Origin of the sequence: Caballeronia sp. LZ034LL (assembly GCF_031451215.1) — a bacterium.
Lineage (GTDB): Bacteria > Pseudomonadota > Gammaproteobacteria > Burkholderiales > Burkholderiaceae > Caballeronia.
On the sequence record NZ_JARUXR010000002.1, the window covers coordinates 1316816 to 1432158 of the forward strand.

The 115343-nt window shown below is 60.9% G+C and carries 100 protein-coding genes (2 of these 100 running past the window's edge); 40 read left to right on the forward strand and 60 right to left on the reverse strand.

Annotated elements, in window-relative coordinates:
- Together QCE83_RS20530 and QCE83_RS20535 are read right to left on the reverse strand one after the other, a co-directional pair.
- Nucleotides 1–45: the 5' end (the start) of an RNA polymerase sigma factor gene (locus QCE83_RS20530; protein ID WP_309815041.1), read on the reverse strand. Its footprint begins 528 nt before the window's first position; 45 of the gene's 573 nt are visible here — the first part of the coding sequence; the start codon lies at nucleotides 43–45; its stop codon lies beyond the left edge, outside the window.
- A gap of 88 nt (nucleotides 46–133) precedes the next feature.
- Nucleotides 134–973, reverse strand: coding sequence for an oxidoreductase (locus tag QCE83_RS20535; RefSeq protein ID WP_309815043.1), 840 nt, complete (start codon nucleotides 971–973; stop codon nucleotides 134–136).
- Between the two features lie 96 nt (nucleotides 974–1069).
- On the opposite strand from QCE83_RS20535, the gene QCE83_RS20540 reads away from it, so the two are divergent.
- The gene (locus tag QCE83_RS20540; protein ID WP_309815045.1) at nucleotides 1070–2014 is read left to right on the forward strand and encodes an AraC family transcriptional regulator; all 945 of its coding nucleotides are present in this window, start codon (nucleotides 1070–1072) and stop codon (nucleotides 2012–2014) included.
- A 6-nt stretch (nucleotides 2015–2020) separates the two neighbouring features.
- On the opposite strand, the gene QCE83_RS20545 is transcribed toward QCE83_RS20540, so the two are convergent.
- From QCE83_RS20545 to QCE83_RS20565, 5 genes are all read right to left on the reverse strand, one after another.
- Nucleotides 2021–3118, reverse strand: coding sequence for a hypothetical protein (locus QCE83_RS20545; protein ID WP_309815047.1), 1098 nt, complete (start codon nucleotides 3116–3118; stop codon nucleotides 2021–2023).
- The gene (locus QCE83_RS20550) at nucleotides 3115–4305 is read right to left on the reverse strand and encodes an ATP-grasp domain-containing protein (protein ID WP_309815519.1); all 1191 of its coding nucleotides are present in this window, start codon (nucleotides 4303–4305) and stop codon (nucleotides 3115–3117) included. Before QCE83_RS20550 ends, QCE83_RS20545 begins: the two co-directional genes overlap by 4 nt.
- Before the next feature lie 116 nt (nucleotides 4306–4421).
- The gene (locus QCE83_RS20555; RefSeq protein ID WP_309815050.1) at nucleotides 4422–5144 is read right to left on the reverse strand and encodes a class I SAM-dependent methyltransferase; all 723 of its coding nucleotides are present in this window, start codon (nucleotides 5142–5144) and stop codon (nucleotides 4422–4424) included.
- A complete protein-coding gene (locus QCE83_RS20560) occupies nucleotides 5137–6129 on the reverse strand; it encodes an aKG-HExxH-type peptide beta-hydroxylase (protein ID WP_309815052.1) in 993 nt (330 codons plus the stop codon). Before QCE83_RS20560 ends, QCE83_RS20555 begins: the two co-directional genes overlap by 8 nt.
- 202 nt (nucleotides 6130–6331) lie before the next feature.
- Complete coding sequence (locus QCE83_RS20565; RefSeq protein WP_309815055.1) at nucleotides 6332–6469, reverse strand: hypothetical protein; 138 nt, start codon at nucleotides 6467–6469, stop codon at nucleotides 6332–6334.
- 494 nt (nucleotides 6470–6963) lie between these two features.
- Here QCE83_RS20565 and QCE83_RS20570 point away from each other — a divergent pair, with 494 nt between their 5' ends.
- Together QCE83_RS20570 and QCE83_RS20575 are read left to right on the forward strand one after the other, a co-directional pair.
- On the forward strand, nucleotides 6964–7767 hold the full coding sequence (locus QCE83_RS20570) for a helix-turn-helix transcriptional regulator (protein ID WP_309815058.1): 804 nt from the start codon (nucleotides 6964–6966) through the stop codon (nucleotides 7765–7767).
- Nucleotides 7768–7982: 215 nt separating this feature from the next.
- Nucleotides 7983–8672: a response regulator transcription factor gene (locus tag QCE83_RS20575; RefSeq protein ID WP_309815061.1), complete on the forward strand. Its 690-nt coding sequence runs from the start codon at nucleotides 7983–7985 to the stop codon at nucleotides 8670–8672.
- Between the two features lie 14 nt (nucleotides 8673–8686).
- Here QCE83_RS20575 and QCE83_RS20580 read toward each other — a convergent pair whose 3' ends face one another.
- Complete coding sequence (locus tag QCE83_RS20580; RefSeq protein ID WP_309815064.1) at nucleotides 8687–9643, reverse strand: GlxA family transcriptional regulator; 957 nt, start codon at nucleotides 9641–9643, stop codon at nucleotides 8687–8689.
- Nucleotides 9644–9780: 137 nt separating this feature from the next.
- Between QCE83_RS20580 and QCE83_RS20585 the strand changes: the two genes are divergently transcribed.
- The 7 genes from QCE83_RS20585 (at nucleotide 9781) to QCE83_RS20615 (ending at nucleotide 20841) form a co-directional block, all read left to right on the forward strand.
- Complete coding sequence (locus QCE83_RS20585; protein WP_309815066.1) at nucleotides 9781–10752, forward strand: nitrilase-related carbon-nitrogen hydrolase; 972 nt, start codon at nucleotides 9781–9783, stop codon at nucleotides 10750–10752.
- 38 nt (nucleotides 10753–10790) lie between these two features.
- On the forward strand, nucleotides 10791–11333 hold the full coding sequence (locus QCE83_RS20590) for a carbonic anhydrase (protein ID WP_309815070.1): 543 nt from the start codon (nucleotides 10791–10793) through the stop codon (nucleotides 11331–11333).
- A gap of 616 nt (nucleotides 11334–11949) precedes the next feature.
- Entirely contained in the window at nucleotides 11950–12588 is a 639-nt protein-coding gene (locus QCE83_RS20595; RefSeq protein WP_309815073.1) for a BRCT domain-containing protein, read from the forward strand.
- A 476-nt stretch (nucleotides 12589–13064) separates the two neighbouring features.
- Nucleotides 13065–13595 carry a hypothetical protein gene (locus QCE83_RS20600; RefSeq protein ID WP_309815076.1) on the forward strand — a complete coding sequence of 177 codons (531 nt, stop codon included), beginning with the start codon at nucleotides 13065–13067 and terminating at the stop codon, nucleotides 13593–13595.
- Nucleotides 13596–14097: 502 nt separating this feature from the next.
- Nucleotides 14098–14847 carry a hypothetical protein gene (locus QCE83_RS20605; protein WP_309815079.1) on the forward strand — a complete coding sequence of 250 codons (750 nt, stop codon included), beginning with the start codon at nucleotides 14098–14100 and terminating at the stop codon, nucleotides 14845–14847.
- Between the two features lie 494 nt (nucleotides 14848–15341).
- Nucleotides 15342–19031 carry an SIR2 family protein gene (locus QCE83_RS20610; protein ID WP_309815084.1) on the forward strand — a complete coding sequence of 1230 codons (3690 nt, stop codon included), beginning with the start codon at nucleotides 15342–15344 and terminating at the stop codon, nucleotides 19029–19031.
- Nucleotides 19032–20175: 1144 nt separating this feature from the next.
- Nucleotides 20176–20841, forward strand: a complete 666-nt coding sequence (locus QCE83_RS20615; RefSeq protein WP_309815087.1) for a hypothetical protein — start codon at nucleotides 20176–20178, stop codon at nucleotides 20839–20841.
- 152 nt (nucleotides 20842–20993) lie between these two features.
- On the opposite strand, the gene QCE83_RS20620 is transcribed toward QCE83_RS20615, so the two are convergent.
- The 19 genes from QCE83_RS20620 to QCE83_RS20710 all read right to left on the reverse strand — a co-directional run bounded on the left by QCE83_RS20620 (nucleotide 20994) and on the right by QCE83_RS20710 (nucleotide 41034).
- On the reverse strand, nucleotides 20994–21755 hold the full coding sequence (locus QCE83_RS20620) for a hypothetical protein (protein WP_309815089.1): 762 nt from the start codon (nucleotides 21753–21755) through the stop codon (nucleotides 20994–20996).
- Nucleotides 21756–22559: 804 nt separating this feature from the next.
- Complete coding sequence (locus tag QCE83_RS20625) at nucleotides 22560–23573, reverse strand: GntR family transcriptional regulator (protein WP_309815092.1); 1014 nt, start codon at nucleotides 23571–23573, stop codon at nucleotides 22560–22562.
- Nucleotides 23574–23657: 84 nt separating this feature from the next.
- Nucleotides 23658–24845 carry an extracellular solute-binding protein gene (locus tag QCE83_RS20630; protein WP_309815095.1) on the reverse strand — a complete coding sequence of 396 codons (1188 nt, stop codon included), beginning with the start codon at nucleotides 24843–24845 and terminating at the stop codon, nucleotides 23658–23660.
- Nucleotides 24846–24877: 32 nt separating this feature from the next.
- Entirely contained in the window at nucleotides 24878–25924 is a 1047-nt protein-coding gene (locus tag QCE83_RS20635; protein WP_309815098.1) for a GTP-binding protein, read from the reverse strand.
- A complete protein-coding gene (locus QCE83_RS20640) occupies nucleotides 25921–26229 on the reverse strand; it encodes a hypothetical protein (protein WP_309815101.1) in 309 nt (102 codons plus the stop codon). Before QCE83_RS20640 ends, QCE83_RS20635 begins: the two co-directional genes overlap by 4 nt.
- 12 nt (nucleotides 26230–26241) lie before the next feature.
- Complete coding sequence (locus QCE83_RS20645; protein WP_309815533.1) at nucleotides 26242–27000, reverse strand: SDR family NAD(P)-dependent oxidoreductase; 759 nt, start codon at nucleotides 26998–27000, stop codon at nucleotides 26242–26244.
- Between the two features lie 24 nt (nucleotides 27001–27024).
- Complete coding sequence (locus QCE83_RS20650; RefSeq protein ID WP_309815104.1) at nucleotides 27025–27780, reverse strand: SDR family NAD(P)-dependent oxidoreductase; 756 nt, start codon at nucleotides 27778–27780, stop codon at nucleotides 27025–27027.
- Nucleotides 27781–27793: 13 nt separating this feature from the next.
- Complete coding sequence (locus QCE83_RS20655; protein WP_309815107.1) at nucleotides 27794–29167, reverse strand: MFS transporter; 1374 nt, start codon at nucleotides 29165–29167, stop codon at nucleotides 27794–27796.
- A 26-nt stretch (nucleotides 29168–29193) separates the two neighbouring features.
- The gene (locus QCE83_RS20660) at nucleotides 29194–30075 is read right to left on the reverse strand and encodes a polysaccharide deacetylase (protein WP_309815111.1); all 882 of its coding nucleotides are present in this window, start codon (nucleotides 30073–30075) and stop codon (nucleotides 29194–29196) included.
- A gap of 19 nt (nucleotides 30076–30094) precedes the next feature.
- Nucleotides 30095–31456 carry an amidase gene (locus QCE83_RS20665; RefSeq protein ID WP_309815112.1) on the reverse strand — a complete coding sequence of 454 codons (1362 nt, stop codon included), beginning with the start codon at nucleotides 31454–31456 and terminating at the stop codon, nucleotides 30095–30097.
- Between the two features lie 139 nt (nucleotides 31457–31595).
- Nucleotides 31596–32480 carry an alpha/beta hydrolase gene (locus QCE83_RS20670; protein ID WP_309815115.1) on the reverse strand — a complete coding sequence of 295 codons (885 nt, stop codon included), beginning with the start codon at nucleotides 32478–32480 and terminating at the stop codon, nucleotides 31596–31598.
- A 196-nt stretch (nucleotides 32481–32676) separates the two neighbouring features.
- Nucleotides 32677–33534 carry a LysR family transcriptional regulator gene (locus tag QCE83_RS20675; RefSeq protein WP_309815118.1) on the reverse strand — a complete coding sequence of 286 codons (858 nt, stop codon included), beginning with the start codon at nucleotides 33532–33534 and terminating at the stop codon, nucleotides 32677–32679.
- An 84-nt stretch (nucleotides 33535–33618) separates the two neighbouring features.
- Nucleotides 33619–33984: a response regulator gene (locus QCE83_RS20680; protein ID WP_309815121.1), complete on the reverse strand. Its 366-nt coding sequence runs from the start codon at nucleotides 33982–33984 to the stop codon at nucleotides 33619–33621.
- A 58-nt stretch (nucleotides 33985–34042) separates the two neighbouring features.
- Complete coding sequence (locus tag QCE83_RS20685; protein WP_309815124.1) at nucleotides 34043–34579, reverse strand: hypothetical protein; 537 nt, start codon at nucleotides 34577–34579, stop codon at nucleotides 34043–34045.
- Nucleotides 34576–35304: a methyl-accepting chemotaxis protein gene (locus QCE83_RS20690; RefSeq protein ID WP_309815127.1), complete on the reverse strand. Its 729-nt coding sequence runs from the start codon at nucleotides 35302–35304 to the stop codon at nucleotides 34576–34578. The genes QCE83_RS20685 and QCE83_RS20690 overlap by 4 nt, the downstream gene beginning before the upstream one ends.
- A 15-nt stretch (nucleotides 35305–35319) precedes the next feature.
- A complete protein-coding gene (locus QCE83_RS20695) occupies nucleotides 35320–37653 on the reverse strand; it encodes an ATP-binding protein (RefSeq protein WP_309815130.1) in 2334 nt (777 codons plus the stop codon).
- 194 nt (nucleotides 37654–37847) lie between these two features.
- Nucleotides 37848–39179, reverse strand: a complete 1332-nt coding sequence (gene argG, locus QCE83_RS20700; RefSeq protein ID WP_309815133.1) for an argininosuccinate synthase — start codon at nucleotides 39177–39179, stop codon at nucleotides 37848–37850.
- Nucleotides 39180–39326: 147 nt separating this feature from the next.
- Nucleotides 39327–39989, reverse strand: coding sequence for a GntR family transcriptional regulator (locus QCE83_RS20705; RefSeq protein WP_309815137.1), 663 nt, complete (start codon nucleotides 39987–39989; stop codon nucleotides 39327–39329).
- Nucleotides 39952–41034, reverse strand: coding sequence for a LysR substrate-binding domain-containing protein (locus QCE83_RS20710; protein WP_309815138.1), 1083 nt, complete (start codon nucleotides 41032–41034; stop codon nucleotides 39952–39954). The genes QCE83_RS20705 and QCE83_RS20710 overlap by 38 nt, the downstream gene beginning before the upstream one ends.
- 165 nt (nucleotides 41035–41199) lie before the next feature.
- On the opposite strand from QCE83_RS20710, the gene QCE83_RS20715 reads away from it, so the two are divergent.
- Genes QCE83_RS20715 through QCE83_RS20735 form a run of 5 tightly spaced genes read left to right on the forward strand, consistent with a single transcriptional unit; the run spans nucleotide 41200 to nucleotide 46383 of the window.
- On the forward strand, nucleotides 41200–41865 hold the full coding sequence (locus QCE83_RS20715) for an aspartate/glutamate racemase family protein (protein ID WP_309815141.1): 666 nt from the start codon (nucleotides 41200–41202) through the stop codon (nucleotides 41863–41865).
- Nucleotides 41862–42602, forward strand: a complete 741-nt coding sequence (locus QCE83_RS20720) for an amino acid racemase (protein WP_309815144.1) — start codon at nucleotides 41862–41864, stop codon at nucleotides 42600–42602. Before QCE83_RS20715 ends, QCE83_RS20720 begins: the two co-directional genes overlap by 4 nt.
- A 22-nt stretch (nucleotides 42603–42624) precedes the next feature.
- The gene (gene hydA / locus QCE83_RS20725) at nucleotides 42625–44124 is read left to right on the forward strand and encodes a dihydropyrimidinase (protein ID WP_309815148.1); all 1500 of its coding nucleotides are present in this window, start codon (nucleotides 42625–42627) and stop codon (nucleotides 44122–44124) included.
- A gap of 29 nt (nucleotides 44125–44153) precedes the next feature.
- On the forward strand, nucleotides 44154–45110 hold the full coding sequence (locus QCE83_RS20730; RefSeq protein WP_309815151.1) for an N-carbamoyl-D-amino-acid hydrolase: 957 nt from the start codon (nucleotides 44154–44156) through the stop codon (nucleotides 45108–45110).
- A 22-nt stretch (nucleotides 45111–45132) separates the two neighbouring features.
- Nucleotides 45133–46383 carry an MFS transporter gene (locus QCE83_RS20735; protein WP_309815154.1) on the forward strand — a complete coding sequence of 417 codons (1251 nt, stop codon included), beginning with the start codon at nucleotides 45133–45135 and terminating at the stop codon, nucleotides 46381–46383.
- Between the two features lie 34 nt (nucleotides 46384–46417).
- On the opposite strand, the gene QCE83_RS20740 is transcribed toward QCE83_RS20735, so the two are convergent.
- Entirely contained in the window at nucleotides 46418–47380 is a 963-nt protein-coding gene (locus QCE83_RS20740; protein ID WP_309815157.1) for a helix-turn-helix domain-containing protein, read from the reverse strand.
- 105 nt (nucleotides 47381–47485) lie between these two features.
- Between QCE83_RS20740 and QCE83_RS20745 the strand changes: the two genes are divergently transcribed.
- Entirely contained in the window at nucleotides 47486–48433 is a 948-nt protein-coding gene (locus QCE83_RS20745) for a cysteine synthase family protein (protein ID WP_309815161.1), read from the forward strand.
- On the opposite strand, the gene QCE83_RS20750 is transcribed toward QCE83_RS20745, so the two are convergent.
- A complete protein-coding gene (locus QCE83_RS20750) occupies nucleotides 48434–49174 on the reverse strand; it encodes a DUF2278 family protein (protein ID WP_309815164.1) in 741 nt (246 codons plus the stop codon).
- A gap of 161 nt (nucleotides 49175–49335) precedes the next feature.
- Between QCE83_RS20750 and QCE83_RS20755 the strand changes: the two genes are divergently transcribed.
- Nucleotides 49336–51006: a metallophosphoesterase family protein gene (locus QCE83_RS20755; protein ID WP_309815166.1), complete on the forward strand. Its 1671-nt coding sequence runs from the start codon at nucleotides 49336–49338 to the stop codon at nucleotides 51004–51006.
- A complete protein-coding gene (locus QCE83_RS20760) occupies nucleotides 50888–51880 on the forward strand; it encodes a CHAD domain-containing protein (protein WP_309815169.1) in 993 nt (330 codons plus the stop codon). The genes QCE83_RS20755 and QCE83_RS20760 overlap by 119 nt, the downstream gene beginning before the upstream one ends.
- A 3-nt stretch (nucleotides 51881–51883) precedes the next feature.
- Here the strand turns inward: QCE83_RS20760 and QCE83_RS20765 are convergent, their stop codons facing one another.
- Nucleotides 51884–52366: an SLATT domain-containing protein gene (locus QCE83_RS20765; protein ID WP_309815172.1), complete on the reverse strand. Its 483-nt coding sequence runs from the start codon at nucleotides 52364–52366 to the stop codon at nucleotides 51884–51886.
- Between the two features lie 636 nt (nucleotides 52367–53002).
- On the opposite strand from QCE83_RS20765, the gene QCE83_RS20770 reads away from it, so the two are divergent.
- Nucleotides 53003–53383: an NUDIX domain-containing protein gene (locus tag QCE83_RS20770; protein ID WP_309815175.1), complete on the forward strand. Its 381-nt coding sequence runs from the start codon at nucleotides 53003–53005 to the stop codon at nucleotides 53381–53383.
- 73 nt (nucleotides 53384–53456) lie between these two features.
- On the forward strand, nucleotides 53457–53993 hold the full coding sequence (locus QCE83_RS20775; protein ID WP_309815180.1) for a YbaK/EbsC family protein: 537 nt from the start codon (nucleotides 53457–53459) through the stop codon (nucleotides 53991–53993).
- 23 nt (nucleotides 53994–54016) lie between these two features.
- Here QCE83_RS20775 and QCE83_RS20780 read toward each other — a convergent pair whose 3' ends face one another.
- The 5 genes from QCE83_RS20780 to QCE83_RS20800 all read right to left on the reverse strand — a co-directional run bounded on the left by QCE83_RS20780 (nucleotide 54017) and on the right by QCE83_RS20800 (nucleotide 57303).
- A complete protein-coding gene (locus tag QCE83_RS20780; protein WP_309815183.1) occupies nucleotides 54017–55036 on the reverse strand; it encodes an alcohol dehydrogenase in 1020 nt (339 codons plus the stop codon).
- Between the two features lie 74 nt (nucleotides 55037–55110).
- Nucleotides 55111–55608, reverse strand: coding sequence for an Lrp/AsnC family transcriptional regulator (locus QCE83_RS20785; RefSeq protein WP_309815186.1), 498 nt, complete (start codon nucleotides 55606–55608; stop codon nucleotides 55111–55113).
- A gap of 34 nt (nucleotides 55609–55642) precedes the next feature.
- Nucleotides 55643–56368 (reverse strand): haloacid dehalogenase type II, encoded by a 726-nt coding sequence (locus QCE83_RS20790; RefSeq protein WP_309815188.1) that lies wholly within the window; start codon nucleotides 56366–56368, stop codon nucleotides 55643–55645.
- A gap of 10 nt (nucleotides 56369–56378) precedes the next feature.
- Nucleotides 56379–57104, reverse strand: coding sequence for a haloacid dehalogenase type II (locus QCE83_RS20795; RefSeq protein WP_309815191.1), 726 nt, complete (start codon nucleotides 57102–57104; stop codon nucleotides 56379–56381).
- Between the two features lie 34 nt (nucleotides 57105–57138).
- Entirely contained in the window at nucleotides 57139–57303 is a 165-nt protein-coding gene (locus QCE83_RS20800; RefSeq protein ID WP_309815193.1) for a hypothetical protein, read from the reverse strand.
- A 50-nt stretch (nucleotides 57304–57353) separates the two neighbouring features.
- Between QCE83_RS20800 and QCE83_RS20805 the strand changes: the two genes are divergently transcribed.
- Both QCE83_RS20805 and lhpH read left to right on the forward strand, forming a co-directional pair.
- Nucleotides 57354–58475: a branched-chain amino acid ABC transporter substrate-binding protein gene (locus tag QCE83_RS20805; RefSeq protein ID WP_309815197.1), complete on the forward strand. Its 1122-nt coding sequence runs from the start codon at nucleotides 57354–57356 to the stop codon at nucleotides 58473–58475.
- A gap of 18 nt (nucleotides 58476–58493) precedes the next feature.
- Entirely contained in the window at nucleotides 58494–59501 is a 1008-nt protein-coding gene (gene lhpH, locus QCE83_RS20810) for a trans-3-hydroxy-L-proline dehydratase (RefSeq protein WP_309815199.1), read from the forward strand.
- A 71-nt stretch (nucleotides 59502–59572) separates the two neighbouring features.
- Here lhpH and QCE83_RS20815 read toward each other — a convergent pair whose 3' ends face one another.
- From QCE83_RS20815 to gcvA, 6 genes are all read right to left on the reverse strand, one after another.
- Nucleotides 59573–59749: a rubredoxin gene (locus QCE83_RS20815; RefSeq protein WP_309815203.1), complete on the reverse strand. Its 177-nt coding sequence runs from the start codon at nucleotides 59747–59749 to the stop codon at nucleotides 59573–59575.
- A complete protein-coding gene (locus QCE83_RS20820) occupies nucleotides 59746–60924 on the reverse strand; it encodes a LeuA family protein (protein WP_309815205.1) in 1179 nt (392 codons plus the stop codon). Before QCE83_RS20820 ends, QCE83_RS20815 begins: the two co-directional genes overlap by 4 nt.
- Nucleotides 60921–61259, reverse strand: coding sequence for an AzlD domain-containing protein (locus tag QCE83_RS20825; RefSeq protein WP_309815208.1), 339 nt, complete (start codon nucleotides 61257–61259; stop codon nucleotides 60921–60923). Before QCE83_RS20825 ends, QCE83_RS20820 begins: the two co-directional genes overlap by 4 nt.
- Nucleotides 61252–61953: an AzlC family ABC transporter permease gene (locus tag QCE83_RS20830; RefSeq protein WP_309815211.1), complete on the reverse strand. Its 702-nt coding sequence runs from the start codon at nucleotides 61951–61953 to the stop codon at nucleotides 61252–61254. Before QCE83_RS20830 ends, QCE83_RS20825 begins: the two co-directional genes overlap by 8 nt.
- A 49-nt stretch (nucleotides 61954–62002) precedes the next feature.
- Nucleotides 62003–62842: a sugar phosphate isomerase/epimerase family protein gene (locus QCE83_RS20835; RefSeq protein ID WP_309815212.1), complete on the reverse strand. Its 840-nt coding sequence runs from the start codon at nucleotides 62840–62842 to the stop codon at nucleotides 62003–62005.
- Between the two features lie 548 nt (nucleotides 62843–63390).
- Nucleotides 63391–64305 carry a transcriptional regulator GcvA gene (gcvA, locus tag QCE83_RS20840; RefSeq protein WP_309815215.1) on the reverse strand — a complete coding sequence of 305 codons (915 nt, stop codon included), beginning with the start codon at nucleotides 64303–64305 and terminating at the stop codon, nucleotides 63391–63393.
- Between the two features lie 107 nt (nucleotides 64306–64412).
- Between gcvA and QCE83_RS20845 the strand changes: the two genes are divergently transcribed.
- Nucleotides 64413–65255, forward strand: a complete 843-nt coding sequence (locus tag QCE83_RS20845) for an EamA family transporter (protein ID WP_309815217.1) — start codon at nucleotides 64413–64415, stop codon at nucleotides 65253–65255.
- Nucleotides 65256–65277: 22 nt separating this feature from the next.
- Here QCE83_RS20845 and QCE83_RS20850 read toward each other — a convergent pair whose 3' ends face one another.
- Nucleotides 65278–66312, reverse strand: coding sequence for an alpha/beta hydrolase (locus QCE83_RS20850; protein WP_309815220.1), 1035 nt, complete (start codon nucleotides 66310–66312; stop codon nucleotides 65278–65280).
- Between the two features lie 290 nt (nucleotides 66313–66602).
- Between QCE83_RS20850 and QCE83_RS20855 the strand changes: the two genes are divergently transcribed.
- Together QCE83_RS20855 and QCE83_RS20860 are read left to right on the forward strand one after the other, a co-directional pair.
- Nucleotides 66603–68030: an MFS transporter gene (locus QCE83_RS20855; protein WP_309815223.1), complete on the forward strand. Its 1428-nt coding sequence runs from the start codon at nucleotides 66603–66605 to the stop codon at nucleotides 68028–68030.
- 273 nt (nucleotides 68031–68303) lie between these two features.
- The gene (locus QCE83_RS20860; protein WP_309815227.1) at nucleotides 68304–69497 is read left to right on the forward strand and encodes a GNAT family N-acetyltransferase; all 1194 of its coding nucleotides are present in this window, start codon (nucleotides 68304–68306) and stop codon (nucleotides 69495–69497) included.
- A 123-nt stretch (nucleotides 69498–69620) separates the two neighbouring features.
- Here QCE83_RS20860 and QCE83_RS20865 read toward each other — a convergent pair whose 3' ends face one another.
- Entirely contained in the window at nucleotides 69621–70352 is a 732-nt protein-coding gene (locus QCE83_RS20865) for a Crp/Fnr family transcriptional regulator (protein WP_309815229.1), read from the reverse strand.
- Between the two features lie 1010 nt (nucleotides 70353–71362).
- On the opposite strand from QCE83_RS20865, the gene QCE83_RS20870 reads away from it, so the two are divergent.
- The 5 genes from QCE83_RS20870 (at nucleotide 71363) to QCE83_RS20890 (ending at nucleotide 78043) form a co-directional block, all read left to right on the forward strand.
- A complete protein-coding gene (locus QCE83_RS20870) occupies nucleotides 71363–73033 on the forward strand; it encodes a GNAT family N-acetyltransferase (RefSeq protein ID WP_309815232.1) in 1671 nt (556 codons plus the stop codon).
- 534 nt (nucleotides 73034–73567) lie between these two features.
- Entirely contained in the window at nucleotides 73568–74932 is a 1365-nt protein-coding gene (gene murJ, locus QCE83_RS20875) for a lipid II flippase MurJ (protein ID WP_309815235.1), read from the forward strand.
- A gap of 79 nt (nucleotides 74933–75011) precedes the next feature.
- Nucleotides 75012–76205: a glycosyltransferase family 4 protein gene (locus QCE83_RS20880; RefSeq protein WP_309815237.1), complete on the forward strand. Its 1194-nt coding sequence runs from the start codon at nucleotides 75012–75014 to the stop codon at nucleotides 76203–76205.
- Nucleotides 76206–76257: 52 nt separating this feature from the next.
- Nucleotides 76258–76995: a DUF2334 domain-containing protein gene (locus QCE83_RS20885; protein ID WP_309815240.1), complete on the forward strand. Its 738-nt coding sequence runs from the start codon at nucleotides 76258–76260 to the stop codon at nucleotides 76993–76995.
- A gap of 16 nt (nucleotides 76996–77011) precedes the next feature.
- Nucleotides 77012–78043, forward strand: a complete 1032-nt coding sequence (locus QCE83_RS20890) for a right-handed parallel beta-helix repeat-containing protein (protein ID WP_309815243.1) — start codon at nucleotides 77012–77014, stop codon at nucleotides 78041–78043.
- 699 nt (nucleotides 78044–78742) lie between these two features.
- On the opposite strand, the gene QCE83_RS20895 is transcribed toward QCE83_RS20890, so the two are convergent.
- Both QCE83_RS20895 and QCE83_RS20900 read right to left on the reverse strand, forming a co-directional pair.
- Nucleotides 78743–80344 (reverse strand): hypothetical protein, encoded by a 1602-nt coding sequence (locus tag QCE83_RS20895; protein WP_309815246.1) that lies wholly within the window; start codon nucleotides 80342–80344, stop codon nucleotides 78743–78745.
- Between the two features lie 567 nt (nucleotides 80345–80911).
- Nucleotides 80912–82087 carry a hypothetical protein gene (locus tag QCE83_RS20900; RefSeq protein WP_309815249.1) on the reverse strand — a complete coding sequence of 392 codons (1176 nt, stop codon included), beginning with the start codon at nucleotides 82085–82087 and terminating at the stop codon, nucleotides 80912–80914.
- Between the two features lie 889 nt (nucleotides 82088–82976).
- Here QCE83_RS20900 and QCE83_RS20905 point away from each other — a divergent pair.
- Nucleotides 82977–84722, forward strand: coding sequence for a hypothetical protein (locus QCE83_RS20905; RefSeq protein ID WP_309815252.1), 1746 nt, complete (start codon nucleotides 82977–82979; stop codon nucleotides 84720–84722).
- Nucleotides 84723–84751: 29 nt separating this feature from the next.
- Here the strand turns inward: QCE83_RS20905 and QCE83_RS20910 are convergent, their stop codons facing one another.
- From QCE83_RS20910 to QCE83_RS20945, 8 genes are all read right to left on the reverse strand, one after another.
- Nucleotides 84752–85897, reverse strand: coding sequence for a glycosyltransferase (locus QCE83_RS20910; RefSeq protein ID WP_309815536.1), 1146 nt, complete (start codon nucleotides 85895–85897; stop codon nucleotides 84752–84754).
- 465 nt (nucleotides 85898–86362) lie between these two features.
- Nucleotides 86363–87478: a glycosyltransferase family 4 protein gene (locus QCE83_RS20915; protein WP_309815255.1), complete on the reverse strand. Its 1116-nt coding sequence runs from the start codon at nucleotides 87476–87478 to the stop codon at nucleotides 86363–86365.
- Nucleotides 87475–88731: a hypothetical protein gene (locus tag QCE83_RS20920; RefSeq protein WP_309815258.1), complete on the reverse strand. Its 1257-nt coding sequence runs from the start codon at nucleotides 88729–88731 to the stop codon at nucleotides 87475–87477. Before QCE83_RS20920 ends, QCE83_RS20915 begins: the two co-directional genes overlap by 4 nt.
- Nucleotides 88728–89882 (reverse strand): glycosyltransferase family 4 protein, encoded by a 1155-nt coding sequence (locus QCE83_RS20925; protein ID WP_309815261.1) that lies wholly within the window; start codon nucleotides 89880–89882, stop codon nucleotides 88728–88730. The genes QCE83_RS20920 and QCE83_RS20925 overlap by 4 nt, the downstream gene beginning before the upstream one ends.
- 107 nt (nucleotides 89883–89989) lie before the next feature.
- Nucleotides 89990–91027, reverse strand: a complete 1038-nt coding sequence (locus tag QCE83_RS20930) for an NAD-dependent epimerase/dehydratase family protein (RefSeq protein WP_309815540.1) — start codon at nucleotides 91025–91027, stop codon at nucleotides 89990–89992.
- A gap of 79 nt (nucleotides 91028–91106) precedes the next feature.
- Nucleotides 91107–93353 carry a polysaccharide biosynthesis tyrosine autokinase gene (locus QCE83_RS20935; RefSeq protein ID WP_309815264.1) on the reverse strand — a complete coding sequence of 749 codons (2247 nt, stop codon included), beginning with the start codon at nucleotides 93351–93353 and terminating at the stop codon, nucleotides 91107–91109.
- 174 nt (nucleotides 93354–93527) lie between these two features.
- Nucleotides 93528–94805: a Vi polysaccharide biosynthesis UDP-N-acetylglucosamine C-6 dehydrogenase TviB gene (gene tviB / locus QCE83_RS20940; protein ID WP_309815543.1), complete on the reverse strand. Its 1278-nt coding sequence runs from the start codon at nucleotides 94803–94805 to the stop codon at nucleotides 93528–93530.
- A 267-nt stretch (nucleotides 94806–95072) separates the two neighbouring features.
- Nucleotides 95073–96125 (reverse strand): glycosyltransferase, encoded by a 1053-nt coding sequence (locus tag QCE83_RS20945; protein WP_309815266.1) that lies wholly within the window; start codon nucleotides 96123–96125, stop codon nucleotides 95073–95075.
- Nucleotides 96126–96723: 598 nt separating this feature from the next.
- On the opposite strand from QCE83_RS20945, the gene QCE83_RS20950 reads away from it, so the two are divergent.
- From QCE83_RS20950 to QCE83_RS20960, 3 genes are all read left to right on the forward strand, one after another.
- Nucleotides 96724–97044: a pyrimidine/purine nucleoside phosphorylase gene (locus QCE83_RS20950; RefSeq protein WP_309815546.1), complete on the forward strand. Its 321-nt coding sequence runs from the start codon at nucleotides 96724–96726 to the stop codon at nucleotides 97042–97044.
- A 110-nt stretch (nucleotides 97045–97154) separates the two neighbouring features.
- Nucleotides 97155–98171, forward strand: a complete 1017-nt coding sequence (locus QCE83_RS20955) for a type IV toxin-antitoxin system AbiEi family antitoxin (RefSeq protein WP_309815270.1) — start codon at nucleotides 97155–97157, stop codon at nucleotides 98169–98171.
- Nucleotides 98149–99030, forward strand: a complete 882-nt coding sequence (locus tag QCE83_RS20960) for a nucleotidyl transferase AbiEii/AbiGii toxin family protein (RefSeq protein WP_309815273.1) — start codon at nucleotides 98149–98151, stop codon at nucleotides 99028–99030. The genes QCE83_RS20955 and QCE83_RS20960 overlap by 23 nt, the downstream gene beginning before the upstream one ends.
- Before the next feature lie 3 nt (nucleotides 99031–99033).
- On the opposite strand, the gene QCE83_RS20965 is transcribed toward QCE83_RS20960, so the two are convergent.
- Entirely contained in the window at nucleotides 99034–100050 is a 1017-nt protein-coding gene (locus QCE83_RS20965; protein ID WP_309815276.1) for a 1-aminocyclopropane-1-carboxylate deaminase, read from the reverse strand.
- A gap of 176 nt (nucleotides 100051–100226) precedes the next feature.
- Between QCE83_RS20965 and QCE83_RS20970 the strand changes: the two genes are divergently transcribed.
- Complete coding sequence (locus QCE83_RS20970) at nucleotides 100227–100754, forward strand: Lrp/AsnC family transcriptional regulator (protein ID WP_309815279.1); 528 nt, start codon at nucleotides 100227–100229, stop codon at nucleotides 100752–100754.
- Between the two features lie 83 nt (nucleotides 100755–100837).
- Complete coding sequence (locus QCE83_RS20975) at nucleotides 100838–103204, forward strand: transglycosylase domain-containing protein (protein ID WP_309815282.1); 2367 nt, start codon at nucleotides 100838–100840, stop codon at nucleotides 103202–103204.
- 14 nt (nucleotides 103205–103218) lie between these two features.
- On the opposite strand, the gene QCE83_RS20980 is transcribed toward QCE83_RS20975, so the two are convergent.
- The 3 genes from QCE83_RS20980 to QCE83_RS20990 form a co-directional block, all read right to left on the reverse strand.
- Nucleotides 103219–103653 carry an NUDIX domain-containing protein gene (locus tag QCE83_RS20980; protein WP_309815285.1) on the reverse strand — a complete coding sequence of 145 codons (435 nt, stop codon included), beginning with the start codon at nucleotides 103651–103653 and terminating at the stop codon, nucleotides 103219–103221.
- 349 nt (nucleotides 103654–104002) lie between these two features.
- On the reverse strand, nucleotides 104003–106114 hold the full coding sequence (locus tag QCE83_RS20985) for a phosphocholine-specific phospholipase C (protein ID WP_309815288.1): 2112 nt from the start codon (nucleotides 106112–106114) through the stop codon (nucleotides 104003–104005).
- Nucleotides 106115–106142: 28 nt separating this feature from the next.
- Nucleotides 106143–106478 carry a hypothetical protein gene (locus QCE83_RS20990; protein WP_309815291.1) on the reverse strand — a complete coding sequence of 112 codons (336 nt, stop codon included), beginning with the start codon at nucleotides 106476–106478 and terminating at the stop codon, nucleotides 106143–106145.
- Nucleotides 106479–106612: 134 nt separating this feature from the next.
- Between QCE83_RS20990 and QCE83_RS20995 the strand changes: the two genes are divergently transcribed.
- Nucleotides 106613–107791, forward strand: coding sequence for a YbfB/YjiJ family MFS transporter (locus QCE83_RS20995; protein WP_309815548.1), 1179 nt, complete (start codon nucleotides 106613–106615; stop codon nucleotides 107789–107791).
- A 31-nt stretch (nucleotides 107792–107822) separates the two neighbouring features.
- On the opposite strand, the gene QCE83_RS21000 is transcribed toward QCE83_RS20995, so the two are convergent.
- Nucleotides 107823–109223, reverse strand: coding sequence for a replication initiation protein (locus tag QCE83_RS21000; RefSeq protein ID WP_309815294.1), 1401 nt, complete (start codon nucleotides 109221–109223; stop codon nucleotides 107823–107825).
- Nucleotides 109224–109881: 658 nt separating this feature from the next.
- Between QCE83_RS21000 and QCE83_RS21005 the strand changes: the two genes are divergently transcribed.
- Both QCE83_RS21005 and QCE83_RS21010 read left to right on the forward strand, forming a co-directional pair.
- Nucleotides 109882–111093, forward strand: a complete 1212-nt coding sequence (locus QCE83_RS21005) for an AAA family ATPase (protein WP_309815296.1) — start codon at nucleotides 109882–109884, stop codon at nucleotides 111091–111093.
- Nucleotides 111090–112067 (forward strand): ParB/RepB/Spo0J family partition protein, encoded by a 978-nt coding sequence (locus QCE83_RS21010; RefSeq protein ID WP_309815300.1) that lies wholly within the window; start codon nucleotides 111090–111092, stop codon nucleotides 112065–112067. The genes QCE83_RS21005 and QCE83_RS21010 overlap by 4 nt, the downstream gene beginning before the upstream one ends.
- 1794 nt (nucleotides 112068–113861) lie before the next feature.
- Here the strand turns inward: QCE83_RS21010 and QCE83_RS21015 are convergent.
- Together QCE83_RS21015 and QCE83_RS21020 are read right to left on the reverse strand one after the other, a co-directional pair.
- Nucleotides 113862–114344, reverse strand: a complete 483-nt coding sequence (locus QCE83_RS21015) for a hypothetical protein (RefSeq protein ID WP_309815304.1) — start codon at nucleotides 114342–114344, stop codon at nucleotides 113862–113864.
- A gap of 29 nt (nucleotides 114345–114373) precedes the next feature.
- Nucleotides 114374–114841, reverse strand: coding sequence for a zinc-finger-containing protein (locus QCE83_RS21020; RefSeq protein ID WP_309815307.1), 468 nt, complete (start codon nucleotides 114839–114841; stop codon nucleotides 114374–114376).
- Nucleotides 114842–115179: 338 nt separating this feature from the next.
- Here QCE83_RS21020 and QCE83_RS21025 point away from each other — a divergent pair, with 338 nt between their 5' ends.
- Nucleotides 115180–115343, forward strand: partial view of a hypothetical protein gene (locus tag QCE83_RS21025; RefSeq protein WP_309815312.1) — the 5' portion only. 100 nt of this gene lie beyond the right edge of the window; 164 of the gene's 264 nt are visible here — the first part of the coding sequence; its start codon is at nucleotides 115180–115182; the stop codon falls past the right edge of the window.

Genomic DNA, 115343 nt, shown 5'->3' on the forward strand with positions numbered 1-115343 from the left:
ACGATCCTGTTCCGGCAGTGGGCTCGGGGTGTGCGGCGTTTCCATACCCGTGATGACGTTTCGGGGACGGAGATATTGTGGCGTGCCCGGAATATTTTTTATTTCTTTGACCGGGCAGGCAGAGACGCTTGCTTCAGCCGTCTGTCGAGACCGTCACGGTTTCCCACTCGCTCAATTCGCTCTCCATGGCGGACAGCTTGCCTCTCACCAGCCCGAGCGCATCGCTGCCGAGCAGGAGATGCGCAGGCGGACGGTCGGACGCGATGGCGGTGAGCATCGCCTGGGCCGCCTTGCGCGGATCGCCCAGTTGCTTGCCGCTCTTCTCCTCGCGCGCCTGGCGGATCGGATCGAAGACCGCGTCGTAATCCGCAATGGAACGCGGCGTGCGACGCATCGAGCGGCCCGCCCAGTCCGTACGGAAGGAGCCGGGCGCAACGGCGGTCACGGCGATGCCGAACGACGCCACTTCCTTGCCGAGCGCTTCGGAGATGCCTTCCAGCGCGAACTTGCTGCCGCAGTAATAGGTGATGCCGGGCATGGTGATGAAGCCGCCCATCGACGTGATGTTCAGGATGTGGCCTCGCCGACGTTCGCGCATGAAGGGCAGGACGGCCTTCATCATCGCGACCGCGCCGAACACGTTCACGTCGAACTGCTTGCGCATCTCGGACAGCGGCGATTCCTCCATGACGCCTTCGTGACCATAGCCGGCGTTGTTCACGAGCACGTCGACGGGACCGATGGCGCGCTCGATCTCCGCGACAGCAGGCTCGATGGCGTCGAAGTCGGTCACGTCCAGCACGCGTGCGAAGGCGCTCTGGTTCGAGGACGAAGCCTCGAATTCACGCTTCGCTTCTTCACTTCTCACGGTACCGACGACCTTGTGTCCCGCCGCCAGCGCCTCCAGTGCGAGCGCCCGGCCGAAGCCGCTGCTGACGCCCGTGATGAGCAGGGTTTTCTGGGTGGATGCCATGGATTATTTTCTCCGTGATGTGTTTCGGAGTAGGCAGAATAGTATGCTTTCGCGAGACGGATCAGCCACAAATCGCTATTTATGTTGCCTAAAACTATGAGCACTCAATCCTCATCCGGCCGCAAACGCACGATTGCGCTGCTGCGCTCGCTCGCGCCCGACGAAGGCTATAACCTCACTGCATTGCCCAGCGTGCGCATCCTGCGCTCGGACCGGCCGCTGGCGCGCACGCCGGTCCTGTATGACCCGGGGATCGTGATCGTGTGTCAGGGGCGCAAGCGCGGCTATTTCGGCGAACGTCTGTATTTGTACGACGAGGATCATTATCTGGCGGTGTCCGTGCCCGTTCCGTTCAGCATGGAAACCGATGCAAGTGCCGAGCGTCCCTTGCTTGCACTCTATCTCCATCTCGACTTCACGCTGGCGGCGGAACTTGCGGTGGAGATCGATCGCACGGGCGTCGCGGCGCCCGTGCAGGCGCCTCAGAGCATGATGTCCACGCCCATGGACGATGCGATGCAGGGCTCCGTCCTGCGCTTCCTCGAAGCGCTCCACAGGCCATTGGACGCCGCCGTGCTGGGTCCGGGCCTGCTGCGCGAGTTGTACTTCAGGGTGCTCACCGGCGCGCAAGGCAGCGCGATGCGCGAGGCGCTGGCCATGCGCGGACAGTTCGGGCGGATCGGCAAGTCATTGCGGATGATCCATGCCGGATATGCGCAGGCGCTCGACGTCACGCAACTCGCCGAGGAAGCCGGAATGAGCGTGCCGAGCTTCCATAGCCACTTCAAGACCATCACTCAAGTCTCGCCGATGCAGTACGTCAAGTCGACGCGTCTGCATCAGGCACGCTTGCTGATGGTGCGCGAGGAACTGACTGCGGAGGCCGCGTGCATGGCCGTAGGCTATGCCAGCGCCTCGCAGTTCAATCGCGAATTCAAGCGCCTGTTCGGGCTGACGCCGGCGGCGGAAACGCGGCGCATGCGCGAGAGCTTCGCCCTGCCGGCAGCGTTCGACGGTGCGGAGTATGTGTCGTCGCATTGAAACGCATCACGCAGCGGTCGATGCAGTGCGTCTCGCATCGATGCGGGCGGCGTGGAATGCCTTGGTCACGCGCTGAAAAGGCGAAGCGTCGTGCACGTCTCTTGCAAGCATGAAATAGCAAAGATAAGGAAAGATCTGCTCGCTCAGCATCTGACTGCATTCCACCGGCAGCATCGCGGTAATGTTATCGATGGCCATGATCTCGATGCCCGACTTCGTGCGGCAGACCGGCTCGGCAAAACTCGTCGGGGCCGAATACAGCGGAATGGGATTGCGCGGATGCGTCGCTTCGCAACTCACGTCGCCGATCAACCTGATCTTCGTATGCGGGCCGATCATTGCATCGTTCAGGAACAGCGGTGTATCGGCGGCCAGCTTGATGCAATTGAAGACGAGCTCGTAGTCGTGAAGCCGCTCACGAAGTTCGGGATGATCCGGCGTGATCTTCGGTGAGCGATCGTACGCGAGTCCGAGTTCGTCGAGCAGCCACGTCACGCCGTTGCCGGATTTACCTCGATGTCCGATCACCAGCGTGCGCGGCGCGCGGAAATCATTGCGCACGACGGCTCGCGCATAACGCACGAGTTCATTCACGCTCGTGAATTGCTCCGGCACATGGTAGCGCGCGGCGCGAACGCCTTGCTTTTGCTTCCAGATGTCGAGGCATGCCGTTGCCGCGGCCATGCCGGCGAGATAACCCGCGCCGCCCGTGACCAGTTGTGCGCTGAAGTTGTCCTTGATCTGTTCGAGGTCGTACAGGAAGCCACCGCCGCGTTCGAAGCGTGCGAGCAGACTGGCCGCTCCCTGCTGCCGTTCATAGGCATGCGCAAAGTACATATGCCGATGCCGCAGCGGGAACGTTGCCTCAGGTAATTCCTTGAGGCCGAGAACCAGCGTGTCACGATGGGAGAAACGCCAGCTGCCGCTTTCGACGAGCGTGCATCCCACATCCGAATAAGCGGAGTCGGGATAGATGCGTTTCTCCGATGATTCGACGCAGACCCTGAAACCGTTCTTGACGAGAATGCCTGCATGAACGGGAATCAGCGGGGTCCGACGTTCCCTTGATCGGTATTCGGCGCGTAGCCACAGGGTGTGGTTCATGCTGCGTGCTCCCATTCAGAGTCTGCACCGGCGTTCGTGGCTTCGCAAAAGAAGCTTGTTTCGATCGCGCGGAAGTGTGCGTAGTCGCGGGCCAGTTCTTGCGGGCTATCCGCGACGAGCATCGCGTAGCCGGGATGTCCGAACGTCTGCCCGGTTTGTTCGAGCCTTGCGCCCTTCGCGAATGTCAGCTTGATGCTCATGAGGCACGGCACGGACAGGAAGCACGCGAGATCGGGCTGTTCGGCCACCGTACCGGCGAACTGCGAATTCATGTAGATGAAGCGGGCATGACGCACGGGCGCCGTCACGCACGCCGCCTGTCTCGCTTCGAAGAGATGAGGCGCGACCACACTGTCTGCAAGTACTGAGACCTGGCTATAGCCATTGCATTCCTCGACCACCGAATAGTCGATGCCACCCGCCAGCCTCGCACCCGTTTCGATCAGCCGAGGGCCGTCTGCCGTCAGCATGACTTCAGTGTGAGCCGCGCCGTTGTGGATCTGCAAGGCATCGAGAACGTCGTGCACATAGGCCGACAGAACGGGAAACTCGGGGGCGTCGCGGCGCACCGAGTCCGCATATTCGTCGATGATCTGCGTGCCCCGGTGATGATTCACTTCATGCCAGATATCCGTCACGAAGTGCCGCCCTGCTACCGACACGGTATTCACGACAAAGTGCCGGCCCTCGAGATATTCCTGGATGACATATTCATCCTTGGTCTCGCCCACCACATTCAGGCGGCCGATATTGCGCTCGAAGATCGCGGCAATCTCGGCCTTGCTTTCGCAGATGCCGACGCCATCGGAGTACGCGCCGAGCGCTGGCTTCATGACCACGCGCCTGAAGCCGGACGTTTCATACCATGCCAGGATGGCGTCGAGATCATGCGAATGAAATTGCGCCGCGCACGGTACGCCATTGAGGCGCAGCGCCTCGACCATGTGGTACTTGTGACGATGCAGGCGAGCACTTCCGGCGGGATTGCATGGAACGTCGAAGAACTGCGCCAGCTTGTTCGCGGGAATCACACCGCTATCCCCTGCCACGACGATAGCCTTGACCTGATAGGACTTCAGCTCGGAGACGAGTTCGAGGATCGCCGCGTCATCGTGCGACGTCAGCTGGAGTTCGCGGATGCACCAGTCGGGGCACGCCGAAGCGGCGTCTGCTGCCATCGGACCCATCCTCACATGCACGCATTGATAACCACGCCCATGCAACGTCGGCCCGATATAGAAACCCTTGCGGTCCGCGCCGACGATAACAATGACCTGCCTTTGAAGTTTCACGGAAAGTCCCTCTACGAAGATAAGGAATCTGCGCGCACTGGCGCCTTCCTGATGACGACGATCGTCTGGCCGGCTTCGGTCGCCGCGCTCACAGGCAAGGTCTTGAGCAATTGATTGAGCCGCCAGCGCAGGTAGTGATCGTGGGACAGCTTGTCGATCCAGGGCTTGAGATTCGCCAGCCATTGCTGCACGTTCCAGCGTGCAATGAACAATTCCTGATGCACTTCGGCGGACGCTGCGGCGAAATCGATCGATTCCAGAATCTCGCCGGCGGACAGACCGGCGCGATGAAAGAAGCCGAAGCTTTGCAGGAGTGAATTCGACCACTCGCATAGGGTGTAAGTCGTGCGCTGCGAGGCGATCGTCTGGTCGAGCCATGGCTCGCAAATGACGAGGCCATGGCGGGCCACGCGCGCGCCTTCCCGGGTGGCGTCCCTCGGATTGGCGATGTGATGCAGCGAGTTGGCGATCAGCACCCAGTCGAAGGTGTTGTCTTCGAATGGAAGGCTGCGCATGTCGCACGCTCTTGCATCGATGCCGGCATGCTTCAGGGCAGACAGTGAAGGCTCGTGAACGTCGACGCCACTGACGTGCATGTTGTGCCCGTGCTTCAGGGCAAGCAGCGTACGGCCTTCGCCGCATCCCATCTCCAGCAGCGCGTCGGGATACGGCTTCAACTGGCTCAGGCGTTCGACGAGACGTTGCTCGAGCACGCGCAAAGGGGAATCACACATGACACAGGGTCTCCGTCATTGCATCGAAAAAGCGCTGGCCGCAGGGCGTGAATGCCGCCGATGAGCGGAGGATCGAGTCTCCCTGAATGAACTTGTCGAGATAGACCGCCTCTCGCGCAGCGAAGGACAGCGGCAGCGCGGACAGGCTCATGCGATCCATCTCGGCACGCGACGGACAGGGCGCCTCGGTGTTGCGGATAGCATCCGGCGCGTGCCGATACGCATGCAGCAGACGGAAGAACACGAAATGCGCATGCAGAACGCCCTTCAAGGGCCGCAGCGTCTGCCGTGCAGGCGACTCGGCGAGCGCGGCGCCATTCGTCAGCAGCGGATCGAAAGTCATGAGCATGTTGAGATAGATATGCGCTGACTCGTGAACGATGCGGTCGAAGTAAAAGAATTGCGTGGACTTCTCGGGCGAATCCATCGGCGGCCGCACGAGGATCGTGCCGAACGCCGCAAGACTCGAAGCGGCTTCGGCAAAAAACGACTGCGGCATCAGTTGCACCACGGAAACGAGACTGGAGAGCTCGTCCGCGAGATGAGGCTCGCTCGCGGCGAGCGCCATTTGCAGCGTCGCGAGATGACGGCGCGCCGATGCGGCTGTCCAGCGGGAAATGCTATCGATGTATCTGGGGTACGTATCGGATTCTTGAGTGTCGATCGCGAGATGGCTTGCGTCGGATAGCGTCGCGGTGCGGTGAGCGCGCATGAAAGACAGCGCGATTTCATCCATCCGCTCGCGAACTTCAAAGCGATCCGCGTAAGGCATGTGCAGACACCTGCGCAAGGCCGCAGAGCGCGCAGCAACGGCACGTACATCCGACTGCGCCATGCCTTGAAGCAACGTGAAGTAGTCGAAGTAAAGACGCGGAGAAAAGCGGCGCGCGGTGTCCAGTCCTTCGACTTCGTCCTCAAGACCGGCGGCCGAATCCGGCAGCAAACGAGCAATCGGCGGCAGAACCTTTTGCAGAGAGTCTTTCATGTTCTCCTGCAAGGCGGTCCGTATGAGGATGCTGCGTCCGGAAGACGGCAGCACGAGGTCCTGGCACAGGTCCGGTTCGAGGAGAATTCGGGGAGTGGTTTTCATCGGACTGGCGAACGCATGACGCGTCCGCATGAACGGGAGAATGGCGGGGCGGCGAGCCGCTACATGACGGCGTAGCGACTGCACACCCCGCATGCGGTCACATCAGGTATTGGACAGTGGGAACGAAGTCCGTGCCGTCGGCGACGATGCCTTCGGGCAGCGTGAACGCTTGTTCCTGCGGCGCGATGAGGTCGTTGATGACTTGCTCGTTAGTCAGATTCACAGTTGCATTCATGATGCTTCTCCAAAGTGAGGTGAATTGGATCAATCTGCTTTCTCAGGTGAGAACCAGCGTCCAGTCATGAATGTAGGCTGCATCTGTTAGCGCAAAGTTATGGGTGTGAGGGTTGCCTCGAGGGTTTGGCGCCAGCCACGCGGACGGAACGGAAACCATCCAGCCCGCGACACGCACATGCCGAAAAACGACGAGCCGTCCCGAACGTTCGGATTGAATTGCTGCGATGCGACATCTCTAAGACCAGTTGCACGATCGTGCGAATACCGAATCATGAAATTGTGCTGAAATCGTCGCTTTTCGTGGGTCAGAGCGCCAAGACTGGCCTGTTTGGCGTTCTTAAGATAGCGCCCACTGAACCACTGGTATTCAAGTGGACATATAGCGGTTAGTAAGCTTCGAGTTGGTTCAGACTTGGTTCAGACGGAGTGATGCGGTGCTCTCACCGCGCATTTCCAGTGATAGACGACCTGCGCTCAGTCGACTGTCTGCTCATGGTGCTCGAGCGCGATTCCTACGGCATCGTTTTCAAGGCTATGAGCAATCTTATGAACCCGCGAGACTGTGCAGGCATTCTTCCCTTCACTCACTGTGTGCGCTCGGCTGGCACCGAGGACTTCGGCATCGGCTTGATTGGTGCGCTTGAAGGACTGGTCGAGATCGATCACTGCGCACTGGTGAACGTCAAGCCGCGTCATGCGGAAATGGCGGCGTTTGCGAGCCGCCGCAGGGGCGTTGGTGCACGACTGACAGAGGCCTATATCGGCGGATGCTATCGGGAGGATCCGCTGGTGCGCGAATTCTCTGTCGCTGGAGATGCCTCAGGCACGCCGGCGATGCGGTCCCTGATGCCTGCATACACGTTCAACGAAGCTTATTTCGAACGCTTCTTCGTGGAGCCGGGTCTGGTGGACAAGTTGTCCATCGTCGTTCCCGATGTGGAGCACACGTCTTACCTCAGCCTCTATCGCTCGAAGGACATGGGCTGCTTCACGGACCAGGACAAGACACGCATCTGGGCCTTCACTGAGTTGCTCGCCTCGCTCGTTTCGATTCATACACGGCTATGCGCCACGCCTCGCGTGCCACGGGAAGTGTCGGTGAAGTGGCATACGGCTTTATCGGAGCGCGAGCGCTGTGTCGCGAAACTGCTAGGAAGCGGTGAGACCGCGAAGACCGTGGGCGCAATGCTCGAACTCTCTCCGGCCAGTGTGGTGACGTACAAGCAACGCGCGCTCGCCAAGCTTGGCATCGCGACGCAGCGCGAACTCGTTGCGCTGACTGCATTGCTCGGCTGATGCACCTCGCATGTCTGTCCTGTTTCGATAGGACAGACATGAACAAATGATCGCTCTACACTGCATTTGCTCGACTGATCGCACTCAATAAAACGCGGCGCCGGGCTCATCTTCTGAAGCGTCTGTTCACCATAGTTCGGATCTCGAATGAACAGACGCCGTTCAGCCTCCTTGAATTGATTGCGACGGAACGTCGCCAGGAAAGAAGGGACATCATGCGCGTGTTACTCATTGAAGACGATCTGCAAGTTGGTCAAAGCCTTTTTCGTGCGCTGAAAGACGCGGATTATCAAGTCGACTGGGTGCGCGATTCGCGTGCCGGCGGTCTTGCCATTCATGCCGCTTATTACGCTTTTGTGTTGCTCGATCTTGGGCTCGAATGCGGCGGGGGTCTTGATTTGCTGCGTGCTTCTCGTGAAGCGGGTAACAAGGTGCCGGTTCTGACCTTCACGACGTCGAGTGATCCGCATGCACGTGTGCGCAGCCTCGATAGCGGCGCGGATGACTGCGTGCTCAAACCGTTCGATGTGCGTGAAGTGCTTGCGCGCATTCGTGCTGTTCTGCGGCGCCAGGCGGGGTATGCGACGTCGCGTATCGGCGATGAACAGATCGGACTCGATCTCGATCATCGGACGCTGTGGCGGGATGGAGCGGCTTCGTCGCTGTCGGCGCGGGAGTTCGCGCTGATGCATGCGTTGTTCGAGCGGCCTGGCGCGATTCTCTCGCGCTCGCAACTGGAAGAGCGGATTTATGGATGGGGCAAGGAAGTCGAGAGCAATGCGCTCGACGTGCTCATTCATTCAATGCGCAAGCGGTATGGGCGTGCGCTGATTCGGAATGTGCGCGGGATGGGATGGATGCTGGTTCGGGGGGAACAGGGTTCTCGTGCCGCCATGGCGCATTGATGTGATCACGCCCGCTAGTTGTCCGTGACCGGTTCCCGCCGGGCGCTCCTGCGCAGGACATCGGCGGGCACACCGAAGGTGCGAAGGAACGCGCGGCGCATCCTTTCCCGGTCCGCGAAACCCGTTTCCTGTGCCACCACGTTGATCGTGTGCCGGCCCTGCTCGATCATGAACCGGGCTGCTTCCAGGCGAAGCTGTTCGACGGCTTTAGCCGGTGATTGCCCCGTCTCTGCCGCGAAGGCACGGCTGAACTGACGAGGACTGAGGTTGGCCACGTCGGCCAGTTCCTCGATGGTGAGCGGATTGCGCAGGTTACGGCGAATGTGCGTGAGGACCAGTTCGATACGGTCGGACTTGGGCGTCATGTCGAGCAATGCGGAGTGCTGCATCTGCCCGCCAAGACGACGCTGATTCATGACGAGGAGTCGCGCCACTCTCTTCGCAGTCTCGGCACCGAGGTCGTTTTCGAGCAATGCCAGTGCGAGATCGATGCCCGCCGTCATTCCGGCCGACGTCCAGATGGGGCCGTCGTTGATGAAGATCCGGTCTTCCTGGGTGATGACGTCTGGAAACCTTGCCCTGAACTCTGCTGCATGCGCCCAGTGCATGGTGGCGCGCCTGCCGTCCAGAAGCCCAGCTTCGGCCAGGACGAATGCGCCGCTGCATATCGATGTGATCCGTCTCGATGCTCGTGCTGCCTCTTGCACGAAAGCCACTACGGCTGGGGCCGAAGACGGGATGCTCATCTCCGTGATCGAGCCTACGATGACCGTGTCGAACGCGGCATCGCCGAACGCTTCAGTCTCCAGCTTCATGCCGCCCGATGACTCGACAGGACCACCGTGTTCCGACAACACGTGGACGTCGTAGCTCTGGCCTCCGTGCGGCAGGTTCGCGACCTCGAACACCGTCAGGGCCGCGAGGCTCATCATCTGGAATCTTTTCGGCACTATGAAGCCAACACGGTGCATGGTTGATCCTGCGGTTCTGCGGTCTCTGGACTTGGGGATGTCATGAAAGGTGGCAACAACGACATGGATCGTAATAGCTCGCGACGCTAAGGTACAAGCACTTCTCTCACCGCTTCGCAGCAACAAGGATCACCGCCATGTCGAAAATCATCCGGGCCGCCGCCGTTCAGATCGCACCCGTTCTCTATAGCCGGGAAGGGACAGTTGATAAGGTAATAAGGAAGATTCTGGAACTCGGTAAGCAAGGCGTTCAGTTCGCGACGTTTCCCGAGACTGTCGTTCCCTATTATCCGTACTTTTCTTTTATCGAATCGCCGTTTGCGATGGGGGCGGAGCATTACAAGCTGCTGGAGCAGGCGGTGACGGTGCCTTCGGATACGACGCGTGCCATCGGTGATGCAGCGCGGCAGGCGGGGATGGTGGTGTCCATCGGCGTCAATGAGCGTGACGGGGGGACGCTCTACAACACTCAACTGCTGTTTGATGCGGATGGCACGCTCGTGCAGCGGCGTCGGAAACTCTCGCCGACTTATCACGAACGAATGGTATGGGGAATGGGCGATGGGTCGGGATTGCGGGCTGTTGAGACTGCGGTGGGGCGGGTTGGGCAGCTGGCCTGCTGGGAACACTACAACCCGCTCGCCCGTTATGCGCTCATGGCCGATGGGGAAGAGATTCATTCGGCCATGTATCCGGGGTCGTTTGCTGGGGATCTGTTTTCGGAGCAGATTTCCGTGAATATCCGGCAGCATGCGCTCGAGGCGGGGGCGTTTGTCGTCAATGCTACGGCCTGGCTCACTTCCGAGCAGCAACAGCAGATCTTGCGGGATACCAATACGACTCAGGTCGGGCCGATTTCCAGCGGATGCTTTACCGCGATTGTTTCGCCTGAAGGAGAGTATTTGGGTGGGGCGCCGTTGAGGGAAGGTGAAGGAGAAGTCATCGCGGATCTGGACTTCTGGCAGATCGATAAGCGCAAACGGATGATGGATTCACGCGGACATTACAGCGGGCCGGATGTGCTCGGGCTTGTCATCGATCGGGAGCCGAAGTTGCATGTTGTGGAGAGGTCAGGGTTTGCGATGGGGGATGAGGCGGAGATTGTTTGAGCTTGGTGTGATTTGAGTCACTTATAGGAGCAGGCAAGATGGACTTCAACGATGTCATGCTGGAACGGAACGCCGAATTCGTAAGCGCCGAGTTCGCGTCCGAGCTGAAGATGATGCCTTCGACGGGGACTATCGTCGTTGGTTGTGTTGATCCGAGGGTTGATCCCGCTTTTGTGCTGGGGTTGAAGCAGGGTGAGGCGGCAGTGATTCGTAACGTCGGTGGGCGGGTCAACAAGAACCTGCTGGAAACACTGGCGGTGCTGAGAGTCGTATCGAAGGCTGCTGGACGGCCCGATGGGGCGCGGAATCTTGTGCTGCTCCAACATACGGATTGCGGGATCATCGGGTGCTATAAGCATGCGCCCGCTTTGCTCGCGAAGCATCTCGATGTTGAGGTGGATAAGCTTGATGGGCTCGCTGTCACCGATCCGTATGAGGCAGCGGCTATTGATGTTGCCGCGGTTCGGGCGAATAGGGATCTTGACGATAGGCTCGTTGTCTCGGGGGTGGTTTATGACGTTAAGACGGGGCGCGTGAAGGTCGTAGTTCCTCCTGGGCCGTTGCGGGAGACTTCGGGCTGAGATGGGTGGCCGCCGTGACGTTGCGCCGTTGGGTCATGGGATCCCGTTTGAGCGCCCAAGGCGAGTATTCAGTGTGAGCGGTGGTCGAGTTCAGTCGCATCCAGCATCAGCAGAATGGCGAGCTTCTATACAAACGCACCTTAATGAACTTATTGAGATGATCTCGCCAACACTTTCCCTTAAATGTTATCGGCTCGTCAGACGCCGCCTAGAGGAGATAGTCTAAATTCCCTCGCTAACAACATCAGCCCTGTGACTTCGTTCTAAATCCAACGCGGATGTTGACAAAGGCATGAAGTCGCTACAAATTAGCGATCGCGCGAGTTTGAAGGAACACTGAAAGCCGGACTGCTATACGCTGCTGCGATCGAAGATAAATGTTGCGCGAACTCGCACAAAGCACAGCCGGAACGCGGCACCGCGACAACAAAAAATATTCAGGGAGAACACCGTTGGATTCCCCGTCGTGATTCTTTCCCGAGGCGCGAAGACCGCGGCTTCCCAATAGAGACATGCCGGTTTTCTACGGGGCAGACTTTTTTTGTGATGCGTGGGCGTGACCAAGCGGCGCGGTAAGGTCTTCATCGAACCTGCCCGAAGAAATAAACAGGACAACATGAGCACGCACTTAGATCGAGACGGACAGCCCCTGATTCGCGCTTTCCGAGGACAAGCCGTAGCAGAGCGGAAACTCGATGAACTGATTGGTATCGTCAAGGGGGTATTGGCAGACGGCGTCGTCTCTCAAGGCGAAGCCGAATTTCTGCTTCAATGGTTGGAAGCCAACCGTGAGGTGGCGGCCATATGGCCGGCCAATGTCATCTATCCTCGCCTCGCAGAAGCACTGGCGGACGGTGTCCTCGACCTGCGTGAAGAAGGAGAGCTGCTCGAACTGCTCTTGCAGACTGTCGGTGGCAATAAAGCACCATCTCAGGGAGATGCCTCTGATTCGACGATGCTTCCGTTGACGCGCCCTGCCCCTGCCGTAGTGTTTCCAGATCGCAGCTTTTGCTTCACCGGCAAATTCTTTTCGGGCACGCGCGATTGGTGCCGCCGCCAAGTCCACGAGCGAGGCGGATTTCCCGCCGAGGCGATCACGAAGAAGTTGCACTATTTGGTCATTGGAGAAATTGGCTCTCGCGACTGGCTGCATTCGACATACGGCACCAAGATCCAGAAAGCGGTATCGCATGCTTCCACGGGCGCGCCGCTGGCAATCGTTAGCGAGGAGCATTGGGTAAAGCACTTGGGTTGAACGGGAGCGCACGCTCGACATCGAGTTTGCTTCTTGAGGCTGATTTGACGGGCTTGCTACTGTTTTGTTGTTGATCGAAGCTGATCGGCCGTATGCGGGCGCGATTCCACGAAAATTGACAGATGCGACAAGGGACTCGTCCGTTCCCGCCCGAGCTGCAGTGTTCAGGATGTACTTCGGCCTTGCTGTCATTGACGCTCCGTGCGCGGCTCCCACGAAGCAGACGGTTGGACGAGGTCAACGAGCAAAGCGTCCCGCAAAAGTTGCTCTAAAGAATTTTCGTCCGTTGCCGTCAGTAAAGCGGGAATCGCGCACGGCGTGCCGCAATAGCGTGGCCCAAACAACAAAAAACAACCAAGATAAGAGGGAAAATTATGGCATGGGTTAAAGCAGGCGCTGCGATGTTAGCGGCAACGGTGTTCTCAGGTTGCGCGTATAACGTCCAAGTTGCGTCGCAATCTGGTGCTTCCGAAGTCATGAGCACGAAGATCAAGCAGGACAAGGCTTATGTTGTTTTCAGCGACAATCTCGTTACGGCGGGCAAGGATGTCAAATCCGGTTTTGCCTGCGGCGCACATAAGTATCCAATGTATATCGGTGAGGCGCTACAAGGTTCACTTTCAAAGACTGTCGAAGCCGCGTTCCCTCAAGTCGTAAACAATGGCGGCGCAGTGCCTTCCACGCATGATGGGATCATCTTCAAGTTCGACCTTTCCGAGTTTGACCCGCGAATTCGCTTCACGCCCGGCTTTTGGGTGCCATCCGCCGATGCAAACGTGGATATCGCAATTCGCGCTCGCGTCGCCGACAAACAGGGAAAAGAACTGATCACTACGACTTTCCGCGGTCAAGGCCATGCAAGTGAGGACGGAAATTGCCCCGTGGGTGCTGATGCCTTGAGCCTTGCTGCTCAGAAGGCGATCGCCAATGCGATGGAAAGTTTTGTTGACAAGGTGATCAACACGGGTGCGCTCGATCCAGTCATGGCAACATCAGCGCGACAATAATCTCAAGTCAATCTGGGAACGTTGCCGGCTTCAGTTGGAGACGGAACTCAGGAACCTCGCGCAAGGTCATGGGTCACCTTTGTTGAATGATAGCCTGCCTAAGTGGACGCGAGCACATGCTTTTGTGCCATTGCCGACCTTCGGCGATCAAGCGCGGGACGGTTTTTTCAATTCTCGACAACAGTTGTTGGTATCGCGGCCGCCGCGAACGGCGGCTCGCCTTCTGAACAACGGGCGACGTCGACCCTTTAGTTTTGCTCGAGAATCGTGGGCCCTGATGGCGACTTTCAAGCTATATCGGGCAACTCCGCTGTGATGTTGGTGGGCTGGATATCGGCCTTAGCCAACGTTCGGGCAGTCATATTTGTTCGTCAGCAAACCGGCGGATTGCCGACAATAGCCAACTTGAACGGGGACTTCTCGATTCGCGCAAAAGGAGACCTGTTGCGCGAGATAATACGCACTGAATCTGCGATTTGAACAACTCAATAAGGAAGCAACAGTGACGCGAGACGAGCTGTACGACGAGGCGCTAAGGCTGATGGAGGACTATGTCCATCATCTTGATGTCCAGCTTGACGCGCCGCAGTTAATGACGGTGGCCAAGACTTCGTACGGATACCGATACGCGGAGAAAGGCGCAGTCCAAGCGATGCTGCAAAAGATGGCTCGTCTAGTCAGCGCGCTCAGGGCAGTGCGTATACTCCTCGCACATGGATTTGTTGCTGAACAGGCCGCTGTGTGCCGTATCGCAGATGAAGCCAGCGAAGACGTCAATTTTCTCGCGCTCGGCATCATTCACGGGGAGACATATCTACACAAGGCTTTCATCGAAGCGTTCAATCTCGAAGAGTTCGAAGACGCAGATCGCCTGACGGAGACGGCAACCAAGCGACCAAGTATTCCCAGAGACAGAATCCACGCATACCTTACGCAAAACCCTTCCGCGGGGTCTGATCCAAGCACGGGGAAAGCCGCGATGAAGGCACTGCATAAAACATATTCAGGCTATGTCCATGGCGCGTCCCCTCACATCATGGAAACTTATGGCGGAAATCCTGCACGATTCCACATGAACGGCATGCTCGGCACTCCCCTCTTGGACTCCCACGTCGACGCCTTTTGGAGTTACATGCTGCGAGGCCTCATGTCGTTTGCAGTGGTGGCGAAGGCGTCGGGTGATGAAAAACTTTTCGCGTCGATCCGGCAGTATTGCCGCGATTTTGAAGCAAGCGCAACGCGAAAGGGCTAACCAAAGCTTCGCCAATGTCTGGGAGCGATATTATCGCGCTGCGCTCCCACCCAGAGTCTGACCCAGACTGCGTGTGACGGTGCGCCGGTCCTGATGATATCGACGGGGAAAAGACCGACATCGACGCCCAGGTTCGGCGCTTGCCCCGCCGCTGGGATACCCCTGCTCAAAGGGCTGGCCGCCGCCGGTACGGGATAAGACAGCCCCGCACTCGTCTAGCGTAGCGAGTGCGCGTCCTAGAACCACAAGTCGCCGATTCGAGCGCGCCACGCCCAGAACCTGAAGCGCGTGGCTTGGTCGAGGGCTTACTTGATAGGAAAGTTGGGCGACGTGACGCCGTAATTCGCCCATACCGAAGATCCTCGAAATGTGGGCTAAGGTGTCTGTTGCTGCGACACTCGTCGAGGCGCGCCGTCCGTTTTCCAGGAACCATCGGGCGACGGGCTCCCTCGCCCTCTGGCGCGAATTGAGGTGATTGCACGCAGTTTCGTCGAGTGCGCATCGGCACCGAAACGACCGCCATGGACGAGCCAGGGCGGAGCGTCCACGACACTCAGGAACGAGGAAAGACTAAATTGACACTCCGATACTCTGACGATGGCCCTGCGTTTCCGGACGACCTTTTGGATCGCATGCTCGATGGCGAAGTCGTGTTTCTTTGCGGCGCAGGCGTCAGCGCACCGCAGTTACCGATGTTTGGCGGCCTGGTCACCCAGGTCTACCAACGCATCGGCGTCGAGCCAACCACCGCGGAATCCCTCGCCATTAAACAAGGTCGATACGAGGAAGCGCTTGGCGCCGTGGCGCGTCGTCTCGTCAATCCAGAACGGATTCATGAGGAAGTAACCGATATCCTCACGCTGGCGAAAGCGGATTTGGAGCATCACAAAACGTTGCTTCGACTATCGCGGGCCAGCGATAACAGATTGCTTCTCGTCACAACCAACTTTGAAGGTCTTTTTGAACGGGCACTCGATGAAGTCGAAGGAGCAAGAAGTGGGAAGTTTTCGAGTCTGGCCGGGCAGGCACTACCACCGCCCGGCACGGACCAATGTCACGGGATTGTCCACCTGCACGGCCGGATCCGGGACACTGTTGCGGACCTCGAGGCAACGCCGTTGGTGCTTACCAGCGCGGAATACGGTGACGCATACATGCGGTCGGGGTGGGCGTCACGCTTCCTGTTTGATCTTGTACGGTGCAAGACACTCGTCCTCATAGGGTACAGTGCGAACGACGCGCCAGTTCGATATTTTCTTAATCTGATGGAGGGCGATAGGGACCGGTTCGACGATCTGCGTTCGGTTTACGCGCTCGACTCCTACAAACACGAAGCGGCGGAGACCGAAGCGCGCTGGGACACGATCGCGGTCGTGCCGATCCCCTATCGGAAGCGGAATGATGAGGGCAAGGAACACAGTGCACTCTGGGAGGATCTTGGCCAGCTCGCCGATCTTGTCGAGCGACCGCGGCTCGCACGCCGTGAACGCGCCGGAATTTTCGCCAGATCATTCGCCTCCGCTTCCGCAACTGAGCGCGAGGAGGCTGAATGGCTGCTCAAGGGAAAGAGCGACCTGTGGGATGTAGTTACCGCGACGGTTGTCGATCCAGAGTGGTTCGAGTATTTCAACGCGTCCGGACTCTGGCAGCCGGATGATGCGCCGAAGATCATTGCAAACTGGTGCTTCCAAGCGCTGACTGAACGCAAACGCCTTGAGACCGCAATCAACTGGCACGGCAGACTGGGCCGGTTGTTCGTCGACGGCGCGCGCGTGGCCTTCGCGCTGCAGAAGGTGCCACAGCCGTGGGCGCGGGCGTGGAAGGCGTTGGCGCGAATGCGCCCAAAGCGTCATGACGTGATCATGCATCACTTCAGACTCGCGCAGGCGCTGGGAGGGCCGCCTCCGGAAGACCAGGATCTGCGAGATGCGGTCGAGGCGATCACGCCTCGAATCGAACTCAAAGCGCGCTGGTGGTCGACAGGCGAAAGTGACGAGCAGGCGCCGAAGGTGCTTCGCGATGTTGTCGCGGTGTCGCTTTCCCTCGACGACCCGTCCGATATGGATAGCGTTGTGAGTGCGATTCTTAAGGTACAGGGGCGCGAGCATAGGATTGCGGAGCTATGCAATGCCGCGCTGTCTGACGCCAGTGCCGCGGCAGTCGAACTGGAAATTGTCGATTCCGAATGGGATGCGCTAGATCGGAATGTCCCTGCCGTCGAAGCGCACGACCAGAACCAGTATCACGACGGCTGTGTCCATCTGTGCGTCATACTCTCGACCCTCATCGCGAGACTCACACCGCTGGATCCAGGGTACGCACGTTCGCTGGCGATATGCTGGAAGCGGATACCCGGCCTCCTAGGTTTGCGAATGTGGGCCAACGCGCTCAGGCTCACATCGCTTTTCAGCGCCGATGAAGCTGCTACCGGGATACTAGAACTGCCGGGAAGGGCATTCTGGTACATCAACCGCGAACTGGTTCTGGCAATGCGAGAACGGCTAGGCGAAGCCCAGGAAGAGGCGGTCGCAGCGATCGTCTCCCGTATTCTCAAGGAGTCGCCTTCGCTTTATCAGGAATATCCGGTGGAGGGTGCCGACTGGCGTCCGCAGGCTAGAGACCACCGGGTCTGGCTGCTGCTCACCGCGATTCGGCTTGCCGGCGTGCTGCCAGCTGACGGGCTCGCAGAACTGGACGCAATCGCGTCGCGTCACCCTTTCATTGCCGGCGATTATGAGGAACGCGATCTTTTTGGAATTTATTCGACCGGTGCGCATTCCGTCCAGGGTGACCCGGCGCCGCTGATCGACGCCGAGCCTGACGAAAGGCTTCGCGTCGCGCGGACTTTACGTAATGATCACGACTTTTCGTCCCGACTAAGTTGGTCCGCATACTGTGCAGCGCAGCCGGCCGCGGCGTTTGAGCTTCTGCATGCAGCGACGCTCTTAAATGAGAACGTTGAACTCTGGAATGATTTTTTGGAGGTGCTTACGACGCTGACGGTCGTGAAAAACGAGGTGACGCCGGACACAATGGACCTTGTCCGCATGGCGTTTGATCGACTTCGCGCGGCTGAAGATAACTTCGTTGCGCCTCTATTACCCGCGCTGAGTTATTTGCTTAGAGCTTATACAAAGGTATCCGAACGAGACTGCGCTAGCGAGTGGTGGGACCGACTGTGGAAACTGTGCGAACTCCACGAGGAGCCGCTTGGGGAAGACGACACCGGAAGGTTCTACAACCGACTAATCAATCGTGCTTCAGGACGACTTGCGGAGCTTCTATTACTCAGGTTCGACCGCCGCAAGGCGAACGGTGCGATTGCCGACGACGACCGTCACCGGCTCGCAGCGGTGCTTAGGTCTGACACAGCGGCTGGATGGTTTGGTCGCGGCGCGTGCGCATACAACGCGAGCTTTATCCTGCATGCTGATTGGAGGCTCGCGTTGGGACCGCTCAGGGAACGACTGTCCCATGATGACCGCGAGGGTATTTCTCTACGATCAGTGCTGCTGGGAGGCGCCCAGCTTTCGTTCGCCGCGACCCGGGCCTACAAGCGCCCGCTGTTCAAGGCAGCGAGCGAGGCTGTCTCGACCACCGGAAATTCCGCCTCGCACATTGCTTCGAGATTTCTTCATCCTCTGGTTAGCTGGAGAATGATCCCGGGAACCGGTAAGGCGCCAATTTCCACTGAAGAGGTTCGCCGTCTTCTGCAGAGTGCGCCGCATACCGTTCTCGCGGGCGCCGCGCAATGTATGCGCAACTATGTTTCGCAGATTGGGGACTCGCCGGAGCGCGCCTGGCGCGCTTTTATTGGACCGATCTTCCACGCGGTCTGGCCACACGAGGCGCGGTTCAAGCGAGCGTCGATTTCGAGCGACCTTGCCGCGCTCTGCATCAGCACCGGCGCGGCGTTTGAAGACGCATTTGCGGGGATTCGTCATTTTCTTGCACCTCTTGATGGCGGAGGGTACGCAATTTCGCAGTTACAGGAATGCTCCATGCAAGGCACTGGTGCCCATGCCTGCTTGCAATTCCTTTGGATCTTGCTGGGTCCGGGGGCCAGCGGTCGATCAACGGAATTAGCAAACATACTCGACAAGCTTGTCGCGATATCGCCCCGGCTCGAAGTCGACAGGAGGTTGCAGTGGCTGGAACAGCATCGTGCGATAAGGTATGGATGAGAGACTGCATAAGTCAGGGGTAGCGGACCGGACGGAAGGTAAAGTCCAGTCTCGCCCGCGCTGTACGGACGATCCAACACTCAGCTATCGCGATTCGAATGTTTGACAGGCCGTAGAGCCGTGCATGTAAGACATTCGTCCGAAAGGGCACTCGAACGACTGCTTCGCATCGAAAGTGCGGATTGGTCGATACACGACGCTGGTCTCACGCTTCAATGCCGCCAACGTTGGCAACCAGTAGTACTGCCGCCTTAAAGGAGAGTCTCGGCGACCGTTGGCAAAGGCCGAAGTGCCGCGTCGAAAGTTTGGCAGTCGATCTCGAAGTGAGACTCACCCTTTCACCTCGGCGCTTATGCTCGAGCGGAGCGTCGGTGGAAACCCCTTTTGGGCTCTTGGATCGCGTCCGCCGTCTCATTTGCGCGCCTGCGATGGCGGGTTATTTTTTAGCGGTCTCGATGTGTGGCATCGCCCAGATAGGTCGACTTATCACCTGGCCGCCAAAACACGCAAGCACGGTGTTGGGTCGGCCTACTGCTAGCCTTTCATCGTCAGGTCCACATCCTGGAGCGCGCTGTCGAAGCGCACAGATTTGACCGCCGCACACACCTAGCCGCCAACATTCGATGTGAGGCAGAGCTCGGCCGTCGGCAACCGTTCGATACAGAAAGCCGAGCGTCCAAAATGTGCCGTGTACAATCCGCTCGGGCATGCAGGATAGGAAACGGGTGAAATTGAACGCCGAGAAACTGTCAATCGGTTCATTGTTCCGCAGGTCTTCGCTACGCGGAGGAATGCGCTTACGTCACGGATCGGGGGCGCTCGCGCACTCCGCTTGATATATGCCATGCGGAGCGCTGGCGGCCACCCGGAAAGCAGAGTCCAGTTCGTGACCCAGCATCGACGTCATTGCGGACAGGTGAGAGTTTGTCGTGCTCAGACAACCGTGCCTCGCTCTGCGGTCGTTCGCATGTCGCCTGCCACACGGCAACCTCGTCCCCCACCACACTGTCCGTTTTCAATCGACTTGGGTAGAATTGTTGAAGAATGCAGCGCTTCAGTCACGTTGACCGCGCAGAGAACTTCGCGAACAAGCACACAGTCGCCGCTGAAGCGCTTCAAAACCGGTCGAAAGAACATCTCGAATATGCTGAAGCACGCGTTTCACCCGTTGCACTGGTACGACTACATCGTATATCCGGCTTACGAAGTTATGCTCGCATATCTGGCAAAGATTGAGGAACAGGTTGATGCTGGGGTTGCGGATTTTCGTCGAAACAAGCGGCTTGAAGTCCTTGAAGAGACCGACGAATACAACATAACCGTCGAGCACCATGAGGGTTTTGTGCATGGTTTTTGGGATCTTCATGTGCTCTTCGAACGAGACTTCCCGAGCATTCAACGACGCTCGGCGCTCATCACCCTCTATTCTTTCCTCGAGCACGAGCTTGACAAGCTCTGTGAACTACTACAGAGAACCGAAGATCATGCCTTGAGCTTGAAAGAGATCCATGGGACGGGCATAGATCGATCAGCCATCTTTTTGAAGAAGGTTGCGGGACTTGCCATTCCACGGAATAATCGGCATTGGGCGGAGATCAGAAATATACAAAAGACTCGCAACGCCTTTGTTCATGCTAATGGGCGAATCGAACAAGAATCGAGGCTGTTGCCCTATGTCAAGGCGTCGCAACACCTCGCCATGTACGGTAGCGAGATTACGATTCAGAACGGATATCTCGACCACGTTCTCGACGTGTTCAAGAAGCACTTTCTCGACGTCCACGCGGCCTTACAACTAAAGTACTCGTAGGCGAAATCATCGGTCTCGACCTCTAGTTCAAATCTGACGCCGCTGAAGCTTTAAGTACGCCCACGTCACAGTGGAGTATTCGCGCCGCTGTTGCGCATTTGGCAAGTCCACGGCTATCGCTCGACGCATGCGGTCAGGGCTTCATCGTTGCGCTATCGCTTTTGACGTCCCACATTCTTCAGACCTTGGTTTCCAAGATGTTTCCAAAAAGAGGGGCGATCAATCTCTTTTCTTCCGTCTTCAGTCACTTTGTCGATGCACGCATTCAGGAAATCGAACATTCTTTGAGCGGGTTGGACTTCACCTCCCAGTGCGGCAATGAAGGTCTTCTGTGCATCTGCCTCGAATTCTGCTCGCATACCGAGGACGGCTACCTCCCGATCCGCGACCGCATGACGTTCTGCGAACACCTCGATAACACCTTGATCATTCAGACGGTGAGCTAAGCGAAAAACGAAGAGCCGAAAACTCCCCGAAACCGGACAACGGATTCCCGCGACGACGTCGGTGCGCATGCTGTCCAGAGACTCTTTATCGAGCTTGTATTGCCTCGCCGACGACAGTGCAGCGTTGATCGAATGGTGAATAGCATCCGCTATGCGATCTGACGTAAAGATACTCTTTAGGTCGTCTGGACGGAACATGTCTTCGTCCCATGTGATGGGTACTTCCGAGTTCAACAACAAATTATCGGTTGAGCAAGGCATCGCTACATAGTACTCGCCAATGTCAAACGCCGTATGCCGATGTGAGATTCGAAGTTGACCTAGATGCTCGGTAACGGCATTAAGGATGTGCTGTACTGTTAGTGTGCTGCCCGCGAATGCGATGAAGCATTCAGCCTCTTGATGTATTGATGCATAGCTTTTGAACGTGCCAGCAACGAAATACGGGGCCCACAGCTTCGCGCTCATCCCGTAGACCTTCTGAAATCCTCCGAGCAATGTATGACCCTGACTGCTGGTTATGGCACTGTCGGCTACAACGAATAGTCCATCACAAATAAGAGGGGCGTTGTTCGCAGATTTTGTATTGTCACGCTTCCACGCGTTATCCCAAGGATCGCGTATTAGGTTGTGCCCAGCGATAACAAGCGTCATTCTTCTGGAGTCTCGGTTAAGGTTTGTAAGAGCAGTGTACCGGTCTCAGTGCTCCTGCTCCGCCAAAGCGCTGCAGTGAGTGTTTAAAGTATAAACCTTGGTACCTGATGAAGTTCACTCGAACGAATGGTCTAAAATGTTTTTGCTCTCGGATTGCTGTTGGAATATGCCTTCTCTGATATTCATGAGATCGCTCAGTCCATCGGCCCGCTCCTCGATGTCAGGCGCTGACTTCAGATAGCGCTTTCCTAAAACGCGAGTGGATCCAACATGGATGGACATGACAGGCCGCAAACCATCCTTTGCCAAGCACAATAGCGATCCTCTCAAGCCTTGCTGAATGATATCGGGTAGTTGCCAATCGACTGAATGAACGGACCATAGAACAGGCCAAGGCGGTCTCCCTCGGACTGTAGAACAAGTGAGGAGGATCAGGCCAAGATTGACAACAGTGAGGCAGGTTGCGAATGAAAGTTCGCGGTGATGTAGGCTTCTACCTCCAGCGGCCCGACGCCGACAATGTCGTCAGTCGGCCAAGCTACTGACGTTGAACGCGAGCAACTCCAATGTCCGAAAAGGCCGAAGTCCGGCCCTTACCTCCGCCCTAGACAGCCCCCCTCAAGCCACCCTCTGCAAATACCCCGGCAATTCCGGATCCGGCAACACCGCAAGCACCTTAAGCCTTTGCCTGGTCCGAACCTGCCCGTTATGGAGATGTTCGGCGAGCGCGTCGGCGGCTTTCCGATACTCGCGACGGATCAAGCGTTCGATGACAACTCGATGCTCCACCAACGTCCCCTTATCCGGATGCAGTTGAAAAGCATCATAAAACGCGTGATTAACGATAAGCGGCATATGCGCGTGCCCAATAGCAGCAAGCAACTTCCCATTAGGCGCCCGGCTCAAAAACGTGTCATGAAGCGTGGTTTCGAGCCGATGCAACTCCCCCGCATCAACCGAATCCGGATCGGCGATAGCCCTCTCAACATCCGCCAGAGCCTCTTCAAGCAGCAAAGCCCCCAACAACGGCCCACTAGCCACCAACGCAGCCGGCTCCAACAACCCTCGCAGCTCATAATCCTGCGCGACGGCTCTAGCCGTAAGCGGCCCACAGAGCCAATGCGAGTAAGCGGACTTCTCGACCAGCCCTCGATCCCGCAGCCGATTAAGCGCCTCCCTGACCGTCCCCCGACTAACCCCAAACCCCTCAGCCGCGTCACTCTCATCGATCCTGAAGTGACCAAAAACGATAGCCAGTGAAATTGCGGCCTCGAGCGAATCAAGGATCCGCTCACTGGTGGAAGGAATCGAAAGCGGCTCCGGCCTGCGATCAAACCCTAACGTCTCTTCCGACAAAGGCACGCGCAAAGGCTCCGGCACTCCTCCATCGGCCTGAGCGACCAGATACCCTCGCCCTTCAAACGTATGCAGCAAGCCTCCGGCATGCAGCATCTCAAACGCCTTCCTCACCGGCACCCGACTAGTCCCAAACAACCTTGCCACAGGCCCTTCAAGCAACACGAGCCCGGGCTTGATCGCCCCAACAGCGATAGCCGACTTGAGCCGGTCATGAATCACGCGATATCGCAGACGGCTATCCGCCTCGATCTGCAAATCGCCGGCGGATGTCACGTCAGCCGACGCAACAACCTTATGCGGGGAAGCGCTTGCGCGTCTTGTCATCGTGAAAGCAACTGCATAGAAGCACTTGCGCCATCAGGACCTCATGAACTCGGTCCATCGGCGCACGAGGTAGTTATGCTCATCCATCACCGAATCCCAAACCGCGATCCGGCTCATGCGTGCGACATACCCGCCGCCATCGCGCACTTGCCCGACTGGCACGAGATGCTTGCTGGTAGGCCCTGGCAATTCGGCGGAAGCGCGCGCGCCATCGTACCAGTAGGCCCATTCCGCGTCGCTCATCTGCGCGCGTGAACGCTCGGGATTAGAGATATAGAACCCTTGCCGCGCCATCGTCGCGCCGGCCCAGCCTTCGAGCCACCAGTTCAGGTACTCGTAAGCCGCATCCAGCACCCGACCATGCGCCAGCCGCGAAATCCCGATACCGCCAAACCACGCCCGATATCCCTCACGCGGCCGAGCCAACCGAAAGTTCAACCCTGCCCGCTCGAGCTCCACAGTCGCCGGCGACCAGATACTCTGAATCACGACCTTGTTGGCGATCATCAACTGCGCCGCTTCAGCAAAGCTCGACCAGAACCCCGCAAAGTGCCCGCGCCGCTTGAACTCGATCAACGTCCCAATGAGTCCGTCGATCTCCTCGATCTCCAGGTTGCCGATATCCCGAAACCGCATCAGCCCGCTGGCCTCGACAGCAAGCGCCGCATCGATAGCACCGATAGCCGCATCCGCCTGCAACGCCACGCGCCCCGCGAGTTCCGGCGCAAGCAGCCAGGCCCAGCTTTCCTCGCTATCAATGAGCGAAGCAGGCATCGAATCGGGCAGATACACGAAACTATCCGCATTATGCGTGAGCGGCAGCATGCTGATGCGCTCGCTTGGCTTGCGTGCGAGCGTGCCATCGCCCTGCACGAACAGCCGGTCGGCAGGCACACAGCCCGCGCCACCTGCTGGTTGAGCCTTCGTCTTCGCAAGCCGACCCGTACGCGGCAACGCATTGACCTCATCCCAGCGGCGAATGCGTGAAAGCTCGACAGGCTGAAGCGCATGCGTCGGCCACAAACAATCGATGCTATGAAACCACTGGTCGTACAGTTCGTAGCGATCCGGATGCATGACGCCATCGCGCTGCACGCTGCCGCCGTCCTGCACGACAAAGCGCAGCTTGATACCAAGGTCCTGCTCAGCCCGCTTGCGGATATGTTCCTGAAGCGTGACGCTCGTGCCCAGGACGCGCAACTCGACCTTGGAGGGATGCACCGCGGGTGCTGAAGGACTCGAACGAGCAGTGTTCAATCGACGGTTTCGGCGGTGTGTGGATGAAGATGCCGGCTAAAGCGCCGGTACGAATTGCGGACGGCATCACCATCGAGATGTTCCGCGATGAACACGAGACGCGAATGCCTCGCGCCGTCCGGCCAGGCATCGAGATGCAGGACCGGATGCACGAGATGATGCACCGCATGCACGACAACCGGCTGCCGTGCGCCCTCGAGCGCAAGCAGGCCTTTGACTCGCAGGATGTTATCACCGTGACGGTTCAGCAGCATCGTGAACCAGAGCGTGAACACCGGCCAGTCGAGCGGCTCATCGAAGTCGATGCAAAACGATTCGATACCCGATAACTTCCCGCGATGCGCATTCAAACTCGCAAGCGGGCGGACACCCCCAACGGCGCGCGAACCTGAGCGGAACACCAGATCCGCGAAGTCATGCACATTTGCGGCAACATCGAGCACCAGCGAAGCATCGTCACGCCGCGTGCGGCGCATGATCCGCGCCGCCGGATTCAATCGCGTGAGCATGCTTTCGAGCGCATCGACGGCGGCATCTTCAGCAAGGTCCGCCTTGCTGATCAACAACCGATCCGCCGCCGCAACCTGCGCAAGCCATTCCGGATGACGTGCCTGTTGCTGCTCCGCATTGAGCGCATCGACCACAGTGACAATCGCGCCAATCGAATAATGACTCGACACGATCCGGTCGCCCAGCAAGGTCGCGACGATGGGCGCGGGCGTCGCGAGTCCCGTCGTCTCCAGCACGACCCGCGAGAACGGCGGCACCTCGCCGCGCGCGCGTCGCGAGAAGAGCGTCGCCAGCGCGTCCTTCAGTTCACCGCGAATCGCACAGCAAATGCAGCCGTTATCGAGCAGCACCGTCTGCGCTTCGACTTCGCCCATCAGCAGATGATCCAGCCCGACTTCACCGAACTCATTGACGAGCACAGCCGTGTCGCGCGCCGCATCGCCCTTGAGCACATCGGCCAGCAACGTCGACTTGCCGCTGCCGAGAAAGCCCGTCACGATCGTGACCGGAATGACATCGTAGGCCAGGCTCATGATCGCGCCTCGTCGTCATCGGCGAACATGGCGAGCGGATCGAGCGGTTTGCCAAGCATCGTTTCGGCGGCCTTCCATATCTGCATGAAGTTCTCGACGATAAGCTGTGCACCCGTCGGCGATGACAGCACGAACGACTGCCCATGAAAATCCGCGAGCGTCAGCCGATACCCTTCAAGCACGCGGTTCGCATGCGCCACCTGCACATAGCGTTGCCGTCGCGCGTTCGCGCCTTCGCCCGCCGCCACCGTGTTCGACCAATGCCGTCCGCCGCCCAGCAACCCGCACATGCCGCACATAGCCATCCACTCCTTGCATCAGGGCATGACATCGCCGGAATTCGGACCCAGCGTCTGCCCGACGAACAGATTGCCACCCGGATCCGACGCCAGCAGCACCGCAGTGGGCGCCACTTCCTCTGCGCGTCCGAAGCGCCGCAACGGCAGCTCCTTCGACTTCATCTCCTTCCACGCCGAAGAGATGCCATCGACGAGCGGCGTCTCGATCGGCCCCGGCGCAATCGCGTTCACCAGCACATTGTCCGGCGCCGCCTCCAGCGCGAGCGACTTGGTGAAACCAATCACGCCCGCCTTCGCCGCCGCATAGTGCGTCAGTTCCGCGCCACCCTTGATGCCCAGTTGCGACGCCACATTGATGATGCGCCCCCAGCGCTGCGCTGTCATCGCGGGCAATGCGCGTCGTGAGCACAGGAACACGCTGCGCAGATCCACGCGCATCATCTCGTCCCACATCGCAGCACTGAGATCGACGCAACGCGCCTGCGTCAGCATGCCCGCATTGTTGACGAGAATGTCGATGCCGCCGAACGCTTCGATGCACCGGTCCACAATGCCATGAGCGCCCGCTTCGTCGCCCACATCGGCAGCTATCGTCTCGACACGCACGCCCTGCGCGCGGCACAAATCGGCTTGCGCGGCGAGACGCGCCGCGTTGAGGTCCGCCAGCACGAGACGCGCGCCCGCTTCCGCATACGCTTTCGCAATCGCCGCGCCGATGCCGCTCGCCGCGCCCGTCACCACCGCGCGGCGGCCATCGAGTGAAAAGGTCGATGCCATATGTTTCATGCCTCCACGTTGTGTTCAGCCTGGCCAGCGCACAGTCAAGCCGCCATCCGCGATAATCGACTGGCCCGTGATGTACGAAGCGTCGTCGCTCGTGAGAAAGCGGATCAGCGTCGCGATCTCGCGCGGCGCGCCCACACGTTTCAGCGGAATGCCCTTCGCTGCCTCGCGCAAGCCATCGGGTCCGAGCGAATTGACGGCATCGAGCGATTGCGGTGTTTCGATCAACCCCGGTATCACCGCATTGCAGCGGATATTGCGCGGCGCGAGTTCCATCGCTACCGCGCGGCACAAGCCCGGCACGCCCGCCTTTGCCGCCGAATAATGCGTGTGATCTTCCCAGCCGTACACGCCGCCCGCAATCGATGAAATCGCCACCATCGCGCCGCCGTCCGTCATGTGGCGCGCCGCCGCACGAAAGGTCCGCATGACGCCGGACAAGTCGACATCGAGCATCTGATGCCACTGGTCATCGCTCATGACCGTCAACGGCGATGCCCTCAGCAAGCCCGCATTCGCCACCGCGTAATCGATGCGCCCAAAACGCGCCATCGCCGCTTGCGCAAAGGCCTCGACTTCATCCGCCGATGTCACGTCCACCGCATGCATCACGCATTGCCCGCCCGCCGCTTCCACAGCATGCGCGGTGGCCTGCGGATCGTGCGGATCACCGGGAAAATAACCGCCGACAACAGCCACGCCCTGCTCCGCATACGCCACCGCCAGCGCTTGCCCGATACCGCTTGCCGCGCCTGTCACCAATGCAACTTTCACGAAGACCTCCAGGTTATTTGACGTCGGCGGGATCGACATGCCGCGCGAACAGAATGAGCACGCCGGACAGGAAGCACGGCACCGCGCCGAACCACAGCGCCGCATGCAGCCAGTCGCCGCCGTGATTCAGCATCGACGTGACGCCGACGCCCGCGAGAATCGCGCCGATCGGACCCATCGCATGAACAATCGAGCTGCCCGTGCCGCGAATCGCAGTCGGATAACTTTCGCCGATAAAGAACAGCGCCGCCGAATACGGCCCGATCAGGAAGAACAGCCCAAGGCTATACAACGCGACGACCACCGCCGAGCTGCTCGGCCCGAACAACATGCCCGCGAACGCCAGCCCGCCGAGCATCCAGCCAATAGCCAGCGTATTGCGCCGGCCAATCTTGTCGCCGATAAAGCCATGGCTCAGATAACCGCAATAGCCAATAACATTCGACAACACGAGAATCAGCAACGAGTTCTCGAACGACACGCCGTGCACGCGCGTGAGCACCGTCGTGCCGAGCACGCTGAAGACCTGTATCGCCGACCAGTTCAGCAGGATGCCGCCGCCGAGCACGAGCGTCGCGCGCAGTGCACTGCCGCGAAAGGCTTCCGCAAGTCCCGCGCGGCTATGCTCTTCGTAATCCACTGCATGGGCACTCGCCAGTCCGCGCGCCTCGCTGTCCTGTCCGGCTTCGCGCAATTGCTTGATGCGCTTGTGCAGCAGGAACTGCGGGCTTTCCTTCAGCCGCCGCGTCATGAAGAAAATGACGATGGCCGGAAACGTCGCAAACACGAAGCAGCCTTGCCAGCCGATGCGCGGCAGCAGCAGCGCCGTCAGCCCCGATGCGATCAGCGCGCCAATCGGCCAGCCGCCCTGCACGAGGCTATAGATGAAGCCTTTGCGCGCGTTGAGTTTCGGATCGTTGGCGGCCGAATACAGTTCGTTGAGATAGGTCGCGTTGACCGTTTCCTCCGCATAACCCAAGCCGGAAAGCGAGCGGATCAGCACGAGCGGGACCTGTCCCATCGCGCCGCCCACCACGGTGAGTCCCGAGCAGACCGCCGCGCCCGCCACTGTCCACAGCAGGCCCGCCTTGCGGCCGAGTCGGTCGAGTAACGGCCCGATCGCAAACGCAATCACCGCCGTGCCGATCGCCACGAGCGTGGCAATCTCCGCCTGCGCGGCAGCATCCCAGTTGTAGTGCTTGCCGATCTCCGGCAACAGCGTCCCGAACAGGATGAAGTCATACACGGCGAACACCCACGCGAAGAACGCGACGATGGTCGCGCGTTTCACGTCAATCGGCAGGATCGTCTCGAGTTTGAATCCGGATGAAGCGGACGGCGCTTTGCCGTCCATCGTCGCGCCTTCGCGCAAGGGAGAGGAGTTCATGGGTCGGGGCCTTGGGTCGGTGAGGGTCAGGACTTGCGTGGGCTGCGCCGCAGGAAGTCGTCGGCAATCTCGTCGCATGTACAGAAGCGCACGCCTTCATGTTTGCGGAAATGCGCGATCAATCGTTCGAGCATCAGCAGCACCTGCGCACGGCCCGACACGTCCGGATGAATCGTCACCGGGAACACCGCATAGTCATGCTCGCGATACACCCAGTCGAACTGGTCGCGCCACATCTCTTCCAGATGCCGCGGATTCACGAAGCCATGGCTGTTCGGCGCCTTCTTGATGAACATCATCGGCGGCAGGTCGTCGAGATACCAGTTCGCCGGGATCTCGACGAGATCCGTTTCGTGACCGCGCTGCAACGGCTTCATCCACGTGTCCGGATGCTTGCTGTAATCGATCTTCGTCCACGAATCGCCGACGCGCACGTAGTACGGGTGATAGTCGTTGTGCATCAGGCTGTGGTCGTACTTGATGCCTTTCTTCACGAGCAATTCGTTCGTGACGTTGCTGAACTCCCACCACGGCGCCACGTAACCAGTCGGCCGCTTGCCGCTCAGTTGCGTCACCAGTTCGATGCTGCGGTCGAGCACGGCCTCTTCCTGCTCGGGCGTCATCGCAATCGGATTCTCATGGCTATATCCATGAATGCCGATCTCATGTCCCGCATCGGCAACCGCCTTCATCTGCTCCGGGAAGGTTTCAATCGAGTGACCGGGGATGAACCAGGTCGTTCTGATCTTCTCGCGCTCGAACAGCTTCAAAAGCCGCATCGAGCCGACCTCGCCCGCGAACAAGCCGCGCGAGATGTCGTCGGGCGAATCTTCTCCGCCATACGAGCCGAGCCATCCGGCCACCGCATCCACGTCGATGCCGAATGCAACGAGTATTTCCTTGGCCATACCGTTCTCCTTGAGCAATTCAGTTCAGTGCGACCGTCTGCTCGACGGCCAGTGCGACACCGATCAGCGCGTCGTCGTCGTTTTGCGCGCGCATCAACTGCACGCTGGTGGGAAGTCCCTGTTCGTCGACGCCGGTCGGCATCGCGAATGCGGGCGTGTCGAGATAACTGCCGGGCATCGTCATCGAGAGCGTCGCGAGATTGACCTTCGCGAACAGGTCGGGATCGCGTTCCAGCGGCGCGACTTCAGGCGCGACGTGCGGCACGGTCGGCAGCAGCATGGTCGCGTCCGCGAGTTCGTCGCGCAGGCGCGCGATCAATGGCGCGCGTGCATCGAGCAGTTCAGCGAGACGTGAAGGCGGCACGGCGCGGCTCAGTTCGAGGCGCGTACGCACGCGTTGATCGATACGCTCGGCGTCGGCGGAATCGAGCACCGGTCGATAAAGCTCGAACGCTTCGAGCGAACCGAACCAGCCGCGTGTCTTCAGCAGTTCGCAGGTTTCGTCGAATGCCGCGAGCGGGATTTCGTCGATGCGCGCGCCGGCCCGCACGAGCATCGCGACGAAGCGCATGAAGTTGTTCGCGACGCTGTCCGTCACCGCGAAACGCGTCTGCCATCCCGTCGGCACGATGAAGCGTTGACCGCGCACGTCCGCCGTCGCCGCGATGACGGGTTGCCCGCGCACGGCGGCGTCGAATGCCGCGCAGTCCGCGACGGTGCGGGCAAGCGGCCCGAGCGTATCGGCTGAACGCGACAGGCCAGTCACGCCTGCCTGCGGATAGCGCGCCCTGCTCGCCCGATATCCGACGATGCCGTTCAGCGCCGCCGGCACGCGAATGGAGCCGGCCGTATCGGTGCCGATGGCGATCGGCACGACGCCCATCGCCACCGCAATCGCGCTGCCCGACGACGATCCGCCCGGCACGCGATGCGCGCCCTCGAAGGCCGGATTGAATGGCGTACCGAAGTGCGGATTGAGGCCGAGCCCCGAATACGCGAACTCGCTGAGATTGGTCTTGCCGATGCCGACCAAACCTGCGCGCACGCTGGCCGCGACGAGCGGCGCGTCGGCCGTGGCGGGCGCGCGGTCGCGATACAGCGCTGAAGCGGCCGTCGTCACGCTGCCGCTGATATCGAAGAGATCCTTCCACGCGACCGGCACGCCATCGAGCGCACTGGCCGGACGCTTGTCGCGCCAGCGCTGCGCGGAGGCGCGCGCTTCGTCCAGCGTGCGGGTTTCATCGAAGGAGATGAATGCGCTATTGGCCTTGCGCGCAGCCGACAGCGCCTGTTGCGCGACCTCGACGGGATCGGCGCTGCCCTTGGCATAGGCCTCGGCGAGCGCGCGGGCGCTGACGCCCTGGATGATCGATGAACTCAAGCAAAGTCACCTTGAACGAATGAATGTTGAAAATGTACTTCGTCAACAACATCCGTTTACAGTGACGGGAACAAAAATAAAGGGCAAATCAGGGATTACCCTGATTTGCCCTCATGGACTCGCTAATGGCTCAGTTCGCTCAGGCCTTCTTCGCGCCAATCGTGCGATCGAGGAAGCCGAGCAGCAGCGGACCGATTTCATCGAGCTTGTCTTCCAGCGCGAAGTGCCCCGTGTCCAGAATGTGCACTTCCGCATCGGGCAGATCGCGCAGATACGGATGCGCACCTTCTTCCGGGAAGATCTTGTCGTTCTTGCCCCAGACGATGATCGTCGGCGGCCGGTGTTCGCGGAAGAACGCCTGGAACTGCGGATAGAGCGGCACGTTCGTGCCATAGTCGAGGAACAGGTCCATCTGGATGTCGCGGTTGCCCGGACGGTCGAGCAGGACCTGATCGTGAACCCAGTTGTCGGGGCTGATACGGGACACGTCCGAGACGCCGTCGGTGTACTGGAACTTGGTGATGTCGAGCGTCACGAGACCATGCAGCGCTTCGCGATTCTTCGCCGAGTTGTCGTTCCAGTAAGCCTTGATCGGATTCCAGAACTCACGCAGTCCTTCTTCATACGCATTGCCGTTCTGCACGATCAGGCCCGTCACACGCGCCGGATTCTTCAGCGCAAGCCGATAACCCACCGGCGCGCCATAGTCCATCACATACATGGCAAAGCGTTCGACGCCAAGCCGCGCCAGCAAGGTATCGACGATATCGGCAAAAGCCTGGAAGCCGTACTTGAAGGTCTTGTGATCCGGCGCATCGCTTTGACCGAAGCCGGGGTAGTCCGGCGCGATCACACGATACTTTCCGGCGAGTACCGGAATGAGATTGCGGAACATATGCGACGAAGTGGGGAAGCCATGCAGCAGCAGCACCACGGGCGCATCCTTCGGACCGGCTTCGCGATAGAACACGTTGAGGCCGTCGATGTTTTCAGACTGATAGCGAACGACTGGAATCGAAGTCATGATCGAATCTCCTGTTGGAAGGACATCACAACGCTGCATTCGTCAGAAGCTATGGAGGCTCTCGGGGTTATGTCTGCAGCGCAACTGAATCCATGTTGCCGGATTGATCGCGACGGCAGAATCCTTCAAACCAAGAAGGCACCATTCGGGGATGGAGAAGAATGACCGGGCATCGGCGCTGCCCGGTCGCGCCGGGTCAGAGCAGCGGCAGCACGGATTTGACGTGCCCTTCGAAGCGGTCGAGCAGTCGGGAAGAAGGCCCACGGCCGCGCTGCACCACGATGCCCACGGAAGGCAATGCAGGCAAGCTGTTCGATGCCGGCAAGGTCACGAGATCGGGCGGCACGGCATGCTGCGTCAGCACCGCGATAGCCTGTCCCGAGCGCACCACCGCCGTCAGTCCCGCGAGACTGGCGCTTGCATAAGCAATACGATATTTCCGGCCGATGCGCTCAAGACTCGTAATGGCCGCCTGATGATCCAGCGTGCCAGGCTCGGAGAGCGCGAGTTGCAAGGGGTCGTGATTCATCGCGTCGCTTTCGCCGCTGCCAACCCACACGAATGATTCGCGACGCAGGAATTGATCGCTGCGCGCACTGTCCGGCACGGAGACGATAGCCAGATCGAGGTCATGCTGATCGAGCAGATGCAGCAGGCGCACGGTCGGCGCGCAGACCACTTCGATCAGCACCTGCGGATGCTGCATCGCGAATCCCTGCAGAATCGGCGGGACGAAGACCTGCGAGTAATCCTCGGGACAACCGAGCCGCAACGATCCGGACAAACTTTCGCCGATGAGTTCGGCCACGGCGTCATCGTGCGTACGCAGAATCCTGCGTGCATGCACGAGGAGTCGCTCGCCGTGCACGGTCAGCGTGACGCCACGCGCGCCGCGGACGAGCAGCGGTTTCTCGACGATCAGTTCCAGCCGCTTGATCTGCTGGCTCAATGCGGCCTGCGTGCGTCCGACCTCGCCGGCCGCGCGGCTCATCACGCCGGATTCGGCAATGGCGACGAAGTTGCGCAGCAGATCGATGTCCAGTTGTGGGCCCATAGCCTGAGTGACGTCACGCCGCATGGAGAGAAGAAAACGATTCTCCCAGAAAGCGCAGTCCCTCACACCGCCCGCTTCACCTCGCTACGAAGCGAGCTTGCGGAACGTGGCGATCACCGCATCGCCCTTGAACGGCTTCACGATCCAGCCCTTCACGCCCGCGGCCTTGCCCCGCTCCTTCATCGCCGGGCTGCTTTCGGTCGTGAGCATGATGACGTTGACCGTCTGGTTCGCGAGTTCACCGCGAATCTTCTCGACCATCGTCAGGCCGTCCATGTTCGGCATGTTCACGTCGCTGACGATCAAACGGATGCCCGCATCCGCGCGCAGTTTCGCCAGGCCGTCCTTGCCGTCCACCGCGGTCGCCACATCCAGTCCGCTGCTCTTCAGAAAGCCGGCCACTTCATCGCGCACCGTGCTCGAATCATCCACTACCAATACCTTTGCCATCTTTCTCATTCCTTGCGCCCGAGGCGCTTCATTGCCATTGACACAGTCCCGCGCGGGTTCAGAACAGCTCGAGTTCGCCGTCGCTCTGTTCCTCCATGGCGCTTGCCGCGAAGTCCACGGGCGCCTGCGCGCAGACGCACGCCGTGACTGCCAGATGCGCTTCGCCCCCCGGACGCAGGGCGTAACGCCAGACGTGATCCGGCTTGAGCTCATCGATGAAGTCGATGCAGCGGCTGCTCAACGCAAACGGCGTCGACATGCCCAGATCCGGGAAATGCGCGACCAGTTGCTGGTTGATCGACCCGCAACACAGGTTGACGTGTTCCATCAGCACGTCCGCCAGCGCCTGCTCGCGTTTCGCGCCGGGATAGCAGGCGCGGGTGGCGTCGTCGTCGCTGAAGTGCAGCACGAAGAGCAGGCGGAACGTGAGCGACGAGATCGTCAGCACCAATGCATGCATCGGCAACATCGCGCGATGCTGCTGCTCGTCGGCCTCCGTGATTTCCATCGGCGCATCGTCTCGCGCGCGCAATCGCGCGCACACGGCCTGCTCCACGATCTGCCCGATACTGCGCCGTGCCTCTTCCGAAATCATGCGGCCACCTGTTCCATCTCCGTGCGGAACCGGCCCGCGAGCATTTCCACGCTGCCGAGCGACGCCGTGATCATCTTGCCGCCCGCCTGGATGTCCTGGAACGTGGCGGCAGTAGTCAGGTCGTTGCGCAGCAAACTGTCGCGATAGCTCTTCGACAACTCCTGCGACCGCGAAGCCAGCGACCGCACTTCACTCGCGACGATCGAGAACCCGCGCCCCGCCGAACCCGCGCGCGCCGCCTCGATCGACGCATTGAGCGACACGATCAGCACGTGCTGCACGATCGCCGACAGCTCCTGGTTCTTCGAATGCATGTCGCGGTTCTGCGCCATCAGCGAGATCATCTGCTCGTGCCAGCGCTCGAACGTGAGCGTAAGCACCTTGAGGCGCGCGGCTTCATCGGCGATACGGCTGGCCTGTTGCAGGCGCTCGTCCGCGTGCGCTCGTGCGGCCGTCAGCGTGTGGTGCAGGTCGTCGCGTTCGGCATGCGCGCGGTCGAGCGCGGCTTGCAGCGCAGTCGCCTGTTGCGTCAGTTCATCGATGCGCTTGCCGCTCGCCGCCAGTTCATCGCGGCAGGCGTTTTCGATTGCACTGATCCGCTCGCGAAACGCGCTGTCCTGTTGCAGCTGAATGCCCAGATGCCTCTTGCTCATCTTATGCGCCCAGAACATCACGCTCACGACGAACATCACGCCCACGCAGGCCGCCATCCACTTGTACTCCATTGCCATCACCTTCCGTTATCCACTCACGGCATCGAAGCCGGCTTCTTCCTCGATCACCACGCTCGCCGGCAGCCACACGACCGTCCGGAACGCGCGAAACGCAGCGCCCTGACCTTCATCAATGAACTGCATCTCGATACGGCCACCTTCCCGCTCGACGAACGCCCGCACCGCATCCATGCCGACACCGCGCCCCGACACCTCCGTCACGTTCTGCGCCGTCGAAAATCCCGGGCGGAACACGAGTTCGGCGAGGGCTTCGTCGGCGGGAATCGTCGCCGTATCCAGCCAGCCGCGCTGCAGCGCGTGCTCGCGGATCTTGTGCAGCGCGAGACCGCGGCCATCGTCGCCGAGCGTGATGCGCAAATCATCGCCGTGCATGCGTGCATCGACATGAATCGAGCCCGCCGCCGGCTTGCCCTGCGCCATCCGTTCTTCCGCCGTCTCGATGCCGTGATCGATGCTGTTGCGCAAAAGATGCGTGAAGACATTGGCGAGACGGCCCGCCAGTTCACCGCCGATACGGCAGCCGTGATCGGTCACGCTCACGCGCGGCGCGGGCTTGCCGAGTTCCTTCGCGAGCGAAGGCAGCGAGCCGATCGGCGCATCCAGTGCATCGCCGATGCTTTCCGTATCGAGCACCCGCAACATGCGATGCAGCGAAGCGCGCACGGCGGCGAGCGCCTCTGCGTCGTTGGTATCGGCGGCTTCGAGCAGCTCGATGTTCTTCTGGATGAACTCGCGATCGATCCCGCCCTGTCCCGCCGATGTCTTGCGTCCCAGGCTCACTTCATTGACCGTCGCATAGCTTTGCAGCGCCGCGCGCACGCGCTCCAGGTCGGCGATCAGTTCGTCGCGATTCCAGAGCGTGTCGCCGCTGTCCTGGCGGATCGCGTCGTAGCGTTGCTCGGTGTCGTGCACCACGCTCGTCAGATGCTGCAGGCTATAGGTGCGCGCGTTGCCCTTCACCGTATGCATGTTGCGGAACAGTTGTGCGACCGCTTCCTTGCTCGGAATGTCATGTTCGCGAATGATGCGCTCGTTCTCGCCGACGAAGCTCGCCGCGCTCTGCATGAAGCGCTCGAACTTCTCCTGGCTGATGGCGAGCACCTCGCCGATCATGTCGAGCCTGCGGCGTTGTTCGCCCGCCTCGGCGGCCAGCGCCTTCAACTCGGTGACGTCGCGCACGCACAGCATGAGGCGCACGATCACGCCTTCCTCGTTCGTGATGGCGGACCAGCTCAGGTCGAGCACCTTCTTGCGGCCGTCGCCCATGTCCTTGACGATTTCATCGGCAAGCAGATGCCGGTTGAAGTCGAAGTTCATGATGTCTTCGCCCAGACAGGCATCGATGGCCGCGCCCTGCTGATCCAGCGTATCGCTGCCGAGATCCGTAGCGCCGAACACCACATCCATCACGCGCAGGCCGGCAAGCTGATCCGTCTCGAAGATTGCTTCGAGGAACGCCGAATACTCGGGATGGATCGTCGCGCCCGGCACCACGGTGAGAATGCCTTGCGGCATGTTCTGCAACATCGCCTGGATGTCGGCGGTGCGCTGCTTCAGTTGCTGCGAGCTTTCCTGGATCTTCTCGATCATGCCGTTGAACGCGACGATCGAATGGCCGATCTCGTCCATGCGTTCCACCGGCACGCGGCGCGTGAAGTCCTGACTCGATGCAATCTCGCTCATCATGATCTGCATGCGGCTGAGCGGCAACGAGATCTGCCGGTAGAGCAGCACGCTGATGCCCACCAGAATCAGCACGGCGACACCCATGGCCGCGGCGATGATGACGCTCGTCGTGGCGAGCGCGTCGTTCAGCGTGCCGATGGCCGCGTCCTTCTCGCGATTCTTCTCGATGCGCAGCGTCTCGACAATGCCCTGAAGCTCGTCCTTGTACTGCGCGACGTTCGCGAACAGGAAGGCCTGCGCGAAGGCGCTCTTGCCTTCCGCCTGCATCTGCTCGGTTTGCTTGATGGCGTCGAAGTAGTTCGCGAGGCTCTCGCGCGCCTGCACGACGAGGCCCTTTTGCGCGGTGCTGTTCGCGGCGCGCTCCTGCACGTCGAGCGCTGCTTTCAAGGTGCGCTCGCGCTCGGTCAACAGCTCGCGCGCCTGCGCGGCGATCTGTGCGTCCGGTGCGTAGACCAGCGTCATCGTCGCGATCTGTACGTCCTTGACTTGCGCGGCGAGATCCGCGGAGGCGAGCGCACTCGGCACCACACCTTGCGTCACCTGATGCACTTCGCTTGCGCTGTCGTGAGTCCGCTTGACGGCATAGCCGCCGATTGCCGTCAGTGCCAAAAGCATGAGCACGACGAGCAAGGCAATACGCTGCCTGATGGTCATCTGTGAATCCCCGTTTCGTTGCAATACAGGCCGCTTGTAGCGACCGCCCGTCTGGTCTGACTTTTATGTGTTCGGGCGCGGGGATTATTGGTTCTGGGCGTGACAGGTGCGTGACACGCGGCGCATCGGCATAAAAAAAACGGCCACCGGTCCGAAGACCGATGGCCGTATGTCTGCGCTTGCTGCTTCTACCGTTACTCTTCGCTTTTTAGCTGCGGCAGCGCCGAGGCTTCGCCCGGCGTCAGCAGGCCAACCTGCGAGTAGATGCGCAGCTTGTCGCGCGTATCGGTGATGTCGAGATTGCGCATCGTCAACTGGCCGATACGGTCACGCGGCGAGAAGGTCGACGCAACCTTTTCCATCGAGAGACGTTCCGGCTGATACGTGAGGTTCGGCGACTTCGTGCTGAGCAGCGAGTAGTCGTTACCGCGACGCAGTTCTACCGTCACTTCGCCGGTGATCGCGCGTGCGACCCAGCGTTGCGCCGTTTCGCGCAGCATGATGGCTTGCGGATCGAACCAGCGGCCCTGATACAGCAGACGGCCGAGACGGCGGCCATTCTCGCGATACTGCTCGATCGTGTCTTCGTTATGGATGCCCGTCACGAGCCGCTCATACGCGATGTACAGCAGCGCGAGTCCCGGCGCTTCATAGATGCCGCGGCTCTTCGCCTCGATGATCCGGTTCTCGATCTGGTCGCTCATGCCGAGACCATGACGGCCGCCGATACGGTTCGCTTCCAGCAGCAGTTCCACGGCATTCGGGAAGGTCTTGCCATTCAGCGCGACCGGCTGGCCTTCTTCGAAGCGGATGGTGACTTCCTCGCGGTCCACCTTCACGTCGTCACGCCAGAAGGCCACGCCCATGATCGGATTAACGATGCGGATGCCGCTTTCCAGGCTTTCCAGATCCTTCGCTTCGTGCGTGGCGCCGAGGAGGTTCGAATCCGTGGAATAAGCCTTTTCCGCCGACATCTTGTACGCGAAGCCCGACTGACGCATGAACTCCGACATCTCGGAGCGGCCGCCGAGTTCGTCGATGAACTGCTGATCCAGCCACGGCTTGTAAATCTTGAGATCCGGGTTCACGAGCAGACCGTAGCGGTAGAAGCGCTCGATGTCGTTGCCCTTGTAGGTGGAGCCGTCGCCCCAGATGTTGACGCCGTCTTCCTTCATCGCGGCGACGAGCATCGTGCCCGTCACGGCGCGGCCGAGCGGCGTGGTGTTGAAGTAGGTGACGCCCGCCGTCGAGACGTGGAACGCGCCGCTTTGCAGCGCGGCGATGCCTTCGGAAACCAGTTGTGCACGGCAGTCGATCAGGCGCGCACCCGCTGCGCCATATTCGGTCGCGCGGCGCGGGATCGAATCGTAGTCGTCCTCGTCGGGCTGGCCGAGATTCGCGGTGTACGCGTACGGCACGGCGCCTTTCTGCTTCATCCAGTGAAGCGCGGCGCTGGTATCGAGACCGCCGGAGAATGCAATGCCGACCTTCTGGCCAACGGGGACACTTTCGAGAATTGTGCTCATGAGCAAATACCGTCTAAATCGACAAAAGGAAAACGTGGTCGGACTGCCGAGTATCGGCGAAGCACCGACAGATGACAAGTTTGCCGGAAATGGTTTAAGAACCGGTCGGTAGAAACTACCTCGTGCCGCCGGTTCCTGAATGACGCCCTACTCGGCCAGCTCGGCAGGCTCCGGAAACAGCGCGATGAAATCCAGCATCTGCTCGCCCAGCAGGTTCACGTGCGCGGACATGGCCTTGTCGGCGGCATCGCCGTCACCGCGTTCGATGGCGCCGATCACCTGCTCGTGCTCGTCCACGGTATCGAGCCGCCGACGCACCTTCTGCGTGACCATCTTGCGGTAGATCGACACCCGGTTGCGCAGGCCGCGCGTCTGGTCGGCGAGAAACTCATTCTGGCTCGCCTCGTAGACGATCTCGTGGAAGCGCCGGTTGATCTCGTAGAACGCATCGACGTGGTTCGAATCGAGCGTCTCGCGCAGTTCCGCTTGCGTGTCGCGCAGACGCTGGATCTGCTGCGGCGTTGCCCGGCGCGCGGCGAGGCGCGCGCACAGGCCTTCGAGTTCGGCCATGACCTGGAACATTTCGAGCAGCTTGCGGGCCGAGAGCGCCGCCACCATGGCGGGCTGGCGCGGCCGCATCGTGATCAGCGCTTCCGACGCCAATTGGCGCAGCGCCTCGCGGATCGGCGTGCGCGAACATTCGAATCGCTCGGAAAGCTCCGTTTCTTCCAGCCGCGACCCGGGTGGCAGTTGCCCCGACAGGATTTCGCGCTCAAGCGTCGTCAAAATCTCGTCCGCTCGGGTGGTCATGTGTATCTCCAGAACCCATTGCCTGTATTTCTTGCGGGCTAGATTGTCGCATGAAACGGTGCCCGAGCCGTCCGTAAAGATGCCTTGGGCGGGCCTCACCGGATTTCGGCGCGCGCCGCGGCGCGAGATGCTGCTTCAGCACCGCGTCCAGGATCTCGACGAAGCGTCGCGCCGCGTTCGAGAGCGGCTCGACGTGCGAATACACGAGGCTCGCCGTCAGCCGGTGCGAGCCCTCCGCGCGCAGGGGCACGACGTCGAGCGCGTCGCGCATGGCGTCGTCGATACAGAACGGATCCACGATCGCCACGCCCACGCCTTCCTTCGCCAGCGTGCAGGCGCTGATGGCCGAGCGCACGCGCACCACCGGCTCCGGCCTGCGCTCGTTGCTGAACACCGTGCCGACAATGCGCCCAAGCGGCGTGTCGTGTTCATAGTCGATCCACGGCAGCGCCGCGATCTGCTTCGGCTCGAGCACGCGCCGCTTCCCAAGCGTGCCCTTGCGCGCGACGCACAGCACCTGGCCGCTTTCCATCGGCACGGTGACGATGTTCGGATGCTGGACCTCGAACATCGACACGCCGATCGTGCCCTTGCCGAACAACACGCGCGGCACGAGGTGATTGTGGGTGAGCGGCTCGAACGAAACGGGCAGTTTGCGGAACTCGGCATGAAAGCGCGCGATGGCGAGCGGCACCAGATGCACGCCCAGACTCGGACTGCACACGACATTGAGCGTGCCGCTCGACCCGTCCGAGAGCGCGCGCACGAGATCGTCCACCCGTTCGATGCCTTCATACGCCCGCATCACTTCCTCGAAGATGCGCTTGGCTTCCGGGGTCGGATACAGGCGTCCGCGCGTGCGCTCGAACAGCAGGAAGCCGAGCCGGCGCTCGGTCACTTGCAGCACGCGGCTCACCGACGGCTGCGCCACGTACAGCGAGCGCGCCGCCTCGCTGATGGAGCCGGTCATCATGATCGCGCGGAAGACCTCGATCTGACGCATGCTCATCGTGCGGGAATGGGGAGAAGCGTCGTCGTAGTTCATTTCTCGTGAGCATCGGTGTGGCGTTGGCCCGGCAGTTTAACGCGCCCGCCGGGCAGCCATGCATTGCGTCTATGGGGTACCAAATTTGGACTATTTCACAGCGCGAAGCGCCGTTGATATCGTGGGAATCAAGTTGGTCTATTCACGTTTTCTTGGCGCCGAGTCATGTCAGCTCCCATCTATTTCCTGAACCCGAACGGTCTCGCCGATGTCACGCGCGACATCGAGCGGACCGTCCGCGCCCTGCGCGCCGGCGACGACGCGCCCGTCGCGTTCGACACGCTGCACGCCGTGCCGGGCGGCATCGTGACCCAGCGGGATGCGGACCGCGCCGCCGTCGCGGTCGCGGACTTCGTCGAGCAGCACGACGCGCATGCGGCAGGCTTTGTCATCGCCTGCTTCAGCGATCCGGGCCTGCACGCCGCCCGCGAAATCACGCGCCGGCCGGTGATCGGCATCGGCGCGGCGGCCATGGCAAGCGCGCTGGCGCTCGGCTCGCGCGTCGGCGTGATCGCGGCCAGCACGCGCGGCATGCCGCGCCACTGGCGGGCGTATCATGCTGCCCGCATCGGTGCGGCGGTCGCGGGCGAACGCGCGGTCGGACTGAGCGTCGAGGAATCGGGCAACCGTGCACTGGCGCTCGACAAGCTGATCGCGACCGGCCGCGCCCTGTGCGAAACGGACGGCGCCGACGCCATCGTGCTCGGCTGCGCCGGCATGACGCCCTTGCGTGCCGAACTCGAAGCGGCGCTCGGCGTACCGGTCATCGATCCGTGTTCGAGCGCCGCTTCTCTGGCCTTCGCGGTGTGCCGCGAGCGGGGTGACGCATGAGCGACATCGGAGCGCCGCTGCCGCGGCTGGGCGTGCTCGGCGGCATGGGTCCGCTCGCCACGGCGGATTTCCTCGTCAAGCTGATCCAGGCGACGCCCGCCGCGTCCGATCAGGAACACATGCCGGTCATCGTTCACAACGTGCCGCAAGTGCCCGATCGCAGCACCGCGTTTCTCGCCGGTTCGGATGCGCCCTGGCCGCATCTGCTCGACGGCCTGCGCACGCTGGAACGCGCGGGCTGCTCGGCGATCGCCATTCCCTGCAATACCGCGCACGTGTGGCATCAGCGGCTGGCGGAAGCGAGCACGCTGCCTGTGCTGCATATCGGCGAAGCGGCGCTGGCTGCGCTGACGCGCCGCTATCCGCGGGCACGGCGCGTGGGCATCCTGGCGACGGCCGCGACGCTCAAGGCGCGCATCTATCACGATCAACTCGTGGCGCGCGGCATCGAGGCCATTGAGCCCGATGAGGCCATGCAGGCGATGTATGTGTCGGCGGGCATTGCGGCGGTGAAGGCCGGCCGGCTCGACGACGCCCGCGCGCTCTTGTCCGCTGCGGCGGACGCGCTGGTCACGCGTGGCGCCGATGCGCTGCTGATTGCCTGCACGGAAATCCCGGTGGCGCTGGCCGGCGCCGCCTATCATGCGATCGACCCGACCGACGCGCTCGCGCGCGCCTGCGTCGACTGGTGGCTCGCGGCGCGCGCGGACAACGCGCAACTCGCCGCGCAACCCTGAATTTTCAAGCGGATGACAGTTTATGCAGCAGTTTGATCTCACGATACGCAACGGCCGCGTCGCCTCCGACGAAGCGGTTTTCGAAGCGGATGTCGGCATTGTCGGCGACCGTATCGTTGAAGTGGCGCGCGGCCTGCCCGCCGGCAAGCGCGACATCGACGCCACCGGCAAGTACGTGCTTCCGGGCGGCATCGATACGCATTGCCACGTCGAGCAGCGCTCGGGCATGGGCATCATGGGCGCCGACGACTGGTACTCCGCAAGCGTCGGCGCGGCGTTCGGCGGCACGACGATGATCGTGCCCTTCGCCGCGCAGCATCGCGGCCATTCGCTCAAGCAAGTAGCGGAAGAGTACGCGGCGCTCGCCACGGCGAAGTCGGTCATCGACTGGAGCTATCACCTGATCGTCTCCGAGACGGACAAGAAGACGCTGCAGGAAGATCTCGTCGAGCAGATCCGCAAGGGCATCACGTCGTTCAAGGTCTACATGACCTACGAGCAGCTCAAGATCGACGACTATCAGATGCTCGACGTGCTCGCGCTCGCCGCCCGCGAACGCGCGCTCGTGATGGTGCACGCCGAGAACAACGACGTGATCCGCTGGGTCTCGCAGAAGCTGCTCGAAAACGGCCGCAGTGCGCCGAAATATCACGCGACGAGTCACGTGGCGCTCGCCGAGGCCGAAGCGACGAACCGCGTGATCCAGCTCTCGAAGCTGTTCGACGTGCCCGTGCTGATCGTGCACGTGTCCGCGCGCGACGCGCTCGCGACCATCGGCGCAGCGCAGCGCATGGGCGCGCAGGTGTATGGCGAAACCTGTCCGCACTACCTGCTGCTGACCGAAGACGCAATGGACCTGCCGGGCGTGGAAGGCGCAAAGTATTGCTGCAGCCCGCCGCTGCGCGACGCGGATGCACAGGAAGCGCTGTGGACGGCGCTGAAGGATGGCGTGCTGCAAACCGTGTCGTCGGATCACGCGCCCTATCGTTTCGATGAAACCGGCAAGCTGCCGCACGGCGACGCCACCACCTTCAAGCAGATGGCCAACGGCATGCCCGGCCTGGAAGCGCGCCTGCCGCTGCTGTTCTCGGAAGGCTTCGTCAAGGGCCGCATGACATTGCCCGAGTTCGTCGCATTGAGCGCGACGAATCACGCGCGCATGTACGGCATCGCGCCGCGCAAGGGCCTCGTGCAAGCGGGCGCGGACGCGGACATCGCCGTGTGGGACCCGCAGCATCAGGTCACGCTGACGGCCCCGGCGCTGCATGACCGCGTCGGCTACACGCCGTATGAAGGCATGACGGTGACCGGCTGGCCGCGCACCGTGATCAGCGCGGGCCGGGTGATCGTCGATGACGGCGTGCTGAATGCGCAGCCCGGCAGCGGCCGCTTCGTCCCGCGCTCGACGCCGCTCCCCTTCCAGAACGAACGGGAAATCTCGGCGCGCGGCCAGTTCTTCCGCGCACTCGCCGACGGCAACGCCGAAGGCCACGCCGGCTTCGGCTACACAGACAAGCACTGAAACCGCATCACACAAGGAAACAGGAAGTCATGAGCAAGTCACGCAAAATCGGTCTCGCGGTCGCGCAAATGGGCCCGGTCCATCTCGCCGACGATCGTCAGGCCGTCGTCAAGCGCCTGGTCGACATGCTGAACGAGGCCAAGGCCCGCAGCGCGAAGTTCGTCGTGTTCCCGGAACTGGCGCTCACCACGTTCTTCCCGCGCTACTGGATGAGCGAGGAAGCGGCCATCGAACGCTTCTTCGAACGCTCGATGCCGAATCCGGACGTGCAGCCGCTCTTCGACGCCGCGCGCAATGCGGGCATCGGCTTCTATCTCGGCTATGCGGAACTGACCGCGAAGGGCGAGTGCTTCAACACGGCGATCATCGTCGATGACAACGGCAAGATCGTGTCGAAGTATCGCAAGACGCACCTGCCGGGCCATTCGGATCACAAGCCGGACGCACCCTTCCAGCATCTGGAGAAGAAGTTCTTCGAAGTCGGCAACACGGGCTTCCCGGTGGTCGAGACGATGGGCGCGAAGCTCGGCATGTGCATCTGCAACGACCGCCGCTGGCCGGAAACCTGGCGCGCGATGTCGCTGCAAGGCGCGGAACTCGGCGTGCTCGGCTACAACACGCCGTCGCTGAACATCCACTGGCCGGAGCCGGTGCATCTGCGCATGCACACGCATCTCGTCTCGCTGCAGGCGAGCGCCTATCAGAACGCGATGTGGATCGGCGCCGCCGCGAAATGCGGCAAGGAAGACGGCTTCCATATGATCGGCGGCTCGGTGATCGTCGCGCCGTCGGGCGAGATTGCCGCGCAGAGCGTGAGCGAGGAAGACGAAGTGATCTTCGCGAACATCGATCTCGCACTCGGCGACACCTTCCGCGAACACGTCTTCAACTTCGCGAAGCATCGCCGGCCGGAACACTACGGGCTGATCGTCGAGCGCACCGGCGCAGGCGAGCCGCTGCCGCACGATCCCGACGCCATCAACTGATGCGTCCACGAGGAGACCACTCATGAACCAACCTCTCGACCACACGGCCGAGGGCGCGCGCGGCGCCCCGCCGAAGTCGATCTTCGGGCCGCCGCACGTCCGCGCGCTGGTCGCGTCCATTTCCGGCTACGCAATGGACGGCTTCGACCTGCTGATCCTCGGCTTCATGCTGAGCCTGATCTCGGCGGACCTCGGCCTGACCTCGGCGCAAGCCGGCTCGCTCGTGACGTGGACGCTGGTCGGCGGCGTCGCGGGCGGCATCGGCTTCGGCATTCTGAGCGACTATCTCGGCCGCGTGCGCGTGCTGACCTACACGATCCTGCTGTTCGCCGTGTTCACCGGGCTGTGCGCGTTCGCGCAGGGCTATCACGACCTGCTCGCGTACCGCTTCGTCGCGGGCCTCGGGCTGGGCGGCGAGTTCGGCATCGGCATGGCGCTCGCCATCGAAGCCTGGCCGGCTGAAAAGCGCGGCCGCGTCTCGTCGTACGTGGGCATGGGCTGGCAGATCGGCGTGCTGATCGCCGCCATCGTCACGCCGATCCTGCTGCCGCATATCGGCTGGCGCGGCATGTTCCTCGTCGGCCTCGCGCCCGCCGTGCTGTCCTTCGTGATCCGCAAGGCGATCGGCGAGTCCGAGATCTTCATCGAGAAGGCCGCCCGCAAGCGCCACGAGTTCCCGCTCAAGACGCTGTTCCGCGACCGCGAGACCACGCGCCGCAGCATCGGCATGATCATCATGTGCTCGGTGCAGAACTTCGGCTACTACGGCCTCATCATCTGGATGCCCGGCTATCTGACCAAGGCCTTCGGCTTCACGCTCGCGAAGTCGGCGACGTGGACGGCGGCCTCGATCCTCGGCATGCTCGTCGGCATCTGGATCTTCGGGCAGCTGGCGGACAAGATCGGCCGCAAGCCGACCTTCGTCATGTACCAGATCGGCGCACTCGTGATGGTGTTCATCTACTCGCGCATGACCACGCCCGAGGCGCTGCTGATCGGCGGCATGGTAGTGGGCATCTTCGTGAACGGCATGATGGGCGGCTACGGCGCACTGATGGCCGAGCTCTATCCGACGCATGCACGCGGCACCGCGCAAAACGTGCTGTGGAGCATCGGACGGGCCGTGGGCGGCTTCGGACCGCTGGCCATCGGCGCGGTGGCGAGCTACTACTCGTTCGGCATCGCGATCGCCGCGCTGGCGTGCATCTACGTCGTCGATGTCATCGCCACCCTCACGCTCATTCCGGAGCTGAAGGGCGTCGAGCTCGAATGATGTAACTTCTGGAGGCGCGCCGCCGTGCGCGCCTTCAGCGCCGATCCGCGCGCATCTCCCGCACGCCGTGTCCGAGCTTGCGGCGCAGCAAGGTGCGCAGGGTCGCGGAATCCGCATACCCCACCTCACTCGCGATCTTCTCCAGATCGCATCCCGCCGACAGGAGCTGCCGCGCGCGCTCGATCCGCAAATCCTGAAAGAATGCCAGCGGCGACTTGCCGAGCACCGCCTCCGTGCGCCGTTGCAAGGTGCGCGGCCCGACGCACAGCGCGCTCGCCGCGTCATTGAGCGAGAAGCCCGCTGAAAGGTGCTCGCGCGACCAGCGTTCGAAACGCGCGATCAGCGGGTCCGCATGCGCGACGTAATCCGGCACGATGTAATGCGCCTGCGATGCGCGCTGATCGATCAGCAGGAAACGCGCGACCATCGTGGCCAGTTCGGGGCTGGCCTGCCGCACGAGCCACAGCGCGAGGTCGAGATGACCCATCGCGGAACCCGCCGTCACGACGCGCCGCGACGCGACCACCATGCGTGAATCGTCCAGATCGACTGCCGGAAAGCGCTGCCGGAACGCGGGCGCGAGCGACCAGGTGGTCGTGGCCATGCCGTGATCCAGCAAACCCGCCTCCGCGAGCACGAAGGTACCGGTACACGCTGCGGCAATGCCGATGCCTTGCGCATGCCAGCCGCGCAGATGGCCGATCGTTTCGCGCACATCGGGGCGCGCCAGTGCAGCGAGCAAGGACTCCGGCTGCTTGGCGTTGAGCGCGGGCAATACGACCCAGTCCGGCTGGCGCACGTGCGCGACCGGTTCGGGCTGTGTGGAGAAGCCCAGCGCCGTGCGCACGCGCCGCCGCACGCCGACCAGGTTGAAATCGAATGGAGCAGCCGTGCTGCCCTGCGCGGCGGCCAGCTCGTTGGCCGTGCCGAGCGTGTCCAGCAGCGCGGCCAGTCCGGTATCGAACACGCCATCGAGCGCCAGGATGGAAAGTCGCATGTCGCAAATGATGTCGATAATGTCATTTGCGACTATATTCCGCGCGTGCCCGGACGTCTAGACTGCGAAGTATTCCAGCTCGATCTCACCGACCCAGGCACGCACATGAACCTCGCTCCGCATTCCGTTCTCGACACCATCGGCAACACCGCGCTGCTGACGCTGCGCCGCGTCGTGCCGTCCAATGGCGCGCGCATTTCGCTGAAACTGGAAAGCCAGAATCCGACCGGCAGCATGAAGGACCGCATCGCGCTCGCAATGATCGACGCGCCCGAGCGCGACGGCCGCCTGCAGCCCGGCGGCGCGGTGGTCGAATACACCGGCGGCAGCACCGGCGTGTCGCTCGCGCTGGTGTGCGCGGTGAAACAGCATCCGCTGCATCTCGTGAGCTCGGACGCGTTCTCGAAGGAAAAGCTCGATCACATGCGGCTGCTCGGCGCGCGGCTGACCATCGTCCCGAGCGAAAACGGCAAGCAGACGGAGAAGCTCACGCGCGACATGATCCGCGAGGCGCATCGCATCGCGGAAGAAACCGGCGCGTACATCACCGCGCAGATGGAGAACACGGACCAGCTTCACGCGTACACGAAGATGGGCGACGAGATCTGGCAGCAGACGGAAGGCCGCATCGACGCCTTCGTGCAGAGCGTGGGCACGTCCGCCTCGCTGCGCGGCATCTCGGCGACCTTGCGCGGCCATGACGCCCGCGTGCGCGTGGTTGGCGTAGAGCCGGCGGAGTCCGCCGTGCTGTCGGGCGGGCCGAGCGGCGCGCACAAGATCGACGGCATCGGCGCGGGTTATGTCGTGCCGCTGTGGCATGACCGCATCGCGGACGAGCTCGAACGCGTCTCCACCGACGACGCCCGCGCCATGGCCTTTCGCCTCGCCGCCGAGGAAGGGCTGTTCTGCGGCACCTCGACCGGCGCGAACGTCACGGCGGCCTTGCGCGTGGCCGAGCGTCTCGGGCCGGACGCGCACGTCGTCACCATCATGTGCGATACCGGCATGAAGTACCTGAAGTCGTACGCGCAGACGCTCGACGCCGCCGCCTAGCTAGCCCAGGATCGGATGCGACGTGCCCGGGATCGGGTAGCCGCGATTGTCGGTGGGCACGAGCTGCGTCTGGAACGCGACGAACAACGCCTGGAACTTGCCGTCCACTTCCACCATCACGGCGCCGTCCTGGAAGACGCCGTTCTCGTTCGAATGGTCCCTGACCTTGCTGCCTTTCGCGGGCTTCGGGTTGCCCTGGTTCATGTGCGTTTCGTGCAAGCCGTCCTTGCCCGGTTCGAACAGGAAGCCGAAGCCGTACACCGTGACGTCCTTTGTCGGCTTCCAGCCGCGCCGGTTGTCTTTATAGGTGGGCGTCGGATAGACATAGGGCACGCCGTCGCCCGACATGTCGAGCTGCAGCATCTCGTTGAGCAGCTCGTTGATGTCGTTGTGCTCGCCTTCCTCGTCGAGCGCGATGGGGCGCATCGCACTCAGGTCGACGAGTTTCGTATCGTGCACGTAGTCCAGCTTCGGGAAGTTCGACATGGACACGCCTGCCGCGATCTTCTCGAGATCCGCGGTCATCGGATGCTCGAAATACTGGTTCCACTGATACAGCACGAAGTAACCTTCGGGGCCGGTCAGCGTGCTGTCCGACTTCACATTGGTGACGATGCGGAACTCCTTGCCCTCCTGATCTTCGCTGACGATTACATAATGCGGATCGCCTTTGTAACCCTGCAGAAAGGGAACGCCGAGCGTGACCTTGCCCTTGAAGAGAACGTATTCGTTGCGTGCCATGAGCATGACTCCTGAAGTGGTCCGCTCTCATTGGATAGGTCGCGTATGACAGCGTTCCGTTCGATGCACGGATGAACTCGTGCCGTGTCACGGCACGGTCATGCCGATGACAATAATGTCTCGTGATACGGCGAATCTTCCCCACGACGAGACAACCGCACATGGTCACGAAGAACCCGCAAGACTCCGCACCGCTCGCCTCGCGCCGCGGCTTTCTGAAGTTCGCGGGCGCCTCCGGCCTCGCCAGTGCAGCAGGCGCAATGAGCCGCTCTGCTGCAGCGACGACGGACACGCCGGACGGCACGCCCGAACAGATCCACCTCACCTGGGGCGAGGATCCGTCGAGCGAAGTGGTCATCAGCTGGGCGTCGCTCGCACAGGCCACTGCGCCGCGCGTGCGGCTGCAATCGGACGATGGCCATGCGCACATGATCCATGCCGTGCAGCGCACTTACACGGATGGCCTCAACGGCGAGATCGTGTGTACTTATCATGCGCGGCTACGCGACCTGCGTTCCGATACGCAATACCACTACGAAGTCACCGCCGACAACGACCGCAACGCCGGCCAGCCCTTCACGTCGAGCTTCCGCACGGCGCCGCGCGGACGGCACGCGTTCCGCTTCACCAGCTACGGCGACCTGGCGACGCCGAATACGAACTGGGTGCTGTCGTCGCCGCAGAGCCGCTTCGCGGTGCAGGCGGTGGAGCGCTTCGAGCCGCTGTTCCATCTGCTCAACGGCGACCTCTGCTACGCCAACCTCAACCCCGCGAGCCAGCCCGACGTGTGGCGCGACTTTGGCAACAACGCGCAGACGTCCGCCGCGAATCGTCCGTGGATGCCGTGTCCGGGCAATCACGAGATCGAGTTTCACAACGGCCGGCAGGGCTTCGATTCGTATCTGACGCGCTACACGCTGCCCGACAACGGCACGCGTTTTCCGGGCCGCTGGTACAGCTTCCGCGTGAGTTCGGTGCTGTTCGTTTCGCTCGATTCCGACGACGTCGTCTATCAGGACGGCGCCGCCTTCGTGGCCGGACCCAATCCGCTGGTGCCCGCCGCGCGCACCGGCAATCCGCCGATCGCCCCCGGCACCTCGTTCTATGTGCGCGGCTATAGCCAGGGCGAGCAGACCCGCTGGCTCGAGAAGACCTTGCGCGAAGCCTCGCATGACGATGGCATCGACTGGATCATCGTGCAGATGCATCAGGACGCGCTCAGTTCGTCGAAGACGGGCAATGGCTCCGACAAGGGCATCCGCGAAGCATGGCTCCCGCTGTTCGACCGCTATGGCGTCGATCTCGTGCTGTGCGGTCACGATCACGACTATGAACGCAGCCATCCGGTGCGCGGCTGCAATCATCACGCGGGCCGTGACGCGGTGACGGGCGAACGTGTCGATACGCTGCAGCCGCGTCCCGTGCATGGCTCGCCGCGCGCGAACGATCCGATCGATACGTCGCACGGCACCGTGCATCTGATTCTCGGCGGCGGCGGCACCAGCGCGCCGCTCGATGTCTACGGCACCGACACCGGCACCGGCCTGCCGCAGGCGCAGGTCTTCACGAAGCCGAACCGGCCCGTGCCCGGCACGACGGCGGGCACGTTCGTGCGGCCTGTCGCGGATGCCGTCGAGGACGCGATCTGGTCGGCGCAGCGCGATACCGGCACGGGCTATGGCATTGCCGTGTTCGATCACGATCCGGGCGAGCATGGCGGCCGCACTTCCATCACGATCAACTACTATCACGCCCCCGGCGCGGACAAGACGCCCACGGCAGACTACGAGCTTTTTGAAACCATCGTGCTGGAGAAGCGGCGCGGGCGTTGATGGCGTGCTCGGTACGTTTCTTGCCCCTTTCCTTGTTCCGCGAGAGAAGAGGGACACGGACATGAAAAAGGGAAAACAGGACGCGTTAGCGGAAGCGAGCTTCTCCACTTACGCCGATCCGCTGATCGGCGAGGCTTCCGCGCAGGCGTCGGTGCTCGAAGACAGCACCGACGCCGAGGACTTGCACAAGCTGCGTGTTGCACTGCGGCGACTGCGCACATTGCTGTGGGCATATCGTCCGATTCTTAAAGAAGACTTCGACAACCAGCAGCGCGCCCTCCTGAAGTATCTGGCCGGCGCGGCGGGTAATACGCGCGACTGGGACATCCTGATCGAACTCGTCGACAAGAAGGGCAGCGCGCCTTTGCTCGACGCATTCCGCGAACAGCGCTCCGCCACCGCCGCAAAAAGCCGCGATACGCTCTCGCACGCGAAGCTGAAGCACATGTTGCACGAGTCGCTGAGCGAGGCTAACCGCGAACTCAATACGGCGGCGCAACGCACGCCCTTGACCAAGTTCGCGCGGAAGCGCGTGGCGGCGGCGCAGAAGCAACTGAGCAAGCGCATCCGCTCAGCCTCCAAGGCCAAGGGCAAGGACTACGCACAGCTGCACGATGTACGCAAAGCGGGCAAAAAGGTGCGCTACCTAGTCGAATTTTTCGAGCCACTTCTCGGCAGCAAGCAACGCAAGACGCTGAAGGGCCTCAAGCGGATGCAGAAGCGCTTCGGCGCGTTGAACGATGTCGTGGCGAGCCGCGCGCTCCTGGAACAGCATCTCGACGCGCTGCCGGATGGCGCGGCCGCACAGAAAGCGCTGCGCTCGCTCAAGAAAGAGCAGAAGCGGCGCACGAAGGCCGCTGTGCGCTTGCTGTAAAGCTTACCCGCGCGCGACGATCCCGCGCGGCAGATGCGGCGCATTCTGCGCAATCTGATCGAGTTCGTCGCGCACGCCTTCGATGTCGCGCATGTCGTGCAGATAGGGATCCGCTGCGTGGATCGCTTCCAGTCGGCGTCTCACGGCGCCGTATTGCGCCCCCGCGCGCCGATGCAATTCGGCGCGCTCGCTGTAGCGCAGAAAGGTCTGCAAGGACGCGAGCACGGCGGCGCCGATGCTCGTCAGCCCGATCACGATACGCAACTGCGGCGAGATGGCGGTAGCGACGAGCGAGAGAAACGCCGACGTGCCCGTAGCGGTCGTGATGCCGATGACAGCCAGTCCGAGCTTCCTGCCGCTCGCGGTCAGACGGTCGGCCATCGTGTAGTGACGGATCTGCGATTCGCGGGCTCGTCTGATCCAGTTCAGCACGAGCGCCCGCGCGTCCTGCGGCGGCTCATAGGTTTGATGTAACGATGCGGTCATATTCAATGCCGGGTTTGAGTGAAACCCAGTCTAGCGTCCGACCGTGGACAAACCGTGTCTTGATTGCGCATCTGAAACGCGTTTCCATGCCTAGTGAATTCACTGGACAGAACCGGAAAGCTCCGCTTCTTCGGGCAATTGAATTGCGCGTAGCTGAGTACACTTCTTTACATGGCGCAAGACACCGCGCCAGTAAAAGCGAAGCGATATTCACTGAGCAAACCGGCTTACCCTCAACTTTTTTACCGGTTGCAGCATGTGTCGTAGTCGCGAGAATACCGGAGTGGTGCAGCAGATGGAGTGGCGTTGTCGGGGAATGTGCCGTTTGGAAGTCGCAGTAATAGCAGTAACAGCAGTAACAGCAGTCTTAGCAGTCACGACACAAAAACAGCAGGTGTCACAGACGTACCGGTAGACGTAAAAACTTGCCCCGGCCGAGCGCATCCGCCGGGGCTTTTCTTTGGGTCGACGGTTTTTAAGCTCAGGAAAAGACACACACCTTGCCGAACGTGGCTATCGGTGCAAAAGATCGTGCAAGGTGCTCCACAAGAAAATTCGCCTTGGGTACACTAACTGCTGCCCAAGAGGGCAATACCCCGCCAACGGTAGCGCGAGAACAAAAACTTCGGAGCGAATTTGAGGAAACGAGCCACGGTCGTCTGCCGGAGAGGCAAACGCATTTTGCTGGTCGCGCGGCGCGAATCCAAATGGGCGCTGCCCGGCGGCATCCTCAAGCGCGGCGAAGATCTTTCGGATGCCGCGCTCCGCGAGCTGAAAGAAGAAACCCGTCTGTCGGGCAAGTCGGCCAAACACCTGTTCAATTATCGCGGCGACCAGAAACATCATCACGTGTTCTTCTGCGATATCTCAAAGGGCGCAAAGGCCCGCGCCAGCAATGAGATCGCGCGGTGCCGCTGGGTGCATGTCGATGAAATCGCGCGGCTCGCCACCAGTTCGCCCACCAAGGTCATCGTCAAGATTCTCGGCGAGAAGCGCAACAGCGTGCGCGGCAAGTAGCTTCGAAGCGTCGCGGACACACATCGGTTACCCTAAGAGCCTTTTTGCGTCCCAGGCGCCCGCCTGACAGCCCATGAACACGCCTCAAGACGACTACGCGCTCAACCTCGACCACATGTCCGCCGATGACATCGCGGCGACGCTCCCCGGCAGCGTGCTTGCCACGCTGCACGGCACCGATATCACCGTGTTCCGCGTCCCCGACGACGCCTCCGACACCGCCGCATGCAGCGAGCGCTTCGGCATCTACCTGGAGGATTGCGCGAACACCATCGTCGTGCGCTACAAGAAGGATGGCGGCGAACAATACGCGGCGATCGTCACGCTGGCCTCGAAGCGGCTCGACGTGAACGGCGCGGTCAAGCGCGCACTCGGCGCGCAGCGCATCTCGTTCGCGTCGCGCGAAGTGGCCACCGAACACTCCGGCATGGAGTATGGCGGCATCACCGCGTTCGGCGTGCCGGCCTCGTGGCTCGTGCTGGTGGAAGCCGCCGTGATGGAGCGCGCGCGCGTGGTCATGGGCGCGGGCGTGCGCGAGGCGAAGCTGCTGCTGTCGCCGCAACGGCTGCTCGCGCTGCCCAACGCGACGGTCGCCGCGCTCGCCACCTGAATCCGCACAGGCGCGCTCGCCGCTCACTTGCCCGGCGTGAGCACCACCCTGAAGCGCGCCTTGCCGCTCATCATGCGGTCATAGGCTTCGGCCGCGCGCGACAGCGGATATTCCTCGATCATCGGCTTCACGCCGGACAGCGCGCTGAACGCGAGCGTCTCCTGCGAATCCGCCGCGGTGCCGGACGGCCAGCCCTGCACCGAGTTGCGCCCCATGATGAACTGCGTGATCGGCACCTCGACCGGTTCGTCGGAGATGCCCACCATGATCATCTTGCCGTTCAGCCCGAGCCCGCCGATGGCCGCATTCATCGCGCGGCCGCTGGTCGCCGTCGCCAGGATCACGCGCGCGCCGCCCAGCGCCTTCAGTTCATCGGCGACGTTCTGCGCTTCGCTGTCGATGTAGTGATGCGCGCCCAGCTCCTTCGCCAGCGGCGCCTTGTCCTGACCGCGCGCGATCGCCACCGTCTCGAAGCCCATCTTGCGCGCGAACTGCACCCCCAGATGCCCGAGCCCGCCGATGCCCAGCACCGCGACCACATCGCCGGCACGCGCGCCGCTGTTGCGCAGCGCATTGAAGGTGGTGATGCCGGCGCAGAGGAGCGGCGCGGCATCGACGTCGGCGAGATCGTCGGGCATGCGCGCCAGCGCTTCCTGCGGCGCCACCATGTAGTCGGCATAGCCGCCGTCATAGCTGATGCCGGGCACGAGCGCCTTCTGGCAAAGCACGAAGTCGCCATGGCGGCAATGCTCGCAATGGCCGCAGTGTCCGCCGTGCCAGCCCACGCCGATGCGCTGCCCCTGCTGCCACCCTTCGACGCCCGCGCCGAGTTTCTCGATCACGCCCGCGATCTCGTGCCCCGGCACGCGCGGAAACTGGAGTCCGGGCCACAAGCCTTCTTTCGTCAGCGAATCGCTATGACAGATGCCGCACGCCTGGACCTTGATGAGCACATGGCCTTCCGGCGGTTCCGGCACGTCGCGTTCGACCACTTCGAGCGGACCATTCGCTTGCGTCACCTGCACTGCCTTCATCTTCGCCATGGATTGCTCCTGTCAAAGAACTTCAGAATAGGATGCCGTCCGGCGTTTTAAAAGCTCCGGGGCGCGCACAGTACTCAACGCTCGTCGTCGGCGAGAAGCGACGCCAGCGGCACCGTATGCCTGACGAACGGCGAGCGGATGACGATATAGCTGAAGTATTTCTCGATGCCCACGTTCCGGTCGACGAGCTTCTCGATCACCTCCTGATAGTGACCGATATCCTTGACGAGAAACTTGAGCAGGTAGTCATAGCCGCCGCTGACGAGATGACACTCGGTAACCTCCTCGACATCGCGCAGATTGGCCTCGAAGCGCACGAAGTCTTCACGCCGGTGATCGTGCAGCATGATCTCGGTGAAGACCGTCACCGTGCTCGTGAGGCGCGTCAGATCGAGATGCGCGCCATAGCCCGAAATGATGCCCGCTGCTTCGAGCCGCCGCACGCGTTGCAGACACGGACTCGCCGACAGCCCGACCACGCTCGCGAGATTCGCGTTCGTGATGTTGCCGTTCTTTTGCAGTTCGGCCAGGATCCTGATGTCGATGCGGTCCAGCTTCTGTCGGTGGTTCATGTCGTGCGGGATCGATGGGCGCCACGCGGCTGCGTCAGCCTTCGGCGAGTTCGGCGTGATGCGCCGTGACGAGTTGCGCCATGCTCGTGAACTTGAAGTCGACGGCGGGTTCCGTGAGCGTCTTCACGGTCGCGCCGAAGCCGCGCTGCTCGAAGCGCCGGTGAATCCAGCAGCCATGCATGCCGTATTCCTCCGCCGGAAGCAGATCATGATAATTGCTGTCCGCCACGTGCAGCGTCTCCCGCTTGTCGACCCCGAGCCGGGCCAGCACGTCGAACAGGTAATCGAAGTTGCGGCGCGCCGGCTTGTAGGAACCCACGTCCTCGGCAGTCACGATGGCGTCGAACTCGACACCGAGCTTGCGCTTGCTCGCCTCGAAGCTCGCATTGTCCACGTTCGAAACGATGACCAGCTTGAAATACTTCTTCAGATACTGAAGCGTGCTGGCCGAGTCCGGAAACGCGGGCCAGTCGCCGACGGACGCCCCATAAGCGACGGCCTCGTCCCACGCATAGCCGACCTGCCATTCTTCCGCCACGCGCTTGTACACGATCTCCAGCAAGCGGTTGTAGGCGAGATCGGGCGTGAGCAACTGCTGCTGCGACTCGTGGCGCGCATGCGCTTCGAGAATCTGGTCGCGCGTGAGCGTGACGGGAAGCCGCGCCGCCAGCTTCGCCAGCCCGGCGGCAATGCCGGCTTCCCAGTCGATCAGCGTGCCATAGCAATCGAACGTCAATGCCTTGAACTCGGTGAGCCGCACACCTTTCTCCTCATGACTGTGCCAACGCGTCGCGATGCGCCTGCGCGAGTTCCGCCATGCTGTTGAAGCGGAACGCGATCGTGGGCTGCGCGCCCGGGTCCATGGTTGCGCCGAAGCCCGGCTGCGCATGCCGCCGATAAATCCAGCACGACGTCAGCCCGAACGCGTTGGCCGGCTTGTGATCGTGAAACAGGCTTTCGGCGGTATGAAGGATCTTCTCCTTGCCGATGCCGCGCTCGCCCAGCTTCTCGATCAGGTACTCGAAATTGCGCGGCGACGGCTTGTACGAACCGACGTCTTCCGCCGTGATGATCGCATCGAACGTCACTTGCAGCTTCGTGTTGCTGTGCATGAAGCTCTCGTTGTCCACGTTGGAGAGGATCACGAGCTTGTAATGCTGCTTCAGATAGCGCAGCGCTTCCGCTGAATCCGCGAAGGCCGGCCAGTGCCGGATGGAACGGCCATACGCGATGCATTCCTCGTGCGTATGCGGCACGCCCCATTCCTCGGCCAGACGCTTGTACACGATAGGCAGCAGATCCTGATAACGCTTCGCCGGCGTGTATTTCTGCTGCGCGGATTCATGCCGCGCGTGCGCTTCCAGCACCTGATCGCGCGTCAACGAAGGCTTCACGCGTTCGAGCAGCGGACGCAGCCCTTCGAAGATGCCGCTTTCCCAGTCGATCAGCGTGCCGTAGCAGTCGAAAGTGAGGGTGTCGAAGTCGGTGAGTTTCACGGTCGCTCCTGTCTGATGGCGAGGGGTGGAGCAGTCAGTGTAGTGAGACGCTGCCGCAGCCGGAGCCGATGTTGCCCGCCGCCACCGCAGCTTGTGCGGTTTGTGGCCGGTGCCGCAGCAGATTCTGCTGCACGCCGGAAGCGGCTTTCGCGACCTGACCAGAACGACCGGTCGAATTTTTATCTGCTTGAGAGCCCATTCCATCTGCACTACATTGGTGTTCCTTCGAAACCGTCTGGAGACGAGTCCATGCGCTATCCCGTCCTTGCACTGGCTGCCGTATCCGTTTTCTCCGTGGCCGCGTCCGCCGCCGCGCAGGAGGTCGTCACGTTCGGCCACTCCGCGCCGCTCACCGGCCCGCAGGCGCCGAACGGCAAGGACAACGAGAACGGCGCGCGGCTCGCCATCGACGAACTGAACAAGGCGAACATCAGCGTCGGCGGCAAGAGCGTCACCTTCAAGCTGGATTCGCAGGACGATCAGGCCGACCCGAAAGTCGGCGTGCAGGTGGCGCAGAATCTCGCCGATCACAACGTGCTCGCCGTTCTCGGGCCGTATAACTCGGGCGTCGCAATTCCGGCCTCGCGCGTCTACAGCACGGCGGGCATTCCGCTGCTGCCGGTGGCGTCAAACCCGGCGCTCACGAAGCAGGGCTTCAAGAACATCTTCCGCATCGGCGCCAGCGACGAGCAACTCGGCGGCACCATGGGCGAGTTTGCCGCGAAGACGCTGAAGGCGAAGACCGCCGCGATCATCGACGACCGCACCGCGTACGGCCAGGGCGTCGCCGAGCAGTTCGAGAAAGTAGCGAAGGCGAACGGCATCAAGATCGTCGACCAGCAGTTCACCAATTCACAGGCCACCGATTTCCTCGGCATTCTCACGGCGATCAAGTCGAAAAATCCCGATGTGATCTTCTTCGGCGGTTATGCGTCGCAAGGCGCGCCGATGGCCAAGCAGATGAAGCAGCGCGGCATCCGCGCGAAGCTGCTCGGCGGCGACGGCATCTGTTCCGCCGACATGGGCAAGGTCGCGGGCGAGGCGGCGTCCATCGTCTATTGCGCGCAGGGCGGCGTGGCGCTGGACAAGACTGCGGAAGGCCGCGCCTTCCTGAAGAAGTATCAGGATGCGTATCACACGGACACGCAGGTCTACGGCGTCAATTACTACGACGGCGTGAAGATGCTCGCCGACGCCATGGTCAAGGCCGGCACCACCACTGACAAGGCGAAGCTCATCGCGCAACTGGCGAAGGAGAAGTACAAGGGCGTCGCGGGCACCTATTCGTTCGATGCCAGCGGCGACCTGCAGGGCGCGCCCACCACGGTCTACATGATCCGCAACGGCCTGCCCGTTCCCTACGCTCAATAAGTCTCACCGCACAACGCAATGAAACTCTCCCGATCCATTTCGACCGTCGAAGTCCATACCGGCGGCGAGCCGTTCCGCATCGTCACGAGCGGCCTGCCGCGTCTGCCCGGCGACACCATCGTGCAGCGCCGCGCCTGGCTGAAGGAACACGCCGACGACATCCGCCGCGCGCTGATGTTCGAACCGCGCGGCCATGCGGACATGTACGGCGGCTATCTGACCGAACCGGTATCGGCGGAAGCGGACTTCGGCATCATCTTCCTGCACAACGAAGGCTATAGCGATCACTGCGGACACGGGGTCATCGCGCTGGCCACGGCGGCGGTCGAACTGGGCTGGGTGCAGCGCACGAGTCCGGAGACGCGCGTGGGCATCGATGCGCCGTGCGGCTTCATCGAAGCGTTCGTGAAGTGGGACGGCGATCACGCGGGTTCCGTGCGCTTCGTGAACGTGCCGTCGTTCATCTGGAAGCGCGACGTGACCGTGGACACGCCGAGCTTCGGCAAGGTCACGGGCGACATCGCTTATGGCGGCGCGTTCTATTTTTACGCCGACGGCGCGCCGCACGATCTGCCGGTGCGCGAGTCGTCGGTGGAGCAGCTGATCCGTTTCGGCGCGGAGGTGAAGGCGGCCGCAAACCAGGCGTTTCCGCTCGCGCATCCGGACATTCCGGAGATCAATCACATCTACGGCACGATCATCGCCAATGCGCCGCGTCATCCGGGCTCCACTCAAGCCAACTGCTGCGTGTTCGCGGACCGCGAAGTGGACCGTTCGCCGACCGGCTCCGGCACGGGCGGGCGCGTCGCGCAGCTCTATCTGCGCGGACAGCTCGGCGCGGATGAAACGCTGGTCAATGAATCGATTGTCGGGACCGTCTTCAAGGGGCGCGTGCTGAAGGAGACCATGGTGCACGACATTCCGGCGGTCATTCCGGAGATCGAAGGCGAGGCGTATATCTGCGGCTTCGCGAACTGGATCATCGACGAACGCGATCCGCTGGCCTACGGATTCCTGGTGCGCTGAGGCGGCTTCATGTGGCGGCCGGCCGGGCGACCTCATTCTGGCGCCCGGTCTCGCACTCTTTCATGCCACGCTCAAAACTCCACTTCCTGAAAGCCGTGCTTGCCTACCGCGCATTCGGGACACAACCAGCCCGCCGGGACGTCTTCCCACGCAGTCCCGGGCGGAATTCCTTCCTCGGGCAGACCGAGCTTCTCGTCGTACACGAACCCGCAAATCACGCATTCCATGATCTTCGCCGGCGTTGTCATGAGTGCTCCGCGCGAAGAGCAGTCCGTTGCAGATCGGAGCCGGATACGTTCTCCTTGACGAAGCGGTCGAAGTAGCCCGAGATCTCGATTGCATCGATATCTCGTTCAAGTTCGAACAACCACGAACAGAACCGGTCGACGACGCCATCACTGACGTCCGGCAGCGCCGACGTCACGATCGACCGCCCGGACAACCGATTGACGATCAGCCGCCTTTCGCGCCCGAAGTCACCCGGCTTGACGTATTCATACACGTCCGGGTCTTTCAGGAGGCCGTTCTGGTGAATGCCCGCCGCGGTAGAAAACACATGCTGTCCGAGTATCGGCTTGCTGGGGGGAATGGGCTTGCCCAGCAACGCAAAGATTCTTTCCGCCACGTCATGCAGCGTCTTCAGGTCGAACCGTCCGGCGAACCCCGGCAAGGTGTCCTTGTAGTGCAGGACGGCCACGATTTCTTCGAGCGGACAGTTCCCCGCGCGTTCGCCGAGCCCGCCGACCGTGACGTGAGCCAACTGCGCGCCCGCCACAACAGCGGCCAGCGTATTCGCGGTCGCCAGCCCGAGATCGTCATGGCAATGAACACCCCAGGACACTTGCGGCGGTCCGTTGCTCGTCACTGTGCTGAACAGCGCGCCAATCTCTCCCGGCGTGCTCGCGCCGACGGTATCCGCCAGCGTGACACTCCGGACACCCAGCCCGGATAAAGCAACCGAAACGTTCTGGATGTAGGCAGGCGAACCACGGCTCGCGTCCTCGAGAATGACCGCGACGTTCTCCCTGCCTGCGGTTCGCAAGCATGTGATGGCATCTTCGATCTCATGCAGGAGATCGCCCAGTGATCGCCGTCTCTTCCGCTCTTGATGCAACTCGGAGCCGGTTCCCAGCATCAGGTACTGAATCGACTCGAATTCTTCCGTCGCCTTCAGCGTCTTGCGTATATCGTGCAACGTCGGACGCAGCAGGACGACAGGCGTTGCCCGGAGCGGCATCCGCGCGGCGCTCTTGATCCAGTTGAAGTCCTCATCCGAACTCGCCGGAAAGCCCAGCTCGATGAAATCCAGCGGCAAGAGATCGAGCTGCTCCAGCACGGCCTGCTTCGTGAACAAGGACATCGTGTTCCCGATACCTTGCTCGCCGTCTCGTAATGTTGTGTCGTGAATCAAAAGTACGCTCATGTTCGTCCCCAAAAGACAATAGCGTAGGCCGTCAGACAGAATGACAACGTAATCAGCAAACTTTTCGTTTTCGAAGAAATCACCACTGCTGCTATCACCACGGCGATTTTCGTCAAGCCGTCGGCATCGAAATGACCGGCAAGATTCTCGTATTGCCTCGCACCGAATAAGGACGAGTAAATGATCCCGCCAATCACGCCATAAACGGAATAGTTCAGAAAACGGAAGACTTGCGAATCACCCGAAAAACGAATTCTCTGCATCACAAGGACAGGAAATGCCCGTAGCGTGTAAGAGAAGAGCCCCGCCCAGATCAGGATCTGCCATTTATTCACGAACCGCCTCCGCAACCATGTCTCCGGCCATGACGCAAGCGGCCAATGCGAAGGGCAAGATGAACACTTGAGCATCGCCAGCAAACTTTCCGAGGATCGGAGAGAGAACGGCTGCCGTGATCGTAATGAACACCGGTTTCAGCTTCGGCCATTGAAGTCCCGTCAGGGTCGCGAAATGAATCGGGAGAATCATTCCGACGACCTTTGTCAGCGGACCGTCGAGTTCACCGGCGAACATCGTGCCGGAGAGGGTCGCGATCAGCGCTGTTCCAATTGAAAGAGCGCCGACCCCTGTGTGATAACGCAGTAATTCCGTCGGCGACGCGTCTTCTTTCGAGTTGGAAACAACGAAGGTCGAGGCCGACATCAGGAAAGTCGCCGCCAATGCCTTTGCTGGCGGAATACCGTTCAAGCGGCTTCCCAGCACGGATGACATCACGACAAACCTGAAATTGATCATCACGCTTGCCAGCAGAAGCATCGCGAAGGTAATAGCTTCCCCATTCTGCATGATGAATATCTGGAGCGGCGCCGCGAAAACGAACACGCTCATCAAGCCGGCCTGTAATGCGCTGTAGCCCGCGCCGGCGCAGAGTGATCCCACCGAGAAGAAAAGAAACATGTAGGACACGGAGACAGGAATTGCATCTCGAACGCCCTCGCGAAAGAATGCATCTTCGAGAAATGATTTCATGCGCTGAAAGATTTCCACTCAGGATTTCAGGCTGGACTGGCCAACCAGGCTAGGCGAGGCTGCTCCGGTAATGAAATGCGGCATCCAGATAGTCCGCCTCGGTGAACTTTGCGCCGCGCTCCTCTACGATGAAGTTGCCGGTGTAGCCGGCGCCATTCAGAAAAGCGATGGCATCCTGGTATTTGAAATCGCCGCTCCCGAGCGGAAGATGCACGTGGTTTGGAACGACCATGTCAGCGAAATGAACGTTCTTGATCCATTTGACCATCGGTTTCAACCGCTCGTAATAGTCCCTGTCCATGCCGTGGAACGAAGTGAAATGCACGATATCCATCGTCATGAACACGCCAAAGGCGGTGCACAGTTCTTCCTGCTCCTCGTCGTTCAATACGATATAGTTGGGCCGCTTGTCGCCGGTATTTTCAAGACAAATGTCGATGCCGTACTGCGATGCTTCGTCGGTCAGTTGCACGAGGGACTTTTTAAGCTGGCCGAAGAGCATGTGCTGTAGCTCGGGATCCTTTGTCAGATAACCGGGATGGCATGTCATGCGCGTGGCGCCGAGTTTCGCTGTCAACCTGATGGTCCGCTTCATCAGGTCGACGGCCTGTTCACGTTGCGCTTCATCCGGATTCGATATATCCGTGCTCCGACCGATATAAGGCGCGTGGACGCTGAAGTAAAGACCGCGCGACTCCTTGAGCGCCAGCACACGCTCCAACTCAGGATTCACTTCGCTTTCGGGTTTCATCAAATACGGTCGAGCTTCATTGTCAAACTCGATCTCGACTGTCCTGAACCGTTCGCTCAAACCCTCCAGCGAGGAAAACAGATATTCGCTGTTGTCCAGAATGTTCGTAGAGATGCCAATTCGATCAGAGATATTCATTGCTTGACTCATGCAGTTGATAATCGATTGCTTCAGATAATTGCTCAGAAAATGACCATAATGGAAAAAAGACGAGCGCCGCCGAGCGCTTCGACATGAGTCGAAATGCTGGTAATTCGGTCCTTGAGATTCACCGCTTTCAGAATGAAATGCGATGACTTTTGTAGGCGCGTACTTATCGTAGAGTGAAGTTCCGGCTCACGCAACCGGTTTCCATTATCTGAAACCATGAGTCGGTATCGTGCTTGATTGCTACATAAGAGACGAAATAAAGCCTTCGCTTGTCTTTAATGCCCCCAGAACAGAGTCGTTGAAAAGGACATGCCGCCTCTGAGAGGCTATAGCGCTCTTTTATTTCGCCCTTATTACGCGATACTTTCTATTCAGAAAGCATGCCGCCTTGCCGTTCATTCTCGAATATGACGGCGAAATCGAATCTCCAATCGAGCCCGAATAGCAATTGAACATTGCGTGACTTTTAGCGCAGGTTTGATTCGTTTCGATTTCCCGCCAGAACATTCCCGGTTGATACCTCTCATGCGCAGCGATTAGCCATTCTCCGGCTGTGCTGTTTCGCCAAGGCATCCCTCGCGTTCCAGCCACGAACGAAACAATACGATCAGCCGGTCGTCCTGACGGTCTTCCGCGACATACGTGCAGTACGTACGCGACGGCAAACGCGGCGCGTCGAACGGCGCGACCAGCCGGCCCGACGCGAGATCGTCGGACACGAGCGCCGTCGGACCCATCGCGATGCCCATGCCATCGACGGCCGCCTGCAACGTCAGATAGAAATGGTCGAAGCTCATGACGGCGGCCGGACGCAGCGTCGGCACCTCGGCTTTCGCGAGCCAGTCGGGCCACACGCGCGGCAGACTCGACGCGTGCAGCAGCGTGTGCCGCTCCAGATCCTGCGGTACACGCAGCGGCACGCGCCGCAACAGCGCCGGACTGCACACCGGCAGGCGCTCTTCGGCGAGGAACGGCTGCATCGCGTAGCCGTAGAAGGTGTCCGGACCGCCGCGTATCACGATGTCGTGACTCTCCTTCAGCGCCTCGACCGGTTCGTTCGACGTCTCCACCCTCACTTCGACATCCGGATGCGCGCGGCGGAAGTCTTCCAGGCGCGGCACCAGCCAGCGCAGCACGAAGGTCGCGGGCGCATTCACGCTGAGCGTGCGGCTCACGGCTTCGGACAGACCATAGCGCGCGGTGGCCTGCGACAACTGATCGAACAGCGGTCCGATCTGCGCGAGATAAGCCGCGGCGGCGGGCGTCAGCGCAACGCGCCGGTTATGGCGCTCGAACAGCGGCGCGCCGAGCCACGCTTCGAGCAAGCGCACTTGCTGACTCACCGCGCCCTGCGTGACGTGCAGTTCGGCTGCGGCCTGCTTGAAACTGCCGAGCCGTCCGGCGGCTTCGAAGGCACGCAGCGCATTCAGCGGCGGCAAGGTCCGGTTCATTTTCAGGAGAGATTTTCTGACGCGACATCCGAAGATAAGTGGTTTGTGAGCGCCTTACAAGATAGTTATTCTCTTGAATACACCAATCACAGCCCGAAAGCCCGTTCATGCTCAGTTATACCGGCGGTATCGTCCTGCTCGCCGCCCTGCTCCACGCAAGCTGGAACGCGATGTTGCACGGCAACCGCGACCGCTTCCTGTCGATGACCTGGATGAGCATCGCCATCGGCGCGGTATCGCTCGTCGCGGTGGTGTGGCTGCCCTTGCCGGCCCCGGCAGCTTGGCCTTATGTGATTGCGTCGGGACTCGTGCACGTGGTCTACAACGTGAGCCTCGTGCGCTCGTACCGGCGCGGCGATCTCGCGCAGGCCTATCCGATCGCGCGCGGCTCGTCGCCGCTGCTCGTCACCCTGGGCGCGGCGCTGTTCGCGCATGAGGGCATCGGCGCGCTTCGCGTACTCGGCATCGCGCTGATTTCGGCCGGCATCATCGCGCTCGCGCTGCGCGGGCGGCACGTCTCGCGCGCGGGCGCGCTCGCGGCGCTGACCACCGGCGTGACCATCGCGGTGTATACGGTGATCGACGGCATCGGCGTGCGGCTCTCGGGCGATCAGCCGTTCGCCTATACGGCGTGGATGTTCCTCTTCTACTGGTTCATGCCGCTGATCTTCATCGTGCGACGCGGCGCCGACGCCATCTGGAAGCCGGTCTTCGCCGCGCCGATGTCGGTCGTCTCGTCGATTGCGGGCGGACTCGTCTCGATCGCCGCGTACGGCATCGTCATCTGGGCGATGCAGTCCGGCGAGATGGGCGCCGTGTCCGCGTTGCGCGAGACCAGCGTCGTGTTCGCGGCGCTGATCGGGCGTGTGTTCCTGCGCGAGAACGTCGACGCGCGGCGCTGGATCGCCTGCGTGGTGGTCGCCGCGGGCGCGGTGTGTCTCGGGCTTTGAGCCAGCGGTACAACAGCGGCCGTTACATGCGAGCGACGTCGATCACCGCATCGGCGAACGCACGCGGCGCTTCCTGCGGCAGGTTATGCCCGATCCCGCCGCCGATGGTCCGATGCTCGTACTTCCCCGTGAACTTCTTCGCATAGGCTGTCGGCGCGGGATGCGGCGCACCGTTGGCATCGCCTTCCAGCGTGATGACCGGCACGCCGATCGACGGCCCCTTTGCCAGTTGCGCCTCGAGCGCGTCGTATTGCGGCTCGCCGTGCGCCAGCCCGAGCCGCCAGCGATAGTTGTGAATCACAATGTCCACGTGATCCGGATTGCCGAACGCCGCGGCTGAACGCGCGTAGGTGGCGTCGTCGAAGTGCCATTGCGGCGACGCCGTCTGCCAGATCAGCCGGTTGAAATCGTTCCGGTTCGCGTCGTAGCCCGCGCGGCCGCGTTCGGTCGCGAAATAAAACTGATACCACCACGACAGCTCGGCCTGCGGCGGCAGCGGCGCCTGGTTCGCCTGCTGGCTGCCGATCAGATAGCCGCTCACGGAGACCATCGCCTTGACGCGCCCCGGCCACAGCGCCGCGACGATGTTCACCGTGCGCGCGCCCCAGTCGAAACCGCCCAGCACCGCATGCTCGATCGCAAGCGCATCCATCATCTCGATCACGTCGCGCGCGAGCACGGCCTGCTGGCCGTTGCGCGGGGTATCGGCGGACAGGAAGCGCGTCGGGCCATAACCGCGCAGATACGGCACGATGACCCGATAGCCCGCTGCCGTGAGCATCGGCGTGACTTCGGCGTAGCTATGGATGTCGTACGGCCAGCCGTGCAGCAGGATGACGACCGGCCCGTTGCGCGGCCCCGCTTCGGCGTAGGCGATGCTGAGCGTCGGGGTCGCGACGTGCTTCAGGTGCGTGAAGGCTTCCGGCAACGCGGGCGCTGGAGCGTTCCGCGCTTCCGCCGCCTCGACGAGCCCGCTCAGCCCCATTTCAAGCAAGCCAATCCCGGCGACGGCGGTGCCCAGCAGACGGCGGCGGCGGGTATCGATGCGGTCCTTCATGATTTTTCCTCTCGTGTTCGGGTCATTCGGCGAGGGATCATTTGAAGCGCCGCACGTATCCGGCGTGTGTCTGGATGGACGGCGGATGCAACGCACTGTGTCGGCGGATCGGACGGATACAGTGCGATACAGGAAAGCCATCCACGGTAACAAGAAGCAAATGACGGCATCGACAGCGGCGGAGCCGGTTACCATTCTTGTCTGAGCGCTTAATAGCAAACGCGAGCCAGCGCGGGCGAGTCCGGTCACCCAATGACAAGGGCCGCCCGATAGCGAACTTCAAGGGTGTCATGTCAAAAGCTGAAGACGCAATCGCACGAGATCCGGCGGGCGATGCCGCAGAGCCGCCGCACGGAGCACAGGAAGAGACAGCAAGCGAAGCAGAAAGCGCAGCACAGAACGACACGAGCCAGGAACCGGAAGCGCCCGCCGTCACGCGCACCGGGCCGCTCACCGAAGCCGCGCTGTTCGGCCGGCAGACGCCGCCCGCCGCGCCCGCGCCGCCCGAGGCCGCACCGCACGTGCATCCGCCCGGCGCGGGCAGCAGTTATCGCGCGCTCGCGGGACTGCTCATCAGCTATGCGCTGCTGATCGTCGGCAATGGCCTGTTCCAGACGCTGATCCCGTTGCGCATCATGCAGTCCGGCTATCCGACCATCGTGATCGGTCTGGTTCAGTCGTGTTACTACGCCGGCTTCATCCTCGGCGCGATGGTCAACCGCAGGCTCATCGACCGCATCGGGCAGCACCGGACGTTCGTCGCGTACTCGGCGGCGGCGTCGATACTCGCGCTCGCGTTCGGCGCCGCGCAATCGCCGTGGACGCTCGCCCTCGTGCGCCTGCTGACCGGCTTCGCCTTCATGGGCCTGTACGTGTCGATCGAAAGCTGGCTCAACGGCACGGTCGAGAACGAAAAGCGCGGCCAGGTCTTCGGCACGTATGCGGCCATCAACTATCTCGCGGTGGGCAGCGGGCAGTTCCTGCTGAACTTCGGCGCGGGCATGGGCGGCCAGCAATTCTCGATCGCGGCCGCCCTGTTCGCGGCGGCCGTGATGCCGGTGACGCTGCTCGAAGGCTGGCCCGTCAAGGTCGCCGACGAATCCCTGCACCGCGTACCGGCGCGCACCTGGCGCGAAAGCGTGCGCGACATGATGGCCGCCGCGCCGCTCGCCGTGCCGGGCTGCGTGCTCGCGGGTTTCATCTACAGCGCCTTCTACGCGATGATGCCGGTCTACCTCCAGCGCGCCGGCTTCTCGACGAGCGAGCTCGCGACCTTCATGGGCGTCGCTCTGATCGGCGCGCTCGTGCCGCAATGGCCGATGGGCCGCCTCTCCGATCGCTTCGACCGGCGCCGGCTGGTGTACATCACGGCATCGATCTCGGCGACGCTGAGTCTCGTGCTGTTCTGCATCGACGTGCGCGTGGTCACCTGGTGCGCGACGCTCGCCTATGTGGCGGTCACCTTCACGCAGTACGGCCTGATCGTGTCGCACGTGCAGGACCGGACCGAGCCGCATCATCGCGTGGCCATTTCCGCGACGCTGCTCGCGCTGTTCTCGTTCGGCGGCATGGCGGGCCCGGCGCTGGCGTCGTCGCTGATGACGGTCGTCGGACCGAGCGGTCTGTTTCTCTTCAACGCGCTGTCCTGCGTGTTGCTCGCGTTGAGCGCACGGCGCGCGCTCGGCATTCATCTGCGCAGCGCACATGCCGGCGCCTGACGGGCGGCAAGCGCGCCGCGCTTTACCAATGCATTACGCAGAGAAAAACAAAAGCTTACGAATAATTGCGTAAAATCGTTTATTCCGAAGACAAAATGCCAGTATCTTTCGCTTTCTGAGTGAAAAGCACTGATAGTTGGCCGACAAGTCGCCGTCACCCCGAGTAAATTCGTAAAAGGCATGAACTGGCGGAAAGGGCGCAAAAGAGACGTTCGCCGCCGGAGCATCCGTGACGGGCGCAGTCGCGCCGGCGCATCGGGTCTCGGGGATTCAATGAACGACCATCACGACCAAACACGACTTGAAGTGGTTTGCGACGAACAGGGCTTCCTCGCGCTCGAACGCGAGTGGAATGCGCTCTGGCTCAAGGCAAACGGACGGTATTTCCAGCGCTTCGACATCTGCCTGCTCGCCTGGCGGCACGTCGCCGCTGCTCAGGGAAGAAAACTGCATTGCATCGTGCTGCGCGAGAACGGCGAACTGCGGCTCGTCTGGCCGCTCGTTTCGTGGCGGCGCTTTCTCTGGACCTATCTGCTGCCGCTCAGCCCGGATGCCGCCGATTACACCAGCGTTCTCGTCGAAGACGGACCGCGCGCGGCGGGCATGATCGAAGCGGCGTGGCGTCTCGCCTGCGCGAAATGCAAGGCGGACTTCGTGCATCTGCCGTATGTGAACGAGGGTTCCGAACTGCATCGCATCGCGCTGCGCGAGCGGCACGTGCTGGGGCGTTCGCGCCACGAGTCATGGGTCGCGCAGCTGCGCGACGAAACCGACTGGGCCACGTACTGCCGATCGCTCGGCACGATGAACGGCAAGAAGCCGGGGCAGCTGGAACGGCGTCTCGCGAAGGAAGGCGACTTGCGCGTGCGGATGATCGAGCCGTCGGATGTAAGCACGATCGATCAATGCGTGCGCGCGATGCTCGCGTGGAAGCGTCAGTGGGGCGAGCGCACCGGCAAGCAGGGCGTCTGGCTGTTCTCATCGCATTACCAGACCTACCTGATGGCGACGCTGACCCAGCCCGGCGGCTTTCCCGCGGGCGAACCGCCTGCGCGTCTGATTGCCGTCATGCTCGGCAACCAGCCGATTGCGGTATCCATCATGAGTCACGGCAATCCGCTCGCCAACGCGGTGATCGCCAGTTTCGATCCGGCCTACGGCAAGTTCGGCGCCGGCGCGGTGGCGTGGGAACACGCGGTGAAGTGGGCGCTGGAGCAGCACTACGACATCGACTTCGGCGTCGGTTCGGAGCGCTTCAAGACCTACTGGGGCCGCGGCAACCGCAGCTATGCGTGGTCGATGCAGATCGGCAACTCAGCGTGGGGCGTGATCGGCCACGGCATCGTGCGAGCGCTGCGCGACCTGTATCTGTGGTTCAAGGGCGGCATGCCCGCTTCGCGCGGCGCAACGGCACGCTCGGGCGATCGGCCCGACGGCGCGGCGACGATGGAAAATCTCGGGAAGTGAACTGGGGGGCGCTCGCCGGTTGGCGTGCTTCCTTGCTTGCTTCTTTGCCGTCTTCTTTGCTCGACGACACTCATCCACCGATGACGCGAGCGGCCTGCGCCGCTCCGTCACGGTCTCTCATGCTTACACCAGCGCTTCGACCTGACGACGCGGCAGCATCCGGTCGAATTCGCGCTTGACGATGCCGTAGCATTCGCACGCACGCTCTTCCAAGCCCGCGCGGTCCAGCACCTTGATGCAGCCGCGGCTGTGATGAATCAGGCCTGCGTCATGCAGCTTGCCGGCGGCTTCGGTCACGCCTTCGCGACGCACGCCGAGCATGTCCGCGATCATCTGTTGCGTCACGCGCAGCTGGTCCGACGGGGTGCGGTCCGTCTGGATCAGGAGCCAGCGGCACAGTTGCTTCGACAGCGAGTGATGACGATTGCACGCAGCCGTCTGTGCAACTTGCGTCAGGAGGGCTTGCATATAGAGCAGCATCACGCGGCGCAGGAAGTCGGAGCGGCCGAAGTGCTCGCGCAAGGCGCCCGCGCTCATGCGATACGCGAAGCCGGAGCACTGGACCTGCACGCGCGTCGGCATCGTGTCGCCGCCGGTCAGGACCGGCACGCCGGACATGCCTTCGCGTCCGACTGCCGCGACTTCGACCGAACCGCCGTCTTCCATCGTGTGGAGCAGCGAGATGATTGCCGTCGTCGGGAAATACACGTGATGAATGCGCTGGCCCGAATCGCAGAGCAGTTGCTCGGTGCGCAACTGGACGAGTTCGAGATGCGGCGCGATGGCCTGCCATTCTTGCGCCGGAAGCGCGCCCAACAGGTGATTGCCGTGCAGATCCGATTGAAGTGTCAACATGTTCTTATGCTCTTTTCTCTGTGCGCTTCTTTGCGCCTGATTTTTTTCTGGCCCCCAGCGGCTTCGCGATCAATTCTGTGTCGATCGTCGAAGCCGCTGTGACCAGCCCCGTTGCACTGGGCCGCCGCTGCTTGTTGTGGTTTTGGATCGCGGCGGCCTTCGTGCTTGGTCATACATAAGCGAGAGGTGTGCCAGGCCACGTTCTGTATGGGATCTGTGTGTGTTTGCGTCCCGACGCCCGAATGCGCGGACGGGCGCCGAACAAAAATGATTCAGACGTGAACAGTGACGTTCATACCGTAAGCGCAGAGACCCCTCAAACGCGCTAACGTTTTCGTCTGCTGAATGGCCCGTCAGGCGGTGGATCAAGGCACCGGCAAGATTTGCCGCTTAGCTCGATTGCGATTGCCAGAGCCCCTTTCACGACGTAACAAGCGTTTTGCGAAAAACGTTGCATTCGTGGATAGGGTTTGACGGCCTCGTCTTGATCACGGGAGCGTGGTGCATTGCGGGAGCCTTCTGGGACGGGCCTCGGGCTCATTCGACGGCGTTTCATGCACGGAACCATCGGACGCTCACACCGAACGCAAGGTTCGTCAAAAAATGTTGCATCGCGTACACGAACTGCCATTTCGGGCGATTCGGGATGAAGGACCCGCTCGCGCTCGGCGGATGGCTCGGGTTGTTGATGACTTGGGCGGCGTGGAGAAATCCGCGCCGTTGTACATGAATGGGAGCGCTTCGGGATGACCGGCCGGTCTCCGCACCTCTCGACTGAAAGTGCTGATTGATCTAATGAGAACGGAGCAGTGCGACGTCTGAATGTGTCGGAACGACTACAAAAAAACGTCCGGGCGATTAAATCGATATATTGTTAACCCTTATTAGACACGCGGAAAATTGTGATTTATATTTTCCGTGCCAATAAACTCCCGTCATATTTAATAATACTATAAGCTGATTGAACTGGTTCGCGTCAGGCCCAACCGATATCGGGAACGATTTTAATCATGAAAAGAACGATCGCCATTTCCAGCAATGAAAATGCTTTCAATCTGATCTCAGAGCCTGCTTTTTTACATCAATGGCGCGACTTGAGTGAGAGGTGCCCTTGGGGCACCGTGTTTCAATCCCCGGACTTTGTCAAGGTCTGGTATGAAACGTATCGCGAACGATTCATCCCTGTTATTTTAAGCAAGAGCACGACCGCGGGCCAACTCTGCGGACTTCTCACGCTGGCCATCAATCGATCGACTGGACAACTCGTCTACGCCGGCGATATCTACGCCGAATATCAGGTCTGGCTCGCGCACGAAGACGCTAATGACGCATTTGTCTCCGAAGCTTTTAGTGTGCTCAGAGAAAAGTGGCCGCGAAAAGTATTAATGCTGAAATACGTTCCTCCGCGGGTGCGGCTGGAAGTCATCGAACAGTCGAGCTGGCTGAAGGGTATCTGCTTTTTTCGGCCGTCTTCCCGACCTTTGATAGGTCTGGATGCACAACAGCGCGTCGATCAGTCGCTGAAATCGAAACAGGTCAAACTCAACCGGCTCAAAAAGCTCGGAGCCGTCTCGTTCGTAACGATCGAACGCGACGAATTCGCCGAAATCTTCGAGCGCGCGTGGCCGTTGTACGAGTTTCGTCAGATCGAGCAGTACGACTCCAGTCCGTTTCTGAGGGACGCCGATCTCAAAAGACTCTGGGTCGGCGTGGCGAAAAATTCGGACGCGCTGCATATGTCCGTGCTGAAGGTAGACGAAGCCATCGTTGCCTGGTTCCTCGGCCTTCAGGGAAACGGATACCTGCACCTTCTCTCGATGGGTTATTCCCCGTTTTACTCGCGTCATAGTCCTGCAATGCTGCACATGCTGATGCTGGCAAAGAGGCTGATCCAGGAGCAGCGCGTCTTCGACCTCACGCCAGGCGGGTCCAAATACAAGGAACAGCTGGCGACCGCGCATGAAAAAACGCTGACGCTCTATTTCATTCCGAGTCTCAGATCCGCCATTGAGTCGAAGCCGACGCGTGAGCTGGCCCAGAGAGCGGTAAAAAGGCTGGTGAGAGTTGCGGTCAAGAATCCTGCACAGGCTCTTGCGTCGTCGCTGCGCAGGAAGCCGGACGATGCGCCGGTCTCCAGCAGTCCGCCTCCCGCGCCCCGAGCACCGGAGATCCGCTTTCGCCTGCACAGACTCAACACGGTGGACTGTGCGCACCACGACGAGCGGTTGGAAGCCGTTGGAAAGAACAAGATCGCCGATCTCATACGTTACGAATCGACGCACGCGCAGTCGCTTCGCGATTTCGTGAGCGAAGCATGGCGCTTCATCGATCAAGGCGCGGATGTTTATACCCTGGTGCGAAGTGAACGTCTGGCAGCAAGTTGCTGGATAGTCTCGGGTGAAAAGACGGCTTCCGCGGATTTACCGGATTCCGGCGTGCCCGCCGGCACGGCGCGTCTGGTCGGTTTCTACGCGCATGCCGATGAAGATCGGGGAAAAATGATCAATATGTTCATGGACAAATGGAGTAGCGAGATCACAGCCGTAGCAAAAACTGCTGATATAAATATTGGCATACCGGAAACCGACCTGTTTCGAAACATGCAGGTTTTCGGCGAGGACCTGCCCAGGGTGCCGATCGTACAGAAATCGAGTATAAAAACGTTGACCGCCAGCGAATGAGATAAATCCAGGCGATCAGCGGGCCTTTCTAAACAGGTCTGCTGACGTCTTCCCTGCGTGGGAACCCCCTGATTTTCGAAACCATTTTCGCCGCGCCTCTCAACCCGTCAGGCCGATGGCGGCGTATTTGCCCGAATCTGCTGATCGATTAATCAGATATTTTCGGGACGCTTCGTTCTACTGGGCGAATACAGCATATGTTCGATACCGCGCATTGTTTTGTAGTCCAGTACGGTAGCTTTGTGTCACCCAGCGAGCAGACGAAATTCTTTAACTGTATCCAGTACCGGGTTTGCAGGATCGAGCGTCAGATTTCCTTGTTCAATCCGCTGAAGATTCGCGACGAGTCTCTTCGATGGATTCATGATTCGATGCGTTCCTTCTAAATCGATCGATTATCGATCAAACATGCTTCGCGACCTCTCGTCACTCGCCACTGGCGGTGCTTTGTCCCCTTGATTTTTTCACCGCAAGGCGATCGACCTGGGTCGTCGCGCCGACGACGCGTCTTTTTCTCCACCATGGTGGGCATTCATGTCGCAAATCGCGAGCTGGCGTAACCGTCTGCTGAGCATTCACCCGGATCACTTACGCATTGCGAGAAGTGCGATGTGGGTGTCGGCCTTCGCGCTCCTCGCCAAGTGCGCAGGTGCGTTCAAGGAAATGGCGATCGCCTACCGCTACGGCATCAGCAACATCGTGGATGCCTACCAGCTGTCGTTTACCGCGATCTCATGGTTGCCCACCGTGCTCGTCACCGTGTTGAGCGTCGTGCTCATTCCCACGCTCGTCGGCATGCATATGAAGCACAAGGAAGAGCGCGCACGCTTCCTGGGCGAGCTCGACGTGATGGCGCTCGTTGTCGGCGCAGCCCTTGCCGCGCTCCTGTACTTCGCGTGGCCTCTTGCGCTGAAGCTGATCGGCCGGAACCTCTCCGAAGAGACGAGGGCACTGTCTCGCCAGATGATGTTCTGGATGTGGCCGATCGGCATTCTGACGTTGACCGTCTGTATACATGCAGCGCGCTTGCAGGCGCGCGAACGGCATGTGAACACATTCCTGGAATCGGTGCCCGCCATATGCACCTTGTGCCTTGTGCTCGGCTGGCAAACCGACCGGATGTCTCTTCCGCTGGTAATCGGCTCGACGGCCGGGTTCTTCGTACAGGCTCTCCTGCTGATGATGCTGTCGAGGAAGGCAGACGGCATCCGTCCGCACTATCGCCTGGGTTTCACGTCGCCCCAATGGCCCAGGATGGGTCGCGCCGTGGGCGTGTTCATGATCGGGCAGTTCATCATGGCCCTCGATACGCCGCTGGATCAGTACTTTGTCGCGGGTCTGGGGGACGGCGGGATCGCGACGCTTGGCTACGCCAACCGCATCATCGCGCTCCTTGTCGGCATGGGCGCCGTGGCGATCAGCCGTGCGACGCTGCCGGTGCTGTCAGAGATGCTGAGCAAGGGCGATCACGCGCGCGCCCGCACCATCGCGCTCAAGTGGTCGATGGTCATGACGGTCATCGGTGTCGGCGTGGTCGTGGTGGCCTGGGCGCTTGCACCGATCGGGGTGGCGTTGCTGTTTCAGCGCGGTGCCTTCACCGCCGCCGACACGCAGGCGGTAGCCGGCCTGTTCCGCTGGGGGCTCTTGCAGATTCCGTGTTATTTCGGCGTGCTGGTGCTGGTGCAGTTGCTCGCGAGCGAGGGCCGATTCAGGGCCATGGCCTGGGTCGCTGCGCTGAATTTCATCGTCAAGGCCGGCGGCAATCTGATCTTTATCCGCTGGCTCGGCATTTCCGGCGTGATGCTTGCCACTACCTTGATGTGCGTCTGCTCTTACGCCTCTTATCTGTATCTCACGCTTTCCACGCGGCCAGCCAGCGGGAATGCGGGTGCGTCATGAGGGGCGCGCCGCTGTTTCCTTCTCTCCGAGCCGATCGGAGCGGGATCGCCAGGAACATTTTGCGCACAGGAGCCGGACCATGAACGGACGTAAAGTCGTGCTGTTCGCGAATACGGACTGGTATCTCTACAATTTTCGGCGCTCGCTGGCCGAGCGGCTCAGACAGGACGGCTACGAGGTCGTGCTGCTGTCGCCACCCGGCGACTGCGGCGGCAAGCTGCAGGCACTCGGGTTTCGCTGGCAGGCCATACCGATGCAGCGCCGCAGCCTGAACCCGTTGCGCGAACTGACTTTGCTCGCCTGGCTCGTACGCTTCCTGCAGAAAGAGAAGCCTGCGCTGTTGCATGCCTTCACCATCAAGAGCGCCGTGTACGGGTCGGTGGCAAGCAAACTCGCGGGCGTGCCCGCGCGCATCAACGCGGTAGCGGGAATGGGCTACGTGTTCACCAGCCGCGACAGGAAGGCGCGCGTACTCAAGCCGGTCGTGCGGCAGTTGATGCGCCTCGCACTCAACGGCAACGGCAGCGCGTTGATTCTGCAGAATCCGGACGATGCGACGCTCTTCAAGGAGGCCAACATCGTCAGCGACAGCGCCATCCGGCTCATCAAGGGCTCCGGTGTCGATTGCTCCAGGTTCAACGCGCGCACCCGAAGCGATACGACCTCGAACGAGCCGCTGCGCGTCTTGCTCGCGGCGCGCCTGCTCTGGGACAAGGGTCTCGCGGAATACATAGCGGCTGTCCGCACGCTGGCAGGCGAAGGCCGGACGATCAAATTCATTCTTGCTGGTTCGCCCGACGAGGGCAATCCCACGTCCGTACCGAAGCAGACCGTCGAAGGATGGGTGAAAGAGGGTCTCGTCGAATGGCGCGGCCACGTCTGGGACATGCCGGCGCTGCTCTCGGAAGTCGATGTCGTTGTCTTGCCGAGCTATCGCGAAGGTTTGCCGAAGACGCTGATCGAGGCTGCCGCATGCGCGTTGCCGCTCGTCACCACTGACGTACCGGGCTGCCGCGAAGTGGTGAGCAAAAACGGCGAGGACGGTTTGCGCGTGCCGGTGCGCGACAGCGTGGCACTGACCGATGCCATCCGCTTGCTCGACGACGATCGCGCGCTATGTCGCAAGCTCGGCAATGCCGCGCGAGCACGCGCCCTGAGCGAGTTCGACGAAAACATCGTGATCAACAAGACGCTGCTCGTTTATAACGAATTGCTCGCAGCGCAGATGGGCTTCGCGGACGACGCGGCAGCCGAGCCGGATGGTCGGGCCTGAATTTTCGGGCGGAAATGGTCCGGCCCGCAACCTGATACTTGATCGATCGAACATGTCCTCCACCAAGTTCATCCTCCGCTTCGACGACATCACGCCGCAAATGGCGTGGTCGAAGTTCAGGGCCTTTGACGACCTTTCCGCCGAGCTCGATTTGCCGCTGCTCGTCGGCGTCGTGCCCAACTCCCTCGACGCCAGCCTGTGCGTCGAGCCCGCCAACGACGCCTTCTGGGAATTGATTCGCGGCTGGGCCTTGCGAGGCTGGACCATCGCGCAACATGGCTACACGCATCAATACGTGACGCGCGATCCGGGAATTCTCCGCATCGGCCGGCAATCCGAGCTCGCGGGTCTTTCCTACGACGAGCAATTCTCCAAGCTCGAGGCAGGCAAACGCATCATGGTCGGGCATGACGTATGGCAGCCCGTGTTCATGGCGCCGTCGCATTCATTCGACGAAAATACGCTGCGTGCTTTGGCGGCTCTCGACTTTCGCTATCTGACCGATGGTTATGGCGTCTTCCCATACCGCTTCGGCAACCTGACCGCAGTTCCGCAATTGTTCGCATCGCCGCTGCACTTCGGCTTCGGCGTCTATTCAATTTGCCTGCATGTCAACACGCTCGGCGACGAACAGATTGCCAGGACGATCGACTTCGTCAGGCGCAACCGAAGCCGCTTCATTTCCTTCGAAGAAGGCACCCGCGTGGGCAGTGCGCTGCCGGGCGTCGCACTGGCGATGCGCCTGCTCACGTCGTCCCCGCTACGCCTGGCCCGCATGCTGCGTCGGTGATGGAGGGCGAGCACCGATGAACGGACGTCGAACAGCGTTGAAGAGGTTGCGAGCATTGGCGTGGAGCGCGATGGCGGGCGCGGCCGGCTTGCGGCCCGTCGAGGCAGCCACTGCGCAGTCCCGCTCCCAGGACAGTGCAGACGAAGTGGTCGACAGATGGTTCGGCGTGCGCGCCGACGGCAAGGCGAACGACCGTGAAGCGCTGCAGAAGGCCGTCGATAGTTCAGTCGGCAAGACCCTCGTCATTACCGGGCCGTCCCGTATCGACGCCGCCGGCGTGCATCTGAGAAGTCGAAGTCATGTGCGCTTCGTGGATGGCGCGTCGATCAAGCTGCTCCCCCATCGCGAAACGAATTACGAAATTCTCCGGATCTGGGACGTGCAGCATGTGGTGGTCGAACGTCCGCGCCTGGATGGAAGCAAGGATCTCAACAGCGCAAAGGGCGGTGAGTGGGGGATGGGCATCTCGATCGCGGGCAGCAGTGACGTGACCATACTTTCACCCTATACGATAGATTGCTGGGGTGACGGCATCTATATCAGCAACAGCTTTCACGGCGGACTGCCTTATTCGAGCGATCTCAGGATCATGAACCATTACGCCAGCGGATGCCGCCGGCAAGGAACCTCGATCATCAGCGGGAAAAACGTCCTGTTTGATCATCCGGTGTGGGAGAACATTGCCGGCACGCCGCCCGCCGCCGGCCTCGATATCGAGCCGAATTTCAACACGGACGTACTTGAAAATATCCGCATCGTCGATCCGGTCACGCGCGACTGCCAAATCGGTATTCTCGTGTGGCTCGCGGCGCTGCCGGGAGTTCAAGACAAGCACGTGACCATCTCGATAGAAGGACACCACGACGAAGGCAGCCGGGACGCGGCTTTCAGCGTGTCGAGGCTCAAGACCGAAGGACGCGTCGTAACCGGATCCATCTCGAGTCGTCGGCCTACCTGGGTGCATCCCAAACGCCATGCTTTCGTCAACAGCGACTGGGACAGTGCCGGTCCGCGCGTGGACGTATCGGATTCGACGATCATTCGCTGAGTTTTCGTCGTAAGAATGCGCGAGATCCGCTTCGCTGCTTGGCTAGCCCGGTGGCGCCCACCATTCGCGTGGCACGTTGCGCCACGTCTCTCACGACACGCATCGGTCGACACCTCGCATCACCAAGGCCCGCAAAGCGCCATTAGTTAGTCGCGCACCGCTTGGATGACGGTTTTCGTGCGCCCCAATACATTGCCTCCAGCCATACCGGCAGACTATTAATGTGCAGAAGATAGTTTCTGCTATCCTCTGCTTCGTTTTTACTACACCTCGCCATGCGCGCTGCGATCCATCGTCGACGGCATGTTCCTGGCGGGCGGGAAGACTTCGGCCGTGGGCTGGCAACCTTTGTGCATGCGCATTTATGTTTGACTAGCATTGAAAGCGTCCACGTAGCCTTTTTCGGCCGTGGCGCTTTATCGGGAGCGCTGATTGGAGAACTTATGAATCTACTCGAAATAATTGGCGGAGCGGTGTTATGCCTGGCGGTCGTCCTTGGACTGATTGCCGTCTCGGACGTGTTCTTTCCCCGCCGCCGACGAGACCGTCAGGCTCACGATCCGAAGCAAACTTTCAACGACCGAGCAGATTCGTCCTTGAAGGGACTGCAGACATCACCGCGGCGAGACGCTCGGACAGAGAGGCTCTGACTGGCCAGTCCTTGCGATGCCTTGCCTCCTCTCGCGGGCAATTCCGCGCTTACGGCGCTTGATCGGCTTCCCAGCGGCCCCGCAGAATGCGCGCAACCAGCCGCTTCCATCCCGCCGTCAAAGAAAATTTTTCGTGATAGAAATCCAGGATTGCCGAGTCTCCATGTATGTCGAGCGTGTGAGGCCCCGAGGCATCCTCATATCTGATTGTGCCGACCACCCGTTCCTCGTACAACTCTCTTGAGATCGAGACGATTTCACCAAGCGTCAGCCCATTGCCGTAGCCGTAAGAGTTATTCTGGCCCACGCGGTAAATCTTGTTATCCATGGACAGGATTTGCCCACCCATTCTGGCTCGCGTCGGATCGACCACGATTGGATTTCGGGGATGCGGATGAAATACTCCTTCGAGCGAGTCACTGAAAAATAGAAACAAGCAGTCCGCGGACGACTTCTTGTCGCTTGCAAAAAAGTAGTAAGTGTCATCCTTGATGAAGAGGACACCATCCACAATCCTTCTTGTCTCCAGTCCGCGCAGCAGCAATCGCTTTCCCTCGTCGTCAAACGGGCGCTGCATGAGATACGGCGACGAATGTGATGCTACTTCGGGCAGGAGATATTCCTTCGAGAATTCGGCAAACGATATCGGAAACGAATAATGTTTTCCTTTTAGAAGGTTGGAGGTTTTGGACAGGTGTTGAGCATCCAGTTCGATAATGTCGCCGAGCCCGGTCGTCCGGTCCAGCGCCTCGACCCGCACCCTGTCTCCCGAAGCGCTGAAAAACGGATCGGCATAGAAATCGTAGCCAGGAGCAATCTTCGGGACGAAGCCGTCGCTCACCCGAAGCACGTTCGGAACCGGGGATCCCGGGAGGTTGAACTTCACGACGTTCCATCGCTTCTCGTAGAACATCCCATAAAGTGCTCTGCACAAACTTCTATAGGCAAGCGCCATGACGAAGCGCGCGACCAGCGCGTTCGTGGGTAACGTAAAGCTCCGTCCGTCAGTAGCGATATCTACCGTGCGCCCGTTCGAGTAGTTGATCAGCGCGTTGCGAAGCAGATATTTTGAGTTCGCGTAGAAATTAAGCGCTGTCTTCCTGTACGAATGATGAAACGCCTTCGAATAGCCCAATGCCAGAACGTCCCCACTGTCGAGCTCGTTGGACAGTCTTTGGACGACGGTTCCCACCCTCTCGCGCTTGTGAAGCAGCTCGTAAAATCCAGCAGGTCTTCCACGGTCCTCCGAGGGATCGCCGTGATGAAAAGACAATATGTCGAGTTTCAGCAGGTTGTTCTCTATCCTCAGCAAATTCATGCCGAACTTGATTATTACCTTGATGTCTTTATTTAAAAGCGTCTCGGATACGCAATCTGGAATGCGCTGCCAGGCTCCGTCGTATTCGGAATCAAAGCTTACAACTTCGATATTCTTTGTATCGACTGGGACTTTTGCCGAGAGCGAGTTCTCCAGCGTGAAGCGTTTCAGAACGTAATAGGCAAGATTGTCTACGTTTCTTTTCTTCGACCGAGTGTTCGTGCAGGAAAGTATGACCCGTACATTGATCAAATCTGCAACATATTCGAGAGCTTGCTTCTGCCATAAAGCTATCCGGCAATCGTCGACAATGAGGGCGACGTCAATCTTCATTTCTCGCTTACCTCTTGTTAGATGATAGGCTTCGAAAGATGAGAAGCAAGCTCCGCAATCCTTTGCGTCCGGTATGCAACTCCGTTCGCGATGTTTTGATTCTATTGCTCAGGAAAGGCACCGGCTCCAGCGATCGCTTGCTTAAAACGGTTCTGTGTGGCTTCCCTCGCAAGCCTGTCAGGCTGCATGAGTGCGCAGATGCGATAGTCGGGTGCCAGGAAGCATTCTTAGAAGACCTGGTATCGTCGAGACGGTTAGGGCGATTCGGATCGAGCGCTCGGATAGAGGAAGTTCGGCCTTGATACCATACGACTTTTGGTTCCCCTGCTGGGTCAAAATCGTTCTGGAAAGCTAAAATTCTTCGTAGCGTAGGCGAACTGTCGACGAGAGTATGTGCGGACGACTACTCAACTTTTATCCCGCAAGCGTGGCAGGAGGTTTGCCCACATCGGGCCCGCGCCTGATCGAGGCGTCGGTCGAACGTCAGATCCGCGTAAGGCTTTTTAATGGAAAGAAATGCCATACAGCAGTATGGCATTTCTTTCAATGACTACGTTCAGGCCATCTTCACGCCAGTGGCCGTGACGGTCGGCCCCCCTTATCCCAGTTCTGGAGCTTGAGCGGATATTTCCACGTCGGATTCGTGCTGGTAATCGAACCATTTACCACATGGCCTTCGAGGAACAGTTCTTCGACGACGAATGAGCCGACCGGGCTTGTCGTGTCGGTATGTCCGGAAATCGCAATGCTGATGGTCTTGCTGACCGGTCCGGGCATGTTGTACATAAAGATCTGAATCCCACCACCCGCGCAATTCTTAGTCGTCGGATTGACGATATTGATGTTCTTGAGAACGGCGTTGTTATCGTTCGGTTCGATATCGAGGCCGCAGCTCGGCATCGTGCCGCTGATATTTTCCCAAAGCGGAGTATTGAACGTAATGGTGTCTCCGCTGATGATCGACACGCCCTGGCGCCGGCAGCCGCTCGCGTGATGATTATTGATGGTGATGTTCTTGGTAACGCCGCTGGTCGGATTGATATAGCTGTTATTGATATAGATTCCGTCACCCCAGCAATTGATCGTGGTCGGAGACGTGATCGTGCAATTCGAGGCGCCCTGAATGGAAATGCCCATGCCCCATTCGCCCGTGGTGGCCGAATTCAACTCCTTGCTGCCGTCGAGATACGGACTTTCGAGCGTGACGTTGCTTACGTCAAACAAGCGAATCATCTCGCAGGTCTCTTCCTTGTACGGCAGCAGCTTGATGCTGGCGCCCTGCGCAAAGCGAACATGACTGTTGTTGCGCAGGTCGAGGCCGCCTGCGTCGATGCGGCTTTGACCCGTAATCAGAAGGATTTGCCCGATGGAACCATCGATAGCTGCCTGAAGAGCCGCACGGTCATTGGTCTTCCCGTCTCCCTTCACACCGAAAGACGTGTCGAGGACAGTGCCCGCCGTGCTGGTGCCGGAGTCATTACCTGACGGCGTCCCAGCCGCAGTGGTGGAGCTAGCCGATGAAGCTGGAGAAGCCGAGCTTGCCGGAGTCGATGAACCGGCGCCGTGTCGTCGTCTGGCGCGTTCGGCCACTGATTCGAGATTGGATGAATCGCTGCCGCCACCGCCGCAAGCGGCCAGGACGAGCGCACCGCCGCCTGCGAGTAGCGAAGCCAGCACTTTGCGACGCACGGAAATCCGGTTATCGACGACCGTGTCTGCATTTTGTTCAGTATTCGAAAACATAAGTCTATCTAAGTAGGTTGCGCGTTTTCTCAGGACGAGTCCGGCCCTGCCGCAGCGGCCGCGCGCGCGGGGTTTGAAAGCGGAGTGATGTCCGGTCGATACGGATCAACCCGCAAACGTTTGCGTTGTTGAGCGCTCGAACGCCGTGCGAACACGGCAACCCTGAAGGAGCTTCTCAGCGGACGCTGACGAACTGCGGGATTGAGCAACGAAATACTTCGGGAGAAGACATACGCCCCATGGCTCGACGGCTCTGCTAGCGTCCGATGGGACAGCGAAGCAAGACGAAAATGTTACCGTCTGGTAATAATATTATCTGATGGGGTTGCCAAGTTCTACCGCGCGGTTGTTACAGGATGTACGCTAGTAACTTTTAATTGCGGCAGATCAATTGTTAGCTATGCATAAATTTCGTCACCTCTCGAAGTCGAGCAACCAACTTCGCGTACGGAATTTTGCGTATTATATTTTGATAAGATTTATCGGGACCGTTTCGCATGGCTGATGTAAACATAATATGAATCAATCTCGCTGGCTCGGCCTCAGTGTCCGGCCGAGCGGCCACCACAGGCGCAATCGGTCGCCCCGCGCGGTTCGAGCAGGTTCTTCCCCAACAGTGGAAAACCGCCGAACGGTCGTCTCAAGCATTGAAGTCCACACGCGACTGTCGAAGGTTACGAAAACGCTTACCAGCGCCCATCGCCTCGCGCCATTTTAAGTAGGAACCCTTTCGATCAGACGGTCCACGAATGTCAAGCCGACTTGACAGAAGTCTCCGTTTGTAACCGAAGTAGTCCAAAAAAGTTATTCGCAGGAAAGAACGGCCCTCGTTGTGTCTGAGGGTTCAAATCTGCACAGACCGATTCAAAACCCGCGAGCGGCAATGTGTATGTTCGCGCACAGAGACGTGCGCTACGCAACACTAGGATTGGCCGTTGCCGCCGCCGAAAACTTACTCGGTCAAATTGCCGCGAATCGCGCGCCTGGCCCACATCCACCGTTGTCGCATTCCAGTGCGCCCATGAAGCCCTTACGAATCGGCATTATCGTTGATGACTTAGTGATGCCCGCGTGGTTGGCCCGCATGCTGGAGTCGGTGCTTGCGCTAAATGGCGTCGATCTCGTACTCATCGTGAAGGTTTCGGGTACAGCCGGCGCCTCCAGAAATCAACTCGCACGAGAGAACCTATTCGTGTCGATGTGGTTGAAGCTGGACAAATGGCTTACCCATGTGCCGAACGACGCTTTCCGGTCGATCAATCTCTCTTCGCGGCTCAGCGCTGTTCCTGCGGTCGAGGTGGCGCTCAGACAAACTGGAATCGGACATTGTCTCGATCCAGCGGACGTGGCGAAGATCGCAACGCACGATATCTCGGTTTTTCTGCTCCTGTGCCCATTGCGGGTAGGCGAAGAATTCGCTGCTACTACCAAAAACGGCATCTGGTTTTATCTGGACGACTGTCGGTCCGCCGTGTCGAGCGTGCTTATGGAAGTGCCCGAGACGATGTCCGCCTTACAGTGCGTGACACAAGACGGCCGCTATCATACGTTGCAACGCTCCTGGTCGGTGACGTATCCATTTTCCGTACAACGAACGCGAAATAACGCCTGCTGGAAGGCTTTATCGTTCGTGCCACGAGCGCTACGTGAGTTGCAGCATATCGATGACGATATCTCCGGAAAGCGATATCCGCACGGCACCGTAGCGGACGGGCCATCGAAAAGATCGTACCTCGCGGACGTCAGTCTGATTGCGGATCTCTTCCGTCGCGCTGCGGCACGCAAGATGCTCATGCGAAAGATGTTGGAACAATGGATAGTGCTCTATCGCATCGGCACCCTTGAAACCGCGGTCCCGATGCTTTCCGAGTTCCGTGAATTGCTGCCGCCGAAGGACCGCTTCTGGGCAGACCCTTTCGCCGTCGCGAGAAACGGCGAGTATGCGGTCTTCATAGAGGAGCTCGAATACAAGCGAAACGTCGGCCATCTGGCTGTCATCCGCTTCGATGCGAATCAACAGCCCGTGCTCCCCCCGATAAAGATCATGGAGCGGCCGTATCACCTCTCGTACCCGTTTCTATTCGAGGAGGATGGCGAACTTTACATGATTCCGGAGACGAACGAAGACAAGACGATTCAATTGCATCGGTGCGTTCGTTTTCCTGACCAATGGGAGTTCGTGAAGAACATCATGGAAGACGTCATGACAGTCGATACCACGCTCTGGCGGCATGATGGAAAGATCTGGCTCTTCACCTGCATGCGCGAAAACGAAAATACCTCCATGTGCGACGAGCTGTTCCTCTTCTCGTCAAACAGCGTGCTCAGCGATGAATGGCGTCCCCATCCGTGTAATCCGATCGTTTCCGATGTGCGGTCCGCTCGTCCCGCGGGCAATATCTTCGAACGCGATGGTCACTGGTATCGACCTGCTCAGGATTGCAGCGGACGTTATGGGCGCGCGGTCGTGTTCCAGCGAATCGACCAGATCGACGAAGACCACTATCACGAGACACCTGTAAGCCGCATCGACGCGAACTGGGACGACAGCATCGAGCGAGTTCATACGTTCAATCACACCGGCACGATGACGGTTATCGATGCGATGAAATTACGCGACAGGAAGGCTGATTGATTGGTGCTTTACGGATATCGTCGGAAGTCTCATCGCGAATGTCCTTCCAGGAGAAGTCGCTGATAAAGCTCCTCAAAACGCTCACGGGCCCGCTCCATCGTATATTCGGCATGAATGCGAGCCTTCGCGAGTTGCCCGATGTCGGACCGGGCTTGCGGCGCGAGCGCGGCAAATCGCGCTAAACCGTCCGCGAGCGAAGCGGAATCTTCGCTCGGCACCACAATCCCGGTTTGTGCGACCAGCAGCGCCGCGTCGCCGACGTCGGTCACCACGCATGGAACGCCCATCGCCATCGCTTCGCCCACCACATTCGGAAATCCTTCCGTGCGCGATGAGAGACAAAAGACATCCATGGCGGACAAACAAATGGGCACGTCCAGTCGCTCGCCCAAAAGGACGAAGCGGCTCGTCTCGCCAGTATCGTCGATCCAGCTCATCAACTCGGGATTATTAGGCTCGAGACCGCGCCCCACCAGAAGAAAGCGCGCATTCGGAATGGAGCGAGCGACGATCGCTGCACTTCTGACGAAATTGCGCAGATCCTTGACGGGATGAAATCGGCCTACGGTACCGATCACCACATCGCCATCTGCGAATCCACATTCCTTTCGAAACGCACTCCGTTGAACGTCGGATGCAATGAGATTCGCGATATCGAACCCATTGGGGACGACCAGCATGCGGCTCGCATCATAGCCAGCGCCGACATGTAAGCGTCGCGATGCGTCGGCGGCACATACTATGGTGAGCGGTACGCTTGAGGACAACCACGCGCATATCTTTCGAACCGCCAGCGTGGAACGCGAGCCGCCTGCGCGCACGTCTGTCGTTCGTATGCCCCAGACGATGCGTCGATGCGCCGCGAGTCGCGCGGCGAGTCCTCCAAGCAGATCCGCGTGATACATCCAGGTCTGAACGATCTCGGGCCGATGAGTCAGAATGAGTCTGCGCAGCTGCCACATGGCGCGCGGTGTGCCCAGAAACCCGCGCATGCCGAGCACATGCACGTCTATGCCGCGCGCGCGCAATCTTTCCCCTATCTTGCCAATCTGCGTCAGTGAACATACCGCGTGCCGGTACTGCAGACTGCCGTCGTGCGATTCGATCAAACGCTGCAGCATCGACTCCGCCCCACCTACGTCAAGAGCAGTGATGACGTGAAGTATTCGGACCACTTGTTCCCCCGGTCTTTCCTGACGCGGATAATCGGCTTGCGAGTGCCTCTCCTCCGCCGCTTTATGCAACGCTCGCGCTGTCTGTTGCGATGAAGAAGCCATCCGTCGATCCTCCGTCCAATTCACTCAGATGCTGTGGCATTTGAACGCTTCATGTTTCGTGCGCTATTCTGGTTTGAACGTGAATGCTCAAACTCCCCGTTCGTAGCTCACTCGCACGAGAACCGTGAGCATTCTCAAGGCGAGTGGAATTACCTCTTCGCCATTCTCGTGAGTCGATGCGTATGACTATTTTCTTTATCGCCGGAGGCGTCGTTATTCTGGCGGTCGTAGCTCTTGCTTTACTCGCCGTATTTGACATTCTGATGTTGCCGAAACATCGACGACAGGCGCGTCGCGCAAAGCGTGTTATGGAAAGAACGCGCAACCGCACACCGCGTTGAGCGCACCACGGCTTGCCATGGTTCATTGGCGTGCGCTCGCGCCAACCTGAACGAACAACTCGTCCCACATGCGCAGGATCGTTCCGAGCGAATAGCGTTCTCGCACCGATACCGCCGCTCTTTGTCCCAGTTCCTGACGCAGTGTCTCATCCGACAGAAGTCGTCGTAACGCCGTAGCCAGCGCGCGCGTGTCTCCCGGCGGAACCAGAAGTCCATCCTGACCATTCCGAGTCAATTCGCGCGGGCCACTCGGGCAATCGAACGCGACGATCGGCAGGCCAATCGCCATGCACTCCATCATCGCCATCGGCAAGCCTTCATGGCTCGATGACAACGCGAAGGCCTGCGCCGCGGCCATTTCCCTCCAGGGCGTAAGTGTTCTGCCGGGCAAGAAGATTCGGCCGCGCAACTGCGACTGCCGGATCTGGGCTTCGAGCTTCGCACGCTCTTGCCCTTCGCCCCAGATCCACAGATCCCAGTCTTTGAATTCATCGGCGATCGACGCGAACGCACCGATCAACAACTCGAATTGCTTGCACGGATGCAAACGTCCCAGCGAGATCAGGCGCTTTCGATCCGACATCACCGGTGTCCCGCGCCTTTCTGAAAACAAGCCTTCGGGCACCGGATTCGGCATGACCGCGATGTGCTTGATGCCGGGGACGAGCCGTCTGAAAGGCTCCACCACCCCGTGGGTAAGAAGCGTAAGAAGATTTGCCCTTGGGTAGATCCAGCGGCAGAGAAGCCTCCAATGCAGTGCACGACGATCGGCGAGCGGATTCGTATGCTCACAGACGATGATCGGAACACCGAGGCCTCGCGAGGCCACAATTGACGAGACATTCACGTTAGCCAGAAACGACACCAGCACATCCGCATCGATCTCCCGAATGAGCGAACGGAGCGCCCTCAGGCGGCTGAAGACCGAAAGAATTCGGCCACCGCGCGACTTCACCCGGTCCGCCAGATAGACGAAGCTGACTTTCTCCGAGATCGCGAAATTACACTTCCCTCTTCCTGAAAACGTCGCAATGAGCGTCACCGAGTCGCCCCTCTCGGCCCATGCATTGACGAGAGTCGACGCGACGCTCTCGGCGCCGCCGTCCTGCATTGCGCTGATGAGCAGGATGATCTTCATGGGATGTCCGCAGCCGCATGGGCCATGTCGTTATGGTGTGACTCCGCTGCGTCCAGGTATGCGCGCCAGTACGCAATAAAGAACAACAACTCTCCCGGCTGCGCGTCAGCGCCTCCCACCAGCATTTGCGAGACGAAAAATGCCAGGGTGAAGGCCACGACGACCCGCCGCTCCTTCGGTTCTACCGATTCGCGCCAACTGGAAAAAAGGTAAAGCCAGCCGACGACATAGATCACCACGGAAGCAAGCCCGCCACCGAGCAACAGGCTCGCCAGGGTGGAATCGGTGTAATAGCGAGGTTCGAAGCCGAGTCCGAACAGGTTACCGTTCACGAAGAACTCGTCGAGCGCCAGGGCGTTCGTCGAAGAGCGGCTCTCGTAGCTGATATCGCCCGACATGCGCGCGTCCCATATGGGCATCACGATGTTGGACGCAAAATAGAGCGGTCCGATCACCAGCACCACGATGAGCAGGATGTTGCGCCAGTTCAGCCTCGACAGCAGGACGATCGACGCCGCGATCATGAATGAACGACTAATGGAAAGGCAGGAAAGAATCAATCCAATCTTTCCTTGCCAGCCGTCCCATCGTCGAATGAACAACGCGGCATAAGAAAAGAGCAGGAAGGAGAAAAAGAACGGGTTCGGCATGAGTCCGACCGCCCGCACGGTGCGCCTGCAATCTCCACCGGCGGAGCACGGTCCGACGGCGACGATCGGGAGGCGATCGATCAGATGCTCGTTGATCGGGTATAGCACCTGCGCGAGGCCCCAGACGATATGAAGGCCGACCGCAAGCGTGATGGCAATCAGCATCGGCCTGCCGAGAAAACGCGCGAACATCGGCGCGCAGAAAAGGAACATTCCCGCCTGCATGGTCACGGGCCGGAAGCCCAGATAGGTATTCCGCACCATGTCCTGGCCGATGTAGTTACGCCATTCCGACAACTCCGGATGAGCGAACATCATGCCGAAGAGTCCGGGAAGCGGCGCCAGTATCAACAGCCCGATAAACGCGAGTTGCTTCGTCGAAAATTTCAGCCTGCCCTGTATGAAGGACAGCACGCCGCACAGGGTGCCGATCCCGATGACTACATAGGAGATGTCATACGGAAATGACACACCCACGAACGACCCCGGCTCCTTTCCCATCCAGTAGAACGTCACGAACAGGAAAATCAGGATCGAGAAGACAAGCTCGAAAACAACGTGTCTCTTCGCGGTTGGCGGGTACACCGAATTGATCGCACTCACTTGCTCACCCACTGATCGGCGCGGCACGCTACATCTTGCACGCCGGCTTCGGCGAACAGGTCGTACCACATCCTGAGCGTTCTGACGGGCGAGAACGCACCCGCGACATCGCGCGCGTTCGATGCCAGACGAACGCGCTCGTCACCATTCGTCATGAGCTCCGACAAGGCGCGCGCCAGGCTGGTCGCATCACCGACCGGTTCCACCAGCAAGCCGTTTTCCCCGTGTTTGATGAGATCTCGCGGTCCGGTATCGCAGTCGTAGCTCACTACCGCGCAACCGCTCGCCATCGCTTCCAGCAGCGTCATGGGAAAGCCTTCGAAACGCGAGCTCATGACGTACAAGTCCGCGCGCGCATACCACTGCGCCACGTTACCGACCTGGCCCGGCATGAATACGCGGCGCTCGAGCCCAGCGTCGGCGATCTGCCGCTCGAGCGCACTCCGCGCCGCGCCGTCGCCCAGGATGACCAGATCCCATTGCGGCTGGTCGGTCGCGATCTGCGAGAAGGCGGCAATCAGGCAATCAAAGCCCTTCTGCGTGGTAAATCGTCCTGCTGCCAGAAGCATCCGACGTCCCGGCACGACAATCGATTCCGGCTCGAGAACGGGATCGAATACAGGAATCGGCAGCGAAACCGCGTTCGGAATAACCTTCACGTTCTTGCAACGGCAGTGCTGCTCCAGCCACGCCCTGGTTTTTTCGGTCAACGCGACGACGTGGTCGGCGGACGGATACGCATAGCGGCGCACCGTCGTCCAGACGCGGCCCAGCGGCATCATGGGCGGATGAATATGCTCGGTCGCGATCACTTTGCAACGCAGCCCCCGGCTCGCGAAAATCGACAAGAGCGAGGCTGTGGTCTCGACGCCGATCACGATATCCGGTTCGACACGTCGTAAAACGCGCCGTAACGCCAGGATCCGACGCAGGTTTGCGACAAGCGCATTTCCCACTCCAATCGACTCGCCCGCGACTTCAAGTGAAAGGCGCCTGATGGATGGGTCCAGCACATAGAAATCCGTCGCTTTCGATGCCAGCGTCGCCACGGTGACCTCATCGCCGCGCGCGGACCAAAGGGCCGACAGGTTGGCAACCACGCGCTCCGCGCCCCCGTGCTGCAGGGAGTAGATGACGATCAGGAGTTTCATGGCGCCTTCATCCTCGCAGCTCGTGCATGTACATGGTCAAAGCGCTCACTCCCGGCAAGAACGGTTCGTCGCGGCATCCGGGTCTGCAGCCTGGAGTTGCAACACCATCAACTCGTGCTCTCTGCGACGAGCTGGATGTACCAGGGCATCGCGCGCGCGATACCTTCGGCCAGCCGGATCTTATGCCCATAACCAAGCAGGCGCTCGGCCTTGTCGACGCTAGCCTGCGAATGCCGCACATCGCCTGCTCGAAAGGGTCCGTACACCGGACGCAGCCCACACGCCACGCCGTTCTCAACGAGTTCCTCCTTCAATTTCACGAAGAGCTCGTTGAGCGTCGTCCGATCTCCCACGGCGACGTTATAGACCTGGTTTCTCGCCGTGGCGTCCGAGCACGCGGCAAGAATATTGGCCTGCACGACGTTATCGACAGGGCAGAAGTCCCGGCTCGTTTCGCCGTCACCGTGAATCACGACCTCGGAGCCCTGGATCATCGCTGCGATCCACTTCGGGATGACTGCCGCGTACGCGCCATCAGGGTCCTGGCGTCTACCGAATACATTGAAATAGCGCAGCCCGATCGTGTCGAATCCGTAGCTGCGGGCGAACACCGCCGCATAGAGTTCGTTGGCATACTTCGTTACGGCGTAAGGCGATAGCGGCTGGCCAATGCGGTCTTCGAGTTTCGGCAGATCGGGATGATCGCCGTAAGTGGAACTCGATGCTGCATAAGTGAAGCTGGATACCGCGGCGTCCCGTGCGGCAACCAGCAGGTTCAGGAAGCCGCTGATATTGACCTCGTGCGTTGCGATCGGATCCTGCAGGGAGCGCGGTACGGAACCGAGCGCGGCCTCGTGCAGTACGTGATCGACGTTCTTCACGGCGGCGACGCAGTCGTCGAAACGGCGGATATCCCCTTCGATGAACTCGAACCGACTCCATTGCAGCGGAGTGACGAGCGCGCGCACCTCGTCGAGATTGCGCTGATAACCGGTCGAGAAGTTATCGAGACCGACCACGTGCTGGTCCAGCCTGAGCAGGTTCTCCAGCAGATTGGAGCCGATAAAGCCTGCCACACCGGTGACGAGCCACCTTCTCGGATCCTGTACGAGGCGCTCGCGGATCGAATCATAGTGGTCAGGCATCACAACCCTCCGGACAAAGGAATCATGGCGTTGTCAGTCGATATTTCTGGAGTCATCCCGATCTCTCGAGCGCGACACGTCAGATCTTGTCCGACTGCTGGTAATAGTCGGTGTACGTGTAACTTCCTTGCCGTCGTGCCTGTGCATGGCTCGTGCCGTGCAACCTGAGGCCGTTCAGCAGCACACCGCTCACTGCCGCGCCGGTCTGCGCGAACCGCTTGACCGATTCCTCTATCTCGACAAGGCGCGTGTCGCCGACGCGCGCTACCAGGAAGATCGAACCTGCGAACGGAGCCATGATGCCCGCATCGGACACAGCGAGAATGGCGGGAGCATCGAGCAGCACGATGTCATACTCGGTCGACATGTGGTTCATCACGTCTTCGAAGCCGCTGTTGAGCAACAACTCGTCGGGGTTCTCCGGCACCGACCCGGCCTGCAAGACGTCGAGATTCGCGAACACCCCGCGGTGAACGACGTTTTTGAACGACTCGCGCTTGCTGAGCACATCGGCAAGGCCCCGACCGCGCGGCAAGCCGAAGTATTGATTCAAGTGCCCTTTGCGAAGATCGCCATCGACCACCAGAACCCGCTTTCCGCCAGCCGCGAGCACCGTCGCGAGATTGGCCGACAGAAATGATTTCCCGATGCCGGGCAGCGGGCCTGCAAGCAACACGATATTGTTGCGCGCATTGCTCAATGCATGCTGCAGCGCCGAGCGCAGAACGCGCAGACACTCGACCGTCGGGTCCATCGGATAGCGGGATGCGAGCACGAGCTGACCGGAGGCCTTCGCCGAGATCAATCTCGCCAGTTCGTTCTGTCGCTCGCTTTGCGGGATGGTTGCGAATACGCTCACGCCAGTCAGCTTCTCGACTTCGCGCGGATCCGTCACGCCACGCAGAAGCGCGACCCGGCCTAGCGCGAGCACGACGCCGACCAGTGCGCCGAGCACGGTAAACGCCGCCAGCACGAGCATCTTGATTGGCTTGACCGGACGTTCGGGAACCTCTGCCAGATCGATCAGCTGTGCCGTACCGACCTTCCCGGCCTTGATAAGACGCAGTTCCTCCATGTTGATCCGGAGCGCGGAATACAGATCGGTATTCATTCGCACATCGCGCATCAGGCGCATCGAGTTCTGTTCCGCTATCGGCATTTCCTTCTGGCGCGCGGTAAGTTCATCGATATGTTCCTCGACCAATGCAATTTTCTTCTTGATGGCGATCACATCCGGATGCCCGCTGCCGAAATGCGCCTCCAGCTCCTGACGCCGCTGCTGCAGCGCCAGGAGTTGCGCGTCTGCAGCGGCGGCTTGCGTCAAGATCACCTTGCTTGCTTCGCTGAGGTCGACAAGCGTATTTTGATTCCGGTAATTCGTATAGTTCGATTCAGCCTGCTCCATCTGCCTTTGCGCCGCCGGCAGACGCTGTTCGAGAAAGTGCAGCGACTCTTCCGCACTCGCCGCCTTTCGTTCCGCGCTCTGCAACACATATCCCGTGCCAATTTCGTTGATCGTCGCACTCAGCAAGAGGGGATCGGTGCCTTCCAGCGACGCACTCAGAACATTCGACTTGTTGCCCTCCTGACTGATCCTGAGTTGTTGCTGCAACGCTTCGATCGTCAACTGCCTCGAATTTCGCACGAGGTCGAACGTGACGCCTTCCGGCCCGACCATCTTCTTGACGAAGAGGCTGATCGTGCCCGTCGGTGTTGCGAATTGTTCTTCGACACCGACTTTCCCGCTTATGGGTTGTTCGAGCCCTGGACCGCTCAAATGATATTGCCCTTCCGACAATATCGTGACCTTATACGCAGAACCTTCCAGCTTCCTGGGAACATCGAACTTGCCGACGTCGATGGATTCGCCTCCCCAGGCGAATCCATCGGTGCCGACGAAGCTTGGTCGCGGCAGGTCGTCGCTATGACGCGCGAACCAGCGCCCGACGAGCGGGAAATAGTGCGGGGTCGCCTTGATATACAGCTTGAGCGCGTCCACTGCACGCGCAACGATCATTTTCGAACCGAGGATCTGCAACTCGGATTCCGCCGAAGACTTCGTGTTGAACAGACTCGTCGCGTCAGCCAGCAAATTTTTCGATCCGGAATAGGACGGAGCACTGCTGTCGTCGATCTGAATGAGGATGTCTGCGCGATAAACGGGAGGCGCAAGGAACGCATAGCATGCCCCGATCAGCATGAATATTGCCGTGGTGATGCCGATCATCCATCGGTGGTCGATAACCGTCGCGACTATTGCGCCGAGATCCGGCACGTCCAATGTATTCCCGCGCATCTGCGTGTTCTGGTGGTCTTTTGGCTTCATGAAAACTCTCTGGTCACGTGCGCACTGCGCTAGCAGTCGCTCCTCATCGCCGACACCGTCCGGCGACCTTCCACCTCGGGGAAACGGTGAAGGTGGGTCGGCCAACATCGATCCATGTCGGTCGCACCACCCTCCGTAAAGCAATCCTTCCCTCGCTGCGCCACGCCGCGCCGACTACAGGCGCAAATCGCTTGCTTCGCGCGCGAGCACGTATTTCAGGTCATACAGAACGTGCGTGGACTTTCCGTAGGCATGCAGTGCGTCCGCTCCGAGACGGGCAAACTCGCGATGGGCAACCGCGACGACGATCGCGTCATAGGCGCCGGCATTCGGGCTGTCGACAAGTTCGAGGCCGTACTCGTGGCTTGCTTCCTCTTTCGATACCCAAGGGTCCCAGACATCGACGTCGAGGCTGTATTCCTTCAGCGCGTGGATGATGTCGACGACGCGCGTGTTACGGAGGTCGGGGCAGTTCTCCTTGAAGCTCAGCCCCATGATCAATACTCTCGCGCCGGCAATGGCGATACGGTGACCCGTCAGCGCCTTCAGAAGCTGCGACACCACATAGCTTCCCATGCTGTCGTTGAGCCGTCGCCCCGCGAGGATGATCTCCGGGTGGTAGCCGATCGCCTGCGCCTTGTGCGTGAGATAGTACGGGTCGACGCCTATGCAGTGACCGCCGACCAGACCCGGCCTGAACGGCAGAAAATTCCATTTGGTGCCCGCCGCCTGAAGCACGGCTTCCGTATCGATACCCATCTTGTTGAAGATGATCGACAGCTCGTTGATGAGCGCGATGTTGACGTCGCGTTGTGTGTTTTCGATGACTTTGGCGGCTTCCGCCACGCGAATGCTGGGCGCCTTGAACGTACCCGCGGTGATGATTTCCCGATAGAGCGAATCGACGGTCTCGGCAACTTCAGGCGTCGATCCGGAAGTCACCTTTCTGATGTCCGCAATGCGATGTTCCTTGTCGCCGGGATTGATCCGCTCCGGGCTGTATCCGACGAAGAAATCCACATTGAACTTGAGACCGGACGTCCGTTCGATGACGGGAACACATTCCTCTTCAGTCGCGCCAGGGTAGACGGTCGATTCGTAAATCACGATGTCGCCCTTCTTGAGCACGCGCCCGATGGTTTCGCTCGCGCCGAGGAGATACGTGAGGTCCGGCCGCTTGTACTGATCGATCGGCGTCGGCACCGTTGCGATATAGACATTGCAATCGCGAAGGTCTTCGGCCTCGCTGGTGGGTGTCAATTGCACGGCGGCCGCAAGTTCCTCGTCGCTCACTTCCAGCGTAAAGTCGTGCCCTTGTCGCAGCGCCGCAACGCGCGCCCGGTTGATATCGAAGCCGACGACGGGTCGATGCTTGCTGAACTCCACTGCGAGCGGCAAACCTACGTAGCCCAGACCAATCACGGCGAGCCGGATATCTTTCGGTGTGTACATTGATCTTCCTTCCATGTTGGCGACGTGCGTTGCGAATCTCGACGCAGCGTGGCTCGCTCCGCCGGATTGATATCTACACAGACCCAGAAACGGAACTCCCTCTATTGCGCTGGCGAAAAACCGACCATCCACATGCGGATTTCGAGTTCGAACTGCTGCCGCTCCCGATGTACGCTGCGGCCATCCGTGCGCAAGGCGGCTGTGGCGCGCTCGTGACACGTGTTCGTTGAAGCAGCGTTACGCCTGTCTCCCCGTACCGGCGCTATCTCAATGACGCGACTGTTCGACGTCGGGAGTGGTCACCCTGGTGTGTTGGTGCCCTGGGAACAGAAGCCAGCGGGGCGTCCTGAGTCGGACGATTGCAATGTAGAGACGCGTGTAGGCGAGCACAAACAGCACGCTCGCACCAAACGTCGCGAATCGGCTGTCCCAGAATAACGTTGCCGGGCCGATTCCAATGACACTCAACGCCCACATGTAAATCGACGTGTAAGAGTTTCGAAGTGTCTTCTGGCGGAGATTCGCCGGGTCATGGCCGCGTCGGGCAATACGCCGGTACACCAGAGAGTGCAGGTGAAGTCGATCGGGTTCGTCGGCTGGCTTGCCATGCAGAATGCGCCGCCGATAAATCGAGAAAAGCGTTTCGAAGACAGGGTAAATCGCTATTGATACTGCGTACCACACAGGGACGTTCGGGTGGCGTGCAATCAACAGGACGAGAAGCTCGGCCATAATGAAGCCGAGAAAATAGGCACCGCCATCACCCAGAAACACGGACGGTGTCGGGAAATTCCAGAGTACGAAGCCGCCAAGAGCCCCGACCATGGTGAGCGCCATGCTCATAATCGGCCAGTCGTTCACTTGATAGGCGACATAACCGATCGACCCGAAAATCATCATGGCCACGACGGACGCAAGGCCATTAAATCCGTCAATGATATTCACCGCATTGGTGAGCCCTGCGGTGCCGAGCATGGTGAAGCCGATTCCGAGGGGCAGAACTCGCAACCATTGATCGATCATCGGCACGTCCACGCGCGTCACGACGGCATTGAGCAGCAGGCAGGCCATCAATGCCGATGCGAATGCACAAAGAAGTCTGATTCGCGGCGAGACGAGCTTGGTGACATCTTCCGCCACGCCGCTGGCAAACGCCGGAACGGCGCAAAGCAGAAGCAATAGCGACGCGTAATTCGAACCGGTAGCCCACAGCGGTTCCGCAATGGTAGCGGCGGCCGCCGCACATGCGATTCCAATTCCACCGATACGCGGCACAGCGTAGACGTGATTCTTCTGAACACTGTGCAAATCGCCGTCCATGGAAAACAATGCGTGTTTACCTGCGCTTCGCACTATAAGAAAGATGATCAGAAAGGAGCAAGTGAAGCCAAACGCAAGGTTAAGCATTTTTCCTCGACTCCGACGATGGCGTCACGATTCGTGGTAGTCCGTAACTTTTATGCGTTTACGGACGAAAGATTCGAACGACAAGCGATAGCTGCCTTTTACGTCTAACGTATATCTCTGGATTACTAAGCGTCTGAAAGTCAATTCGGTATTTAATTCTTTTCCCGCCCATCCACTGTCCGGAAGAATGCTATTAGGACGTGCATATTCGCTATGTGCGACCGCGCACACTAGCGAACAGGGTAAGAATAGTAGGACGTTTGACGTATTCCACTGGCGAATCAAACTCACGTCCGGCCGTTCGCGCGCACTCAGCGCGTTTGATTGGCTGAGCGAATCACTTGTCTCCCGCACGACAGATCCGCGTCAAAATCCTCTTGTAGTGCGATTAATCTAACGATAGGCGTATCGCAATTCGCACGCTGTATCATGGCAACCCCTCTGCTTGAATGAAAATCCGCCCATTCCGGCGCACCACATCGACATCCGAAGACTTCGAGGAAAGATCGCCATGACAGGCACAACGCAATTCGATCAGGTTTCCGTTATCAAACGCGCCAATGTCTATTTCGATGGCAAATGTGTGTCACACACCGTGCTTTTTTCCGACGGCTCGAAAAAGACACTCGGCGTGATCCTGCCGGGCACGCTCAACTTCGGCACCGACGCCCCTGAGCTCATGGAAGTGCAAGCCGGCAAATGCCGCATCCGCCTCGCCGGCAGCGACGAGTGGAAAGCGTACGGCGCGGGCGAATCGTTCTCGGTGCCCGGCGCGAGCCGCTTCGATATCGAGGTTATCGAAACGCTCGATTACGTCTGCAGTTATCTCTGATGCAAGGCGGCCGGAAGGAGTTGAACCGCACGTGCGAGTTCAATTGTCCAATTTTATTTTTCGTCCACGTTTCGTGTACAATCGCATAAATTGGACAAACGAGTTTCTCCATGCCGCCCCGCGCCGACCGCCACCCGGAGCAAATGATCGAAGCCGCCGCCGCCGCCTTCAGCGCCGCGACCGGCCTCGCCGCACGCTCCGCGAAAGCGCCGGCGCGCGGCGGCCATGACGGCGCCATCGAATTCCGTGTCGGCACGGCGCGTTTCAAGCGGCGTGTGATCGTGCGTGAAATCGTCGACAGATATAGCGCGTTGTCGGCTATCGACACGTTGGATGGCGCAAAGTCGGCGCTCGTCACCACGCATCTCTCTCCCAACATGATCCAGGCTTGCCGCGAAATGCAGGTCGACGCGCTCGATCTCGCGGGCAACGCGAGCCTCGTCGAGGACAACTGCGTCGTGATCGTCTCAGGCCGCCCACGCGTAGCCGGGAGCCAGGCGCGCCGCTCGAAGACATGGACGAAATCGACCCTTCGCGTCGCGCTCGCCCTGCTCGTCAGCCCGTCGTTGCTGGAGCGCAGCTATCGGGACATCGCGCAGCGCGCGGGCGTCAGCCACGGCACCGTGCAGAATGCGGTGCGCGCGCTCGTCGACCATCGGGATGTGTTCGAGCGCCCCGATGCGCGCGGCCTGCAGTTCGCCGACCGCGAGCGGCTGATCGACGAATGGGTCACACTCTATCCGCGGCAACTGCGTGAATCGCTCGTGCTGGGGCGCTATCGTGCCGATTCGAACGACTGGTGGCGCGACGCGCCCGATCTCCCGGGCCAATGCCAGTTCGGCGGCGAACCGGCCGCCGCGATCCTCACCGACTATCTGAAACCCGCGCGCGTGACCGCCTACTGCACGGAAACCGTGCCGCGCGAATGGGTCATGCAGGCGCGGTTGCGGCCCGATCCGGCGGGCAACGTCGAGTTCCTGCGCGCGCCGGTCAAGCTCGCGCCTGTCGAGGGACTGCCGCCGAACGTGGTCGAGCCGCTGCTCGTCTATGCCGATCTGGTCGCGAGCGGCGACCCGCGAAATATCGAAGCCGCCGGGATGCTGCGTGAACGCTATCTTGCCGCTTGAGCTGCTGCCGCATCGGCCGCTCGCCGTGCCGATTTCGGCAATGCTGCGCGAAGTCGTCGCCGCGTCGGCGGTCAACGGCATCGCGTGGTTCGTCGGCGGCGCCAGCGCGCGCGACCTCCTGCTCACGCACATCCACGACATCGAGGCAGCCCGCGCCACTGCCGACGTCGACATTGGCATTTCGATCCGAAGCTGGACCGGCCATGAGGCGCTGCGCAACACGCTGATCGCTTCGGGCCACTTCGACGCGCCGAAAGGCTCGGCGCATCGGCTGAACTTCAGGACGCCGCACACCGGCGAGCGCAGCTGGCTGGATATCGTGCCGTTCGGCGGCGTACAGGACGCACGCGGCGAGATTGCGTGGCCGCCGGATCAGTCAGTGCGCATGAACGTCGCGGGCTTCCGCCAGGCGCTCGATGCGGCGCTGCCCGTGCGCATCGCGGCGGATCTCGTCGTGCCGGTGGCGTCGCTGCCCGCGCAGGCAATGCTGAAGATCATCGCCTGGCAGGACCGGCACGCGTCCGACCGCAAGGACGCCATCGACCTGTTGTTCCTGATGGCGCGCTACGCGCAGGCCGGCAATCTCGACCGCCTCTATTCCGATGCCTTCGATCTCGTCGAGCGCCACGGGCACGATCCGGACATCGCCGGCGCCGCCTTGCTGGGCCGCGACACGGCGGCGCTCGCCGCGGGTGAAGTGCGCGCGCGGATGCTCGCGATCCTGCGCAGCGACGATCCCGCACCGCCGATCCTCGCCCACATGCTCGGCGCGCGCATGCCGGTCTTCGAAGACGACACCTCGGAGCGGATCGCCGCCCTCTTCCACGCGTTCCGCGATGCGCTGCGCGACGCCCTCTAGCGGTCAGCCGTTACGGAACAGATAGCTGTAGGCGTTGAGCGCGGGCACGCCGCCGAGATGCGCGTACAGCACTTTCGAACCTTCCGGGAATTCGCCGTTGCGCACCATCTGGATCATGCCGTCCATCGACTTGCCTTCGTAGACAGGATCGGTCAGCACGCCTTCGAGCCGCGCGCACAGGCGGATGGCGTCGAGCGTGCCTTCATTCGGCAGACCGTATTCGGGACCGCCGAAGCGCGTGTCCAGAATGACGTCCTCGCGCGTGAGGTCCTGGCCGAGATCGACCAGTTCCGCCGTATGCTTCGCGATGCGCAGGATCTGCTCATGCGTCTGCACCGGTTTCGCCGATGCATCGATACCGATCACGCGCCGCGCCCGGCCGTCCGCCGCGAAGCCGACCACCATGCCGGCCTGCGTGCTGCCCGTCACCGAACACACGACGATGTAGTCGAACTTGAAGCCGAGCTCCGCTTCCTGCGCGCGCACTTCTTCCGCGAAGCCGACGAAGCCCAGCCCGCCCAGCGGATGCTCCGAGCAGCCCGCCGGCACCGGGAACGGCTTGCCGCCGGCGGCGCGCACGCTTTCCATCGCTTCCTGCCAGCTTTTGCGGATGCCGATATCGAAACCATCGGCGACGAGACGCACGTCCGCGCCCATCATCCGCGACATCTGGATATTGCCGACCCGGTCGTACACCGCATCCGAGTAGTTGACCCAATTTTCCTGCACGAGCACGCACTTCATGCCCAGATGCGCCGCGACCGCCGCCACCTGACGGGTCTGGTTGGACTGCACGCCGCCGATCGACACCAGCGTGTCGCAACCTTCGGCGAGCGCTTCCGGGATCAGGTATTCGAGCTTGCGGGTCTTGTTGCCGCCGAACGCCAGTCCGCTGTTGCAGTCTTCGCGCTTGGCGTAGAGCTCGACCTTGCCGCCGAGATGCGCGGAGAGGCGCTTGAGCGGCTGAATGGGCGTCGGTCCGAAGGTGAGCGGATAGCGGGGAAAACGTTGCAGGTTCATGGTGGGCATCCTCCTGATGATGGAATTCTGGCCGGCGCGCGTGAAGCGTCGCCTTGAAACAATGCTAGAGATTCCTCACGGTGGATGGGTTGCAAAAGAATTCGCTTATGCCTAACGTTCATTCACTGATTCGCAACATGGCAAACTTTTGCGGTGTTTAAACGACCTTGGACGCAATGAAAAAAACCCCATCTCCCGCAAACGCCCATCTGACGGCGCATCAGACCGACCGGGTCGATCGCGCCATCCTGCGGCAATTGCAGCGCGATGCATCGATCTCGAACGTCGCCCTGGCCGAAAAGGTCAATCTGAGTCCGCCCGCGTGTTTGCGGCGCGTCGAACGGCTGCGCGAAGCGGGGCTGATCCGCGCCACGGTCGCGCTGCTCGATCCGAAGGCGCTGGACGCCGGCATGCTGGTGGTGATCGGCGTGATCCTCGACCGCTCCACGCCCGACTCCTTCGATGCCTTCGAGAAAGCCGCGCAGAAGGTGCCCGGCTGCATGGAGTGTCACGTCGTGACCGGGGAGTTCGACTTCTTCATGCTGATCCGCACGCGCGACAGCGACAGCTTCAACCGCCTGCATGCCGAGAAGCTGCTGTATCTGCCGGGCGTGCGGCAGATTCGCACGTTCGTCGTGTTGCGCGAGATTCTTTCGACCACGGCGTTTCCCATCGGCGAAACGGCGGGGACGAGGCCGGCATGACGCCGCACGCGCGCCCAACGGTCAGCCCGCTGAAAAATTAGGCTAGGATTCAGGGTTTTCTTGTCTGAGCAACCCGTTTCGTCGTGACCGCGTCTGATCTCAAAGCCCTGGCCCGGGCGCTTCTCCGCCAGCTCATCGGCCAGCTGCGGGCCCGCCTGCTGCCCCGGCTGCGTCCGCATCTGCGGCCGCGCACATTGCTGCTTCTGCCCGCGTTGTTCGTGCTGTACGTCCTGGTGCTGATTCCGTTCACGCCCGGCATCCGCGACCTGCGCCGCGCCAAGGTGGATCAGCCCGCGCAGGTCTATTCCGCCGACGGCAAGCTGCTCGCCGAATTCAAGCCCACGCATCGCGAATGGGTGAGCCTCAAGTCCGTTTCGCCGCAGGTCGTCGACGCGCTCATCGCGACCGAAGACCGGCGCTTCTATACGCATCACGGGATCGACTTCAAGCGCACGGCGTCCGCCGCGCTGCATACGCTGAAAGGCGACCGGCAAGGCGGCTCGACGCTCACGCAGCAGCTCGCGCGCAATCTGTTTCCGGAGGAAATCGGCCGCTCGCAGACGCTCACGCGCAAGCTGAAGGAAGCCATCACCGCGTTCAAGATCGAAGCGGTCTATTCGAAGGACGAAATCCTCGAAACCTATCTGAACACCGTGCCGTTCCTCTACAACGCGTACGGGATCGAAATGGCCGCGCGCACGTACTTCGGCAAGTCGGCGGGCGAGCTCGATGTCCTCCAGAGCGCGACGCTCATCGGCATGCTGAAGGGCAACAGCTATTACAACCCGGTGATCAATCCCGAGCGCGCGCTCGACCGGCGCAACATCGTGCTCGGCCAGATGGTGAAGTTCGGCCATCTGCCGGCCGCGAAGCTCGACGCGCTCGTCAAGCGGCCGTTGCGGATCGACTTCGAACGCCAGACCGAAGAGCCCGGCCGCGCGCCGCATTTCGCGCAACAGTTGCGCAAGTGGCTGATCGCCTGGGCCGACGACAACGACTACAACATCTATTCCGATGGCCTCGTCGTGCGGACGACCATCGACTCGCGCCTCCAGACCATGGCGACCAGCGCGCTCGTGTTGCAGGGCAACCAGTTGCAGTCGATCGCCAACGCGGCGTGGGGCACGCGCGGCGGCTGCGCGAAGGCGAACGCGGATCTCGCGCACGCGTTCATCCGCGAGACGGGCGAGTACCGCGCGGCGCGCGACGGCGGCATGAACGACGCCGACGCCCTCGCGAAGCTCGGCGCGGACCGCGGCTTCATGCAGTCGCTGTGCGAGAGCAAGACGCGCGTGCAGGCCGGCTTCGTCGCGCTCGATCCGCGCAATGGCCAGATCAAGGCCTGGGTCGGCAGCCGCGACTTCGCGCAGGATCCGTTTGATCACGTCGCGCAGGCCCGCCGCCAGCCCGGTTCGACCTTCAAGCCCTTCGTCTATGGCGCGGCGTTCGAACACGGCGCGAAACCGACCGACACCTTCGTCGATCAGGCCGTCGAGATTCCGATCAACAGCAACGAAACCTGGCGCCCGACCGACGACGCCCCGCCGAGCGGCAAGCCGGTCAGCCTGCGCGACGGCATCGCGTATTCGAAGAACCGCATCACCGCGCAGCTGATGGAATCGGTCGGACCGGGACGCGTCGCGCGGCTCGCACGCGACATGGGCGTGCGCGAGAGTCATCTGGATGTCGTGCCGTCGCTTGCGCTCGGCACGAGTCCGGTCACGCTCAAGGAGATGGTGTCGGCGTACGGCACGATCGCGAACGACGGCAGTTATATTGAGCCGCTGCTCGTCACGCGCATCGAGAACAAGGACGGCGAGGTGCTCGCGCAGTTCGAGAACGCGCCCGAGCGCGCGCTCTCGGTCGATGCGACCCGCAAGCTCGTCGATGTGATGCGCGACGTCATCAATCGCGGCACGGGCACGATCATCCGCACGCGCTTCGGGATTCGCGGCGATGTCGCGGGCAAGACCGGCACGACGCAGGACAACGCCGACGGCTGGTTCATCCTGATGCAGCCGCAGCTGGTGGCGGGCGCGTGGGTCGGCTTCAACGACAGCCGCGTCACGCTGCGCAGCGACTACTGGGGGCAAGGCGCGCACAGTGCGTTGCCGATCGTCGGCGATTTCATGCAGCGCGCGTTGCGCTCGCGTCTGATCGACGTGCGCGCCCGCTTCGACACGCAGGAAACGCCGGGGCTGTGGGAAACCACGGTGACGCGTCTGCGCGCGTGGATGGCGCAGACCTTCACGAAAGAGCCAAAGCCGAGCGCGACGAAACAGACTGCGCCGCAGAAATCCGTCCGCGTGAAACGCGCGCCGGCCGAGCCGGAGGCCGAAGTGACCGAAGCGCCGCCGCAGTCTCAGCCGCAATCGCAACCGCAGCCGCCCGTTTTCACGACCATGCCGCCGATCCTGCCGGAGCCATCGGCCGCGTCGGCGCCGCAATAAGGCGGCCCGCGCCGTTAGCGCCGCCGTCTGTCGATGCGCGCGCCCGGATCGTCGTGGCCGTGCAGCGCTTCGGCGGGATCGATGCCGCTTCCCGTCGCCCGGCTCAGGATCGCCCGCGTACCGGGCGTCATGGCGACCTGCACGAGCTGGGCGGGCGCGACCCACAGCACGTCGTCGATGCCGCCGCCCATCGCGGCGCGCGGATGCATGTCGTCCGGAATCGCGACGCGAAAAACATGATGCAGGTGATGCGCGGACACCTGCTGGAACAGGAACGCGGCCGCGCTCGCCTCGACACCCGTATCCTCATGCAGCGCCCGCACCGCCGCGACCAGCGCCAGCTCGTTCAATCCCACCGGCCCGCCCGGCAGCAGCCACGGGCCGCTGTGTTCCCGGACCAGAAGCACCGCCTGGTGTCGAACCAGCAGCACAGTTGCTCGTACTCTCATCCCCGTCTCCGTTTGCACCTGCATTCATTGTTGGCATGATGGTGCGGCCCGACGCGCCGGCTTTCCGTTACCTACCTCGCCGTCGAAACGATTCTCAGCTTCGAGCGGTGGCGCGAGATCGATTTTCTTCGTCCGCCGGGCGTTCGGCCATCCGGGCATCCCCCGCCCGGCGACGTGCGTTCCAGCGCGTCGCAGCGGGACGGGCAAGCGCGGACGGCGCGCGCAACCAGGTGGTTCCGAACGGATTGGCGCGGAAGAGTTCCGGAAAACGGGGAAATGGAGACGGTCGCGCGCCCAGTGACGGACGCGCGAACCGGGAGTCACCGCGGCAGATGCGCCGCGGCGGAGGTCACGTGCCGAGCGCGGGATCGCTCATGCTGTCCTGGCCCGTTTCGACGTGGCCGGCCAAGCGGCGGAGGAACTTCGCGTCGGTATCGACCTTGATTTCGACGTCATACCAGCCGTGCGCGTCGCGCAGATCCAGGTAGACCTGCGCCGTATCGCCGCCGCGCACGCGCCGCGTGACGGTTTTCGTCGGCGCGTAGGCGTTGCTGACGCTGAACGTGCAGGCGGCCGTTCCGCGGTTTTCGAGCCGCAGTTGCAGGTTGCCGTTGGCGACGTCGTAACCTTCGGCGACGTCCGGTTGGGCCTGCTCGCCCGACCACCATGAATGCGCTTTCCCGACCGTGCCCGCGATGCGGCGCACAAAGCCGTTCGGGCCGTGCACGACGAAATCGAAGCTGCCGTCCGTTTCCGCCGCGACGCGGTCCGCGAGGCGCTTGCGCGCTTCCACGGTGTACGAGCGCGGCGCCGTCGTGCTGGCGTTCTGGTAGAGCAGGAAGACGGCGCCCGCGCTGCCGGTATTGATGAAATCGAACGAAACGGCATCTTTCGACGCGTGCGTCTTCGCGCGCACGAACAGCTCGTACGGCAGCGCGCGCGCCGGCCGCACGCCCGGCTCCTGCTGCGGAACGGTCTGCGCGTCAGGCGGCACCGGCTGGTACGGCGTGTGACGCAGTTTGTCGGGCGGCGCGTAGGCGGTCGTGGCGGGCAGTGTCGGCAGATTGGCGTTCGGGCGGCGGAAGTCGAAGGCGGACGTCAGGTCGCCGCAGATCGCGCGGCGCCACGGCGAGATGTTCGGTTCGGCGAGACCGTGCGCGCGCCCGAAACGCTTCTGGATGAAGCGGATCACCGACGTGTGGTCGAACGTCTCCGAGCACACCCAGCCGCCGCGCGACCACGGCGACACGACCAGCATCGGCACCCGCGCGCCGAGTCCGTACGGTCCGGTCGCGTAGCTCGAGCTGCCGGGAAAGATCTCGTTGGCGGTATCGACGGTGGAAAGGCCATTGGCGCTCGACGCCGGCGGAAACGGCGGCACGACGTGATCGAAGAAACCGTCGTTTTCATCGTAATTGATGAGCAGCGCCGTCTTGCTCCAGACCTCCGGATTCGACGTCAGCGCCTGCAGGACCTGATCGACGTACCACGCGCCGTAGTTCGCCGGCCATTCGGGATGTTCGGAGAACGCCTCCGGCGCGACGATCCACGAAACCTGCGGCAGCGTGCCGTTCGCGACGTCGCGCTTCAGCAGCGTGAAGTAGTCGTCGCCGGCGGCGGCGTTGGTGCCGCGCCGGGCCTTTTCGTAGAGCGGGCTGCCCGGCTGCGCGTTCTGATACTGCGTGAAGTAGAGCAGCGAGTTGTCGCCGTAGTTGCCGATGTAGGCGTCGTCGGTCCAGCCCCAGCTGTTCTTCGCGTCGAGACCGGTGCCGATGTCCTGGTAGACCTTCCACGAGATGCCCGCGCGTTCCAGCACTTCGGGGAACGTGGACCAGCCGTAGCCCGCTTCCGCGTTATCGACGACCGGGCCGCCGCCGGTGCCGTCGTTGCCGACGTAGCCGGTCCACATGTAGTAGCGGTTCGGATCCGTCGATGAGTTGATCGAGCAGTGATAGGCGTCGCAGATCGTGAAGGCGTCCGCGAGCTGGTAGTGGAACGGGATGTCGGCGCGCTGCAGGTACGCCATGGTCGTCGTGCCCTTGGCGGGCACCCACTGGTCGTACAGGCCGCCGTTGAAAGCGGCGTGTCCCGTCACCCAGTCGTGCGGCAAGCCCTGCAGGAACTGCAGCCCGAGGTTGGCCGCGGCCGGATGGAACGGCAGCAGCTCGCCCGCGCCCGCTGTCGTCGGTTGATGGAAGACCGGCTTGCCGTTCGACAGCGTGACGGCGCTCTTGTCGCCATAGCCGCGCACGCCGCGCAGCGTGCCGAAGTAATGATCGAACGAGCGGTTCTCCTGCATCAGCACGACGATGTGCTCGATATCCTCGATCGAGCCATGGCGGTTGTTGGCGGGAATCGCCAGGGCCTGGCGGATGCCGAGCGGCATCACGTTCAGCGCGGCGGCCGCGCCGGCCGCTTCAGCGGACGCGCGCAGGAAGTCACGACGGTTCTTGTTTTTCATCGGTAGGCGGGGAGGGTGAGAGGAAAGGTCAATCCACCGTATGAATCACGGGGGTCGCAAGCGCGTCCGACGATGCCTGCGCGCTGCCTGCCTGCGCCGGGCGGACGGGGGTGCTGCCGGTAGCCTGTCTGGCCCAGTCCTGAAGCTCGCTGGTGTCGGTCGCGGCGGGCGCCGGATCGTCGGGCGCAGTGGCAGCGGACGACGGCGCGGGACGCGCGGCATCCGCGCCCGGGCGGCTGCATCCGCAAACGATTGCGCTCAGGAATACGGCGACTCCCGCCGCCATGCGGCGGCCTGGCACGAACGACATCGGGTTCTCCGGCAGATGCGCGCCGATCGACGCAGCGTCGCGAAGCTTAGCCATCGCTCGTGTAAGCAGTGTGACCATCCGACGCGATACCATACGGCGGGCGCAAAACGACAAGAGGACGACAGAGGGTGAGCCAGCGTAATGACGCGCGCGAGGACGGGTGCGAGCACGGGCATGAAGCGGAACGCATGCAGGCGCTGATGCTGGCGATTGCGTTGTCGCTGGGCAGCGCGATCGCGCTCGGCCTGGCGCGCTTCTCCTACGCCTTGCTGCTGCCGCCGATGCGCCAGGATCTCGCGTGGAATTTCGCGCAGGCCGGCGCGATGAACACCGCGAATGCGTTCGGCTATCTGCTCGGGGCCCTCGCCTTCTCGCGATGGTCGACGCGCTTCACCTCGCGCTCGCTGTTCGTCGCGGGCTGCATCGCCACGGTCGTGCTGATGGCGGCGAGCGGCGCCGTGACAGGTACGCGTGCACTGCTCGCGCTGCGCGTGGCGACGGGCATCGGCAGCGCACTCATCTTCGTGAGCGGCGGCGTCCTGGCGGCCCGGCTCGCGTCGCTCTCGCCGCGCGACGCCGGACTCGTCATCGGGATCTACTACGGCGGCACCGGCTGGGGCATCGTCATCTCGTCGATCCTCGTGCCGTTCACCGTTCTGCCCACCCTGCACGGCTGGCGCTATGCGTGGTTCGCGCTGGCCGTCGGCTGCGCCGTGTTTTCAGTGGTGGCGGCGTTGGCCGCGCGGCGGATAGAGAGCGCGCAGTCCGTGTCCACGGCACGTCATGGAACGCACGCGGCGGAAGGCGCGCCCGTGCAGCGGCGCCGCTTCGCGCTCGCGCTGGCGGGCTATGCGTGTTTCGGCATCGGCTATATCGGCTACATGACCTTCATCGTCGCGTTGCTGCGCAATGCAGGCATGAGCGCGCCGGTCGTAAGCAGCTTCTATGTGCTGCTCGGCGTGGCGACGGTCGTCTCGGCGCGCATGTGGTCGACACTGCTCGACCGCATGCGCGGCGGCCAGGCGCTCGCGATCCTCAACGCCCTGCTCGCCGTCGCGACACTCGTTCCCGCGATCATCGTGCATCCGCTCGCGGCTTTCGTCTCGGGCGCCCTGTTCGGCGCGACCTTCCTGTCCGCGGTGGCATCGACGACGGCATTCGTGCGGCACAATCTCCCGTCCACCCAGTGGGGGCGCGGCATCAACGCCTTTACCATCGTGTTCGCGTTCGGGCAGATCGTGGGGCCGGTGGTGATCGGCAAGGTGTCGGACAGCGCGGGGCTCACGGACGGGCTCGTGTATTCGGCGCTGGTGCTCGTAATCGGCGCGGTGCTGGCGGCGTTCCAGAGGCCGTTGGGCGGCCGGTAGCCGCTAGCAGGGACGCACGGCCCTGCTCGTTTCAACGGCTCGGACGCGCTTTCTTCATCTTCGCAAACACGTGCGAGCAGAACGCATCGCACACCACGCGGTTCACGGTGAGAATGTTGTCGGCATTCAACGCATCGCGCGACAGCCCCTGTTTCTCGATCAGGCGCTGCGGAATCAGCTGGCTCAGGAACGCGTGGCACAGATCGCGGCGCAACGGGGTATCGGCGGACTCGAAGTATTCGCGGCCCGCGCGGACCTCCTCGCTCATCTTGGCTTTCGCCGTGTCGTTCTGCACCTGGATGCTGGCTTCGAGCTTGGCCTGCGCGGCATCGCGCGAACGGCGATCCTTGCGATCGTCCTCGAGCTGACGCGCCTTGACGGCCGCCATCTTGCGATCCGCTTCGCCGATCCGATAATTCCCCTCCAGCGCCTTGAACAAGTAGCCGCGCGGGCTCACCGTCACCTTGCCTTCGTTGAGCTTGTAGCGCGTGTATTCGATCGCCTGCTCCAGGCGCTCGTCGGTCCAGAGGTCGCGCTGCTTGGCCAGGCGCTCGAAGTCAGGGGTATCGAAGGCGAATTCGTTGTGCAGCAGGAGGTACATCGAGTCCTGGATGCCGGCGCGCGCGGCGTCCGCGCCCTGCTTCTTCGTGAAGCGAAAGCGGATCTTGAGCTTCTCGGGCGGCACGCGCTCGGCGTTGGGCTCCCAGCTGACATCGAAATCCGACACTTCGTTCAGTTGGTCGATGGCGGGTTCCAGGAAACGCTTCTTGAACTCCTTCACCTCTTTGCGCGATTCGCCGACCTTGCCCGGCCATTCGAGCACCTCTTCGTAGGCGAACCATTCGGTCACGCCGTGACCCTCGCAGGGAATCAGGCGGTCGTAGATGGCGCGGGACAGCGACAGCGAGAAGGCGGTCGAGGCCCGCAGGCTCAGCCAATGAGCCTTGTAGGGGCTGATGAGGTACTTGATGACGCGCCCGGCCAGCAGGATGCACACGACGTTGCGTTCGATGTAGCAATCGCCCAGCAGACTGATGGTGCCCCACGAATCCTTCTCGGTGATCTCTTCGATCGACGGGGCCGTCATGATTTCGACGCGGGCCCGGGCCGCTGCGCGCATCTGCGTGATGAGGTGGCTGTGGTTGCGGCTGTCGTAGCGCATCAGCCACTTGAAGTAGTTGATGTCGGCCGAGAAGGTGTAGACCTTGTCGTCGATGAGTTCTTCCGGCGCCTTGGTCGCGACGATGAAGTAAGCGGCGTCCAGCACGCGGCGCGCGGCGATGCCGAGCCCGCCGACACGCGTGAAGATGTTGTTGCGCAGGAAACCGATGTCCCTCGTCGACTCGGAGATAGCCGAACCCTGGGCGGACATGTCTTCGTAGATGTCCAGCGCCAGTTGCTGAGGGGTAACGGTGAGTTCTCGGTTTTCCATGCGTTTGTCGACTGCGGTCCACGGGCACTCTATCAGGCGAGCAAGAGGTGTCAACACAAAAACCGCCCCGTGGCCGGTCCGACTCGGGGTCGCTGCGAGCGACACAAAAAGCACCCCGGCGAGCGTCCGGTGCGCACAATTTCCGCCCCGGTCGACACAAAATCCGCCCTGGGTTGCCCAAAATGCGTTTACGCCAGCACAAAAACCGCCCTGCTGGTCACAAAAACCGTCCCTATCCACAGGGCGGAGGCCTGATTTGAAAGAGTTTACCGCCCTCTGTTTGTAGGTTTGCGAGTTTAAGGTTTACAAAAAAACCAAACGAACACCGGCGGTGATCATCAGGTTGGATGTGAGGGACGTGCGCTAAGTCTATGAAATTCATGATCATTTGGGCTGCGAACAGCCGCGCACAAAAACCGCCCCCGGGGTGGTTTTTGTGCGGGTACTGTTGCGGGTTATTTGATGCGGCGGATTTGATACGTGCAGAGGGCCGTTTCCGCGTGCTGGATACAGTCGGATCCGATGCCCAGCATTAGTAAAATCAAGGGTTTGAGGCGATTCGGGATTGGAAAATCCTGAAATCTCGCGGCGCTATAACCTCGTTTACACATATTCGTGTATTCTGCGCTTCGACGTCAATACATGGAGAAAGCGCAGAATGGCTAACGTTGGCACGCTACCGATGGAAGACCGCAAGGTCACGCTTCGCGAAGTCGCGGAGTTCGCAGATAACCTGGAACCCTTCTCGGACAACCTTCGAGAGCAGATCCTGGCGCCCCGGCCAAGGAAAGTCGCGCCCTACTACACGATCAGCGAACTGGCTGAGATGTGCAATCTCACGCGGCAGCAGATTCAATATCTCGTCACGAAGGGAGAAGGCGGGTTGCCGGCGGGCACATTGAATGGAACAGGCCGGAGCCGTACGTTTACGCTGCCGGAAGTTCGTATGTGGGTGAAGATGGCCTCTGATATCTATCAGACGCGTCTCGACGAAGGCGATGGCGCATTCCGGGGCAAGGTGCTGACGACTGCTCAGTTGAAAGGCGGATCGGCGAAGACGACGACGACCGTATGCCTCGCGCAGGCGCTGACCCTGCTCGGACGCAAGGTGCTGCTCGTCGATCTCGATCCGCAGGCTTCGGCTTCGGAGTTGTGCGGTCTCTATGCTGAGAAAGAGATCTCGGGCGACGACACCGTGTTGCCCTACATATATGACCAGAACGTCGAGGGTGGTCTGGGTGCCAGCGTTCAGTCGACGTATTGGGACGGACTCGACATCATCCCTGGCCACACGTTTTTGTACGGCGCGGAGTTTTTGTTGCCGGCGCGTCAGAAGACGATTCAAGGTTATCGGTTTTGGGCCGTGCTCCGCGAAGGACTGGAGCCGCTCCGATCGCAGTACGACTATATTTTGATCGACACGTCGCCGTCGCTGTCCTATATGAATCTGAACGCGCTTCTGGCCGCCGACGCGCTGGTCATGCCGATGATTCCCGAAAACCTCGACTTCATCAGTTCGCTGGCTTTCTGGCGTCTGTTCTCGGATGTCGCGGAAGACTTCCTTCCCTACGAGGAAGACAAGGTCTACGACTTTATCTCCATCCTGTTATCGAAGGTGGACTATGGGAAGACGTCGTCGGCGCCAGTGGTTCGGCAGTGGGCGCAAAGTGCATATGGCCGATGGCTCGATCCGTTCGAAATTCCATCGAGCTCCGTGATGAGCGGAGGAGCGTTGTCGTTTTCGACGGCGCTGGACGTGGTCAGCACTCACTCGACGGCCAAGTCGCTTCAACGTGTTCGGCAACCAATGATGCAGTATGCCAAGTGGCTGGACGACATGTTTGTGAAATCCTGGAAGGAGTCGGCATGAGCAATAACATACGCGAACAACTCATGGCTAAGACGGCCAATCTGCCGAAGCCTGCGGATTTCAAGGGGGAGGCCAAAAAGGATAAGACGAATCGTGGTCCGCAGACTATGCCCGGGATCACGAGCGCATTGGCCGCGGCGCAGTTGCGGATTCAGGAACTGGAAGCGCGGGGTGTCGAAACCGAGATTCGGGTCGATGAAATTGTGCCGAACCCGTGGCAACCTCGTCGCCAGTTTAATGAAGCGAAGCTGTCGGAGTTGGCGCGTTCGATTAATGAAGTGGGACTGCTGCAGGCGGTTACGGTGCGTCGCGTTGGAGACTCTTTTCAACTGGTAGCAGGCGAGCGACGCTGGCGAGCGCACAAGCTGATCAATCGCGAGACGGTTCGTGCCGTAGTGATCGAATGCACGGATCAGGACATGGCAGCGTTGGCACTCATGGAGAACGTCACTCGTGACGATCTCTCTGACTACGAAATTGCGATTGCGATACGTCGGGCGGAATCGGAATTCCCTAATCGTACGCGGCTTGCCGAGGCGATGGGAATCTCGAGGAGCGATCTGTATCGCTTCCTGGCGTATGACGCACTGCCGGATTTCGTGAAGCGGGATCTCGATTTGAAGCCTTCGGTACTGGGTGCGTCGTCGGCGCAGGATATCGCAAATGCGCTTAAGAAGACTGGCGAGCATGGGCTGAAGGCGCTTCAGGAACTGTGGCCGCAGGTAGTGTCCGGAGATCTGGTGCAGACGAAGGTGGCAGCAAGTATGAACGCGCAGGCGACGCGAGGAAATCCGACGAGCGACGCGGGTGGCAGAAGCATCTTAAAGATTTTTGCAGGGAAGGTTCAGGCGGGAAGCATCACCAAGGATGTCAAGGGCCTTACCTTCAAGTTCAAAGCGGGTGTGGTTACGGAGGAGCAGGAAAATCAACTAAGAGAACACATAGGCAAGATGTTCTCGATCCAGTCCGAATGAACAGAACCCGCTCCGGCGGGTTTTTTATTGGGTATGCGAGGCGTTTGCGGCGGCGTGTCCGAATTCGGACAGTCTTTGGGACGATACGACGCCGTGGTTGAGAAGACGTTGGGGATAGGTGTCCGAATTCGGACAGCATGGTTTTTCTATCCGATCAGCTGAGGAAACCTATAGACAAGGTGCTTTCAACACACTCTAAAAAATCAGAACCCGCTCCGGCGGCTCATTTTTATGCGCGCACGAGTCGCCTTGCGACTTCATGTCCGAATTCGGACAGTTTGGACGGTTCGATTAAGTGGCTGTTATGAGTTGCCCGAGGTGTCCGAATTCGGACAGCACGATCCTTTGGTTGGGATGATGCGTGTAGTTGGTTGGCGAAAATAAATCATTCGTAGCGGCGATCGGACCGCAATTTGAACGGCGGCATCAGAACCGATGATGTCTCGAGTGACGAATGCTGGTACTCGGGTAAGTGAGAAGTACGAGAGAACTATAGCCGAGTCAGTTTGCGGGTGTCCGAATTCGGACACCCGCCACCAATCCCATGAATTCGATGACAGCGAATTCTGACGGAAGCAAAGACACTGATTACGCTCTTTGCCACGGCCTGACTAATGAAGCTTAGTGTCCGAATTCGGACACTTGGATCGTTCCGTCTTGAATCCCACTTGAGCTCCAACAGAACCACCTGCTGCGAAACCCTACGACGAGGACGTTTCAGGGCAGGGGCGATATGAGCAACCGGATGCACAGCGTCACGCGAGCGAGCACACCCCGGCGAACAGGAGGAAGGTTAGATGTTTTGTTTGGACCGGCACGCATGCGCGTCGCGCAAACACTTTGCTAAGCCCTGATCCTTGGTCAATGCGCGCCTCACGGTCGTGCGGTCCGCGCTCCCCGCTGCTGCTCAAGAATTATCTAGGGCTGTTGAGTGGGCCGGCGGTTGAGAGCGTGTAGGCCAAATGAGCGACGATTGCCCTCATGGAACAAAACCGCGAGGGACCACGCGATAACACCGTTGTTGGTTAAGGCTATTGAGGCGTCGAACGCTCGAAACCTATTCTCGCTCGCTTATGAATGAGCAGCGCATCAGGGACGTAGTGACCTTATGGTTTCCGTCCTACGCATCGCCCTCGGCATGCGCGAATTCTCCCGGCTCCTTACGTCTAAGCGAATAGCGTGCACAGCCCAGGGGCCGACAAGAGCGGTCGATCTAAACAGCCAAGCCTAAGGGGCGCCTAGGCATAAAGTAGTTTGATCCGATGCTCGAGCACGACTGGGAAGCGAGTGCTTCAGCCGCTTCTCCCGCTGCGCAAGAAGCTCAGCGCAGGCAATCAGCTCGTGCCGAACTCGATACGAAGCAAAGAAAACCTTAGGGAGCGTGAGGCGGGGATTGGTCAAACGACTCAATTGACTCGCAAATTGGTCTGATGCGGGAGACTGCCGAACAAGCTCTGCCTATCGACCGCGTGAAACATACGAGAACAAAGTTAAATCCTCTTTAATCTATATAAATCATAGACTTATAGAGTTTTTCTGAACTTGTTTCACGCAAACCCACTTGAGTGTCACTTTAGCGACCACAAACAGCGCCCAGTGACGCCAGAAAACTCGGCCGAACGCACAACACAAACTGAAAACGTATCAAACGATACAATCCGCGTAAGGGCGTCGGACTCATTGCTGGATATAGCGATGACTGGAAATGTACTTGCGCGGATCCATCGGCGCCGTATGTAGTTGCCGAAGAATCCCTTCCAGCGCCTCGCACCTGCCAAACAGATCCACAACCCCTCAAACCCCCACCGCCTCCCGCGCTTGCACGGGCTGAACCAACTGATAAGGCTCCCCCGCCTTGACCCGCTCCAGCCTTTCGCTAGCCACCGAAAGCGCACCCAGCGTGGCGCGACGCAACTGGTGATCATAAAGAGACACGATCGCTGCAAGCCGCTCAAACGCCTCATCCGGCAACGTCCAACGCCCCGAATGACGCCCGGCATCGAACACTGAAGCCATAGTCTGATCAGCGAGTATCAGCTCTTCCTGCGAGAAATCCCCGTGCCCCGCTTCCGCGAGAAACTTCGCCAGAAGCATGGCCTCGGTGATGCTTTGCGCAGGCGCGATATCCTGCGATCCCGAGCGCAACGCAGCCAGCGCCATGTGCGCGCCGAGCGCGAGTTCGTCAGCGACGGCGCGCGGAATAGGAAGCAGCTGAGCCTTGCTGAGCCGTGCGCGCGTCGCTTGGGGCGAGCGCTGGAAGGGAAGAGTGCGTGACATGCGAAGACCGATGGTTGATCGTTTTCAGGTTAACGATCGTCGTCCGCAGAATCTGAAGGGTGGTTGCCGCGCTCTTTTTCGAATGCCTCGACGATGGCGATTGCACGCTCACACTGTTCCGCATCGAGCGTATGGATGCTGCATTTGTCCGGCTCGACACCGATCGCCTGCGCGAGCCACTTCATGCCCTTCGACCGTGCTTCGAACACGTTACAGCCATCGCGGCGCACCTTCGCCTGCACGAGCGGTTCCAGCGCCGCGTGCAGCTTCACTTTGAGATCGCGCAACTGCGCATCCGCGAGCCTTCCCAATGGAACATGGCGCGTGCTGCGCGCGAAAATTCCGATCCAAGCCTGGCACGGCACGCAGATCCAGAGCGGACCGTGATCGTCGCGATAGGGATACGGCTCGTCGCCCATGCGCGCGAGCGTCGCGGGCGCGCCGCAATAATCGCAGTCCGGGTGAGGAAGCGGTTTGACAGGTCTGCCGACGCGCATTGCAAGCAACTCCAGAGCGGGAAATCCAATATAGCAAAGTCGATCGCAAGCTCGTAAGCGCGCCGGCCGGACCACGCTCCCTGTACGACTCATCGTCCGCTTAAATACGTCCGCGCGCACCGCCGATGCCGTGCATGCCAGGCATGATTCGAACGGATCGGGAATTGAATTTACCGTCCGACGGTATAGCGTATGAATGCGTTCTCTCATACGCATGAAAACGCATGAAAACGCATGAAACAAGAAGTCCGCTCAACGCGGCCGCGCAAGGCACAAGCTGCAAGCCCGTCGCAAGCTTGCGGCTCCGAATGTGATGTTCGATCAATGAGGTGACGGCAATGAAAGCAAGCTTCCTTTACGCCGCAGCGGCGGCGGGCGCACTCGCGATGAGCGCTGCGGTCTACGCGCAGGACATGCAGATGGCGCCGGATTCAGGCGCCGCGCAACAGCAAACCACGCAAAGCAATAGCATGTCCGATATGAGCTATGGCGGAACGATGTC

Coding starts and splice junctions, on each gene's coding strand:
- QCE83_RS20820 (WP_309815205.1), bottom strand. CDS start 60,924: ATGAGCGTACTTTTGATTCACGACACAACATTACGAGACGGCGAGCAA.
- QCE83_RS20805 (WP_309815197.1), top strand. CDS start 57,354: ATGCGCTATCCCGTCCTTGCACTGGCTGCCGTATCCGTTTTCTCCGTG.
- QCE83_RS20655 (WP_309815107.1), bottom strand. CDS start 29,167: ATGAACTCCTCTCCCTTGCGCGAAGGCGCGACGATGGACGGCAAAGCG.
- QCE83_RS20580 (WP_309815064.1), bottom strand. CDS start 9,643: ATGCACCGTGTTGGCTTCATAGTGCCGAAAAGATTCCAGATGATGAGC.
- QCE83_RS21020 (WP_309815307.1), bottom strand. CDS start 114,841: ATGCGCGTCGGCAGACCTGTCAAACCGCTTCCTCACCCGGACTGCGAT.
- QCE83_RS20900 (WP_309815249.1), bottom strand. CDS start 82,087: ATGTTTTCGAATACTGAACAAAATGCAGACACGGTCGTCGATAACCGG.
- gcvA (WP_309815215.1), bottom strand. CDS start 64,305: ATGAACCGGACCTTGCCGCCGCTGAATGCGCTGCGTGCCTTCGAAGCC.
- QCE83_RS20915 (WP_309815255.1), bottom strand. CDS start 87,478: ATGAAGATCATCCTGCTCATCAGCGCAATGCAGGACGGCGGCGCCGAG.
- QCE83_RS20755 (WP_309815166.1), top strand. CDS start 49,336: ATGGTCACGAAGAACCCGCAAGACTCCGCACCGCTCGCCTCGCGCCGC.
- QCE83_RS20925 (WP_309815261.1), bottom strand. CDS start 89,882: ATGAAACTCCTGATCGTCATCTACTCCCTGCAGCACGGGGGCGCGGAG.
- QCE83_RS20745 (WP_309815161.1), top strand. CDS start 47,486: ATGAACCTCGCTCCGCATTCCGTTCTCGACACCATCGGCAACACCGCG.
- QCE83_RS20715 (WP_309815141.1), top strand. CDS start 41,200: ATGTCAGCTCCCATCTATTTCCTGAACCCGAACGGTCTCGCCGATGTC.
- QCE83_RS20740 (WP_309815157.1), bottom strand. CDS start 47,380: ATGCGACTTTCCATCCTGGCGCTCGATGGCGTGTTCGATACCGGACTG.
- QCE83_RS20575 (WP_309815061.1), top strand. CDS start 7,983: ATGCGCGTGTTACTCATTGAAGACGATCTGCAAGTTGGTCAAAGCCTT.
- QCE83_RS20965 (WP_309815276.1), bottom strand. CDS start 100,050: ATGAACCTGCAACGTTTTCCCCGCTATCCGCTCACCTTCGGACCGACG.
- QCE83_RS20555 (WP_309815050.1), bottom strand. CDS start 5,144: ATGTGTGATTCCCCTTTGCGCGTGCTCGAGCAACGTCTCGTCGAACGC.
- QCE83_RS20640 (WP_309815101.1), bottom strand. CDS start 26,229: ATGGCTATGTGCGGCATGTGCGGGTTGCTGGGCGGCGGACGGCATTGG.
- QCE83_RS20585 (WP_309815066.1), top strand. CDS start 9,781: ATGTCGAAAATCATCCGGGCCGCCGCCGTTCAGATCGCACCCGTTCTC.
- QCE83_RS20680 (WP_309815121.1), bottom strand. CDS start 33,984: ATGGCAAAGGTATTGGTAGTGGATGATTCGAGCACGGTGCGCGATGAA.
- QCE83_RS20590 (WP_309815070.1), top strand. CDS start 10,791: ATGGACTTCAACGATGTCATGCTGGAACGGAACGCCGAATTCGTAAGC.
- QCE83_RS20835 (WP_309815212.1), bottom strand. CDS start 62,842: ATGAATATCTCTGATCGAATTGGCATCTCTACGAACATTCTGGACAAC.
- QCE83_RS20565 (WP_309815055.1), bottom strand. CDS start 6,469: ATGAATGCAACTGTGAATCTGACTAACGAGCAAGTCATCAACGACCTC.
- QCE83_RS20895 (WP_309815246.1), bottom strand. CDS start 80,344: ATGAAGATTGACGTCGCCCTCATTGTCGACGATTGCCGGATAGCTTTA.
- QCE83_RS20815 (WP_309815203.1), bottom strand. CDS start 59,749: ATGACAACGCCGGCGAAGATCATGGAATGCGTGATTTGCGGGTTCGTG.
- QCE83_RS20905 (WP_309815252.1), top strand. CDS start 82,977: ATGTTCGCGCACAGAGACGTGCGCTACGCAACACTAGGATTGGCCGTT.
- QCE83_RS20535 (WP_309815043.1), bottom strand. CDS start 973: ATGGCATCCACCCAGAAAACCCTGCTCATCACGGGCGTCAGCAGCGGC.
- QCE83_RS20720 (WP_309815144.1), top strand. CDS start 41,862: ATGAGCGACATCGGAGCGCCGCTGCCGCGGCTGGGCGTGCTCGGCGGC.
- QCE83_RS20620 (WP_309815089.1), bottom strand. CDS start 21,755: ATGAGCGCGAAGCTGTGGGCCCCGTATTTCGTTGCTGGCACGTTCAAA.
- QCE83_RS20995 (WP_309815548.1), top strand. CDS start 106,613: ATGCAGGCGCTGATGCTGGCGATTGCGTTGTCGCTGGGCAGCGCGATC.
- QCE83_RS20670 (WP_309815115.1), bottom strand. CDS start 32,480: ATGACTTCGATTCCAGTCGTTCGCTATCAGTCTGAAAACATCGACGGC.
- murJ (WP_309815235.1), top strand. CDS start 73,568: ATGTCGCAAATCGCGAGCTGGCGTAACCGTCTGCTGAGCATTCACCCG.
- QCE83_RS20950 (WP_309815546.1), top strand. CDS start 96,724: ATGACAGGCACAACGCAATTCGATCAGGTTTCCGTTATCAAACGCGCC.
- QCE83_RS20985 (WP_309815288.1), bottom strand. CDS start 106,114: ATGAAAAACAAGAACCGTCGTGACTTCCTGCGCGCGTCCGCTGAAGCG.
- QCE83_RS20675 (WP_309815118.1), bottom strand. CDS start 33,534: ATGGGCCCACAACTGGACATCGATCTGCTGCGCAACTTCGTCGCCATT.
- QCE83_RS20550 (WP_309815519.1), bottom strand. CDS start 4,305: ATGGGTCCGATGGCAGCAGACGCCGCTTCGGCGTGCCCCGACTGGTGC.
- QCE83_RS20885 (WP_309815240.1), top strand. CDS start 76,258: ATGTCCTCCACCAAGTTCATCCTCCGCTTCGACGACATCACGCCGCAA.
- QCE83_RS20855 (WP_309815223.1), top strand. CDS start 66,603: ATGTCAAAAGCTGAAGACGCAATCGCACGAGATCCGGCGGGCGATGCC.
- QCE83_RS20935 (WP_309815264.1), bottom strand. CDS start 93,353: ATGAAGCCAAAAGACCACCAGAACACGCAGATGCGCGGGAATACATTG.
- QCE83_RS20860 (WP_309815227.1), top strand. CDS start 68,304: ATGAACGACCATCACGACCAAACACGACTTGAAGTGGTTTGCGACGAA.
- QCE83_RS20685 (WP_309815124.1), bottom strand. CDS start 34,579: ATGATTTCGGAAGAGGCACGGCGCAGTATCGGGCAGATCGTGGAGCAG.
- QCE83_RS20990 (WP_309815291.1), bottom strand. CDS start 106,478: ATGGCTAAGCTTCGCGACGCTGCGTCGATCGGCGCGCATCTGCCGGAG.
- QCE83_RS20980 (WP_309815285.1), bottom strand. CDS start 103,653: ATGAGAGTACGAGCAACTGTGCTGCTGGTTCGACACCAGGCGGTGCTT.
- QCE83_RS20635 (WP_309815098.1), bottom strand. CDS start 25,924: ATGAGCCTGGCCTACGATGTCATTCCGGTCACGATCGTGACGGGCTTT.
- hydA (WP_309815148.1), top strand. CDS start 42,625: ATGCAGCAGTTTGATCTCACGATACGCAACGGCCGCGTCGCCTCCGAC.
- QCE83_RS20615 (WP_309815087.1), top strand. CDS start 20,176: ATGCTGAAGCACGCGTTTCACCCGTTGCACTGGTACGACTACATCGTA.
- QCE83_RS20930 (WP_309815540.1), bottom strand. CDS start 91,027: ATGCCTGACCACTATGATTCGATCCGCGAGCGCCTCGTACAGGATCCG.
- QCE83_RS20830 (WP_309815211.1), bottom strand. CDS start 61,953: ATGAAATCATTTCTCGAAGATGCATTCTTTCGCGAGGGCGTTCGAGAT.
- QCE83_RS21015 (WP_309815304.1), bottom strand. CDS start 114,344: ATGTCACGCACTCTTCCCTTCCAGCGCTCGCCCCAAGCGACGCGCGCA.
- QCE83_RS20865 (WP_309815229.1), bottom strand. CDS start 70,352: ATGTTGACACTTCAATCGGATCTGCACGGCAATCACCTGTTGGGCGCG.
- QCE83_RS20735 (WP_309815154.1), top strand. CDS start 45,133: ATGAACCAACCTCTCGACCACACGGCCGAGGGCGCGCGCGGCGCCCCG.
- QCE83_RS20595 (WP_309815073.1), top strand. CDS start 11,950: ATGAGCACGCACTTAGATCGAGACGGACAGCCCCTGATTCGCGCTTTC.
- QCE83_RS20730 (WP_309815151.1), top strand. CDS start 44,154: ATGAGCAAGTCACGCAAAATCGGTCTCGCGGTCGCGCAAATGGGCCCG.
- QCE83_RS20710 (WP_309815138.1), bottom strand. CDS start 41,034: ATGAACTACGACGACGCTTCTCCCCATTCCCGCACGATGAGCATGCGT.
- QCE83_RS20660 (WP_309815111.1), bottom strand. CDS start 30,075: ATGGCCAAGGAAATACTCGTTGCATTCGGCATCGACGTGGATGCGGTG.
- QCE83_RS21005 (WP_309815296.1), top strand. CDS start 109,882: ATGGCTAACGTTGGCACGCTACCGATGGAAGACCGCAAGGTCACGCTT.
- QCE83_RS20540 (WP_309815045.1), top strand. CDS start 1,070: ATGAGCACTCAATCCTCATCCGGCCGCAAACGCACGATTGCGCTGCTG.
- QCE83_RS20785 (WP_309815186.1), bottom strand. CDS start 55,608: ATGAACCACCGACAGAAGCTGGACCGCATCGACATCAGGATCCTGGCC.
- QCE83_RS20845 (WP_309815217.1), top strand. CDS start 64,413: ATGCTCAGTTATACCGGCGGTATCGTCCTGCTCGCCGCCCTGCTCCAC.
- lhpH (WP_309815199.1), top strand. CDS start 58,494: ATGAAACTCTCCCGATCCATTTCGACCGTCGAAGTCCATACCGGCGGC.
- QCE83_RS20645 (WP_309815533.1), bottom strand. CDS start 27,000: ATGGCATCGACCTTTTCACTCGATGGCCGCCGCGCGGTGGTGACGGGC.
- QCE83_RS20600 (WP_309815076.1), top strand. CDS start 13,065: ATGAGCACGAAGATCAAGCAGGACAAGGCTTATGTTGTTTTCAGCGAC.
- QCE83_RS20695 (WP_309815130.1), bottom strand. CDS start 37,653: ATGACCATCAGGCAGCGTATTGCCTTGCTCGTCGTGCTCATGCTTTTG.
- QCE83_RS20760 (WP_309815169.1), top strand. CDS start 50,888: ATGGCGGCCGCACTTCCATCACGATCAACTACTATCACGCCCCCGGCG.
- QCE83_RS20560 (WP_309815052.1), bottom strand. CDS start 6,129: ATGAAAGACTCTCTGCAAAAGGTTCTGCCGCCGATTGCTCGTTTGCTG.
- QCE83_RS20955 (WP_309815270.1), top strand. CDS start 97,155: ATGCCGCCCCGCGCCGACCGCCACCCGGAGCAAATGATCGAAGCCGCC.
- QCE83_RS21010 (WP_309815300.1), top strand. CDS start 111,090: ATGAGCAATAACATACGCGAACAACTCATGGCTAAGACGGCCAATCTG.
- QCE83_RS20800 (WP_309815193.1), bottom strand. CDS start 57,303: ATGGGCTCTCAAGCAGATAAAAATTCGACCGGTCGTTCTGGTCAGGTC.
- QCE83_RS20545 (WP_309815047.1), bottom strand. CDS start 3,118: ATGAACCACACCCTGTGGCTACGCGCCGAATACCGATCAAGGGAACGT.
- QCE83_RS20750 (WP_309815164.1), bottom strand. CDS start 49,174: ATGGCACGCAACGAATACGTTCTCTTCAAGGGCAAGGTCACGCTCGGC.
- tviB (WP_309815543.1), bottom strand. CDS start 94,805: ATGTACACACCGAAAGATATCCGGCTCGCCGTGATTGGTCTGGGCTAC.
- QCE83_RS20880 (WP_309815237.1), top strand. CDS start 75,012: ATGAACGGACGTAAAGTCGTGCTGTTCGCGAATACGGACTGGTATCTC.
- QCE83_RS20570 (WP_309815058.1), top strand. CDS start 6,964: ATGGTGCTCGAGCGCGATTCCTACGGCATCGTTTTCAAGGCTATGAGC.
- QCE83_RS20765 (WP_309815172.1), bottom strand. CDS start 52,366: ATGACCGCATCGTTACATCAAACCTATGAGCCGCCGCAGGACGCGCGG.
- QCE83_RS20705 (WP_309815137.1), bottom strand. CDS start 39,989: ATGACCACCCGAGCGGACGAGATTTTGACGACGCTTGAGCGCGAAATC.
- QCE83_RS20690 (WP_309815127.1), bottom strand. CDS start 35,304: ATGGAGTACAAGTGGATGGCGGCCTGCGTGGGCGTGATGTTCGTCGTG.
- QCE83_RS20775 (WP_309815180.1), top strand. CDS start 53,457: ATGAACACGCCTCAAGACGACTACGCGCTCAACCTCGACCACATGTCC.
- QCE83_RS21000 (WP_309815294.1), bottom strand. CDS start 109,223: ATGGAAAACCGAGAACTCACCGTTACCCCTCAGCAACTGGCGCTGGAC.
- QCE83_RS20850 (WP_309815220.1), bottom strand. CDS start 66,312: ATGAAGGACCGCATCGATACCCGCCGCCGCCGTCTGCTGGGCACCGCC.
- QCE83_RS20970 (WP_309815279.1), top strand. CDS start 100,227: ATGAAAAAAACCCCATCTCCCGCAAACGCCCATCTGACGGCGCATCAG.
- argG (WP_309815133.1), bottom strand. CDS start 39,179: ATGAGCACAATTCTCGAAAGTGTCCCCGTTGGCCAGAAGGTCGGCATT.
- QCE83_RS20890 (WP_309815243.1), top strand. CDS start 77,012: ATGAACGGACGTCGAACAGCGTTGAAGAGGTTGCGAGCATTGGCGTGG.
- QCE83_RS20870 (WP_309815232.1), top strand. CDS start 71,363: ATGAAAAGAACGATCGCCATTTCCAGCAATGAAAATGCTTTCAATCTG.
- QCE83_RS20780 (WP_309815183.1), bottom strand. CDS start 55,036: ATGGCGAAGATGAAGGCAGTGCAGGTGACGCAAGCGAATGGTCCGCTC.
- QCE83_RS20945 (WP_309815266.1), bottom strand. CDS start 96,125: ATGGACGGCGATTTGCACAGTGTTCAGAAGAATCACGTCTACGCTGTG.